The organism is Burkholderia sp. HI2500 (assembly GCF_002223055.1).
In the GTDB taxonomy this organism is placed as follows: domain Bacteria; phylum Pseudomonadota; class Gammaproteobacteria; order Burkholderiales; family Burkholderiaceae; genus Burkholderia.
Window position 1 is genome coordinate 57672 of record NZ_NKFL01000007.1, and the last position, 112095, is coordinate 169766.

At 69.0% G+C, this 112095-nt stretch carries 107 protein-coding genes and 3 pseudogenes (2 of these 110 running past the window's edge); 66 read left to right on the top strand and 44 right to left on the bottom strand.

Annotation, left to right across the window (positions count from 1 at the left end):
* Positions 1-1200, top strand: the 3' portion of a protein-coding gene (locus tag CFB45_RS32545) for a zinc-dependent alcohol dehydrogenase (RefSeq protein WP_089429268.1). The gene continues 6 nt to the left of window position 1, outside the view; 1200 of the gene's 1206 nt are visible here — the last part of the coding sequence; its start codon lies off the left edge, out of view; the stop codon is at positions 1198-1200.
* A 29-nt stretch (positions 1201-1229) separates the two neighbouring features.
* Positions 1230-1553, top strand: coding sequence for a four-helix bundle copper-binding protein (locus CFB45_RS32550; RefSeq protein ID WP_174971402.1), 324 nt, complete (start codon positions 1230-1232; stop codon positions 1551-1553).
* A gap of 17 nt (positions 1554-1570) precedes the next feature.
* On the opposite strand, the gene CFB45_RS32555 is transcribed toward CFB45_RS32550, so the two are convergent.
* Positions 1571-3163, bottom strand: coding sequence for a PAS domain-containing hybrid sensor histidine kinase/response regulator (locus CFB45_RS32555; RefSeq protein ID WP_089429269.1), 1593 nt, complete (start codon positions 3161-3163; stop codon positions 1571-1573).
* A gap of 257 nt (positions 3164-3420) precedes the next feature.
* On the opposite strand from CFB45_RS32555, the gene CFB45_RS32560 reads away from it, so the two are divergent.
* The 11 genes and pseudogenes from CFB45_RS32560 to CFB45_RS32610 all read left to right on the top strand — a co-directional run bounded on the left by CFB45_RS32560 (position 3421) and on the right by CFB45_RS32610 (position 13288).
* Positions 3421-3789 (top strand): chemotaxis protein, encoded by a 369-nt coding sequence (locus CFB45_RS32560; protein ID WP_089430077.1) that lies wholly within the window; start codon positions 3421-3423, stop codon positions 3787-3789.
* Between the two features lie 187 nt (positions 3790-3976).
* Entirely contained in the window at positions 3977-4870 is an 894-nt protein-coding gene (locus CFB45_RS32565) for a BON domain-containing protein (RefSeq protein WP_089430078.1), read from the top strand.
* 198 nt (positions 4871-5068) lie between these two features.
* Positions 5069-5311 (top strand): annotated as a pseudogene (locus CFB45_RS32570) (response regulator); the annotation flags it as partial.
* Positions 5265-5780 (top strand): hypothetical protein, encoded by a 516-nt coding sequence (locus tag CFB45_RS32575; RefSeq protein WP_089429270.1) that lies wholly within the window; start codon positions 5265-5267, stop codon positions 5778-5780. The pseudogene CFB45_RS32570 and the gene CFB45_RS32575, both read left to right, overlap by 47 nt.
* Before the next feature lie 155 nt (positions 5781-5935).
* Positions 5936-6718, top strand: coding sequence for an SDR family oxidoreductase (locus CFB45_RS32580; RefSeq protein ID WP_089429271.1), 783 nt, complete (start codon positions 5936-5938; stop codon positions 6716-6718).
* Complete coding sequence (locus tag CFB45_RS32585; protein WP_089429272.1) at positions 6709-7320, top strand: D-glycero-alpha-D-manno-heptose-1,7-bisphosphate 7-phosphatase; 612 nt, start codon at positions 6709-6711, stop codon at positions 7318-7320. Before CFB45_RS32580 ends, CFB45_RS32585 begins: the two co-directional genes overlap by 10 nt.
* Positions 7317-8519 (top strand): glycosyltransferase family 9 protein, encoded by a 1203-nt coding sequence (locus CFB45_RS32590; protein ID WP_089430079.1) that lies wholly within the window; start codon positions 7317-7319, stop codon positions 8517-8519. Before CFB45_RS32585 ends, CFB45_RS32590 begins: the two co-directional genes overlap by 4 nt.
* 3 nt (positions 8520-8522) lie before the next feature.
* Entirely contained in the window at positions 8523-10268 is a 1746-nt protein-coding gene (locus CFB45_RS32595) for a carbamoyltransferase family protein (protein WP_089429273.1), read from the top strand.
* Positions 10265-11266 (top strand): glycosyltransferase family 2 protein, encoded by a 1002-nt coding sequence (locus CFB45_RS32600; protein WP_089429274.1) that lies wholly within the window; start codon positions 10265-10267, stop codon positions 11264-11266. The genes CFB45_RS32595 and CFB45_RS32600 overlap by 4 nt, the downstream gene beginning before the upstream one ends.
* Positions 11263-12348, top strand: coding sequence for a glycosyltransferase family 9 protein (locus CFB45_RS32605; protein ID WP_089429275.1), 1086 nt, complete (start codon positions 11263-11265; stop codon positions 12346-12348). Before CFB45_RS32600 ends, CFB45_RS32605 begins: the two co-directional genes overlap by 4 nt.
* Complete coding sequence (locus CFB45_RS32610; protein ID WP_089429276.1) at positions 12338-13288, top strand: glycosyltransferase; 951 nt, start codon at positions 12338-12340, stop codon at positions 13286-13288. Before CFB45_RS32605 ends, CFB45_RS32610 begins: the two co-directional genes overlap by 11 nt.
* A 22-nt stretch (positions 13289-13310) precedes the next feature.
* Here the strand turns inward: CFB45_RS32610 and CFB45_RS32615 are convergent, their stop codons facing one another.
* Positions 13311-14333 (bottom strand): sigma-54 interaction domain-containing protein, encoded by a 1023-nt coding sequence (locus tag CFB45_RS32615; protein ID WP_256978456.1) that lies wholly within the window; start codon positions 14331-14333, stop codon positions 13311-13313.
* A 349-nt stretch (positions 14334-14682) separates the two neighbouring features.
* On the opposite strand from CFB45_RS32615, the gene CFB45_RS32620 reads away from it, so the two are divergent.
* Positions 14683-16050 carry a sigma-54-dependent transcriptional regulator gene (locus tag CFB45_RS32620; RefSeq protein ID WP_089429277.1) on the top strand — a complete coding sequence of 456 codons (1368 nt, stop codon included), beginning with the start codon at positions 14683-14685 and terminating at the stop codon, positions 16048-16050.
* Between the two features lie 14 nt (positions 16051-16064).
* On the opposite strand, the gene CFB45_RS32625 is transcribed toward CFB45_RS32620, so the two are convergent.
* Together CFB45_RS32625 and CFB45_RS32630 are read right to left on the bottom strand one after the other, a co-directional pair.
* Positions 16065-16988 carry a glycosyltransferase family 2 protein gene (locus CFB45_RS32625; RefSeq protein WP_089429278.1) on the bottom strand — a complete coding sequence of 308 codons (924 nt, stop codon included), beginning with the start codon at positions 16986-16988 and terminating at the stop codon, positions 16065-16067.
* Positions 16967-17677, bottom strand: a complete 711-nt coding sequence (locus tag CFB45_RS32630; protein ID WP_089429279.1) for a PIG-L family deacetylase — start codon at positions 17675-17677, stop codon at positions 16967-16969. Before CFB45_RS32630 ends, CFB45_RS32625 begins: the two co-directional genes overlap by 22 nt.
* A 101-nt stretch (positions 17678-17778) precedes the next feature.
* Between CFB45_RS32630 and CFB45_RS32635 the strand changes: the two genes are divergently transcribed.
* Positions 17779-20106, top strand: a complete 2328-nt coding sequence (locus CFB45_RS32635; protein ID WP_089429280.1) for a hybrid sensor histidine kinase/response regulator — start codon at positions 17779-17781, stop codon at positions 20104-20106.
* A gap of 39 nt (positions 20107-20145) precedes the next feature.
* On the opposite strand, the gene CFB45_RS32640 is transcribed toward CFB45_RS32635, so the two are convergent.
* Both CFB45_RS32640 and CFB45_RS32645 read right to left on the bottom strand, forming a co-directional pair.
* A complete protein-coding gene (locus CFB45_RS32640; protein WP_089430080.1) occupies positions 20146-21192 on the bottom strand; it encodes a UDP-glucuronic acid decarboxylase family protein in 1047 nt (348 codons plus the stop codon).
* Positions 21192-22511, bottom strand: a complete 1320-nt coding sequence (locus CFB45_RS32645; protein ID WP_089429281.1) for a glycosyltransferase family 4 protein — start codon at positions 22509-22511, stop codon at positions 21192-21194. Before CFB45_RS32645 ends, CFB45_RS32640 begins: the two co-directional genes overlap by 1 nt.
* A gap of 242 nt (positions 22512-22753) precedes the next feature.
* Between CFB45_RS32645 and CFB45_RS32650 the strand changes: the two genes are divergently transcribed.
* The 7 genes from CFB45_RS32650 to CFB45_RS32680 all read left to right on the top strand — a co-directional run bounded on the left by CFB45_RS32650 (position 22754) and on the right by CFB45_RS32680 (position 27444).
* Positions 22754-23155, top strand: coding sequence for a BON domain-containing protein (locus CFB45_RS32650; protein WP_089429282.1), 402 nt, complete (start codon positions 22754-22756; stop codon positions 23153-23155).
* Between the two features lie 30 nt (positions 23156-23185).
* Positions 23186-24214 (top strand): SDR family oxidoreductase, encoded by a 1029-nt coding sequence (locus CFB45_RS32655; RefSeq protein ID WP_089429283.1) that lies wholly within the window; start codon positions 23186-23188, stop codon positions 24212-24214.
* A gap of 26 nt (positions 24215-24240) precedes the next feature.
* On the top strand, positions 24241-24540 hold the full coding sequence (locus CFB45_RS32660; RefSeq protein WP_069250315.1) for a DUF2795 domain-containing protein: 300 nt from the start codon (positions 24241-24243) through the stop codon (positions 24538-24540).
* A 64-nt stretch (positions 24541-24604) separates the two neighbouring features.
* Positions 24605-25174, top strand: a complete 570-nt coding sequence (locus tag CFB45_RS32665; RefSeq protein WP_089429284.1) for a hypothetical protein — start codon at positions 24605-24607, stop codon at positions 25172-25174.
* Between the two features lie 106 nt (positions 25175-25280).
* Complete coding sequence (locus tag CFB45_RS32670) at positions 25281-26138, top strand: SDR family oxidoreductase (protein WP_089429285.1); 858 nt, start codon at positions 25281-25283, stop codon at positions 26136-26138.
* 34 nt (positions 26139-26172) lie between these two features.
* On the top strand, positions 26173-26778 hold the full coding sequence (locus CFB45_RS32675) for a DUF4142 domain-containing protein (RefSeq protein WP_089429286.1): 606 nt from the start codon (positions 26173-26175) through the stop codon (positions 26776-26778).
* Positions 26779-26835: 57 nt separating this feature from the next.
* Complete coding sequence (locus CFB45_RS32680) at positions 26836-27444, top strand: DUF892 family protein (RefSeq protein ID WP_089429287.1); 609 nt, start codon at positions 26836-26838, stop codon at positions 27442-27444.
* Positions 27445-27527: 83 nt separating this feature from the next.
* Here CFB45_RS32680 and CFB45_RS32685 read toward each other — a convergent pair whose 3' ends face one another.
* Positions 27528-28808 carry an NRAMP family divalent metal transporter gene (locus tag CFB45_RS32685; protein ID WP_089429288.1) on the bottom strand — a complete coding sequence of 427 codons (1281 nt, stop codon included), beginning with the start codon at positions 28806-28808 and terminating at the stop codon, positions 27528-27530.
* Entirely contained in the window at positions 28805-29464 is a 660-nt protein-coding gene (locus CFB45_RS32690) for a UdgX family uracil-DNA binding protein (RefSeq protein WP_256978457.1), read from the bottom strand. Before CFB45_RS32690 ends, CFB45_RS32685 begins: the two co-directional genes overlap by 4 nt.
* A gap of 195 nt (positions 29465-29659) precedes the next feature.
* Here CFB45_RS32690 and CFB45_RS32695 point away from each other — a divergent pair, with 195 nt between their 5' ends.
* Positions 29660-30136, top strand: coding sequence for a response regulator (locus CFB45_RS32695; protein ID WP_089429289.1), 477 nt, complete (start codon positions 29660-29662; stop codon positions 30134-30136).
* A gap of 30 nt (positions 30137-30166) precedes the next feature.
* Here CFB45_RS32695 and CFB45_RS32700 read toward each other — a convergent pair whose 3' ends face one another.
* Both CFB45_RS32700 and CFB45_RS32705 read right to left on the bottom strand, forming a co-directional pair.
* Positions 30167-31378: an MFS transporter gene (locus tag CFB45_RS32700; RefSeq protein WP_089429290.1), complete on the bottom strand. Its 1212-nt coding sequence runs from the start codon at positions 31376-31378 to the stop codon at positions 30167-30169.
* Between the two features lie 37 nt (positions 31379-31415).
* Positions 31416-31685 (bottom strand): DUF4148 domain-containing protein, encoded by a 270-nt coding sequence (locus CFB45_RS32705; RefSeq protein ID WP_089429291.1) that lies wholly within the window; start codon positions 31683-31685, stop codon positions 31416-31418.
* Between the two features lie 194 nt (positions 31686-31879).
* Here CFB45_RS32705 and CFB45_RS32710 point away from each other — a divergent pair, with 194 nt between their 5' ends.
* Positions 31880-32773: a LysR family transcriptional regulator gene (locus CFB45_RS32710; RefSeq protein WP_089429292.1), complete on the top strand. Its 894-nt coding sequence runs from the start codon at positions 31880-31882 to the stop codon at positions 32771-32773.
* Positions 32774-32890: 117 nt separating this feature from the next.
* Here CFB45_RS32710 and CFB45_RS32715 read toward each other — a convergent pair whose 3' ends face one another.
* The 3 genes from CFB45_RS32715 to CFB45_RS32725 form a co-directional block, all read right to left on the bottom strand.
* On the bottom strand, positions 32891-33373 hold the full coding sequence (locus CFB45_RS32715; protein WP_089429293.1) for a PRC-barrel domain-containing protein: 483 nt from the start codon (positions 33371-33373) through the stop codon (positions 32891-32893).
* A 91-nt stretch (positions 33374-33464) separates the two neighbouring features.
* On the bottom strand, positions 33465-33896 hold the full coding sequence (locus tag CFB45_RS32720; protein ID WP_039371315.1) for a CBS domain-containing protein: 432 nt from the start codon (positions 33894-33896) through the stop codon (positions 33465-33467).
* A 79-nt stretch (positions 33897-33975) separates the two neighbouring features.
* The gene (locus CFB45_RS32725) at positions 33976-34230 is read right to left on the bottom strand and encodes a hypothetical protein (RefSeq protein ID WP_089429294.1); all 255 of its coding nucleotides are present in this window, start codon (positions 34228-34230) and stop codon (positions 33976-33978) included.
* Between the two features lie 176 nt (positions 34231-34406).
* Between CFB45_RS32725 and CFB45_RS32730 the strand changes: the two genes are divergently transcribed.
* From CFB45_RS32730 to CFB45_RS32800, 15 genes are all read left to right on the top strand, one after another.
* Entirely contained in the window at positions 34407-34712 is a 306-nt protein-coding gene (locus CFB45_RS32730; RefSeq protein WP_089429295.1) for a hypothetical protein, read from the top strand.
* A 184-nt stretch (positions 34713-34896) separates the two neighbouring features.
* A complete protein-coding gene (locus CFB45_RS32735) occupies positions 34897-35124 on the top strand; it encodes a hypothetical protein (RefSeq protein ID WP_089429296.1) in 228 nt (75 codons plus the stop codon).
* Entirely contained in the window at positions 35121-35432 is a 312-nt protein-coding gene (locus CFB45_RS32740; RefSeq protein ID WP_089429297.1) for a hypothetical protein, read from the top strand. Before CFB45_RS32735 ends, CFB45_RS32740 begins: the two co-directional genes overlap by 4 nt.
* Positions 35433-35457: 25 nt before the next feature.
* Positions 35458-35775 carry a hypothetical protein gene (locus CFB45_RS32745; protein WP_089429298.1) on the top strand — a complete coding sequence of 106 codons (318 nt, stop codon included), beginning with the start codon at positions 35458-35460 and terminating at the stop codon, positions 35773-35775.
* Positions 35776-35887: 112 nt separating this feature from the next.
* The gene (locus CFB45_RS32750; protein WP_089429299.1) at positions 35888-36397 is read left to right on the top strand and encodes a DUF892 family protein; all 510 of its coding nucleotides are present in this window, start codon (positions 35888-35890) and stop codon (positions 36395-36397) included.
* A gap of 407 nt (positions 36398-36804) precedes the next feature.
* Complete coding sequence (locus CFB45_RS32755; protein ID WP_039371381.1) at positions 36805-36993, top strand: DUF3008 family protein; 189 nt, start codon at positions 36805-36807, stop codon at positions 36991-36993.
* Positions 36994-37039: 46 nt separating this feature from the next.
* Entirely contained in the window at positions 37040-37201 is a 162-nt protein-coding gene (locus CFB45_RS32760) for a DUF1328 family protein (protein WP_006767422.1), read from the top strand.
* Positions 37198-37584, top strand: coding sequence for a DUF3022 domain-containing protein (locus tag CFB45_RS32765; RefSeq protein ID WP_089429300.1), 387 nt, complete (start codon positions 37198-37200; stop codon positions 37582-37584). The genes CFB45_RS32760 and CFB45_RS32765 overlap by 4 nt, the downstream gene beginning before the upstream one ends.
* 128 nt (positions 37585-37712) lie before the next feature.
* Positions 37713-39818, top strand: a complete 2106-nt coding sequence (gene katE, locus CFB45_RS32770) for a catalase HPII (protein WP_089429301.1) — start codon at positions 37713-37715, stop codon at positions 39816-39818.
* A gap of 12 nt (positions 39819-39830) precedes the next feature.
* Positions 39831-40334: a DUF421 domain-containing protein gene (locus CFB45_RS32775; protein ID WP_089429302.1), complete on the top strand. Its 504-nt coding sequence runs from the start codon at positions 39831-39833 to the stop codon at positions 40332-40334.
* Positions 40335-40373: 39 nt separating this feature from the next.
* Positions 40374-41375 (top strand): non-homologous end joining protein Ku, encoded by a 1002-nt coding sequence (gene ku, locus CFB45_RS32780; protein WP_089429303.1) that lies wholly within the window; start codon positions 40374-40376, stop codon positions 41373-41375.
* A 24-nt stretch (positions 41376-41399) separates the two neighbouring features.
* Positions 41400-44141 carry a DNA ligase D gene (gene ligD, locus CFB45_RS32785; RefSeq protein WP_089429304.1) on the top strand — a complete coding sequence of 914 codons (2742 nt, stop codon included), beginning with the start codon at positions 41400-41402 and terminating at the stop codon, positions 44139-44141.
* A 153-nt stretch (positions 44142-44294) separates the two neighbouring features.
* Entirely contained in the window at positions 44295-44690 is a 396-nt protein-coding gene (locus tag CFB45_RS32790) for a hypothetical protein (protein ID WP_089429305.1), read from the top strand.
* Positions 44691-44759: 69 nt separating this feature from the next.
* Entirely contained in the window at positions 44760-45143 is a 384-nt protein-coding gene (locus tag CFB45_RS32795; RefSeq protein WP_089430082.1) for a DUF3022 domain-containing protein, read from the top strand.
* 272 nt (positions 45144-45415) lie between these two features.
* The gene (locus CFB45_RS32800; RefSeq protein WP_089430083.1) at positions 45416-45964 is read left to right on the top strand and encodes a type 1 glutamine amidotransferase domain-containing protein; all 549 of its coding nucleotides are present in this window, start codon (positions 45416-45418) and stop codon (positions 45962-45964) included.
* A gap of 135 nt (positions 45965-46099) precedes the next feature.
* Here the strand turns inward: CFB45_RS32800 and CFB45_RS32805 are convergent, their stop codons facing one another.
* The gene (locus CFB45_RS32805; protein ID WP_089430084.1) at positions 46100-47350 is read right to left on the bottom strand and encodes a phosphatidylserine decarboxylase family protein; all 1251 of its coding nucleotides are present in this window, start codon (positions 47348-47350) and stop codon (positions 46100-46102) included.
* Between the two features lie 111 nt (positions 47351-47461).
* Between CFB45_RS32805 and CFB45_RS32810 the strand changes: the two genes are divergently transcribed.
* Positions 47462-47719, top strand: coding sequence for a hypothetical protein (locus CFB45_RS32810; protein ID WP_089429306.1), 258 nt, complete (start codon positions 47462-47464; stop codon positions 47717-47719).
* A gap of 177 nt (positions 47720-47896) precedes the next feature.
* Here the strand turns inward: CFB45_RS32810 and CFB45_RS32815 are convergent, their stop codons facing one another.
* From CFB45_RS32815 to CFB45_RS32830, 4 genes and pseudogenes are all read right to left on the bottom strand, one after another.
* Complete coding sequence (locus CFB45_RS32815) at positions 47897-48706, bottom strand: endonuclease/exonuclease/phosphatase family protein (RefSeq protein ID WP_089429307.1); 810 nt, start codon at positions 48704-48706, stop codon at positions 47897-47899.
* The gene (locus CFB45_RS32820; protein ID WP_089429308.1) at positions 48697-50895 is read right to left on the bottom strand and encodes a VTT domain-containing protein; all 2199 of its coding nucleotides are present in this window, start codon (positions 50893-50895) and stop codon (positions 48697-48699) included. Before CFB45_RS32820 ends, CFB45_RS32815 begins: the two co-directional genes overlap by 10 nt.
* Positions 50892-51230 carry a hypothetical protein gene (locus CFB45_RS32825; RefSeq protein WP_089429309.1) on the bottom strand — a complete coding sequence of 113 codons (339 nt, stop codon included), beginning with the start codon at positions 51228-51230 and terminating at the stop codon, positions 50892-50894. Before CFB45_RS32825 ends, CFB45_RS32820 begins: the two co-directional genes overlap by 4 nt.
* A pseudogene (locus CFB45_RS32830) lies at positions 51227-51415 on the bottom strand (MgtC/SapB family protein); the annotation flags it as partial. The gene CFB45_RS32825 and the pseudogene CFB45_RS32830, both read right to left, overlap by 4 nt.
* Before the next feature lie 238 nt (positions 51416-51653).
* On the opposite strand from CFB45_RS32830, the gene CFB45_RS32835 reads away from it, so the two are divergent.
* The 3 genes and pseudogenes from CFB45_RS32835 to CFB45_RS32845 form a co-directional block, all read left to right on the top strand.
* Positions 51654-51896: a DUF6566 family protein gene (locus tag CFB45_RS32835; RefSeq protein ID WP_089429310.1), complete on the top strand. Its 243-nt coding sequence runs from the start codon at positions 51654-51656 to the stop codon at positions 51894-51896.
* A 5-nt stretch (positions 51897-51901) separates the two neighbouring features.
* Positions 51902-52189, top strand: coding sequence for a BON domain-containing protein (locus CFB45_RS32840; protein ID WP_089429311.1), 288 nt, complete (start codon positions 51902-51904; stop codon positions 52187-52189).
* Positions 52190-52194: 5 nt separating this feature from the next.
* Positions 52195-52410: pseudogene (locus CFB45_RS32845) on the top strand (TolC family protein); the annotation flags it as partial.
* Positions 52411-52461: 51 nt separating this feature from the next.
* Here CFB45_RS32845 and CFB45_RS32850 read toward each other — a convergent pair.
* The 3 genes from CFB45_RS32850 to CFB45_RS32860 form a co-directional block, all read right to left on the bottom strand.
* Positions 52462-53016, bottom strand: coding sequence for a phasin family protein (locus CFB45_RS32850; RefSeq protein WP_089429312.1), 555 nt, complete (start codon positions 53014-53016; stop codon positions 52462-52464).
* Between the two features lie 82 nt (positions 53017-53098).
* Complete coding sequence (locus CFB45_RS32855) at positions 53099-53296, bottom strand: hypothetical protein (RefSeq protein ID WP_089429313.1); 198 nt, start codon at positions 53294-53296, stop codon at positions 53099-53101.
* Between the two features lie 100 nt (positions 53297-53396).
* Positions 53397-53786, bottom strand: coding sequence for a hypothetical protein (locus CFB45_RS32860; protein WP_089429314.1), 390 nt, complete (start codon positions 53784-53786; stop codon positions 53397-53399).
* A gap of 142 nt (positions 53787-53928) precedes the next feature.
* Between CFB45_RS32860 and CFB45_RS39670 the strand changes: the two genes are divergently transcribed.
* The 6 genes from CFB45_RS39670 (at position 53929) to CFB45_RS32885 (ending at position 61252) form a co-directional block, all read left to right on the top strand.
* Positions 53929-54063 (top strand): hypothetical protein, encoded by a 135-nt coding sequence (locus CFB45_RS39670; protein ID WP_256978459.1) that lies wholly within the window; start codon positions 53929-53931, stop codon positions 54061-54063.
* 24 nt (positions 54064-54087) lie between these two features.
* Entirely contained in the window at positions 54088-54780 is a 693-nt protein-coding gene (locus CFB45_RS32865; protein WP_089429315.1) for a chemotaxis protein CheB, read from the top strand.
* A 223-nt stretch (positions 54781-55003) separates the two neighbouring features.
* The gene (locus CFB45_RS32870; protein ID WP_089429316.1) at positions 55004-59089 is read left to right on the top strand and encodes a CheR family methyltransferase; all 4086 of its coding nucleotides are present in this window, start codon (positions 55004-55006) and stop codon (positions 59087-59089) included.
* A 15-nt stretch (positions 59090-59104) separates the two neighbouring features.
* Positions 59105-59683: a hypothetical protein gene (locus tag CFB45_RS32875; RefSeq protein ID WP_089429317.1), complete on the top strand. Its 579-nt coding sequence runs from the start codon at positions 59105-59107 to the stop codon at positions 59681-59683.
* 50 nt (positions 59684-59733) lie between these two features.
* Positions 59734-60330 carry a helix-turn-helix domain-containing protein gene (locus CFB45_RS32880; protein ID WP_089429318.1) on the top strand — a complete coding sequence of 199 codons (597 nt, stop codon included), beginning with the start codon at positions 59734-59736 and terminating at the stop codon, positions 60328-60330.
* 346 nt (positions 60331-60676) lie between these two features.
* On the top strand, positions 60677-61252 hold the full coding sequence (locus CFB45_RS32885; RefSeq protein WP_089429319.1) for a YbhB/YbcL family Raf kinase inhibitor-like protein: 576 nt from the start codon (positions 60677-60679) through the stop codon (positions 61250-61252).
* A 117-nt stretch (positions 61253-61369) separates the two neighbouring features.
* On the opposite strand, the gene CFB45_RS32890 is transcribed toward CFB45_RS32885, so the two are convergent.
* The gene (locus CFB45_RS32890) at positions 61370-62314 is read right to left on the bottom strand and encodes a hypothetical protein (protein ID WP_144025252.1); all 945 of its coding nucleotides are present in this window, start codon (positions 62312-62314) and stop codon (positions 61370-61372) included.
* A gap of 91 nt (positions 62315-62405) precedes the next feature.
* On the opposite strand from CFB45_RS32890, the gene CFB45_RS32895 reads away from it, so the two are divergent.
* The 3 genes from CFB45_RS32895 (at position 62406) to CFB45_RS32905 (ending at position 64550) form a co-directional block, all read left to right on the top strand.
* The gene (locus CFB45_RS32895; protein WP_144025253.1) at positions 62406-62777 is read left to right on the top strand and encodes a hypothetical protein; all 372 of its coding nucleotides are present in this window, start codon (positions 62406-62408) and stop codon (positions 62775-62777) included.
* An 86-nt stretch (positions 62778-62863) separates the two neighbouring features.
* On the top strand, positions 62864-63724 hold the full coding sequence (locus CFB45_RS32900) for a hypothetical protein (RefSeq protein ID WP_089430085.1): 861 nt from the start codon (positions 62864-62866) through the stop codon (positions 63722-63724).
* Positions 63725-63947: 223 nt separating this feature from the next.
* The gene (locus tag CFB45_RS32905) at positions 63948-64550 is read left to right on the top strand and encodes a TetR/AcrR family transcriptional regulator (protein ID WP_089429322.1); all 603 of its coding nucleotides are present in this window, start codon (positions 63948-63950) and stop codon (positions 64548-64550) included.
* A 140-nt stretch (positions 64551-64690) separates the two neighbouring features.
* Here CFB45_RS32905 and CFB45_RS32910 read toward each other — a convergent pair whose 3' ends face one another.
* From CFB45_RS32910 to CFB45_RS32975, 14 genes are all read right to left on the bottom strand, one after another.
* On the bottom strand, positions 64691-66706 hold the full coding sequence (locus CFB45_RS32910; protein WP_089429323.1) for a glycoside hydrolase family 3 protein: 2016 nt from the start codon (positions 66704-66706) through the stop codon (positions 64691-64693).
* Positions 66707-66838: 132 nt separating this feature from the next.
* Positions 66839-67768, bottom strand: coding sequence for a LysR substrate-binding domain-containing protein (locus CFB45_RS32915; protein ID WP_089429324.1), 930 nt, complete (start codon positions 67766-67768; stop codon positions 66839-66841).
* 49 nt (positions 67769-67817) lie between these two features.
* Complete coding sequence (locus CFB45_RS32920) at positions 67818-68543, bottom strand: amino acid ABC transporter ATP-binding protein (protein ID WP_089429325.1); 726 nt, start codon at positions 68541-68543, stop codon at positions 67818-67820.
* A 40-nt stretch (positions 68544-68583) separates the two neighbouring features.
* Complete coding sequence (locus CFB45_RS32925) at positions 68584-69240, bottom strand: amino acid ABC transporter permease (RefSeq protein ID WP_089429326.1); 657 nt, start codon at positions 69238-69240, stop codon at positions 68584-68586.
* Positions 69237-70001 carry an amino acid ABC transporter permease gene (locus tag CFB45_RS32930; RefSeq protein WP_089429327.1) on the bottom strand — a complete coding sequence of 255 codons (765 nt, stop codon included), beginning with the start codon at positions 69999-70001 and terminating at the stop codon, positions 69237-69239. Before CFB45_RS32930 ends, CFB45_RS32925 begins: the two co-directional genes overlap by 4 nt.
* Before the next feature lie 43 nt (positions 70002-70044).
* On the bottom strand, positions 70045-70869 hold the full coding sequence (locus tag CFB45_RS32935; protein ID WP_089429328.1) for a transporter substrate-binding domain-containing protein: 825 nt from the start codon (positions 70867-70869) through the stop codon (positions 70045-70047).
* Positions 70870-70918: 49 nt separating this feature from the next.
* Positions 70919-71989: an ABC transporter ATP-binding protein gene (locus CFB45_RS32940; RefSeq protein WP_089429329.1), complete on the bottom strand. Its 1071-nt coding sequence runs from the start codon at positions 71987-71989 to the stop codon at positions 70919-70921.
* Positions 71990-72029: 40 nt separating this feature from the next.
* Positions 72030-72872 (bottom strand): ABC transporter permease, encoded by an 843-nt coding sequence (locus tag CFB45_RS32945; protein ID WP_089429330.1) that lies wholly within the window; start codon positions 72870-72872, stop codon positions 72030-72032.
* Complete coding sequence (locus CFB45_RS32950) at positions 72869-73792, bottom strand: ABC transporter permease (RefSeq protein WP_089429331.1); 924 nt, start codon at positions 73790-73792, stop codon at positions 72869-72871. Before CFB45_RS32950 ends, CFB45_RS32945 begins: the two co-directional genes overlap by 4 nt.
* Before the next feature lie 4 nt (positions 73793-73796).
* Positions 73797-74894, bottom strand: a complete 1098-nt coding sequence (locus CFB45_RS32955) for an ABC transporter substrate-binding protein (protein ID WP_089429332.1) — start codon at positions 74892-74894, stop codon at positions 73797-73799.
* A 148-nt stretch (positions 74895-75042) separates the two neighbouring features.
* Complete coding sequence (locus tag CFB45_RS32960; protein WP_089429333.1) at positions 75043-76515, bottom strand: aldehyde dehydrogenase family protein; 1473 nt, start codon at positions 76513-76515, stop codon at positions 75043-75045.
* Positions 76512-78206, bottom strand: a complete 1695-nt coding sequence (locus tag CFB45_RS32965) for a 5-guanidino-2-oxopentanoate decarboxylase (protein ID WP_218828888.1) — start codon at positions 78204-78206, stop codon at positions 76512-76514. Before CFB45_RS32965 ends, CFB45_RS32960 begins: the two co-directional genes overlap by 4 nt.
* A 614-nt stretch (positions 78207-78820) precedes the next feature.
* Positions 78821-79909 (bottom strand): aldose epimerase family protein, encoded by a 1089-nt coding sequence (locus tag CFB45_RS32970; protein ID WP_089429334.1) that lies wholly within the window; start codon positions 79907-79909, stop codon positions 78821-78823.
* A 27-nt stretch (positions 79910-79936) separates the two neighbouring features.
* Positions 79937-81136 carry a XylR family transcriptional regulator gene (locus CFB45_RS32975; RefSeq protein ID WP_089429335.1) on the bottom strand — a complete coding sequence of 400 codons (1200 nt, stop codon included), beginning with the start codon at positions 81134-81136 and terminating at the stop codon, positions 79937-79939.
* 267 nt (positions 81137-81403) lie between these two features.
* Between CFB45_RS32975 and xylA the strand changes: the two genes are divergently transcribed.
* The 12 genes from xylA (at position 81404) to CFB45_RS33040 (ending at position 96081) form a co-directional block, all read left to right on the top strand.
* A complete protein-coding gene (xylA, locus tag CFB45_RS32985; RefSeq protein WP_089429336.1) occupies positions 81404-82726 on the top strand; it encodes a xylose isomerase in 1323 nt (440 codons plus the stop codon).
* A gap of 4 nt (positions 82727-82730) precedes the next feature.
* Positions 82731-84209, top strand: a complete 1479-nt coding sequence (gene xylB / locus CFB45_RS32990) for a xylulokinase (RefSeq protein WP_089429337.1) — start codon at positions 82731-82733, stop codon at positions 84207-84209.
* A 123-nt stretch (positions 84210-84332) separates the two neighbouring features.
* Positions 84333-85361 carry a D-xylose ABC transporter substrate-binding protein gene (gene xylF, locus CFB45_RS32995; RefSeq protein ID WP_089429338.1) on the top strand — a complete coding sequence of 343 codons (1029 nt, stop codon included), beginning with the start codon at positions 84333-84335 and terminating at the stop codon, positions 85359-85361.
* A 65-nt stretch (positions 85362-85426) separates the two neighbouring features.
* Complete coding sequence (gene xylG / locus CFB45_RS33000) at positions 85427-86986, top strand: D-xylose ABC transporter ATP-binding protein (protein WP_089429339.1); 1560 nt, start codon at positions 85427-85429, stop codon at positions 86984-86986.
* Positions 86983-88194 (top strand): sugar ABC transporter permease, encoded by a 1212-nt coding sequence (locus CFB45_RS33005; RefSeq protein WP_089429340.1) that lies wholly within the window; start codon positions 86983-86985, stop codon positions 88192-88194. Before xylG ends, CFB45_RS33005 begins: the two co-directional genes overlap by 4 nt.
* A gap of 97 nt (positions 88195-88291) precedes the next feature.
* On the top strand, positions 88292-88549 hold the full coding sequence (locus CFB45_RS33010) for a hypothetical protein (RefSeq protein ID WP_306427051.1): 258 nt from the start codon (positions 88292-88294) through the stop codon (positions 88547-88549).
* Positions 88550-89039: 490 nt separating this feature from the next.
* A complete protein-coding gene (locus tag CFB45_RS33015) occupies positions 89040-90530 on the top strand; it encodes a sensor histidine kinase (protein ID WP_089429342.1) in 1491 nt (496 codons plus the stop codon).
* The gene (locus tag CFB45_RS33020; protein WP_089429343.1) at positions 90512-91888 is read left to right on the top strand and encodes a sigma-54-dependent transcriptional regulator; all 1377 of its coding nucleotides are present in this window, start codon (positions 90512-90514) and stop codon (positions 91886-91888) included. The genes CFB45_RS33015 and CFB45_RS33020 overlap by 19 nt, the downstream gene beginning before the upstream one ends.
* Positions 91889-92323: 435 nt before the next feature.
* Positions 92324-92896, top strand: coding sequence for a hypothetical protein (locus CFB45_RS33025; RefSeq protein ID WP_254600140.1), 573 nt, complete (start codon positions 92324-92326; stop codon positions 92894-92896).
* Between the two features lie 40 nt (positions 92897-92936).
* Complete coding sequence (locus CFB45_RS33030) at positions 92937-93485, top strand: hypothetical protein (protein ID WP_089429345.1); 549 nt, start codon at positions 92937-92939, stop codon at positions 93483-93485.
* Positions 93486-93506: 21 nt separating this feature from the next.
* On the top strand, positions 93507-94790 hold the full coding sequence (locus tag CFB45_RS33035) for an MFS transporter (RefSeq protein ID WP_089429346.1): 1284 nt from the start codon (positions 93507-93509) through the stop codon (positions 94788-94790).
* 37 nt (positions 94791-94827) lie between these two features.
* Entirely contained in the window at positions 94828-96081 is a 1254-nt protein-coding gene (locus CFB45_RS33040) for an arsenic transporter (RefSeq protein WP_089429347.1), read from the top strand.
* Between the two features lie 36 nt (positions 96082-96117).
* Here CFB45_RS33040 and CFB45_RS33045 read toward each other — a convergent pair whose 3' ends face one another.
* From CFB45_RS33045 to CFB45_RS33060, 4 genes are all read right to left on the bottom strand, one after another.
* Complete coding sequence (locus CFB45_RS33045) at positions 96118-98223, bottom strand: TonB-dependent siderophore receptor (protein ID WP_089429348.1); 2106 nt, start codon at positions 98221-98223, stop codon at positions 96118-96120.
* Between the two features lie 579 nt (positions 98224-98802).
* Entirely contained in the window at positions 98803-100761 is a 1959-nt protein-coding gene (locus CFB45_RS33050) for a phosphatase PAP2 family protein (protein ID WP_089429349.1), read from the bottom strand.
* Positions 100762-100944: 183 nt separating this feature from the next.
* The gene (locus tag CFB45_RS33055; RefSeq protein WP_089429350.1) at positions 100945-102531 is read right to left on the bottom strand and encodes a methyl-accepting chemotaxis protein; all 1587 of its coding nucleotides are present in this window, start codon (positions 102529-102531) and stop codon (positions 100945-100947) included.
* Positions 102532-102670: 139 nt separating this feature from the next.
* A complete protein-coding gene (locus CFB45_RS33060; protein WP_089430087.1) occupies positions 102671-104191 on the bottom strand; it encodes a sensor domain-containing diguanylate cyclase in 1521 nt (506 codons plus the stop codon).
* 359 nt (positions 104192-104550) lie between these two features.
* Here CFB45_RS33060 and CFB45_RS33065 point away from each other — a divergent pair, with 359 nt between their 5' ends.
* Entirely contained in the window at positions 104551-105846 is a 1296-nt protein-coding gene (locus CFB45_RS33065) for an MFS transporter (protein WP_089429351.1), read from the top strand.
* Between the two features lie 61 nt (positions 105847-105907).
* Positions 105908-106690 (top strand): substrate-binding domain-containing protein, encoded by a 783-nt coding sequence (locus tag CFB45_RS33070; RefSeq protein ID WP_089429352.1) that lies wholly within the window; start codon positions 105908-105910, stop codon positions 106688-106690.
* A gap of 24 nt (positions 106691-106714) precedes the next feature.
* On the opposite strand, the gene dctA is transcribed toward CFB45_RS33070, so the two are convergent.
* From dctA to CFB45_RS33090, 4 genes are all read right to left on the bottom strand, one after another.
* Positions 106715-108055: a C4-dicarboxylate transporter DctA gene (dctA, locus tag CFB45_RS33075; RefSeq protein ID WP_089429353.1), complete on the bottom strand. Its 1341-nt coding sequence runs from the start codon at positions 108053-108055 to the stop codon at positions 106715-106717.
* A gap of 34 nt (positions 108056-108089) precedes the next feature.
* A complete protein-coding gene (locus tag CFB45_RS33080) occupies positions 108090-109013 on the bottom strand; it encodes a LysR family transcriptional regulator (RefSeq protein WP_089430088.1) in 924 nt (307 codons plus the stop codon).
* A 172-nt stretch (positions 109014-109185) separates the two neighbouring features.
* Complete coding sequence (locus CFB45_RS33085; protein ID WP_089429354.1) at positions 109186-110367, bottom strand: fumarylacetoacetate hydrolase family protein; 1182 nt, start codon at positions 110365-110367, stop codon at positions 109186-109188.
* A gap of 33 nt (positions 110368-110400) precedes the next feature.
* Positions 110401-112095, bottom strand: the 3' portion of a protein-coding gene (locus CFB45_RS33090) for an IlvD/Edd family dehydratase (protein WP_089429355.1). 87 nt of this gene lie beyond the right edge of the window; only the last 1695 of its 1782 coding nucleotides appear in the window; its start codon lies off the right edge, out of view — the gene reads right to left on this strand; the stop codon is at positions 110401-110403.

Sequence of the window (112095 nt, forward strand, 5' to 3'; positions counted from 1 at the left end):
GCAGTCGTATTTCACGGTATCGGCGACATTCGCATCGACACGGTGCCCGATCCCGAAGTCACCGACGCGACCGACGCGGTCGTGCGCCTGACGGCCAGCGCGATTTGCGGCACCGACCTGCACATGGTGCGGGGCACCCTCGGCGGGATGAAGCCGGGCACGATCCTCGGCCACGAGGGCGTCGGTATCGTCGAGACGGTCGGGCGCGACGTGCGCAACCTGCGGCGCGGCGACCGTGTGCTGATTCCGTCGACGATCGCATGCGGCAGTTGCGCGTACTGCCGCGCGGGCTACACCGCGCAATGCGACGTCGCGAACCCGGGCGGCCCGCGTGCGGGTACCGCGTTCTTCGGCGGTCCGGCCGCGAGCGGCGCGTTCAACGGGCTGCAGGCCGAGTACGCGCGCACGCCGCTTGCGCATGCGAGCCTGGTTCGGCTGCCGGATGACATCGACGACGATCGCGCGATCCTGATGTCGGACATTTTTCCCACCGGCTATTTCGGCGCGCAGCTCGCGGAAGTGCGCGCGGGCGATACGGTCGCCGTGTTCGGCGCGGGGCCGGTCGGCCAGTTCGCGATCGCGAGCGCGAAGCTGATGGGCGCCGGGCGCGTGATCGCAATCGACCGCGTGGCGTCGCGCCTCGAGATGGCGTGCGCGCAAGGCGCGGAGATCGTCGATTTCGCGGAGGACGATCCGGTCGAGACGGTGCTGCGGCTGACGGGCGGAATCGGCGTCGATCGCGTGATCGACGCGGTGGGCGTCGACGCGATGCGCGCGACGCATGGGCCGGCCGCGGCCGATCGCGACGCGGCGCATGCATTCGATGCGGAAGTCGACGCGATCGCGCCGCACCGCAAGCCGGACGGCCGCAACTGGGTGCCGGGCGACGGGCCGTCGCAGGTGCTGCAATGGGCGGTGCGCGCGGTCGCGAAAGCCGGCACGGTGGCGGTGATCGGCGTGTATCCGCCGGCGTCGCGCGTGTTCCCGGTCGGCGATGCGATGAACCGCAACCTGACGATCAAGATGGGCAACTGCAATCACCGAACGGTGACGCCGCCGCTCGTCGAGCTGGTGCGCAGCGGCGCATTCGACCCGCTGTCGGTGCTCACGCGTTGCGAGCCGCTGACGAATGCGATCGATGCCTATCGCGCGTTCGACACGCGCGAGCCGGGCTGGATGAAGGTGAAGCTGACGCCATGACGATGCCAACCGAAACCGGGAGGACTGCGATGAACGATCCCTACGACAACTGCATGGCCGCTTGCGACGCGTGCGCCCACGCCTGCGATGCCTGCACGGCCGCGTGCCTCGCCGAACGCGACGCGCAGGCGCTGGCCGACTGCATCGCGCTCGACATCGAATGCGCGCAGCTGTGCCGCTTCGCGTCGGGCGCGATGGCGCGCCGCAGCGTGCTCACGCCCAGCGTCTGCGCGCTGTGCGCGCAGGCATGCGACTTGTGTGCGGCGGAATGCCAGCGGCATGCACACGATCATTGCCGCCGCTGCGCGCTCGCGTGTGAAGCATGCGCGGCGATGTGTCGCGCGGTGGCTTGAGCACGTGAGCACGGCGGTCACGGCGTGCGGCGAACCCGGCGTGCGACGCGCTGCAGCAGCGCGTCGAGCACGGCTATTTCGACGGGCTTCACGAGATGCTCGTCGAAGCCTGCGCGTGCGGTGCGCTCCAGGTCCGCCGCGCTGGCATGTCCCGACAGCGCAACGCAGGTCGTGTCGCGCAGCGCGTCGATCGTGCGCAGTTCGTGCAGGAGCGTGAAGCCGTCGACGTCGGGCATCGTGAGGTCGAGGATCATCAGCTGCGGGGCGTAGTCGCGGGCGAGCGCCACGGCGTCGTGCGCGTTGTAGGCGACGCGCGGCGCGTGCCCCTTCACCTGCAGCAGCACGGCGAGCGTGTCGGCCGAATCGCGATTGTCGTCGACGATGACGATACGGAGCGGCGTCGTGTCCGTCTGCGCGGACTTGACCGGCCCGCGCACGTCGCCGCGGGTCGCGCGCGCCATGCGGTCGATCGGCAGCCGCACCGTAAACGTCGCGCCGTGACCGGGCCCGTCGCTTTCGGCCGAGATGCGCCCGCCGTGCAGTTCGACGAACGTCCGGCAGATCGCGAGACCGAGCCCGAAGCCGTCGGTCGGCCGCCGGCCCGCCCCGCTTTCCTGCTCGAACAGGTCGAAGATGGTTTCGAGCGCGTCGTGCGCGATGCCGACGCCACGATCGGTCACGCGGATCGCGACGACCGGCCCCTCGAGTGTGGCGCCGACGTCGATGCGTCCGCCGAGCGGCGAGAACTTCGACGCATTGTCGAGCAGGTTGTGCAGCACCTGGACGAGCCGCGCGTCGTCGCCGTGCAGCGGCACGGCATCGGCCGGCAGATCGACGTGGATGTGCTGCCCGCGCGCGGCCAGCTTCGGCTGGATGCTTTCGACGCCGCGGCACACGATGTCGCGCACGGTAATCGGCCGGTCGTTCAGCTCGAGCTTGCCGGCGGTGATGCGCCCGACGTCGAGCAGGTCGTCGACGAGCCGCGTCAGTTGCGTGACCTGACGATGCACGGCGTCGCGGCACTGCGCGAGCGCGGGCGCCGGGTTGGCCAGGCTCTGGAGCACGCCGACCGAATGGCGCAACGGCGCGAGATGGTTGCGCAGCTCGTGCGCGAGCATCGCGATGAACACGCTGAGCCGGTGCGTCGACGCTTCGAGCTCCTCGAGCCGCTTGCGCTCGGTCATGTCGCGCGTGATCTTGATGAAGCCGCAGAGCTGGTTCGAGTGATCGTGCACGGGCGTGATCGTCACGTTCGCCCAGAACTGCGAGCCGTCCTTGCGCACGCGCCAGCCTTCGTCCTCGAAATGGCCGTTGGCGGCCGCTTCGGCGAGCCCGAGCGACGGCCGGCCGGCCGCGATCGCGTCGGGCGGATAGAAGCGCGAGAAGTGGTGGCCGACGATCTCCGCGGCGCGATAGCCCTTGATGCGCGCGGCCCCCGCGTTCCAGGTCGCGACGTTGCCGTACGGGTCGAGCATGAACACCGCGTAGTCGGTGATCGACTCGACGACCGTCTGGAACCGGAACTCGGCGAAGCGGTGCAGCAGGTCGCGCGCGTCGGATTGCCCGAGCGGCGGGGGAGGCGAGCGAGGATTGAGGTCGTCTTTCATCATCGGAGCGGCTTGTCGAAGACGGGCGGGCAAGCGCCGCCCGGCCGCCGTCGGGCCGGCCGGCGGCGGCGGTACGGATCGGATTGGCACCCCGAAAGCTTAGGGGATTGGCATCCCAAAAGCATAAGGGAACTCAATTCGGCTGATCAATGGGTGCGCATCGGTTGTGCCGATCGCCATTCCGGCGGCGCGCAATCGGTTCCGGTGCGCGGCACGGCACGCCGATTGCACGCGGCCACGAGCCTCGCAAGGAGAACGACATGAACAGCACGCTGAACCCCGACAACGAACCGTCCGGCCAGGACGACGACAATGCCAGCCGCGGCCGCGACGGCCGCGCACTGGGGCCGAGCGACTCGTCCGACAGCGGCAGCGACACGGCCGGCGCGCGCCGTCATCCGTTCGACGTCGATTCGCCGCTCGACGATCACGCGCTCGAACGCGGCGATGCGTCGCTCGACAGCGATACGGACCGTGCGGGCACCGGTGAGCGCGCGTCGGCGGACGGCGATTCGACGCTCGACGAAGACATGGACATCAAGCCGGACCGCACCGAGCGGCTGAGCGAGCCCGGCCGCACGACGGAGCCGGATGACCGGGACGAAACGGGCGATGACGGCACGCCGTGACGCCCGGCACGCAAAAACTGCAATCGCATTGCAGATTCTCGCGTCCGGCAGCCGATCGACGTCGCGATGCGTGTCGGTCTTCCATCGGCCACGACAGCGGCACGCGACTTGCATTCGACCTGACCGACGCGCGCCGTGACCCGGCATGGGGCCGTGCACGGCGCAGGCGCGCTCAAGGAGGGACACGATGCAACGACGATATCCCGGACGGCACGGCGAACGCGGTGGCCCGCCCGACTGGCAGGAGCGCAACGAACGCGCGACCCGAGGCGCCGGCGAGCGCGGCATCCCGGACGATCCGGCGCGATGGCCGGAAGCGGGCGACGAGTCGGCTTACCGCCGCTTCGCGAGCGAGGACGTCGGTCCGGAAGACTGGGGCAGCGAATGGAGTGAACGCGCGGCGCGGCCGGTCGGCCAGCGGCGCGGCGGGGCCGATGCGGGCTGGCAGCGCGATTTCCCGCGCCAGCCGGCGCGCGAACCCGATCCCGGCTACGGCGAGCGCGACTATCGCGCGCAGGGTCGTGACTGGGGGGAAAGCCAGTACAGGGAAGGCCCGTACCGCGGCGTTCCCCCGGCGTTTCGCGGGCATCACCGGATGGGCGAATACGACCGCGACCGCGCCTATGGCGATCCGCGCGACGATCCGCGCTACCGCGGCGACGCCCCCGACTTGTCGCGGTTCGGCAGCGACGCCGAACGCGACGCGCTGCGCAATCGTCGCGGGCCGAAAGGCTATACGCGATCGGACGAGCGGATCCGCGAAGATGTGTGCGAGCGGCTCGCGCATGCGCTCGACATCGACGTGAGCGACGTCACGGTGCAGGTGCAGGACGGCCGCGTCGAACTGGACGGCACGGTGCCGGCGCGATGGATGAAGCATGGCATCGAGGACCTGGCCGACGGCTGCATGGGCGTGCGCGACGTCGAGAATCGCGTGCGGGTTCGCCGTGATGAGGGCGAGCACGATTCGGGGATGGTGCTGCATCCCGACCAGCGGACCGTGACGCCGACGCAGCCTGCCGTGCTCGATCCCGAGCCGGGCACCGTCGGTCGCGACCGCGAGCGCAAACCGCACCACTGAGCGCTCGTGCATGAACCGGCGCGCCCCGAACCGCCCCCCGCACGCATGACGACGGGAACCGACGATACGCCGCCCGGGCGATGTTCGTGATCGTCATCGTCATCGGCAAGTACGGCGGCGGCTTCGTCACGTTCGCGATCGATGCGGTCTGCACGGCGCATGTTTACGCGCCGGCGGATGCGTGACCAGCGGCGCGTCATTCGCCAGATCGACGCCGCGCGCGATCGGGAAGGCTGCGCGCCGCTCGAGGGCGTGGCGCTGTCCGGCCACGCGCGCGAGCGCGACCGCACGCGCGCGGTCGAGGCCGGTTTCCACGCTTACCTGACCCAGCCCGCGGCAACGGACGACCTGATCGCGACGTTGCGCGCACGCGCCTTTTCCTCTGGAGAAACCCATGTCGAATCCGCCACCCGAAGCGCTGACCGGCCGCCGCGCCGGTAGCGCGTTTGTCGACCGCCCGACCGCGGTCGCCGCGGTCGAACTGCTGCTGCCGAGCCTGTCGGCCGCGCTGCAGAGCGACTTCGTCGGCGACAGCGGCTGCCTGCACATCGTGATCATGGATCCCGCGCTCGGGCCTCACGACGCGGCGTTCGAGGACGCGATCCTGTACGAGTTCTCGTTGCCCGACCCGAAGGACTGGGACGCCGACTACCGTGCGTATGCGCGCGCGAAGGCGCGGCTGTCGTGGGAAACGGGCCGCGACGGCCACGTCGTGCAGGCGCTGGAGCCGTACCGGCTGCGCGCGGGCGATACGAACCTGTGGGGCGGGGTCGCGCTCGGCGGGATCGTGGTCGGCGTGTCGGGCGCGCAACCGTGGTTCGACGAGGCATTCGCGGGCTGCATCGCGCACTGCCTGCTTGCGCTCGCGAAGCGCCGCGCGCAGGCGACGCCGGACGCGCTGGCGATCTGAGCGCGGCCGGCCGGGGCGGTTTTTACAGCAACTTATAAAAAAGCCAGCGATGGCGTGCCGGCGCGCGAGGCGGCACGGATGCAGGCAAGCCGGCACGGTTCTCGCTGTACCTCCTGCACCGACGTTTGTCGCGACAAGCGTCACAGCCAGTCCGGATGCGTCCGGACGTTCGCAAGGAGGTGCAGGTGAACGACGTCAAACACGATTCGCCCCAAGCGCCGCTCGCCGGCCGCGTCGTGCTGGTGACCGGCGGCGGCCGCGGCCTCGGCGAAGCCATTTGCGAAGACCTGGCGCGGCACGGTGCGCACGTGGTGGTCGCCGATCTCGACGGCGACCGCGCGGCCGCCGTCGCGCAGCGGCTCGAACGGCACGGCGGGCAGGCGGTCGGCCGGCCGCTCGACGTGCGCGACGAGGCGTCCGTGCTGCAGGTCGTGCACGACGCGCGGGAAGCGCTCGGCGATCTCGACGTGGTCGTCAACAACGCGGCGATCGACGTGACCGCGCCGATCGACGACGTGAGCGTGGACGCATGGCGGCAGGTGCTGATGACGAACCTGCTCGGCCCTTACCTGATGTGCCACGCCGCGGTGCCGATGATGAAGGCGCGCGGCACCGGGCATATCGTCAACATCGCGTCGACCGCGTCGAAGCGCGCATGGCCGAATGCGTCCGCCTATCACGCGACGAAGTGGGGGCTGCTCGGCCTGTCGCATGCGCTGCATGCCGAACTGCGGCCGGCCGGCGTGAGCGTGTCGGCGATCGTCGCGGGCGGGATGCGCACGCCGTTCCTGCTCGACCGCTTCCCGGACATCGACGCGGACACGCTGCAGCCGGCCGAGAACGTCGCGGCCGCCGTGCGCTTCGTGCTGATGCAGCCGCCCGGCACGGTGGTGCCGGAAGTGATGGTGCTGCCGATGAAGGAGACGTCATGGCCTTGACGCGCGAAAGGGGGCTGCCCGGGGCCGTGCTGATCGACAAGGACGGCACGTTGCTCGACGACGTGCCCTACAACGTCGATCCGGCGCGCATGCGCCTCGCACCGGGCGCGGCACGTGCGCTGCGCACGCTCGGCGCGACCGGCATGCCGATCGTGGTCGTCTCGAACCAGCCGGGCGTCGCGCTCGGCCGCTTTACCGAAAACGAGCTTGGCGTGGTCCGTCGGCGTCTCGCCGAACTGTTCGAAGCAAACGGCGCGACGCTGACGGATTTTTTTTACTGCCCGCATCACCCGCGCGGCAGCGTGCCGGCCTATACGGTTGACTGCGTGTGCCGCAAGCCGCGCCCCGGCATGTTGCGTCGCGCGCTGGCCATGCTGGGCGTCGTTCCCGAATGGAGCTGGATGATCGGCGACATCCTCGACGACGTCGCGGCCGGGCGCGCCGCGCGTTGCCGCACGATCCTCGTCGACTGCGGGCACGAGACCGAATGGCGCACCGACGCCTCGCGATCGCCGCACCACGTCGTCGATCGCGTCGACCTCGCGGCCGACATCGTCGCGCGCGAAGCCGTGCGGCGGCACGGCACGTGGGGGCGGCGATGAACGCCGCGTGGCGTCGCGCGCGACGCATCCTGTGCGTGCGGCTCGACAGCGTCGGCGACGTGCTGATGACGACGCCCGCGTTGCGCGCGCTGAAGGAAAGCGGCGAGGGTCGCCGGCTCACGCTGCTGACGTCACGCACGGGCGCCGCGCTGGCGGCGCACCTGCCGATGGTCGACGACGTGTGGACCTACGATGCGCCGTGGGTCAAGCACCCCGACGTGCGCGGCGATCCGGTTGCCGATCTCGACATGATCGACCGGCTGCTGGCCGGCCGTTTCGATGCGGCCGCGGTCTTTACCGTCTACAGTCAGAACCCGCTGCCCGCCGCGATGATGTGCTGGCTGGCGGGCATTCCGCTGCGGCTCGCGCATTGCCGCGAGAACCCGTATGAACTGCTGACCGACCGCGTGCCGGAAAGCGAACCGGAGTCGCACGTGCGGCACGAGGTGGCGCGGCAGCTGGCGCTCGTGCGCGCGATCGGCGCCACGACGTCGAACTGGCGGATGGCGTTCGAGCCGGGCGACGCGGCGCGGCGTGCGGTGAGCGCGCGGTTGCAGGCCACGTTGCAGTGCATCGGCGGCCCGCGCCGGCCGGGCGCGCCATCGGGGCGCTGGCTCGTCGTGCATCCGGGCGCGAGCGCGGCGTCGCGTCGCTGGCCGGCCGAGCGCTTCGGCGAGGTGGCCGCGAGCGTCGCGCCGCTGTTCGATGGCATCGCGGTGACGGGTAGCGAGAGCGAGCGCTCGCTGGTCGACACGGTGTGCGCCCGCGCGGGCCCGCGCGCGGTGCCGTTGGCGGGCGCGCTGTCGCTCGGTGAACTCGGCGCGCTGATCGAGACGGCCGACCTGCTGCTGTCGAACAATTCCGGCCCGGTGCATCTCGCGGCCGCGCTCGGCACGCCGGTGGTCGATCTCTATGCGCTGACCAATCCGCAGCACACGCCCTGGCGGGTGCCGCACCGGGTGCTGAACGTCGACGTGCCATGCCGCAACTGCTACCGCAGCGTGTGCGACCAACCCGGCCATCCGTGCCTGCGCGCGGTGAGCGTCGACGATGCCGTCGCCGCCGTGCACGCGCTGCTGCGCGGTCGCATGCGCCATGCGCGGCGGGCGGCCGTGCGGGCCGCCCTGCACGGTGACGGACCGGTCGACGCGAGCCCGTCGAACGTGATTCCGTTCTCGCCCGCCATCACGAGGAGCTGACGCATGCCCGAACCGATCCATACGCTCGGCATCAACGCCGCCTTTCACGACAGTGCCGCGTGCCTCGTGCGCGACGGCATCGTGATCGCGGCCGCCGAGGACGAACGCTTCACGCACGTGAAGCATGCGAAGCGCCCGGTACCGTTCTCGACCTGGGAGCTGCCCTACCATGCGATCGACTACTGTCTCGCGGAGGCCGGCATCGTGCTCGCGAACGTCGACCACGTCGCGTATTCGTACGACCCGTGGTTCGAGCTCGATCGCGACACGGCCGAGCCGTCGCTGACCTTGCCGCTTTCGCCGTCGGCCCACGCGCCGCGCAACGGCGGCGCGTCGCCATGGCATCCGCTGTTCCTGTCGTCGATCGTGAACGCGCCGCGCCAGCTCGCGGGCGGTGCGCCGCACCACCTGCAGCGGCGTTTTCGCGGTGTCACGCACGACGGGCCGTTCCGCTGGCATTTCGTCGAGCACCATCTCGCGCACGAGGCAAGCGCGTTTCTCGCGGCGCCTTTCGCGCGCTGCGCGGTGATGACGATGGACGGGCGCGGCGAGCGTGCGACGACGAGCTACGGCGCGTTCGACGGCCGGTCGTACCGGCGGCTCGGCCAGGTCAACCTGCCGCATTCGCTCGGGTTGCTGTACGAACGCGTGACGCGCTACCTCGGCTTCCTGCACTCGTCCGACGAGTACAAGGTGATGGCGCTCGCGTCGTACGGCAAGCCGGTGTTCGCCGACGCGATGCGCAAGCTGGTGCGCTACGACGGCGACGGACGCTACGCGATCCTCGACGGCGATCTCGTCGCGCTGTTCGGCCCGCCGCGCGAACGCGGCGGCCCGATCGAGCCGCATCACTGCGACATCGCGCATGCGTTGCAGCGCGTGCTGGAAGAAACGGCGTTGCAGGCGGTCGACTGGCTGGCCGCCGGCACCGGCGAGCGGCAGCTCGCGATGGCGGGCGGCGTCGCGCTGAACTGCGTGATGAACGCGAAGATCCGCGATCGCGGCCCGTTCGACGACGTGTGGGTGCAGCCCGCCGCCGGTGACGCCGGCACCGCGCTCGGCGCGGCGCTGTGGACCGACTTCCGGATGCGCGGCGAGCGCGGCGCATGGCGGATGGATCATGCGTATCTCGGGCCGTCATACGGTGACGACGCGATCGAGGCGTTCCTGAAGGACGCCCAGCTGCCGTACCGGCGGCTGGCCGACGTCGCCGCGCAAACGGCCGCGCTGCTCGCGGCGAACCGCGTGATCGGCTGGTTCCAGGGGCGCATGGAGTTCGGCCCGCGCGCGCTCGGCGCACGCTCGATCCTCGCGTCGCCGACCGACCCGGACATGCAGCGCAAGCTCAACAAGATCAAGGATCGCGAGGACTTTCGGCCGGTCGCGCCGGTCGTGCTCGAAAGCAAGGCGCATCACTGGTTCCGCGGCGGACGGCGCACGCCGCTGCGCGCGCCGTTCATGCTGTTCGTGTACGACGTCGCGCCCGGCGCGGAGGCGACGATTCCGGCCGTGCGCCATATCGACGGCACCGCGCGCGTGCAGACCGTCGACGAAGCGCAGCATCCGCTGCTGCACGCGTTGCTGACCGAGTTCGACGCGCTCACCGGCGTGCCGGTGCTCGTCAACACGTCGTTCAATACCCGCGGCGAGCCGATCGTCTGCACGCCGCGCGACGCGCTCGAATGCTTCTGGACGTCGCCGCTCGACGCACTCGTGATCGGTTCGTTCCTGCTGGAGAAACCGAGATGAACGCGCGCGACACGCAACGGCCGCCGATCGTGTCGGTCGTCGTGCCGACCTACCGGCGGCCCGACCTGCTCGAACGCTGCCTCGACGCGCTGTGCGTGCAGGTGTTCGACCCGACGGCCTACGAGATCATCGTGGTCGACGACGACGCCGCCGGCAGCGCGCGGCCGGTCGTCGAGCGGTGCCGTGCGCGCGTGACCGACGTGCCGGTGATCCGCTACATGACCGCGCCAGCCACGCAGGGGCCGGCCGGTGCGCGCAACGTCGGCTGGCGCAGCGCGTGCGGCGCGTTGATCGCGTTCACCGACGACGACACGATTCCCGATCCGGCGTGGCTGCGCCACGGCACGGCCGCGTTGCTGGCCGAGCCGACCGCGTCCGCCGCCGCGGGCCGCATCGACGTGCCGTTGCGGCCGCACCCGACCGACTACGAGCGCGACGCGGCCGGCCTCGCGCATGCGGAATTCGCGACCGCGAACTGTTTCGTGCGGCGCGTGGCGCTCGAACGGGTCGGCGGCTTCGACGAACGCTTCACCCGCGCCTGGCGCGAGGACGCGGACCTGATGTTCGCGTTGCGCGAACACGCGGGGCCGATCGTCGACGCCGATGCGGCGTGCATCGTGCATCCGGTCCGCCCCGCGCGCTGGGGCGCGAGCATTGGCCAGCAGTCGAAGGTCTATTTCGACGCGCTGCTGTACAAGAAGCACCGTGCGACCTACCGCCGCCATATCCGGCCGGTGCCGCCGTGGCATTACTACGCGGCGGTGCTCGCCGCGCTCGGCGCGCTCGTGTGCTTCGCGGCCGGGTGGCCGGCGCCGGGCGTGGCATGCGCGGCGGCCTGGGCCGTGTTGACGGCGGCGTTCTGCGTGAAGCGCTTGCGCGGCACGCGGCTCACGCCGTCGCACGTGGCCGAGATGATCGTCACGTCCATCGCGATTCCGCCCGTGTCGCTGTACTGGCGCATGCGCGGCGCGCTTCATTTCCGGGTCTTGTTCCTATGACGACCGAACCTGCCGATTTCGAGCGTGTGCGGCGCCCGGCGCGCATCGCGGTGTTCCGTGCGCTGCAGCTCGGCGACATGCTGTGCGCGGTGCCCGCGTTGCGCGCGCTGCGGCGCGGCGAACCCGACGCGCGGATCACGCTGATCGGGCTGCCGTGGGCGCGCGAGTTTGCGTCGCGCTTCTCGGACTACCTCGACGGTTTCATCGCGTTTCCCGGTGCGCCGGGGCTCGGCGAACAACCGGTGCCCGACGCAGCCGCCCGTGAAGCGTTCATCGCCGAGTGCCGCGCGCGGGATTTCGACCTCGCGATCCAGCTGCACGGCAGCGGCACGACCACCAACGCGATCGTCGCGTCGCTCGGGGCCACGCGCACGGCCGGCTTCGTGCCGGCCGACGGTGGCGCGACCCGGCTCGACCACGCGCTCGCGTGGCGGGACGACGAGCCTGAAGTCACGCGTTACCTGGCGCTGATGCGCGTGCTCGGCTATGCGGAATGGGGCGACTACCTCGAATTCCCGCTCGGCGGCCTCGATTACGCGTTGTGGCACGTGCTGTGCGACGAGCATGCGCTCGATCCGGGGCGCTACGTGATCGTGCATCCCGGTGCGCGGATGGCGTCGCGGCGCTGGCCGGTCGACCGCTTCGCGCTTGCCGCACGGCAGCTCGCCGACGACGGCTGGCAGATCGTGTTGACCGGCACGCGCGCGGAACTGGCGCTGGCCGGTGCGTTCGCCGAGCATCTCGCGCGGCCCTGCGTGAACCTGTGCGGCCGCACGCCGCTCGGCGCGCTTGCCGCGCTGATCGGACGCGCACGGCTGGTGCTGTGCAACGACACGGGCGTGTCGCACGTCGCGGCGGCGCTCGGCACGCCGAGCGTGGTCGTCGCGTGCGGCAGCGACACGGGCCGCTGGGCGCCGCTCGACAGCGCGCGTCACCGCGTCCTCGCGAACTATCCGGCGTGCCGGCCGTGCATGTTCGACACCTGCCCGTATGGGCACGAATGCGCGATGGCGATCGGCGTCGGCGACGTGATCGAGCAGGCGGGCGAACTGCTGGCGGAGGAGAGGCGTCATGTCACGTAAGCGGCTGCGCGTGCTGACCTGGCACGTGCATGGCAATTACCTGTATTACCTGTCGCAGGCGCCGCACGAGTTCTTCATCGTGACGAAGCCGCACGATCCGCCTGGCTATGCGGGCCGCGTCGGGCACCTGCCATGGGGTGACAACGTGCACGAGGTGCCGGCGGAGTGCGTGCGCGACACCGCATTCGACTGCGTGCTGTACCAGCATCAGAAGCATTACGAGCACGACCGCCTGCGGCTGCTGAGCGACGACCAGCGTGCGTTGCCGACCCTGTTCGTCGAGCACGATCCGCCGCGCGGGCATCCGACCGATACGCTGCATCCGGTGCAGGATCCGAACGTGCTGCTAGTGCACGTGACGCCGTTCAACGCGCTGATGTGGGACAACGGCGTGACGCCGACGCGGGTGATCGAGCATGGCGTGCTGATGCCCGACCACGTCGCGTATCACGGGACGTTGCCGAAAGGCGTGACGGTCGTGAACAACCTGGCGCGCCGGGGGCGTCGCCTGGGCGCCGACCTGTTCGAGGCCGCGCGTCACAGCGTGCCGCTCGAACTGGTCGGGATGGGCTCGGCCGAGCTGGGCGGGATCGGCGAGGTGCCGAACCCGGCGCTGCCGCACTTCCTGTCGCACTACCGGTTCTTCTTCAATCCGATCCGCTATACGAGCCTCGGGCTCGCGGTGATCGAGGCGATGATGATCGGGATGCCGATCGTCGCGCTCGCGACGACCGAGATGGCGCTGCTCATCCGGAGCGGCCGCAACGGCATGGCCGATACGCGGCCGGCCGTGCTGATCGATGCGATGCGCATGCTGATCCGCGATCCCGATCTCGCACGCGAGTGGGGCGCCGCCGCGCGACGCGACGCGTGCGAGCGCTTCGGCATCGAGCGGTTCGTGCGCGACTGGGACGCGGCGTTGCACGACGTCGCGACGTGAGTCGCACGCGTGCCGCGCGGGCTCAGGGCGTCGGTGCGTCGGGTGGGTTCGGCACGTTCGGCACGTTCGACGTGCCGGTTCCGCGAAACGCCTCCCGTTCATGTTCGGGCAGGAGCGCGAGCCGGTTGTACAGCGTCTTCAGGCTGATGCCGAGCGCTTTTGCGGTGCGCGGCTTGTCGCCGTTGAAATGCCGCAGCGACGCGACGATGAAGCGCTGCTGCGTGTGCGCGAGCGTCGTGCCGATATGCAGCGTGATCGCATTGTGACGACATTCGTCGCGCGGCGGCGCACGGCGCGGCAACTGCAGCTCGATCTGCTCGTCGGCGAGGATGAACGCGCGCTCGAGCGTGTTGCGCAGCTCGCGCACGTTACCGGGCCACGTGTAGGCGCGCAACGCCTTCATCGCCTGGAGGGACAGCCGCTTTCTCGTGCGGTGCCGCGCATTCAGCCGCTCGACGATCTGCAGCGCGATATCGTCGACGTCGTCCTCGCGCTGCCTGAGCGCGGGCACGTGCAGCGCGACCGTCGCGATCCGGTAGAACAGGTCCTCGCGCAGCCGCCCGCTGCGCACGGCCTCGACCGGGTCGTGATGGGTGGCGGCGACGATCCGCACGTCGAGCGGGATCGATTCTTGGCCGCCGACCCGCACGATCGTGTTCGACTCGAGCGTGCGCAGCAGCTTGACCTGCAGCTCGGCCGGCATTTCGGCGATCTCGTCGAGAAACAGCGTGCCGCCGCGCGCGGCCTCGAACATGCCGACGTGCTGGGCCACGGCGCCGGTGAAACTGCCTTTCTCGTGACCGAACAGGTGCGATTCCGCAATGTCGTGAGGAATCGCGCCGCAATTGACGGGAACGAACGGCCCGCGGCGGCGTGGGCTCAGGTCGTGCAGGAGCCGCGCGACGATGTCCTTGCCCGCGCCGCTTTCGCCGACGATCAGCACGCCGACGCGTGTCGCGGCCACGCGTGACACCTTCAGCAACAGGGTCTGGATCGTACGCGAGCGGCCGAAGAGCCGCGTGCCGTCATCGACGGATTTCGACATGGTGTGATATCGAATGGGAAGATTTGACCGAATGCGTCGAGACCAGGTGAAAAAATGACGTGGCATGCGTCACCGTTTTCCTATACCGAGAATACCTTTTATACCGACGGTGAGACATTGAATCTGCAATGCGGGCCGCGCGGCCGGATAGATTTATTCGATAGGCGGGGAATGCACGACACCATTCTTCTATACTGCTAAGCGTCGTATCCCGCGCAGGAACGCTTGTCCTTCCGATCATGCACAGCAGCGCGGCGCATACCGCCACGAAACGAGGTGGAGACAGTGCGCTGCGCGTCCGTCGCGGTTCCGGCCATGCACGGGTCGGGCCGCTTCAAGAGGAGCCTCGATGCCCTACGTCCTGATCGTCGAAGACGATGCCGATACACGCACCATGCTCGCGACGCTCGCCCGCACCCAGCAGCTGTCGTGCGATACGGCCGCGACGCTCGAGGAAGCGCGCACGCTCGTGTCGACGCATCCCCCCGATCTCGTGCTGTGCGATCTCGTGCTGCCGGACGGCAACGGGATGGATCTGTTCGATGCGTTGCCGAAGCGTGCGCACTGTGAAATGGTGCTGACCACTGGCCACGCGAGCCTCGAAACCGCGATCGATGCACTGCGGCGCGGCGCGACCGACTACCTGGTGAAGCCGCTCAACATGCAGCGGCTGAACAGCATCTTCGCGCGCGTGCCGCGCACCACCGCGCTGCATGAAGAGATTGCCGAACTGCGTTCGGAACTGCAGCGCCTCGGCCGTTTCGGCCGCATGCTCGGCAGCTCGCCCGCGATGCAGGCCGTCTACGACGCGATCGGCCGGGTCGCGCGCACCGAGGCATCGGTCCTGCTGACGGGCGAATCGGGCACCGGCAAGGAGCTGGCCGCGCAGACGGTGCACGACCTGAGCCTGCGCCGCCGCGGCCCGTTCCTCGCGGTGAACTGCGGCGCGATTGCCGCGAACCTCGTCGAGAGCGAGATGTTCGGTCACGACCGCGGCAGCTTCACCGGCGCGGAGCGCCAGCACAAGGGCTTCTTCGAACGCGCGGACGGCGGCACGCTGTTTCTCGACGAGATCACCGAGATGCCGCTCGAGTCGCAGGTCAAGCTGCTGCGCGTGCTCGAGACCGGGCGCCTCACGCGGCTCGGCTCGACGCGCGAGATCGATGTCGACGTGCGCATCGTCGCGGCGACCAACCGCGACCCGGAAGCCGCGATGGCCGACGGCAAGCTGCGGCCCGACCTGTTCCACCGGATCAACGTGTTCCCGATTCCGCTGCCGTCGCTGCGCGAGCGCGGCGACGACATCCCGATGCTCGCCGATGCGTTCCTGCAGCGCTACAACGAGGAAAACGGCCGTTCATTGCGTTTCTCGCCCGCCGCGCGCGACGCGCTGAAGACCTATGCGTGGCCCGGCAACGTGCGCGAGCTGCGCAACTTCGTGCAGCGCGCGAGCATCTTCAGCGATACGGACCTGATCGATACGCTGCCGCCGCCGATCATGGACGAGTTGTCGAGCATGGTCGATTCGCATGACGATCGCGTCACCGTGCCGTTCGGCACGCCGCTCGAGGAAGTCGACCGCAAGCTGATCCTCGGCACGATCGCGCAATGCGGGGGCGTGAAGGCGCAGGCGGCCGAGGTGCTCGACGTCAGCCTGAAAACGATCTACAACCGGCTCGCGCAACTGGACGACGATGCGGGAAAACCGGATTCCTGATGGTGCCGCCGCGCTCATGCTCCGTGGCACGCATCCCGACGCGCATCGCGTTCAAGCTGGCGGCGCATGCGTTCCACGTGCGGCGGGATCGTACGGCGCTCACGCAGGATCCACGCCAGGCCCGCGAACGTGCGCGCGAGCATGCGGTCGCGCCACAGGCGCGGCAGCAGCCGCACGGTCTGCCGCAGCGCGGCCGGGGCCGGCCACCTGAGCCAGGCAGTCCATACCGCGTTGCGGGCGGTGACGCGGGCGCGCGTGCGCGCGTCGCGCTGCGGCGACGGGTCATGGTGGACCGTGAGGCGCGGCGCATAGACGAGCCATCCGCCGGCGCGATACAGGTCGAGCGCGAGCAGCGCTTCCTCGCCACCGAGAAAGTAGCGCGGATGGTAGCCGCCTGCCTGCATGAACGTGTCGCGCCGGAACGCCGTCGCGCCGGCCAGCAACCCGAGGATCGGGCGGCCGGGCAGCGTGACGGGCGCATCGAGCGGGCTTTCGGCCATCCGGCGGCAGGTCGGGTCTTCGCGCTGGTCAGGGCCGACGAGCACGCGCGCGGTGACGGACGCGACGTGCGGATACGCGTCGAGCAGGTCCGCGGCTTGCTCGATCGAACCGGGCGCCCACCATGTGTCGTCGTCGCAGAACGCGACGTGGCGCGTGCGGGCGACGGCCACGCCGAGATTGCGGCCGGCCGCGCCGAGATTGGCGGGCGCCTGCACGAGTACGACGTGCGGATAGCGGTGGCGGATCAGCGCGGCGGTGTCGGCTTGCGCCGCGTTGTCGACGACGACGATGGCGGGCCGGTCGGGCAGCGACGAGAGCCGGGCCAGCGTGTGCGCGAGCCCGGCCGGTCGTCTGAACGTCAGCACGATGGCGGTCACGCGCGGTTCGGGCGGCGGCGCAACGTGGCGCGCGGGGGTTACGCGAACGTGACGTCGCATTCGAGCCGCCAGTACGTTTCGGGTTCCTTGAGATCGGCGCGCATATGAGGATCGAACAACCCAACCTGGCTCGCATACGCGGCGACTGCGGCGGCTTTCGCGGCGATGGCTTCCGCGCGGTCGCAGGCCGGGGCGCCGGCCGGATGGGCGATCCAGCCGCGCTCGCGCCAGTCGCTCACGCGCCGGGCCATCAGCCCCGCGATCCGGCGGTACGGGACGTCCTCGTAGAAGCGCCACGCGCGCGCCGCGTCGTGCGACGCGCGTGCGCGCTCCAGCAGCGACAGCGCGGCCTGCTGCACTTGCAGATGATCGCGGTGGAACAGGCCTGCCGGCGCGAGGACGCCGAACCCGGCGTGTGCGTCGATTTCCCGCGCCACGCGCGCGGCAATCGCGGCCGATGCGGCGGGCGTGCCGTATTGATCGTCGAGAAAGTCGAGCCAGACCGGCCGCGCGTCGAGCCGTGCGAGCGCGCGTCGGTCTTCGTCGCGGCGCGCGCGCACGGCTTCGTCGGCGCGCTGGAAGCCTGCGCGGCGATCCCATGGCGGCGCAGGCGCATCGCGCGGCGGAATGCCGGCGAACACGGTGACGACGATCGAGCCGGGCGCTGCCGCAAGCAGGCGTCCGCAACTGAAGACGGCGTCGTCCAGATGGGGCGAGACGACGAGCCAGCGTGTCGGGTCATGCGTCACGAGATGATCTCCCGGGTGGTTGGCCAGCCGGGCGAGCAGGCATCGTGCCCGGCCGTCGTTTCCGGGAGAGCGCCCGGCCACTCGAGGCAGGAACGTGTCCGATGATTGAAATGACCCGACCGCGCGCCGGCAATTACGTGATGGCAGCGATGCTGGTCGCGATCGCGACCGTGTTGCAGTCGCTCGCGATCCGTTTCGGCGGCGTGAACCTGCCGTTCGTGCTGTACTACCCGTTGCTTGCGGGCGCCGCATGGGCGACGTCGTTCCTGTTCGGCGTCGTGTCGACCGTGGCCAGCGGCATACTGGTGTGGACGTTGTTCCTCTCGGATCCCGCGGCCTATACGCAGCCGCTGCCCGATCGGCTCGTGCAGCTCGGCACGTTCATGCTGGTCGGCGTGCTGGTGTGCGCGCTCGCGGCGATGCTGCGCCATACGCGGCTCACGAACGATCGTGCGCGCCGGCGCGAGGTGGCCGCGCGGCAGCGGCTCGAAGCCGTGTTGCAGGCACTGCCGCACGGCGTGATCGCGGCCGATGCGAACGGGCGGGTCACCTACCTCAACGCGGCCGCGGCCGCGCTCGTCGGCTGCAGGCCGGAAGACGCGACGGGGCGGCCCGCGCGCGACGTGCTGCGGATCGTCGACCACGCGGGCCGCCGCGTGCCGACGACCCCGCTCGAACGCGCGCTCGGCGGCGCCCATGCGACGTCCGACCGGCACTGGCTGCAGGCGGCGGAGGGCGGCGATCCGGTGCCGGTCGTCGAGGTGGCGTCGCCGCTCGGTGACGTGGACGGCCACATCGACGGCGCGGTGATGATCGTGCGTGACGCCAGCGCGGACCGCGCGCGGGTCGATGCGTCGCGTCTTCAGCAAGCGGTCGTCGACGCGTCGCCCGACGCGATCGTCGGCGTCGACGGCGATGGCCGCATCGTCAGCTGGAACCCGGCCGCGCAGCGGATTTTCGGCTATGACGAAGACGACGCACGCGGCCGTTCGCTCGAGTCCCTGGTCGCGATGCGCTGGCTGCGGCGCGGCCCGCTCGCCGAATCGTTCGACAACCTGAGCGACGCGGTCGGGCCCGTCGAGTTGCTGTGCGTCCGGCGCGACGGCCGGCGGTTTCGGGCGACCGTGTCGGCGCGCCGGTTGCGCGGCGACGCGGTCGCGACAATTGCGTTGTCGCTGACGCTGCACGAGACCGGTGCGCGGCGCCGCCATGATCTGCGCGCGAAGCGGTCGCTGCAGGGGGCGCGCGATGCGCGCGACCAGGCCGATACGTCGAACCGGTTGAAGGACGAGTTGCTGGCCACGGTGTCGCACGAACTGCGCACGCCGCTGAACGTAATCTACGGTTGGGTCGAGGTATTGCGCCATTCGGTCGACCAGGCGCTGCAGCGTCAGGCGATCGATGCGATCGACCGCAGCGCGCGCTCGCTCACGCGGATGGTCGGCGACATTCTCGACGCGTCGTCGCTCGCGACCGGCAAGCTGCGGCTCGACGCGGCGCCGGTCGACCTCGCGCGGCTGTTCTCCGACTCGGTCGGCACGTTCCAGACGGCCGCGTCGTCGGCCGGCGTCATGCTCGAATTCGCTTGCGGGTCCAGCACGTTCATCGTGTCCGGCGACGCCGAACGGTTGCGGCAGATGCTGTCGAACCTCGTGTCGAACGCGCTGAAGTTCACGCCGGGCGGCGGCAGCGTGCATGTCGGGCTGGCGCGCAACGGCACGCACGCGGTATTGACCGTGGCCGATACGGGGCAGGGGGTCGCGCCCGAGTTCGTGCCGTACGTCTTCGACATGTTCCGTCGCGCGGACGATTCGCCGGCGTCGTCGCGGCGCGGGCTCGGTCTCGGGCTGTCGATCGTGCGGCATATCGCGGAGCTGCACGGCGGCACCGTGACGGCCGAAAGCGCGGGCCGCGATCTCGGTTCGACGTTCACGGTGAGGCTGCCGGCCGGCTGGCAGCCGGCCGGCGCGATGGCGTGGGGGCTCGCGCAGGCGGGCGACCGTCACGCGCCGCTCGGGCTCGCCGCGCAGCGGATCCTGATCGTCGACGACGATGCGACGACGCGCGCGAGCCTGACCGCCGCGCTGACGACGTTCGGCGCGGCCGTCACGGTCGCGTCGTCGGGCCGCGAAGCGCTGGCGATGGCCGCCGGCCTGCAGCCCACCGTCGTGCTGTCCGATCTCGCGATGCCGGACGGCGACGGCTTCTGGCTGCTCGACGCGCTTCGGCGCGGTGCGGGCAACGGCGACGGCGACGGCAACGGCAACGGCGACACGCGGAACCTGCGCGTGCTTGCCGTCACCGCGCACGCGGGCCCGGCGGATGAGCGCCGCGCCCTCGAGGCCGGCTTCGACGGCTATCTGTGCAAGCCGGTCGACGTGCGCGAACTGGCGCACAAGATCATGCTCGTGACGAAGCGCGACGACTGACTGACTGACGGACGGCGCGCGCCGGACGCGCCGGCATCGTCACTGCGCCGGTGCCGGGCGGCGCGGCATATCGGCCTGCGCGAGCAGGTGCGACGCGATCTGCGTGCTGCGCACGAGATCGCCCGGTTGGTGAAGCGCGGCCTGCCGATGAATGAAGTACCGCACGGTACGCGCGAGCCCGGTGGCGAGCGGCGTGGTCGCGCGCCAGTCGAGGCGCCGCTGCGCGGCATCGAGGTTCGGCCGCCGCTGGCGCGGATCGTCGGACGGCAGCGGCCGGAACTCGATCGCGACCGTCGCGCCGACGATCCGCACGACTTCGCGCGCGATGTCGAGCATCGCGATCTCGGCGTCGCTGCCGAGATTGACCGGCTCGCTCGCGTCGCCCGGCTCATTCATCAGCCGGATCAGCGCATCGACCATGTCGTCCACGTAACAGAACGAGCGCGTCTGCCTGCCGTCGCCGTAGACGGTCAGCGGCGCGTCGGCGAGCGCCTGCGTGATGAAGTTCGACACGACGCGGCCGTCGGCCGGATGCATGCGCGGGCCGTACGTGTTGAAGATGCGCGCGATCCGCACGTCGACGCCGTACTGGCGGTGATAGTCCATGAACAGCGTTTCCGCGCAGCGCTTGCCTTCGTCGTAGCAGGCGCGCAGGCCGACCGGATTCACGCGGCCGCAGTATTGCTCGTGCTGCGGGTGGACGTCGGGGTCGCCGTACACCTCGCTCGTGGACGCCTGCAGGATGCGCGCCTTCACGCGCTTCGCGAGGCCGAGCAGATTGATCGCGCCGTGCACGCTCGTCTTGGTCGTCTGGACGGGGTCGCGCTGGTAGTGGACGGGCGACGCGGGGCACGCGAGATTGTAGATCTCGTCGACCTCGACATAGAGCGGAAACGTCACGTCGTGCCGCATCAGTTCGAAGGTCGGCGCGTCGAGCAGATGCGCGATGTTGTCCTTCGCGCCCGTGTAGAAATTGTCGACGCACAGCACGTCGTGGCCGTCCGTCACGAGGCGTTCGCACAGGTGCGAGCCGAGGAAGCCGGCGCCGCCGGCGACGAGCACGCGTTTGCGATCATGGCCCTTCATCATGCGTTCTCCTTGCGATGGGCGAGCGCGCCCGATGTGATCGACACGGGCGTGCGGCGACCGGTGCCGGCTGACGCGCCGGCGCTGCGCGGCCGCGCGACGTCGCGATAGATGTCGACCAGCCGGTCGGCCACGCCTTTCCATGTATAGAAGCGATGCGCGCGCAGGTAGCCGGCGCGTCCCAGCGCCGCGCACAGCTCGGGCTGCGCGCGCAGCTCGACGAGCCGCGCGGCCAGCGCGGCGGGATCGCGCGGCGGCACGAGATAGCCGGTCTTGCCGTCTTCCACCGTCGTGCGGATGCCGCCGACGTGGCTGCCGATCACCGGCGTCGCGCAGGCCATGGCCTCGACCGGCGTGATGCCGAACGGCTCGTACCACGGGGTCGTGACGAACACGTCGGCCGCGCTGTAGTACAGATGCAGCGTGTCGCGGTCGCGCCGGCCGACGAAGGTCACGCGATTGGCGATCCCGAGGTCGTGCGCGAGCCCGGCGAGGCGGGCGAGTTCCGGGTCGCGGGCCGGGTCGGGCGTGGCCTGGCTGCCGCCGACGATATAAAGGTGGGTCGGCCGGCACGGGTCGCGCGGCATGCGGGCCAGCGCGTCGATCACCGTGTCGATGCCTTTGCGCGGCACGAGGCGGCCGAGCTGCAGCACGACGAAGGCATCCTGCGGCCAGCCGAGCTGCGCGCGCGCGTCGATGCGCGGCGTCGGCCTGAGTTCCCGCACGTCGAAGCCGCACGGCACGATCTCGATGCGCGCGGCGTCGGCGCGATAGTGCGTCGTCAGGTCGAGCGCGTCCTGCGGGCATTCGGCGATCACGCGGTCCGAACGGCGCGCGAGCGTGTCCTCGATCGCGAAGCGCGCATCGGGGAAGCCGTCGGCGTCGCCCTGGTGCAGCCGGCGCACGCGGCCGAGTGCATGGAAGGTCGTGACGAGCGGGATGCCGAGCTGCCGCTTCACGCGCAATGCCGCGTCGCCCGACATGAAGAAGTTCGCGTGCATCACGTCGACCGGGTCGGGCTCGCGCCGCATGCGCGCGACCATGCCGTCCGCGAACGCGACCATGTACGGCAGCAGCCGCTCCTTGGGCACGTCGGTCGGCGGCCCGGCCGGTACGTGGATCACGCGCATGTGCGTGCCGATCGGCACGACTTCCGGCAGGTGCGGGTTGTCGCAGCGCGTATAGACGTCGACGTCGAGGCCGCGCTCGGCCAGTTGCTTCGCGACGTTCGCGACGTAGATGTTCTGCCCGCCGGCATCGACGCCGCCGATCACCCCCAGCGGCGATGCGTGCTCACTGATCAACGCGATTCTTTGCATGGTATTGCTCCCGGTATCGGGGCCGCGTGGATGGGCCACCGTTGCCGGTGGTTCGGCAAGCGGCATACCCGGGGCATTGCCCGCGGAGCCCCCCGTCGGGATACCGAAAAAATTACAACGGGTTGGATGAAAGGGCGTCTGATCGGGCGAACCCGCGGCGGCGCCGCACCGGCACCGAGGCACGCGACTTGCGCTGTCCCGCTCACCCGCCGGCGATCCCGGCTCGACGAAAGGAGGTCACGATGAAGGCATTTCCGCTGCAAGCCCGTTCCCCGAGGGTCCGTCGTCGCAACGCGATGCGCGCCGGCATGGCGATCGCGATCGCCGCCACCACGGCGTGCGCGGTGATCGCGCCGAACGCGCTCGCCGCCGGCGACGACAGTGCCGCGTCGACGTCAGCGTCGTCGCATACGACGACCGGCACGAAAATCCGCGACGCCACGATCACGACCAAGGCGAAGGCGGAGCTGGTCGGGACGAACGGGCTGTCGTCCGGCGACATCCACGTGAAGACGCGGCGCGGCATCGTGACGCTCACCGGCAGCGTGCCCGAGGAGGCGCAGCGCGCGCAGGCCGTCAGCGTCGTGAAGCAGGTCGAAGGCGTACAGGACGTGCGCGATCAGTTGACGATCCGGGCCAAGTGACCGCGGCCGCGCCGCACAAGGAGTCCAGCCATGAACTGCATGCTCAAACCGGTCGGCGAGCAGACGATCGTGATCACCGGCGCGACGAGCGGCATCGGTCTCGTCACCGCGCGCAAGGCCGCGCGCCGCGGCGCGAAGCTGGTGCTGTTCGCGCGGAACGAAGCCGCGCTCAATACGTTGTGCGAGGAGCTGCGCCAGCATGGCGATCTCGCGGTGGCGGTCGCGGGCGACGTCGGCAATCTCGAGGATCTGCAGCGCGCGGCCGCCAAGGCCGTCGAGACCTACGGCGGCTTCGACACGTGGATCAACAACGCCGGCGTATCGATCTTCGGCCCGGCTTCCGCGGTGCCGCTCGACGACCAGCGCAAGCTGTTCGACACCAACTACTGGGGCGTCGTGCACGGCTCGCTCGTGGCGGCCGATCACTTCCGGCGCAAGGGCGATTTTCACGGCGGCGCGATCATCAACATGGGCAGCGAGGCGTCCGACGCGCCGGTGCCGTTGCAGAGCGCGTATGCGGCGTCCAAGCATGCGGTGAAGGGCTTTACCGATTCACTGCGGCTCGAGATGGAGGGCGACCACCTGCCGGTGTCCGTGACGTTGATCAAGCCGGCCGCGATCGACACGATGTTCGTGATGCACGCGAAAAACTACATGAACGTCGAGGCGAAGCTGCCGCCGCCGATCTACGACCCGGAACTGGTGGCCGACGCGATCCTGTTCGCGGCCGCGCATCCGCGCCGCACGCTGTTCGTGGGCGGCGCGGCGAAGTTCACGTCGGCGAGCGCGTATCACGCGCCGCACCTGTTCGATCGCATCGCGGCCCGGCTGTTCTGGCGCAGCCAGCGCACGGATCGACCCGCCCGCCCGCGCGACGACAACGCGCTGTACGAGCCGCGCCATGCGCTGCACGAGCGCGAAGGCATGGACGGGCCCGTGCTGCGCGGGTGCGCCTACAACACGGTGGTTCAGCGGCCGAAGGTGGCCGGGGCGGTCGCCCTTGGTGCGGCGGCGCTGGTGGTCGCCGCGCTGGCGCGGGCGCGCCGTGCGTCGACGTGATTTCGTTCATCCCCAAGGAGATTTTCATGACATCCCGACAACATACGGGCCACGAATACAGCCACTCGCGCGCGCACGAAGGCGAGCGCGTGCAGCAGGACCATGACAAGGGCGGCCATCAAGGCGGCCACGGCAAGGCGCCGAGCCCGATCGACGTGCAGAAGGCGTTGAAGGGCATGGACTATCCGGCCAGCAAGGCGGCGGTCGTCGAGTGCGCGGAACGCTCGCATGCGGACCCCGGCGTGATCGACATGCTCCGCCGCATTCCCGATCGCGAATACGGCACGCCGGCGTCGGTGTCGAAGGAACTCGGGCGGCTGATGTGAGGGCCGCCCCGTCGCGCCGCGTGCGGTGGCACGCGGCGCCACCCCCGTCACGAGGAGCACGACCATGGCGATGATCGTCGCAGGCCGCTTCACGACGTTCGACGAAGCGGAAGGTGGGGCGCGTCACCTTTACGAGCGCGCGTTCGGTTCGGACGACGTATCGATCTTCTTCCTGAATCCGGCCGGACAGCATGCGCGCTTTCCGATCGGCGGCGACGTCTATGCCGATACGGCGGCGAAGCCGGGCGGGCGCGGCGCGATGATCGGCGCGATCCGCGGGGTGGTGATCGGCATCGTCGTGGGGCTCCTCGTCTATGCGATCGGCGTGCGCTACTGGTTCGTTCCGGCCGCCGCCGCGCTGGCCGGCGCGTATCTCGGCGCCTTCGGCGGCGCGCTGGGCCGGATGCGCGGCGAGCAGGCCGAGGGTAAGGGCACGCTCGCGCAGAGCGAATCCGGCGTGATCCTCGCGGTGCGCGTGGCGCCCGACACCGTGAATACCGCGGAGGACGTGCTGCGCGCGACCGGGGCGTCGTCGATCGAGCGTGTCGAGGGCGACTGGCAGGACGGCGAGTGGCGCGACTTCGATCCGGTACGTCGCCCCGGCGAGCCCGCGTCGGACGGCCAGCCACGCTGAATTTTTTACGCCCGTTTGCAGCGTGGCACGCGCAACGACGGCGTTGCCCGGTGCGGCACGCCGCTTGCGAGCGATATGACGACACCGTTCAGGGAGGAACGCCCCCATGACTACCGCACAGACTCCGCCGCCCCAGCACCAGGATCGCCAGCCGGGCACCGAGCGCGACATGCATCCGCAGCCGCGCGACGATGCGGCCGACTACGTCGGCAGCGGCAAGCTCGCCGGCAAGGTCGCGCTCGTGACGGGCGGCGACAGCGGGATCGGCCGCGCGGTCGCGATCGGCTTCGCGAAGGAAGGGGCCGACGTCGCGATCGTCTACCTGAAGGAGTCGGCCGACGCCGCGCATACGAAGCAGCTGATCGAGCAGGCCGGCCGGCGTTGCGAGGCGATCATGTGCGACGTCGGCGACCGACGGCAGGCGTACGACGCGGTGGCGCGCACGGTCGAGCGGCTCGGGCGGCTCGACGTGCTCGTGAACAACGCGGGCGAACAGCATCCGCGCCCGGGCATCGAGGACGTGACCGAGGAACAGCTCGAACGCACGTTCCGCACGAACGTGTACGGCATGTTCTTCTGCACGCAGGCCGCGCTGCCGCACATGAAGCACGGCGGACGCATCGTCAACACCGCATCGGTGACCGCGTATCACGGCAATCCGACACTCCCCGACTACTCGGCGACCAAGGGCGCGATCGTCGCGTTCACGCGGTCGCTGTCGGCGGAGCTGGCCGAACGCGACATCCGCGTCAACGCGGTCGCGCCCGGGCCGATCTGGACGCCGCTGATTCCGTCGACGTTCACGGCCGAGCAGGTCGCGAAGTTCGGCGCGAACGTGCCGCTCAAGCGGCCGGGGCAGCCGGACGAACTGATCGGCTGCTACGTGCTGCTCGCGTCGGAAGGCGCGAGCTACATGACCGGGCAGACGCTGCACCCGAACGGCGGCTCGATCGTCGGCGGCTGACGGCCGTCTCTCGCCCCATGCAAGGAGGAAACCCATGAAACGACCCAACTGGACGATCGCGGCGTGCGCCGCGGCCGTGCTCGCCGCCGGCGGGCTCGCCCGCGCGCAGATGCCGAGCGAGCCGCCCGCATCGAATTCACATGTGCCGGGCGGCGTGATCAACCCGTCGTCGGGCGCGGGCGACGCGATGATCGCGAAAGCGCCGCAAGGCGGCGACGCGGAATTCGTCGACAAGGCCGCGATCGCCGGCAAGGCCGAGGTGCAGGCGAGCCAGCTCGCGCTGCGGCAGGCGCAGTCGCCGGACGTGCGCGCCTTCGCGCAGCGCATGGTGGCCGATCACGGCAAGGCGAATGCGCGCTTGAACGAGATCGCCGCGCGCCAGGGCATGAAGCCGCAGGTCGAGCAGATCCAGGATCCCGACGTCGAGGCGCTGCGCGGCAAGCACGGTCGCGACTTCGACGTCGCGTACGTCGCGGCGGTCGGCCCGGCTGCACACAGCAAGGCCGTCGCGCTGTTCGAAGGCGAGGCGCGCGAAGGCAAGGATCCGCAGTTGCGAGAGTTCGCGAGCACCACGCTGCCGACGCTGCGGCATCACCTGAGCATGGCGCAGGCGCTCGAACGCAAGGTGGGCGCGCAGTAACGCGCGCCCGTTCAACCCCGGGCCGCGGGTGCGGCCCGTCTTTTTGGAGAGGCAGTCATGGCCCATCGGCAACCGAAACACGAAGGCATCCGCGAATTGCTCTGCCAGGCATACGAAACCGAGCTTGGCGGCGCGAAGATCTACGAAGCCGCGCTGCAATGCGCGACCGACGAGGATCTACACAAGGAATGGGAGAAGTACCATCGCGAGACGCTGCATCACCAGGAGGTGCTGCGCAAGGTGTTCGAGACGCTCGGCATGGATCCCGACGCGCAGACGCCCGGCCGCAGCGCGGTGGCGGCCATCGGCAAGGCGCTCGTGCATACGATCGAGCAGGCGCAGAAGCAGGCCGACCCGGGGGTCGCGCAGGTCGTCGCGGCCGAGTGCGTGGTGCTCGCCGAGACCAAGGATCACCTGAACTGGGAACTGATCGGCTATGCGGCCGACCAGCTGTCGGGCGATGCCGCGAAGACGCTGAAGGACGCGCACGACGAGGTCGAGGCCGACGAGGATCATCACCTGTATCACACGCGGGGCTGGGCGCGCGAGATGTGGATCCAGTCGATGGGCTTCAAGGCGGTGCTGCCGCCGCCGGAAGAAGTGAAGAAGGTCGAATCGGCGGCGGATGCAGCGCGCGCCGAAAAGTCGCGCGGCAAGATGATGTAAGTGCGGCGGGCCGGGCTTGGCCGCGACGCGGCCGGCCCGGCCGCCGCGAAAGTGGCGCGCGCAATGAATGGACGATGCGCGGTTCAGGTCAGCAGGTCGACGACCATCGTCACGACCGACGCCGCCATCAGCGCGACCGCCAGCCAGCCGAACGTTTTCGACACGATGCCGCTGCCGGGTTGTCCGGCCGCCTCGCGCCGGTGCGTCAGCAGCATCACGAGCACGAGCATCGGTACCGCCGCGATCCCGTTGAGCACCGCGCTCCAGTACAGCGCCTTGATCGGATCGATGGGGCTCACGCAGATCACGATGCCGATGATCACGCACAGCGCCAGCACCGTATAGAACGCGGGCGCACGCCGCACCGGCTCGTTCAGCCCTTCGCGGAACCGCCACGCTTCCGCGCAGCCGTACGCGGCGCTACCCGCAAACGCGGGAATCGCGAGCAGCCCGCAGCCGACGATGCCGAACGCGAACACGAGAAACGCGGCTTCGCCGGCGATCGGCCGCAGCGCCTCGGCGGCTTGCGCGGTGGTGCCGATGTCGTGCCGGCCGCGCGCGAAGAACACCGCGGCGCCGATCACCATGATGCAGAACGACACCGCGTTCGTGACGATCATGCCCACCCACGTGTCGAACGTGACGCGCCGCTCGGTCTCGCGGCGCGTGTCGGGTGGCCCGGATGCGGTTTCCTCCACTTCGAGCGCGGCCTGCCACACGAACAGGTACGGGCTCAGCGTCGTGCCGAGCACGGCCACCGTGGTCGTCGCATACGCGTGCGTGAATTCGATCCTCGGCAGCACGATCGCATGCATCACGCCGCGCCAGTCGATCGGCACGAAGCCGAGTTCGAGGACGTAGGCGATCAGCCCGAGCGTCATCCATTTGAGCCAGCGCGCATAGCGCTCGTACGACAGCGTCACCTGCAGCGCGAGCGAGGCGATTCCGTAGACCGGGGCGTACCAGTAGCTGTGGCCGCCCGCGACGAGCGCGGTCGCGTCGCCCATCGCCGCGAGATCGGCGCCGACGTTGACGACGTTGACGATCGCGACCATCACGATCAGCGTCTTGGCGAGCCGGTCGGAGAAGTGCTCGCGGATGGCGGCGACGAGGCCCGCGCGGTTGCGGCGTCCGATGAACGCCGACGCGAGCTGCACGGCGACCATCATCGGCAGCGTGACGACGATCATCCACAGCATGTTGAAGCCGAACTGGCTGCCGGCCTGCGCGTAGACCGCGATGTTGCTCGGATCGGCATCGGACGCCCCCGCGAGCAGGCCGGGGCCGAGCCGCCGGTACCACGGTGTCGCGGTGCGCGGCGCGGCGCCCGCGGCCGGCCGCGCGTCGTCGCCCGGTGCGCTCATCGAGTGCCTCCGCGTGCGCCGGGCCGGTTGTCGCGATCGAGGTCGCGGTCGGGTTCGCCGGCCAGGCGCGATGCGGTGCGCAACGCGTCGACGAGCCTCCGGTACGCATGCTCGCGCGAATCGGCGCCGCGCGTGCGCAGCACGTACGACGGGTGATAGGTCGCGACGACGAGCAGGCCTTGCGCCGTGCGAATCGGCGCGCGCGCGGCCTCGAGCGTCGCATCGTTGTCTTGCAGCAGCGCGCGCAACGCGGTGCCGCCGAGCGCGACGACGACGCGCGGCCGTACCGCATCGAGTTCGCGTTCGAGCCAGTAGCGGCACGCGGCCACCTCGCGTTGCGCGGGCGTCTTGTGCAGCCGGCGCTTGCCGCGCGGCTCCCATTTGAAGTGCTTGACCGCGTTCGTCAGATAGCAGTGCGCGCGCTCGATCCCGGCTTCATCGAGTGCGCGGTCCAGCATGCGCCCGGCCGCGCCGACGAACGGCAATCCCTGGCGGTCTTCCTGGTCGCCCGGCTGCTCGCCGACCAGCATGATCGTCGCGTCGACGGGGCCGGCGCCGGGCACCGGCTGGGTCGCATGCTCCCACAACGCACAGCGGCGGCATGCGCCGAGTGTCGCCGGTGCGTCGTCGGCGGCGGGCGGCGGATGGCGCGTCATGTGACGACGCCCGTGCGGCCCGGGGCGCGGCAGGTCGCCCACGTCAGCGGGGCGGGACAGAAACGAAAGCGCAGCGTGACGCGCATGAAGGGCTCCGGTACGACGATTCGTCCCTGTGCAGCAACCGCCGTTCCGCATCGGCCGAGACGGGCGCGGGGTTTGCGTGGAGGCGGTGTCAACGACAGGAGAAACGCGATGCTTCCCGATCCCGGCGACGATCCGGCCGCGGACGACGTGCTGCTGTGGCGCGCCCCCGACAGCGTGCCGAGGCGCCCGCGTCGCGTGCTGATCGTCGACGACTATCGCGACGCCGCCGATGCGCTGCGCCTGCTGCTCGAGGCGCGCGGCTTCGAATGCCGTATTGCCGTCGATCCGTTCGCCGTCTGCGCGATCGCACGCGACTGGCAGCCGTTCGCGGTCGTGCTCGATATCGCGATGCCCGGCCTCGACGGGCTGCAGCTGGCGGCGCGGCTGCGCGGTGATCCGCACACCGGCGACATGTTGCTCGTCGCGTGCAGCGGGCTCGCGTCGCGACGCGACTGCGAGGCGGCGAAGCAAGCCGGGTTCGACGCGCACTGCGCGAAGCCGCTGACGCCGCACCGGCTGCTGGGCTATCTGGACGCGGCGAGCGGCCGCGCGACGCCGGACGGGGCGGTTACATGGCGCTTGTAAAAAAGCCGCCGGGGCGCCGTGGCGCAGGCATCAACCGCCGGTGCGCGTGGCGGCATGTCGGGCGGACCGGCCCGCGACGACGGCCAGCCCGCCGGCGAACGCGAGCAGCGCCGCGCTCATCGCGAAGGTCGCACGGTAGCCGTGCAGGTCGAACAGCATGCCGCCGATCGTCGCGCCGAGCCCGATCGCGAGTTGCACGACCGCCACCATCAGCCCGCCGCCGGCTTCCGCATCGTGCGGCAGCGTCCGGGCGAGCCACGTCCACCAGCCGACCGGCGCCGCGGTGCCGAGCAGCCCCCAGGCGCCGAGCAGGCAGGCGGTGGCCGCCGTGGAGCCGCCGAACACCATCAGCGCCGCCGCAATCGCGGCCATCAGTGCGGGCGTGGCCACGAGTGTCCGGTAGAGCCCGCGTTCGAGGACGCCGCCGATCAGGAACGTGCCCGCGAAACCCGCGACGCCGATCACGAGCAGGAGCAGCGACAGCGTGACGGTGCCCGCGTGCGTGACGGTTTCGAGGAACGGACGCAGGTAGGTGAACAGCGTGAACTGGCCCATGAAGAACACGCTGACCGCGGCCATGCCGAGCGCGACCGGCGGCCGGGCCAGCAGCCTGAGCGCGTTGGCCGACGCGCGGCGCGGCGCGGACTGCATCGACGGCAGGCTGACGAGCTTCCAGCCGAATGCGATCGCGGCGACCGGCACGACGCAGAAGAACGCCCAGCGCCACCCGACGATGCCGCCCAGAAAGCTGCCGAGCGGGGCCGCGACGACGGTCGCCAGCGCGTTGCCGCCATTCACGATCGCCAGCGCGCGCGGCACGTGCGGTGCCGGCACGAGGCGCATCGCGGTGGCGGCCGACATCGACCAGAAGCCGCCGATCGCCACGCCGATCAGGGCGCGGCCGGCGATGAACGCCGCGTAGTTCGGCGCGAACGCGACGAGCGTGCCGGACACGATCGTCAGCAGGGTCAGCACCAGCAGCAACGGCTTGCGATCGCGCCGGCCGGCGAGCGAGGCGATGAACAGGCTCGTGACCAGCGCGAACGCGCCCGATACGGAGATGGCCTGGCCGGCCTGGCCTTCGCTGACGTGCAGGTCGCCTGCAATCGGCGTGAGCAGGCTGACCGGCATGAACTCGGAGGCGACCAGCGCGAACGCGCCGAGCGACATCGCGAGGACGGCGCCCCATGCGGCCGCACCGTCAGGCGCCGTGCCGCGATCGGGGGTGGAGACGGATGGCATGTCGGGAACCAGATCGGAGAAGGAGTGGGTCGCGCGCTCAGTCGCAACGCGTCGTTGCGTCGTGCACGGCGAGCTGCGTGTGCGCGTCGTCGACGCGTCCGGCCTGCACCCGGGCCGCGGCGGCCTGGGCGTCGTCGACCCAGCTGCGCGGGTTCAGGCGCGCCGGATTGAAGCCGGCGGCCTCGTAGCGCAGCATGTCCTGGCGGACCTGCTCGCGCGTCAGGCCCGGTGCGGATTGCGCGAACAGCGAGCCGGACGCGACCAGCGCGGCAGTGGCGGCGACGGCAGTGAGAAAGCGGGTAGTCATGAGGTTGGGCTCCGGAATGCGGGTAGTCCGAGCGTCCGGGCGCTGCCGCGACGCATCGGGTCGATGGCTTCGCAGTCTAGTGATTCGTCGCGGATCGATTAAGTAGCGCGGCGCGCTTGGACTCATGAGCCAAACTGATGAATCGCCGCCGGCGGTGCTACGATTGGCGTCCGTCCCGACCGGAGCGTTTCGACATGGCGCGCGAAAATCTGAACGACCTGCTCGTGTTTCTCGCGGTGGCCCGCGAGCGCAGCTTCACTCGCGCGGCCACGCGGCTCGGCGTGTCGCAGTCGGCGCTGAGCCATACCATTCGCGATCTCGAGGCGCGGGTCGGCGTGCGGCTGCTCACGCGCACGACGCGCAGCGTGTCGACGACCGACGCGGGCGAAGCGCTGTTCCAGGCGGTGGCCCCGCGTATCGACGAGATCACCGCGCAACTGGCCGCGCTGTCGGATTTCCGGGACAAGCCGGCCGGCGTGGTGCGCATTACCGCCACCGAGCATCCGATCGATACGATCATCTGGCCGAAGCTCAGGCAGGTCCTGCCCGACTACCCGGATATCCGCATCGAGCTGTCGGTCGATTACGGGCTGTCGAACATCGTCGAGGAGCGCTACGACATCGGCGTGCGCTACGGCGACCAGGTGGCGAAGGACATGATCGCCGTGCGGATCAGCCCGGATGTCCGGATGGCGATGGTCGCGGCGCCTTCGTATCTCGATGGCCGCAAGCCGCCGAAAAAGCCGCAGGACCTGCTCGATCACGATTGCGTCACGTTGCGGCTCGCCACCGCGAAGGGCCTCTATGCGTGGGAGCTGAAGAAGGGCAGGAACGACGTGCTGGCGCGCGTGAACGGCCGGATCACCTGCAACACGCAGCCGCACATGGTGCAGGCGGCGCTCGACGGCTTCGGCATCGCGTTCGTCACCGAGGACATCGTGCTGGAGCATGTCCGCGACGGCCGCCTGCGGATCGTGATGCCGGACTGGTGCCCGGTCTTTCCCGGCTACCACGCGTACTATCCGAGCCGCCGCCCGGCGTCGCGAGCGTTTACCGTCGTGATCGACGCGCTGCGGCATCGCGCGTAGCGCGTGTCGCCTGTCGCGTCCGGGCCGCCCCCGCGACGGCCGGCAAGAAAAACGCCCCGCGCGGGCGGGGCGTTCGACGCGGCTGCGCCGGTCAACCGGCGCAGCGCGATGGCGCGATCAGAGACGGTCGCGTGAGCGCGGATCGTTCAGTTCCTCGGTCGGGTCGGTCAGCCCGAGTTCGTCGCCGGCGCTCCAGTACGGCGTGCTGCCATAGAACTCGTGCAGCGGTGTCGCCCATTGCGGATCGGCCATCGCCGGCCAGTGGTCCTTGTCGAACCCCGGTGCGTTGCGGATCCGCTCGGACGACACCGACAGCAGGAAGCATTTGCGCTCGGTGTCGAGCGTGAGCGCGCTCCACGGGATCGCGTGCAGCTTGTCGCCGATGCCGAGGATGCCGCCGCTCGACAGTACCGCGTAGGCGACGCGGCCGGAGCGCACGTCGAGCATGATGTCCTTGATCTTGCCGACATCGTCGCCGTCGGTCGTATAGACCTTGTCGCCTTCCAGCGTATCGGCCGCCATTACGTCGGGGCCAGGGCCGGCCGCCGTCGCGGCACCCTTGCCGATGATGCGGGTTTGACCTTGATCGGAAGTCTGCATGGTTTCCTCCAGGCTGCATGGGGCGCGACGGTGCCCGGGGCGGGCCCTGCGGGTCGCGCGGGGTGGTCGGGACGGGGCGGGAATCGCTCCGTCACGTCTGCTTCGGTTGCGACACGCCTTCGAGCGTGTTCGCGAGATCGTCCCGCTCGGGGCCGGCCATGCGGGTCGCGATGTCCGCGAGCGACAGCATGCCGACCAGCCGCTTGTCGTGATCGACGACCGGCAGGCGGCGCAGTTGTGCGTCCGCCATGTAGTGCTGGATCTCGTCCAGCGAATCGTCGTCGAAACACCATTCGATCGGGCCTGATGCGACTTCGTGAATGCGCGTCTCCGGCGGCTTGCCGGCCGAAATCGCGCGCACCGCGAGATCCCGGTCCGTCACCATCCCGATCAGCCGGTTGTTGTCGCACACGGGCAGCGCGCCGACGTCGTAGCGCTCCATCAGTTGCGCGGCATGACGGATCGAGTCGGTCGGTGCGATGTGCACGACGTCCTGCGACATGATTTCGTTGACGCGATGCATGAAATTCTCCTCACGGGTTCGGTAGTGCAATGGGTCGAAATGGGCGCGACAGAATCAGCAACCCACGTGCCGTGCGCGCTCATGCGTCGCCGCGTTCGCGCTTGTCCTGGCACGGCCCCTCGTCGTGCGTGCCGGGCGGCGTATCCGGCTCGATGCGCGTGACGCCGCCGGTCGCGGGCGGGTCGCTCGCGGGAAACGTGTCCTCGAGCTGCTTGTCGATATGGCGTTCCGAATGGCGCGTGCGCGCGCGGTCGCGGTGCTTGAGCGGCGGCGACGGATCGGGTTGCCGTTCGTGTGCCGGCGCGTCGTGGCCGGTCCGGGTCGAATCCTTCATCGCAAGCCTCCATGTCGATGCCGATGGCATGTCCCATCCGCAACGGCCATGCCCGGTAGGCGCCGAGATGCGCCGGACGCACGCGGCACGCGACTTGCCGCGATGGCGATGACGATGATGACGCAGGCGCGTGGCGCAACCGGTGCCGGCCGCGCGCATATCGAGCGGGAGGCGCGATGACGATTCCGAAGCGACGACCGGGCGTGCGCTACGAGGTCAACGTATGCGGCGGCGGATTCGATGCGTTGAAGAGCCATTTCAACGAATGGAAGCATGAACCGCTGATCTACCGGCCCGAGCGCCGGATGTTCGAAGGCAAGGCCGACGTGAGGCCGCTCGGCGGCGAGACGTTCGGCTCGACCGAGCCCGCGCGGTTCGCGCTGCAGCGCGCGTGCGAGCCGTCCGATGCGTATGCGCTCGCCGCGCAGGTGCGCGATGAAGGCCGCGAGCTGTGGCTCGTGATGGCTGCTTTCGACGCGTAGCCGCGCCGTTGCAAGATTTGCAGCGGACGGTGTAGCGAAGGCACGGCAGGCCGTTCGCGGCACCTGCGTGCGCGTCGCGGCGGACACGCGGGTGACGGGAACGACGGCATGGGGCTTGCGCACCCTGGGCAGGCGAAGGTCGCGCCCGCTGTCGACCCGCCGACCCCGCAATGAAGGAGTGCCGATGACACCTGACCCAGCGCAGTGGTTGCAGCGGCCCGAACCGCCGCTATCCGACATCGGGCCGGATCCGGAACCGCCCGATCCCGACGACGTGCCCCCTGACATGCCGGAGCCGTACCGGCAACCCGAGGGCGACCCACCGGGGTATGCCCCGCCCGAGCGCGAGCCGCCCGTGCATACGCCGCCGATGGGCGCGGTATCGCGAACGCGCCACGAGGCATCGCCATGAGCATCCGCGTGAAACCCGGCGTGTTGCGCGACATCGCCGAAACGCTCGGCCGCCATTTCGAGGCGCGCGCGATGCCGTTCCATATCGAGGAAAAGCCGCTCGGCGCGCTGCATATCGGCTTTCGCGTCGACGGTCATCCGGCGTCGCTGACCGTGGCGTTCGACGCCGACGCGTTCGCCGCGCTCGAGCAGGCCGGCATCGACTCGCAGCGCCGCGCGCTCACGCGCGTGGCGGTGGAATTCGACGCGATGATGGCGCGTCGCGCCCCGACCGCGTACGCCGGCGATTTCCATTTCAACCGGCTATGAGATGCCGGTCACAGGGAGGATTTCGATGAACCCGATCCAGAAGACGATGCGCATGGGCATCCTTGCGTGCGCCGCCGCGTGCGCGCTGGGCGCATGCATGCAATCGGCGAACGGCCCCTACGGCGCCCGCGGGGCGCCACCCGACAGCCGTGGCGCACAGTCGACCACGACGATGCCCGACGCGAATACACGTGGCGATGCGCGCCCGGCGCCGGGCACCCTGATGCCGCAGGGCGCGGCCGGCGGCGAGGCGGCCGACGGGCCGTCGACCGGCGCGAACGGTGCGAACGGTGCGCAGGGCGACCGGCCGCTGCCGGGCACGCCGCCGCTGATGCAGTACTGACCCGGCGCCCGTACCTCGCCCACGGCATGCGCGCGGGATCGCGTGCGCCGTGCAGCGCGCCGTCCGATGCGGCGCACGGCATGCCGCCCCGCGATGCGGCCGGAGGAAACCGATGGCGAATCCGCGCGAACACCTGGAAGACTGGCTGCGCGATGCGTATGCGATGGAGCGGCAGGCGGAGATGCTGCTCGCCGCGCAACTGAAACGGCTCGATCACTATCCGCAACTGCAGGATCGCTTGCGCCGGCATCTCGACGACACGATCGGCCAGCAGGCGCTCGTCGAGGCGTGCCTGATGCGGCTCGGCACGACGCCGTCCGCGATCAAGGACCTGGCCGCGCGCATTGCCGCGTATGGCCGGATCGCGACCGGCATGCTGGCCGTCGACGAAGTGGTGAAGGGAGCGCTGGCCGGTTATGCGTTCGCGCACGTCGAGATCGCCGCGTATACGGCGCTCGCCGCGGCCGCGCAGGCAGCCGGCGAAGCGGAGATCCACGCATGTTGCGAACGGATCCTGCAACAGGAGCGCAGCCTGGCCGCGTGGCTGCTGCGCCACCTGCCGGCACTGACGACTGCCTTTCTCGATCGTTCGGCCGTCGATCGCATCGATGCGAAGCGATGACGGCCGACGATCCGGCAGGCTTCCCGGCTTACGGAATGCGTGTCCAAAACTTGCCGTCGGCTTGTAAATAATCCGCTCCCGCTCGCGGCGACATGCAGGGCGAACCCGCCACGGACGCGCTTCGACGAGCTGGCACGCTCAATGCATGAGGCATGCAGACGGTCAACCGTGAATCGACCCGCCGGGCCGCTTTCGAGGCGGGCTTCGCCGGGGCCACGCGGCCGAGGCATCGTTCTTGCGCGTGGCACCGTGGCGAAGGATCGCCAGGCGATGACGCTCTTCGCGAGCCGGCCCGCGGTGCGGCGACGCGGCGTGACGGCCGGGCGATTCGACCGCACTCGACCACGTTCAACCGCGTGCGTGCCACCGCCTGCCGCGATGCGCGCACCCACGAGAGGAGCACGACCATGCCAGCCAAATCGCAGGCCCAGCAACGCGCCGCCGGGGCCGCCCTGTCGGCCAAGCGCGGCGAGACGAAAATGAAGGACCTCAAACCGCCTTCGAAGTCGATGGCCAAGTCGATGAGCGAAAAAGAGCTCGAGAAAATGGCTTCCACGCCGGCCCACGGCAAACCGAAACACAAGCACGACGCCTGATCGACGCCGATACGTACCGGTGACCGCTGTCATCCAGGAGGGTTCCATGCTTCGATACGCCATCATCTTCTTCATCATCGCGATCATCGCGGCCGTGTTCGGTTTCGGCGGCATCGCAGCCGGCGCGGCGGAGATCGCGAAGATCCTGTTCTACATCTTCGTGGTGATCTTCCTGGTCACGCTGCTGCTGGGCGTCGTCCGACGATGAGCGTCACGCCCGACCGGTCGCAGCGCATCGCGGAACTCGAGCATGCGCTCGCGAACGGTTTCCCGTCGGAATCGACCGTCGTCGTGCATGCGGACGACGCGTCCGGGCGGCTGACCATCCAGGTGTCGTGGGTGCGCGTGCCGGCCGACGCAAGCGCGCGCGACTGGCGTTGCGCGGTCGACCTGCGGTTCGACCCGGACGTGATCACCCGCTATGCGTCGCTCGACGCGGCCGAACGGCTGCGCGTGCGCACCCGTCTGTGCGACCACGCGCGGCGCGCGGTGGACGCACGCAAGCCGCGCGTCGACGATGCGGCGATCGAGTGCAACGTCGCGCTCGACGTGACGCGTGCCGAACTCGACGCAGCATTGCGCGCACCCTGAAACCCCCGCCGGCCGGCGGGGCGGTCGCGCCCGGCCGTGCCGGTTTTCCTGCCGTCCGCCCGTGCGCGCCGCAGCCAAGCGGCGCGCGCGCGGCGGATACCCTTCCGAACGCCACGAGGACCCGATCGATGACCCATTCCCCCTCATCCGGCAAGACGCCGCCCGCCCAGCCGCAGGACAGCGCGAAATCGCGCCAGCTCGACGAGCACCGCTCGCGGCCCGACCACGAGGCGCTGCGCACCAACCAGGGCGTGCGGATCGCCGACAACCAGAACACGTTGCGCGGCGGCCCGCGCGGCCCGTCGCTGCTCGAAGACTTCATCATGCGCGAGAAGATCACGCATTTCGATCACGAGCGCATTCCGGAGCGCGTGGTGCATGCGCGCGGCTCGGCCGCGCACGGCGTGTTCCGCGTGTACGAGCCGATGGCCGACTACACGAAGGCCGCGTTCCTGCAGGACCCGGCCGCCGAAACGCCGGTGTACGTGCGTTTCTCGACGGTGCAGGGGCCGCGCGGCTCGGCGGACACCGTGCGCGACGTGCGGGGCTTCGCGGTGAAGTTTTATACCGAAGAGGGCAACTACGACCTCGTCGGCAACAACATGCCGGTGTTCTTCATCCAGGATGCGATCAAGTTTCCCGACTTCGTGCATGCGGTGAAGCCCGAGGCGCCGAACGAGATGCCGACCGGCGCGTCCGCGCACGACACGTTCTGGGATTTCGTGTCGCTGGTGCCGGAAACCACCCACATGGTGCTGTGGCTGATGTCCGACCGCGCGCTGCCCGCGAGCTTTCGCGCGATGGACGGTTTCGGCGTGCACACGTTCCGCTTCGTGAACGCGGCCGGCGCAGAGCGTTTCGTGAAGTTCCACTGGCGGCCCGTGAGCGGCGCGTATTCGCTGCTGTGGGACGAGGCGCAGCGGATCGCCGGCCATGACCCGGACTTCAACCGGCGCGACTTGTGGATGGCGATCGAGCGCGGCGACTATCCGGAATTCGAACTCTGCGTGCAGATGATCGATCCGGCCGATGCCGGCAAGTTCGACTTCGACCTGCTCGACCCGACCAAGCTGGTGCCGGAAGAGTTGGTGCCGGTGCGGCCCATCGGCCGGATGACGTTGAACCGCAATCCCGACAACTTCTTCGCGGAGACCGAGCAGGTCGCGTTTCATCCGGGGCACGTGGTGCCCGGCATCGACTTCACGAACGATCCGCTGCTACAGGGGCGCCTGTTCTCGTACACCGATACGCAATTGAGCCGGCTCGGCGGCCCGAACTTCCACGAGATCCCGATCAACCGGCCGGTGTGCCCGTTCGCGAACAACCAGCGCGATGCGATGCACCGGCAGACGATCAACGTCGGGCAGGCGTCGTACGAACCGAATTCGACGAGCGGCGGCTGGCCGCGCGAGACGCCGCCCGCGCCGGCCGGCGGCGGCTTCGAGACCGTGCACGAGCCGCTCGACGGCGACAAGGTGCGCGTGCGCAGCGAGACGTTCGCCGATCATTTCTCGCAGGCCGCGCTGTTCTACCAGAGCATGACCGAGATCGAGCAGCGGCATATCCGCGACGCCTACTGCTTCGAGCTCGGCAAGGTGACGCAGCCGCATATTCGCGAGCGGGTGGTCAACGACATCATCGCCCGCTTCGACGCGGGGCTGGCCGCGCAGGTGGCCGAACGGCTCGGGCTGCCCGCGCCGCACGGCGGCGCGACGCCGGCAGTCGCGCAGCGTTCGCCGGCGCTGAGCCTGATCGGCCGCGCGAAGCCCGGCATCCGGTCGCGCAAGATCGCGCTGATCGCGACCGCCGGCACGAGCCAGGCGCTCGTCCAGCAGGTGCGCGATGCGCTGCTGGCCGCGCATGCGGTGCCGACGATCGTCGCGCCGACGCTGGCGCCGATCGGCAGCATCGTGCCGCAGGCGACGCTGGCCGGCATGCCGTCGGTGATGTTCGACGCGGTGTTCGTGTGCGGCGGCGACGGCGACGGCCGCGACCTCGCGCACAGCGCCGACGCGCGGCATTTCGTGCGCGAAGCGTTCAAGCACCTGAAGCCGATCGCGGCCGTCGGGTCGGGGCGGCAATTGCTGAGCGCCGCGCACCTGCCGGACCCGGCCGAAGGCGTGTGCGTCGGGCAGGCCGTCGATCTCGACGCAGTCCTGAACGACCTGTCCGACCACCTCGGCCGCCATCGCGTCTGGGCACGCGAGCAGCAGGCCGCCGAGTTGCCGGCCTAGCGCCACGCGATCATGGACGTCGTCGTCGGGCTGTTCGGACAGGGCCGGATGCTCGACCCCGGGCAGATGGTGCTGCGGGCGATCGTCGTGTTCGCGATCGCGCTGGTGCTGATCCGCATCGCCGGGCGGCGCGCGTTCGGCCAGCGTTCGCCGTTCGACTACGTGGTCGGCATCCTGCTCGGCGCGATCCTGAGCCGCGCGGTGGTCGGTGCGTCGCCGTTCGTCGCGACGGTGGCCGCGTCGCTCGCGATCGCGCTGCTGCATCGCGTGATCGGCTGGGCCTGCGTACGCTCGCGCCGGCTCGAGCGGCTGTTGGTCGGCGCAGAGCGCGAGGTGTATCGCAACGGCCGCTTCGACGACGCGCAGATGCGCGCGGCGCTGATCACGCCGACGGACGTCCATGAGAGCGTGCGTCAGGCGCTCGGCGCGGACGACCTGTCGGACGTCGACGCGGCGATCCTGGAGCGCAACGGCCACGTCAGCATCGTGCGGCGCAGCCGTTGCCGAAGGCCCTGACGGCTGCGCGCGGCGACGGACGCCGCAAGGAGGACATCGATGACACGCATGATCTGGAAAGGCGCGATCAGCTTCGGGCTCGTTCACGTGCCCGTGCAGCTGTTCCCGGCCACGCGCACCGTGAAGCCGTCGTTCCGGCTGCTCGACAAGCGCTCGATGGACCCGGTCGGCTATCGGCAGGTCAACAAGCGCACCGGCAAGGAAGTCACGCGCGAGGACATCGTGCGCGGCTACGAGTACGAGAAGGAGCGCTATGTCGTGCTGACCGACGACGAGATCCGCGCGGCGAACCCCGAGTCGACGCAGACCGTCGACATCGTCACGTTCGTCGACGAGGATGCCGTGTCGTTCCTGTATCTCGACACACCGTACTACCTCGTGCCCGACCGCAAGGGCGAGAAGGTCTATGCGCTGCTGCGCGACGCGCTGAAGGACAGCGGCAAGATCGGCATCGCGCACGTCGTGATGCGCGACCGCCAGCATCTCGGCGCGCTGATTCCGGTCGGGCCGCTGCTCGCGCTCGATACGCTGCGCTGGCAGGAGGAACTGCGGCCGCTGGACGAACTGTCGGTGCCGGCCGACGACGCGAAGCGCGCGGGCGTCAGTGCGCGCGAACTCGCGATGGCGAAGAAGCTGATCGACGACATGTCGGGCTCCTGGACGCCCGACGAGTATCACGACACGTTCCGCGACGACATCCTCGAGCTGGTCGAGCGCAAGGTGCGCGCGGGCCGCATCGAGGAAATCGAGGACCGGCCCGCGCAGACGGCGCGCACGGCGACCAACGTGGTCGATCTCACCGAGCTGCTCAAGCGCAGCCTGAAGGGCGGCGGTGGTGCGCGTGCCGCGCGCGCGGACGACGACGAGGAGGCCCGTGCGCCTTCGCCTTCGCCATCGACGGGCGCGCGGCGCAAGCCGGCGGCGAAAACGTCCGCGAAAGGCACGGCGAAGGCACCGGCGAAGCGCGCGGCCGCGAAGCACGGCGCGACCGGCACGCACGCGGCGAAGAAGGCCGCCGTGCGCCGCAAGCACGCCGCGTGACGGCGCGGGAAGGAGGGTGACGCGATGGCCGGCAAGCTCGAACCCTATCGCAGCAAGCGCCGCTTCGATGCGACGCCGGAACCCGAGGGAGCGCACGGGCGGCGGCGAGCGCACGCGGATGCTGACGCTCAGAAGGCGCAAAAGGCGCATCATGCGCGACCCGCCGCGCGCAGCGCCCGGCCGCTGCGCTTCGTGATCCAGGAACATCACGCACGGCGGCTGCACTACGATTTCCGTCTCGAACTCGACGGCACGCTCAAGTCATGGGCGGTGCCGAAAGGGCCGAGCATCGACCCGTCGGTGAAGCGGCTGGCCGTGCACGTCGAGGATCATCCGCTCGAATATGCGTCGTTCGAAGGCGAGATCCCGGCCGGCCACTACGGCGCGGGCTCGGTCACCGTGTGGGACGAGGGCACCTGGACGCCCGACGGCGGCATTGCCCGGGCGCGCGACGGCTACCGCGCGGGCAAGCTGACGTTCCGGCTCGACGGCACGAAGCTGCACGGCGGCTGGGCGCTGGTGCGCAGCGGGCGGCAGCAGGGGCGCCAGGAGCAATGGCTGCTGATCAAGGAACGCGACGACGACGCGCGCGATGCGGCCAGCTTCGATGTCGTCGCGCAGCAGCCGGGCAGCGTGCATGTCGGCCGGACAAAGGCGGCGCGCAAGGCGCCTGCCCGCCCGCCGCATGACGGCGGGGCGCGCACGACGGCGATCGATCCGTCGCAGGTGGAAGGCGCGGTGCGCGCGGCATTGCCCGAGCGCGTGACGCCGCAACTCGCGACGCTTGTCGATGCCCCACCTGCTCACCATGATTGGCGCTACGAAGTGAAATTCGACGGATACCGGATCCTGGCCCGGATCGCGGGCGGCGGTGCGCGCCGGCACGTCACGCTGATGACGCGCGAAGGTCGCGACTGGACCGCGAAGCTGCGCATGCAGCGCGACGCGCTCGCGGCGCTCGAGGTCGGCAACGCGTGGCTCGACGGCGAGGCCGTCGTCCTGGGCGAGCACGGGCTGCCCGATTTCCAGGCGCTGCAGAACGCGCTCGGCGCGGGCCGTTCGGACGCGGTGACGCTGTTCGTGTTCGACCTGCCCTTCGTCGACGGATACGACCTGCGCGATGCGCCGCTCGCCGCGCGGCGCGCGCTGCTCGAACCGTTGCTCGCCGGCAGCGATCCCGCGCGGCTGCGCTACTCGCCCGATCTCGGCGACGACGTCGCGTCGCTGATCGCGAGCGCGTGCGACACGGGGCTCGAAGGATTGATCGGCAAGCGCGCGGATTCACGCTATCGCGGTGGCCGCTCGTCCGCGTGGATCAAGCTGAAATGCCGGCGGCGGCAGGAGTTCGTGATCGGCGGCTATACCGAGCCGTCGGGCAGCCGGCACGGCTTCGGCGCGTTGCTGCTCGGCGTGTACGAACCGGCCGCGGGCGGCAAGCGGCCACGCGGCAAACCGCCGTTGCGCTATGTCGGCCGGGTCGGCACCGGGTTCGATACGCGTCTGCTCGACCGGCTCGCGGCGACGCTGCGCCAGCACGAACGCGGCACGACGCCGTTCGACCCGCCGCCGCGCGAACGGTCCCGCACGCGCGTCCACTGGGTCGAGCCGACGCTCGTCGCCGAATGCGAATTCGCGGAATGGACGAGCGACGGCATCGTGCGGCAGGCGGCGTTCATCGCGCTGCGCGAAGACAAGCCGGCGCGGCAGATCGTCCGCGAAGTGCCGCGGCCAACCGAAACGGAGGCGACGATGAACGAAACCCGCGCGGCGCATGGCGCATCCTCGCATGCCCCGCCTACCGATACGGCGCACGGCCGCAAGCATGGCGCGCGCGCGTCCGCGTCTGCCGGCGACACGCAGCGCGCGGCCGCCGCCGATCGCGTCGGCCGCGTGCGCATCACGCATCCCGAGCGGGTGCTCGATCCGCAAAGCGGCACGCGCAAGATCGACCTCGCGCACTACTGGCAATGGGTCGCGCCGTGGCTGCTGCCGGACCTGAAGGGCCGGCCCGTGTCGCTCGTGCGCGCACCGGGCGACATCGCCGGCGAACTGTTCTTCCAGAAGCATGCCGAGCGCCGCGAGATCCCGTTCGTCACGCAGCACGAAGGGCTCGATCCCGGCCACGGGCCGCTGCTGTCGATCGACAGCGTCGACGCGCTGCTCGGCGCCGCGCAGATGGGCACGGTCGAGCTGCACACGTGGAATGCGCACGCGTCGAACATCGAGCGGCCGGACCGCATCGTGTTCGACCTCGATCCCGATCCGGCGCTGCCGTGGCGCGCGATGATCGACGCCGCGCAGCTCGTGCGCGGGCTGCTCGATGAGCTGGGCCTCGCGTCGTTCTGCAAGACGAGCGGCGGCAAGGGGCTGCACGTCGTCGTGCCGCTCACGCGGCATGCGGGCTGGGACGACGTGAAGGATTTCTCGCGCGCGGTGGCGCAGCACGTCGCGGGCGCGCTGCCCGACCGTTTCACGGCGACGATGGGGCCGCGCCACCGGCGCGGCAAGATCTTCGTCGACTACCTGCGCAACGGCCGCGGCGCGAGCACGATCGCCGCGTATTCGGTGCGCGCGCGGCCCGGCATGGGCGTATCGGTGCCGCTCGACTGGGACGAGGTGCCCGACACGACGGGCGGTGCGCAATGGACGATCGACACGCTGCGTGAACGCCTCGATGCGTTGAAACGCGATCCGTGGGAAGGCTATGCGCACGCGCGGCAGCGCATCACCGCGTCGATGCGTGCGCGGCTGGGCGCTGAAACGTGAATGCGTCAACGCCGACGCTGCGGATGGGGGTGCCCGTTTTTCGGCGGCGATGTCGACATGAAAGCCAGCACGCGTGCTGACCGCGGCATGGGCCTTGCTGAAAGGAAGGGGCAGGAATTTCCATCACGTGGTCTCTATCAGGGAGAAAACTTCATGAAATCGGTATCCGAATCGAAGTGTGTCGCGCCGCGCGTGCTGGCGTGCGCGGCTGTCGCGATCATCGCGGCCGCGCCGGCCGCATGGGCGCAGAACTCGCAGCGCCCGGACGAGGGCACCGGCGCGCCGAATCCGTCGATGGACATGTCGACGCCGGGCACCAACGGCAATACGGCCGCGCCGCCTCCGCCTGCACCCGTGCAGCGGCAGGGTGCGACACAAGGCTCGCGTTCGCACAGCGGATCGGCCGGCCATGTGAAGCCGGGCGGCCCCAATGGCGCGGGGGCGGGCGGCAGCGGCACCGGCAACGGCAACGGCAGCTCGCCCGGGTCGACGGGCACGGGCGGCGGCGGTGCCGGCGGGGCGGGCAGCGCGGGTTCCAGCGGCTATTGACGGCGCCGTGCCGACGAAGGCGGCGAGGTTTCCCGCGACGGGCACGCCGCCATGACACAGGAGGGCATCATGCAATCCAATTCCCGGAACCGGCGGGAGAACGACGAGATCGATGACTTCGACGAGATCGACGGCGACGCGACCGAAGCGGACGATCTCGATACGACGGTCCATGTCGACGTGGCCACAGGCAGGATCAAGTTCCACTCGACCTGGGCGCTGACGGCCGATGCGCCGCCCGAATACGCGCGGCATGCGGTCGAACTGGCGCTCGACAGCGACACGATGGAGCGGTATGCGGCGCTCGACGACGGCACGCGGATGCGCGTGCATGCGATTTTGCATGACACGGTGCAGGCGATGCTCGACCGTGTGCCCGATACCGATGAGAGCCTGACGCTCACGATCGAAGTGACCGACGCGATGCTGGACGCGGCGAGTCACCTGCAGTAGCGGGGTGCGCGACGGCGTCTCACGGTTCGCAGGCGGCGGTCGCGCCCGGACGGCATCGGCCCTTGCAAGCGGGAAATCCGCGTGCCGGGCGCGCATCCTCGATGCCCTGCGCCGTCTCGATCGCCCTCGGATCCTTGTCGAACGCGATCAGCCGCCCGCGCGGCGCGAAACCGTTCCCTGACGGTGGGCGCGTCCCGTGGGCGGAAACGGCACGCCGCTTGCTGCGAAACCGGCGCGGCACGACGTGTGCCGCGTCACTGACGGAGGGCTTCATGAGCGGAAGGCTGGTTCATTGCAAGGTGGCGATCCTCGCGGTCGACGGCTTCGAGGAAGCCGAACTCGTCGAACCGCAGCGCGCGCTCGCGGCGGAAGGCGCGCAGGTCGACGTGATTTCGGAGAAGGGTGGCGAGATCCAGGGCTTCAGGCACGTCGACAAAGGCGCGCGCGTGAAGGTCGACCGCACGTTCGACGAGGCGCGCGAGGGCGATTACGACGCGGTCGTGCTGCCCGGCGGCGTCGTGAACGGCGACGCGATCCGGATGGTGCCGGCCGCGCGCGAGTTCGTGACGGCGGCCGTCGGCGCCGGCAAGCCGGTCGCGGCGATCTGCCATGGGGGCTGGCTGCTCGTGTCTTCCGGCCTCGTGGAAGGCCGCACGATGACGAGCTGGCCGAGCCTTCAGGACGATATCCGTCATGCGGGCGGCAAGTGGGTCGACCAGGAGGTCGTCCGTGACGGCCCGTTCATCACGAGCCGCAAGCCGGACGACCTGCCGGCCTTCAACGGCGCGCTGATCGATTCCCTGGCGCCACGGGCGGCGTGAACCCGTGGCGGGCGCGCCATGCGTCGTGTCACGCTGATCGACGATCCACCGACGTTCCGCGGCATTACAAACCGTTGAAAACATTGCACCGCTAGCCGGCGTGCGTCGAGCCTGCAAGCCCGACGCACGTGCGACTCACCGTGCGATCGCGACCGGTGAATTGACGTTCACGACGGCAGCGTCGTGGTCGAACGGCGGCGCGTACACGAACCGGTCGATCACACCGGCTTCGAACAGCAGGCAGCAGGTCGAGCCGCCGAACTGGAAATAACCGATCTCGTCGCCCTTGTCGACGCGCTGGCCCGGCACGACGTCGATCACGCAGGACGACACGTCGCCCATGCCGACGAACACCGCAGCAACGGTGCCGATGCCGGGATCGTCGCAGGCGATCGCGACCACGGCGCGCGTCGCGACCGCCGTCGTGTACCCCTGGGAGTCGTTCAGCCCGGCCGGGTCGGGGCCTTCCGCCTCGACGATCGAGTAGTAGGTGCCGTGAACCCGGTACGCATGCGTGACGACCCCGCGCACCGGCGCGTGCCAGCGGTGGTAGTTGTACGCGCTGAGATAGGCCTGGTACAGGTCGCCGCCGACGAAGCGCTCGGCGAGCGACAGCCGGGCCGGCGTGAAGATGTCGCGCAGCGAATACGGTTGCGCCTTGATCCAGAACCGGTCGCGCAGCTTCACGTTCGATTCGACGTGGTACGGCGCGGCCTCGCACGCGCTGACGATCACGTGCGGATCGTCGGGCGCCGCGATCGGGCGCGCGCCGTCACGAAAGCGCCGCGTGAAGAAGTCGTTCCACGACGTGAAGCCGCCGTGCGGCTGGTCGTCGCGATACTGGAACTGCGATAGCCCGATGCGCTCGCGCGCCGCGTCGCAGAACCAGCCGTCGGGCGCCGACGTGTCGAGATGCGCGCGCGAATGCGGGCCGCCAAGGAAGCCGCACCATACGTTCAGCACGTTCTGCAGATGCGCGTTGACGGCGGCGTCGCGAAACAGCGCATGGCCCGACGGCATGCACATCGGCCAGTCGAGAAAGGCATTGATCGGGCACACGATCAGGCTCGCGTCGCTGAACGGCGGCGTGTAGGTCATCAGGTGATCCAGGACGGTCATCAACTCGTCGATCGACGTATAGCCGAGCCGGCGGCCCGATTCGACCGCTTCATCGATCGCGCGGACCAGCGTCATGCGCAGCACTGCATGATCGTCGAACAGCCGCGCGAGTTCCTGCACGGCCGGCGTACGCAGCCGGTCGCCGGCATGCGCGCGGGCTGCGGCCGCGATTTTTTCGCGGAACGCGGCCATGTGCGCTTCTTCGCGGGCCATCCATTCGCCGAGCCGATGGCGCTCGGGTGGCGGCGGGTTGAGGTCGGTCGGCATCGTTGTCTCCGGGGCGATGATCAGGAACCGATGCAAGGAGCAATCCGCCTGCCTGGAAGGGGCACCGATCTTGCGGATCGGCTTGCTGGTTCATTCGTATCGGAGAAGATCATGAGCGTGGCTTCAACTGGACGGCCGAAGACGAAAACGAAGACGAAGACCGAATCGACGGGCGACGGGCGCGGTGGCGCGCAGCACACCGTGGCGCCCACGCGCACGCGCCACGCAAGCGCGACGTCGCGTGGCACGCGGGCGGCCCGGAAGCAGCAAACGACGCGCGGGACGGTGATCGCGGGCAGCGGCGGCGAGACGGGCCAGCCGTTGTGGGAGGACGACGGCGGGGCGTTGCCGCCGGAAGAGTGGTCGTGAAGTTCAAGTGCGGCCCGTCCGCGCGATGTGACGGCACGGACGTGCGCAACGGCACATGAGGTGCAAACGGGTTCGTCATCGGCACACGGCACACGGCACACGTGCGCGTCATGACGCGTCCTCCGTTCCGGCGAGTTTGCCGGTTCACATGCGCGCGCCCTGCGTTGTCGAAACCGTTCACCGTGAATCGAACGTGCGCAGCGTGGCGACCCCTTTCGTGTCACCCGGCAGCCGCATCCGCGCGACGAGCGGGTAGTGATCCGACGCATGCCGCGCGCGGGCGCTGCGGTGCACGACCACGTCGACCAGCCATTCGCCCGGATGAATCCAGATCCGGTCCAGCGAGAACACCGGGTAGACGGTCGGGAACGTGCGCGGCGCCGGCGCGCGCCGGAACCGCGTGACGAGCGCCTGCAGCGCCCGGCCGCGCACGAACCATTCGTTGATGTCGCCGAGCAGGATCACCGGCATCGCCCCCGTGTCGAAGGCTGCGAGCAGCCGCTGCACCTGCGCGCTGCGCTCGCTCGCCGACAGCCCGAGGTGGGTCGCGACCACGCGCAGCGTGAGCGCGCCGCAATCGATGTCGGCGTCGAGCGCGCCGCGCGGTTCGTGCGAGTGAAACGACAGGTCGAGCGTGCGTGCCGCGCGGATCGGGCAGCGCGACAGCACCGCGTTGCCGTAGCGGCGCTCCGGCGTGTCGATCGTCGGGCCGGCCACCGCATGCATGCCGGTCGCGTCGCGCAGGTGCGCAAGCACGTCGGGCGCGCGCGTGCCGCCGAGCGGGACTTCCTGCAGCGCGATCACGTCCGCGTCGAGTTCGTCGATCACGGCCGCGATCCGGTCGGCCGCGCGCGCCGGCCACGCGCCGTAGCCGCCGCGGATGTTGTACGTCGCGATCCGCCAGTCGCGTCCGCCCGGCGCGGCGGCCGGTGCGTCGTCGGCGGCGATGACTTGCGGCGGCGGCGCCGCATGCGTGCTCAGCGCCATCGTCGCAACACCCTGACGAGCAGCACCGAGATGCCGACCAGTGCGAGGCCGATCGCCGCGAGCCACGCGAACGCGCCGGGCCGTGGATGGCTCAGCGCGGCTGTGAGCTGGTGCGCGAACGTGACGGTCAGCACGAGGCCGGGCAGCATGCCGATCGCGGTGCCGACCAGGTAGTCGCGCAGGCCGATATGCGACGCGCCGGCGACGAGGTTCACGACGGTAAACGGCGCGATCGGCAACAGCCGCAGCACGGCCATCGCGAGCACACCGCGCCGGCCGATGTGCTCGCTGAGCCGGTTCGCGCGTGCGCCGGCGAGCCGGCGCACGGCATCCCGCCCGAGCCAGCGGCCGATCCCGTAATTCGCGGCCGCGGCCGCCATCGTGCCGACGGCCGCGTAGGCCACGCCCGGCCACGCGCCGAACACGAGCCCCGTCGCGGTGATCAGCAGCGTGATCGGCACCGCGAAGGTGGCCGCGACCACGTAGCCGGCCAGCAGCAGCGCAGGCGCGGCGGGCCGTTGCGCGAGCGTGGCCAGCGCATGCGCGAGCGACGCGACGTTCACCCGTTCGCCGAGCGGCGTGAAGCGCCAGGCGAGCGCGAGCGCGGCGACCAGCAGCACGGCCATGCCGAGCGCGAGAAACCGCGCGGTCAGCGGGCGATGGCGGTCGTGCGGCACGAACTCGCGTACGAACCGGTCGGGTTCGATCGGCTGCTCGGGGTCGAGCCGCGCGCTGACCGGCACGAGCGCATCGAGTTGCGGCGCGACGGCCGGGTCGAGCGTGCGCAGCGTGCGGCCCGGCTTCGCGCGCAACCGGTCGAGCGCGGTGTTCGGTCGCTCGGTGCGCGCGAATGCATCGGCCACGGCCGCGGGCGCCGTGCCGAGATGTTCGGCCAGCAGCCGCTCGCGCAGCGCGGCGATCGCGGCGCGGATGCGCGCATCGCCGGCCGCGACGAGCGCGACGCAGCATTCGGTGTCGAGCAGCATCGAACGGTTGTTGAGGTTCGCGCTGCCGATCACGAGGCATTCGTCATCGGCGATCGCGAGCTTGCTGTGGACGTTCACGCACGCGTCGCCGAGCCCGTCGACGTGCGGATACAGCAGGCGGTAGCGGCCGAAGTGGTCCGCCGACACGAGCGCCGCGTGCAGCCGCGCACGCAGCACGCCCATCGTCGCTTCCTGCAGCCAGCCGCTCTGCACGCGCGGCGCGACGACGGTCACGTCGGGCCCGTGCGCGTCGGCGAGGCGCGCGGACAACGTTTCGCGCACGACCGCCGCGGTGAAATACTGGTTTTCGACATACAGGTGCCGGCGCGCCGCACGGATCGTGTCCTCGACGAGCGCGCGCACCTGCCGCACCGGCTCGCGGCCGTCGTGGCGCGGCGCCGTGCAGGCGATGCCGAGCCGCACGTCGCGCACGTCGACGCGGGTGCCGGGCGGCCACGGATCGTCGTCGTCCGGCCGCTCGAGGTGGCGTTGCGCGCGGATCGCGATCGGGCGGCCGCACGCCTGCCGCCAGCGCGCCCGCGCCTGCTCGCCGATCGCGGCCGCCGCGTCGCCGTCGAACATCGCCTGCACGTCGTGAAACGGCGCGTACGGCGTGCCGTCTTCGTCGTGGCGGCGCGGGTCGCCGGCCGCGTGCGCCGGTGTGTCCCAGCGCGCGCGTGTCAGGTCGAGCCCGCCGACGAACGCGAGCCGGTCGTCGATCACGACCAGCTTCTGGTGATGGGACGCGCCGCGCGGATGCGCGCCGTCGAGCCGGAACACGATGCCGCGATGGGCCCGCCAGCCGGCGCGATACACGGGCGGCCAGTCGCGCTCCAGCGCGTAGATCATCGCGAAATCCCACGCGAGCACATAGATGCGCAGGTTGTGCCGCCGGGCGGCCAGCGCGTGCAGGAATGCCGCGAGCGTGTCGGGGAGCGTGTCGTCGGGGCCGCCCGGCGCGAGCCGCATCCGGCTGTCGACGTCCCAGCCGACGATGAACACCGTATGGCGTGCGCGCAGCAGCGCGGCGCGCAGCGTCGAGAAGTACGCATCGCCGTCGACGAGCATCGTGAAGCGGTCCGCGGCGCGGATCGTGTCGCAGTTGCGGCCGCGTTCGAGCAGGCCGTGCCGCGGGATGTCGCTCGCCTGCGGGGCGTCGACGGCCGTCTCGTCGGCGCGTGTCGTGCGATCCGCCACGGTCATCGGGTATCGGCCTCCCGGTCGCCGTCGAGGTGCGTCAGCCGCGCATCGCGGCGCGCACGCGGTGCCCGCCGCCCGGGCGAATGCGCATCGAGCCGTACGCGTTTGCCGGGGGCGCCACTGCCGCGCATGACGGCGACGTCGTCGATGCCTTGCGCGAGCGTCGTCGTTGCGTGTGCGATGCGGATTTGCCCGAGGCACCCGCATTCGGCGTGATGACGCGCGAGCCCCGCACGCAGCGTGTCGATCGGTCGGCCGGTGGTGAACCCCGCGCCCGACCGCATGCGGGGGGCAAGCCGGCGCGTCACGAGATAAGCGGGCAATTGGGTCTGGGTCACGCGAAACTCCTTGACGAGGACTCGGGTCGACAGGCGCGGACGCAGGCGAGGTTTTTCAGCGTCTCGCAGATGGCGTCGAACTCCGGGCCGCTCGTGCGCGAGAAGGACACCGAAATGTCGTCGGTGTCGGGATCGTCGTCCGATTGCTGGACGATGAACCGCTTCACGCGCACGCGCTCGCGCCCGATCACGCTGCCGAGCAACGCCGCCAGCAGCAGGCGTCCGAGCAGTTCGAGAGGGCCGATCATGACGTGTCCTCCTTCCGATGGGTACGAGCCGTGGCCGGCGGCGCTTCGACGCGCATCAGGCACGCAAGCCGCGTGCCGGCCGGGAACGGCGCATGCGCAGAGGGCGGGGGCGCAACCCGCGACAGGCGGCGTGCATTTTTTGCATCGACATCGCAGATATGGACAGGAGACCACCATGGGGCACCAACAGGACGCGCAGGTTCGCAACCCGTATCGTGGTCACGAGATTCTCGTCTGGGCGCGGCGCGACGAACGCGGCGCATGGCGTGACGAGGTGCAGGTGTATGTCGACGGCGCTCGCATCGAGTTGACCGTGCCGGCGCCGGCCGGCCGCGCGTGGTTGACCGAGCTCGAGGCGCTGCGCGAGGGCATCGAGCGTGGCCGCGACCTGATCGACCGGCGCCTGGACGGCCCGTGACCGGCATGGCGCCAGCCCACCGTCAACGCAAGCCGTCTCGCGCCAGGGCGGAATCCGATGAGCGATCCGCGTACCCTTCATATCGACCGCTACGACCCCGGCTCGTCGCTCGCCCGCGCGACGTCGAGGTGCGGGTCGAGCGCGGGCGCGTGTGCCTCACCGGCCAGATCGAGGAATCCGAACGGCAGGCGGTCGTCGACGGCGTGGCCGCGCTGCATGGCGTGCACGGCGTGGAGGACGCGCTGGGCACGCGCAGCGAGTACAAGGCGCCGACCGACGGCCATTCGAGCTGACGCACGCCGCCGCGGCCGCGCTCGACGACGCGGTGAAGGCCGAACAGCGCGCGCTCGACCTGGCGCGCGACCGCTATCGCAACGGGTTGTCGCCGTTTCTCGACGTGCTCGACGCCGAGCGGCGATGGTCACAGGGCCGGCAACAAGCCGAGCCGGGCGCGCTGCGGACGACGACCGATTTCGTCGCGTTGTACAAGGCGCTGGGCGGCGGATGGCGATCGCCGTCGATTCGATCCGCCTGCGGCAACCGGTTCCGCCGCCCGCATCGGCCGCTATCGTTTGGCGGCCTGCTGTTCCTGGTCGACCGCCCGTTTGGCCTGCTTCGACGCGGCGAGCGCGGCGACGTCGAAGTTGCTGCGCGCGACTTCGACGGCTTGCTGCCCGGTGCTGCCGAGGGTCTGGTACAGCGTGTTCGCGGCGACGACCGCGGAGTTCCAGGCCGCGACGGTGGCCTCGGAGCCGGACGGCGCGAACTTCGCCGCATCATCGACGAACGCCTGGATCCGGTGCACGTATTGGTCGCTGCCGGCCTGGGCGACCTTGATCACGTCGGCGTGGCCGGTCGACACGATATCGAGCCACTCGCGATGGTAGGACTGGAGCTTCTCGGCCAGCGGCTCGGTGAACGCGCGCGGGACGGCTGTCCAGTCCTGCGGCTTGTCGATCGCGCTTTCCGCGGCCACCCACGCGTCCTTCAGGGCCGACCGTGTAAATCGTGCATTGAGTTCGGCCAGTTTCCCGACTTCATCGAGTAACGCACCGGCCAGACCGAATGCGAAGTCGAAATGGGCGCGCTGCGCGCTCGAAACCAGCTCCCGGGTATTCATGATCTACGCTCTCCTGAATGGAAATGGCCGCCGCGGTTCGATCGCCTCGTCGGCATGTGTCGCTGCACCGTCAGGGTGCCTTTCAATACGTTTGCGTAACGATGCGAAGCAGCGTTTCGCCGTTGTGCGTCATGCGCAGGCGATGCGCGCCGGAAGCCAGGGTCTCGAATTCCACGAGCTGCTGCGTACGCAGCGTATCGAATTCCTCGCTGCTCATGTCGATCTGGTCGGGCGATGCCTTGACCAGCATGAGCGCCGCAATTTCGTGAGGGCTCAGCATGTTTGTCTCCTGGATTGCCTGTCAGGCAATCTTTACCGTTTCGTTCTGAATGGGGTGAGACGGTATTGCTTGGCGGACGCGGCTTGCGCGTCGAAAGCAATCAGTCTCGTTCGGTGCGTGCGACGTGGCGGGTGATATCCCTGACCAGCGTCAGCTTCGGATGCGGGCGAACGGTGGCGACCGAATTCGCTGCCTCGCGCAACCGTTCCTTGCTGCGTCCCTGCACGACTGCCGAATTCGGCACCACGTCCATATGAAACAGCGTGACAGTCAATTGCAAGGATGAGTCACCGAGCATCACCATGACGTCGTCGGCCAGCAGCGAATCCGGTCCGACGATATCGACCGTCATCGATTCGACGCCCGAGCGCTGGTCGACATGCATGCTCCAGCGGCATACACGTACGCCGCTTCGCCACAGGCATCGCCATACCGTGATGACTTGCAGCTTGCCCGCGACGGCGCGAAATGAAAGTCTCTGGACGACCATTCCTTCACCTGTGAAGTAATGAACCTGGGTGGGAAACGACGGTAACCAAGCTTAAGTCAGGGACGAGCGGAAAGTACATCGGGGAAAGATGTCCGTATATCGATCATTACGGACAGACCGATGAACCGTGGAGATGAGCGGAATGTGGTCTGACACCACCGGCGCGGGCAGTGCGGTACGAGAATTGCGCGCCCGATTCCTCCGGGCCGACCGGGCGCTCGGTGAATACGTTTTCAAAGAAGTGAAGAATGTGCGTGCGATGCGGGTCTACACTTGAAGCAGCGGGAATATCGGAGGCACATTGACTCATCGGGACTTCATCGCAATCGGTACGTCGTCGGGCGGCGTCGATACGCTTCGCACCCTCGTTTCGCGCCTTCCGCGCGACTTGCAGGCGACGATCGCGATCGTCCTGCACGTCGGCGCGCATGACAGTTTCCTGCCGTCGCTGCTGAGTTCGGCGGGCCCGCTTCATGCAGTGCACGCCAAGGACGGTGAGACCTACCTGCCAGGCAGGATCTACGTGGCGCCGCCGGATCGCCATCTGATCGTCGAAGGCGCGGTGCTGCGCCTCATGCGCGGCGCCAAGCAGAACTTCGCGAGGCCCGCAATCGATCCGCTGTTTCGCAGCGTCGCGATCGAAATGGGGCCGCGCGCCATCGGCGTGATCCTGACCGGCCTGCTGGACGACGGCGCGGCCGGCCTCGATGCGATCCAGTCGTGCGGGGGCACCACGATCGTCCAGGATCCCGACGAAGCGTTTGCGTCCGACATGCCGCTGCACGCCGTGCCTTATGCGGATTTCGTGGTGTCGCTCCCCGGGCTGGCACGCCGGCTGATCGAACTGACGACGAGCCCGCTGGGCGACTCGACGAACAACGAGATCGCCAGCAGGCAACGTGCCGTCGAGCAGGTCGCCGGCGAGCAGCGCACGTGGATTGCCGAGTGCGCGGCGTTCGGCCCGCTGAGCCGCATGACGGGCCCGCCACGCTGATCCGGACGGAATGCGGCGATACCCCTCCGCGTCTGACGAATCCAGGCCGGCGGCGCGGTCGATGCCGGGCCCGGCACCGCAGGTTCGCCGACGCGGCAAAGTTCTTGCAGTCAATGCTGGTGGAGGGATAATAGCGATCCACGCGTATCTTGGCGCAAGCGGGTCATGCGCCTGCCCGCCGTTGGTCGCGCACATCATTATTCTTTCAACTGGACACGCAGCGATGTCGAAAAGACGTGGGCAGGCTCTCCCGAGCCAGGCCAATCATCCTGTAGTCGGAATCGGCGCGTCGGCAGGCGGGTTGAGCGCCCTCCTGGAGTTCTTCGAAGCCCTGCCGGCACGCACGTCGATGGCGTTCGTCGTGGTCATGCACCTGGCGCCGGATCATGAAAGCAATCTGGCCAGCTTGCTGCAGAAGGCCACCGGCATGCACGTCATGGAAGTCACGAGCCCCACGCCGATCGAGCCCGACCACGTCTACCTGATCGCGCCCTCCCTCGAACTGACGATGGTCGACGACTATCTGCGCGTCGCCCCCCATCGGCCGGAAGAGAGTGGCCGCCGGGCGGCCATCGATCTCTTTTTCCGGACCCTCGCCGAAGCCCACCGCGAACGCGCGATCGGCATCGTGCTGTCCGGCGCAGGCTCGGACGGCTCCGTCGGGCTGTCGAGGGTCAAGGAGATGGGCGGTATCACGTTCGCCCAGGAGCCGGCGGAAGCGGAATACGACAGCATGCCGCGCAGCGCCATCGCGACCGGCATGGTCGACTTCGTGACCACCGCCGCGGAGATGCCGCAACGGCTGATGGACCTGTGGGTGACCGCGAAGGAAATCCACCTGCCCGTCACCGAGAACGAGGAGCGCCAGGAAGAGCTGGTCAACGAGGCCGCCGAGCGCGCGTTGCGCGAGATCATGATCATCCTGCGCACGCGCACCGCGCACGATTTCCGGCATTACAAGCGGGCGACCGTGCTGCGGCGGATCGAGCGCCGCCTGCAGGTCAACGGCATCACCGATCTCCAGGCCTACCGCGACTTTCTCCATCTGCATCCGGAGGAAACCCAGGCGCTCCTGCAGGACATGCTGATCAGCGTCACGAATTTCTTCCGCGACAAGGAGGCGTTCGACGTACTCGATCGCGACGTCCTGCCCCGTTTCTTCGAAGGGCGCGGCGAGCAGGATCGCATTCGCGTGTGGTCGGTCGGCTGCGCCACCGGCGAAGAGGCTTATTCGCTCGCCATGCTGCTGCAGGAGCGGTCGCTGAAATCGGCCGAAGGCGTGTCGTTCCAGGTCTTCGCGACCGACATCGACGAACGGGCCATCTCCTTTGCGCGCACCGGCTTGTACCCCGATTCGATTCTCGCCGACGTGACGCCGAGCCGCGTGCGCCAGTTCTTCGCGAAGGACGCCGCGCACTACCGCGTCAAGAAGGAACTGCGCGAGCACATGCTGTTCGCGCATCACAACGTGCTGAGCGACCCGCCGTTCTCGCGGCTCGACCTGATCTGTTGCCGCAATCTGCTGATCTATCTGGATCGGGAAGCGCAGATCGAAATACTGAAGATGTTCCATTTCGCGCTGCGACCGGGCGGCGTGCTGTTTCTCGGCAGCTCCGAGTCGGCCGACAGCGTGAGTTCCATGTTCTCGGTCGTCGACAAGCGCAACCGCATCTACCGCGCGAACATGGCGGTGCGCGGCGACACCCCGGTGCCGGTCGCCATTTCCGGCATGATGAGCACCCGGCCCGTCGTGACGACCATCCAGCCGCCGGGCCGCCGCCGCTTCTCGTTCGGCGACCTGCACCAGCGCCTGGTCGAGCAGCATGCGCCGCCGAGCGTGCTCGTCAGCCGCGATTCCGAAATCGTGCACCTGTCCGACCGGGCCGGGCGCTTCCGGCGCTATTCGGGCGGCGAACCGTCGCACAACATCATTGCCGTGGTGCGGCCCGAACTGCGTCTCGAGCTGCGCACGGCGATCTATCAGGCGCTGCACACGAATCGCAGCGTCGAGGCACGGCGGGTGAGGGTCGAGCGCGACGCGCGTTCGTATTTCGTCAACATGACCGCGCGGCCCGTGCACGACCCGGAGGCCAACGCGGATTTCGTGCTGGTGCTGTTCGATGAAGTCGAAGACAGCATGAGCAGTGCCGAAACCGCGACGGCCGACGTGCAGAAGGATCCGATCATCAGCCAGCTCGAGCGCGAGCTGCAGCGCACGAAGGAGCAGCTTCAGTCGACCATCGAGCAATCGGAAACGTCGACGGAAGAGTTGAAGGCGTCCAACGAGGAGTTGCAGGCCATCAACGAGGAACTGCGTTCGGCGACGGAAGAGCTCGAGACCAGCAAGGAAGAACTGCAGTCGATCAACGAGGAGCTGACCACCGTCAACGCGGAGCTCAAGTCGAAGGTCGAGGAAACCGGCAAGATCAACGACGACCTGCAGAACCTGATCGCGGCGAACGACATCGGCACGATCTTCGTCGACCGCAATATCTGCATCAAGCGCTACACCCCGCGGGCGACGGACGTCTTCAGCATCATTCCGTCGGATATCGGCCGGTCGTTGCTGGACATCACGCACCGGCTCGAATACGACAAGCTCTCCGACGACGCGGCCGAGGCGTTCGATTCGCTGCGCCTGATCGAGCGCGAACTGCGGAGCAACGACGGACGCTGGTATCTCGCGCGCTTCGTGCCTTACCGCACGACCGAAGACCGCATCGACGGCGCGGTGCTGTCCTTCATCGACGTCACCGACCGCCGGCGGGCGGAAGACCGGCTGCGCGAAGGCGAGCGACTGATGCGCATCGTGGCGGAAGGCACCAAGGACTACGCGATCATCACGTTCGACGACGACGGCATCGTGACCAGCTGGAATGCCGGCGCGGAGCGGATCTTCGGGTATACCGAGGCTGAAATGATCGGGCAGTCCGCCGACCTCCTGTCGACCGACGAGGATCGCGCCAGTCAGGTGGCCCAGCGCGAATTCGGCGAGGCCCGGCTGAACGGGCGGACCGAAGAGGAGCGCTGGCATCTGCGCAAGGACGGCACCCGTTTCTTCGCGAGCGGCGTGCTGTCGCGCCTGGACGAGCCCGGCATCAGCGGGTATGCGAAGATCGCGCGCGATCTCGGGGAATTCGCGCCGCCGGTCAAGGCCGGCCACCCCGCGCAGGTCGGGCCGCTGCGCGAAGCCGGCGAACAGGATGCGGTGCGGCGCCGCGACGAGTTCCTGGCCGTGGTGTCGCACGAACTCAAGAATCCGCTCAACCTCATTTCGGCGAGCGCGGAACTGATCGCGCGCGCGCCGGAATCGCGGCAGAACCTGAACATCTCGCGTGCCGCCGATACGATCCGGCGCACCGTCATCGGCCAGGCGCAGATCATCGACGATCTGCTCGACATTTCGCGCGTGCGAACCGGCAAGCTGTCGGTCGTGCGCACGCCCGTCGACATGCGCGAGATCGTGAAGCGCGTCACGCATGCCGTTCAGGACGAAGCGAGCCAGCGCGGCCTCACCCTCAACGTCGCGATTCCCGCCGCGCCCGTGATCATTCATGCCGACCTCACGCGCATCGAGCAGATCGTCTGGAACCTGATCAGCAACGCGCTGAAGTTCACCAGCCGCGGGTCGGTGGACGTGTCGCTGCAGGTCGACGAACATGCCGAGGCCGTGCTGCGCGTGGCCGATACCGGGAACGGCATCGAGGCCGCGCTGCTGCCTCACATCTTCGACATGTTCCGGCAAAGCCGGGAATCGTCGGTGCGCCGCCCCGGTCTCGGCATCGGCCTTGCGCTGGTCAAGGAACTGGTGAACCTGCACGGCGGCATCGTGCAGGCGGAATCGAAGGGCGCCGGCCTCGGTGCGGCGTTCACGGTGACGCTGCCGACCCACCGCGTGCTCGCCGATGCGCGTTCGGCCAGCAGAAGCCCGGTCGAGTCGTTGCAGGGCCTGCAGGTGCTGATGGTCGACGACGATGCGGATACGGTCGAGACGTTCAAGCTCCTGCTGGAAGGCGAGGGCGCCGTCGTGCGGACGGCAACGAGCGGCGAGGCGGCGTTGTCGACGCTCGACGGTCATGTGCCGGACGTCGTGCTGTCCGACATCGGCATGCCGGGCATGGGCGGGCTGGCCTTCGTCGAAAAGCTGCGTGAAGTGCCGGCGCTGAAATCGGTGCTCTGTATCGCGCTCAGCGGCTACGCACAGGACGCCGACGTGAAGCAGGCGGAGCAGGCCGGCTTCGATGCCCACCTGAAAAAGCCCGTGTCGCTTGACGACCTGATGTCGATCTTCACGCGGCTGCGCAGTTGACACGCGAAACGAGACATGGAGGACGGGATCGATAACCGCAACGGAAATGCAAAGGCGCAGTTCGACGAAGCGGACCGGCGGCTCGGGGTGGCCGAGGCGCGCATCCGGTCGCTGTTCGCCAACCCGCTCGCGAACGAGGCCGTCAGGCAATCCGCGCTGGAAGACTATCGCGAGGCGCGTCTGCTCTGGCTGAGCGCCGATGCCGTCCTGCGCAGTACATCGGTCATCGACAAACCGCCGCGGCAGGTGGGCCGGCGCATCGTGATTCTTCGCGGCAACGCGCATGTCGGGGAATCGGTTGCGCTGTTGTTGCGGCTGCGCGGATTCAGCACCACCGTGGTGCCGGCGCACCGTGCCGAAGAAGCGATTGCGCACGGCCCGGCCTCGGCGGTCGTCGTCGACGTCGAGCGTGACCCCGACGACGCTTGCATGTTGGCCGTCAACACCGTCAATTCGCATCCGCGCACGCGGATCGTCGCCATGGTTCCGCCGACGCTGGAGCGTTACGCGTGGCGCGGGTTCGATGCCGTTCTCGTGAAACCGGTGTCGATCGACGTGATCGCGCACGCCATCATGGGCGATAGCGGGGCCTAGTAACGGAGGCGGTGCGTCCGCCGGCAACCTGGCATGCATCGGGGGGACGCTTGAGCCGTACCTTTCTTTACATCAACAGCTCGACCGAGAGCCCGTTCCCCGAGCAGGAACTGATTGCGTTCGACAAGGCCGGCCACACGGTCGTGCTCAACCGCGTCGCCATCGACCGTGTCCCGCCGTATGTCGCCGCCGCCGAGCGGCCGGAGCTGGCGGGCATCCTGAGGCGCGCCGTCCCTGGCGATTCGCTGGTGGTACTGGAGATTGCCGCGCTTGGCTGCAGCGCGCGCGATGCGCTGTCGACCCTGATGCAATGCCGCAGCAAAAAGATCGTCGTCCAATGCGTCGAAGTCGGCAACGTCGATCTCGCGGGCCGCCCCGAACCGCAGGCGATCAAGATGCTCCGGGCGGTGATCCGGCTGGAGACCGCGGCCCGGAGCCAGCGCGGCAAAGCGGGCGTGCAATTCGCACAAGACCGCGGGCGGCACGTCGGCCGGCCCACCTCGCTTGCGCGGCACGATCGAGAACGCGTGATGCGCGCACTCGACAAGGGGCTGTCGGTCAGTGAAGTCGCGCGCAGGTTCGGGACGTCCCGTCAGACCATCATGCGGATCCGGGCATCGTTTGCGCTCGCCGCCGAAGAGGGTTGATCGATTTCGCGTAGTGTCGCGTGAAGCGAGCATTCAGAAATCCTGAATGGCCGTGTGCTCGACATCATCCGGGAGCGCGATGAGAGAAGGTCCGGCATACGGTCGCGGATTGTTCTGTTTCACGCAACATGCTTATGTTGTCTGCCGACCTACTGCCGAATTCACGATGAACCTAGGATGTGTCGCGCAGGCTGTCGCACAGGCAATCGGGTGAGCACGTCCTTGGTGCGACTCGTGTTTGAAGCGCGAGCCTGGAATCCGCGTCGACGATCGTTGCATGCACGGCATATCGCGTGTCAATCCGGTCGTGCGAAACATCACATCGAACTTCTCTCAGGATCCCGCCATGAGACTGGGTATTTTTCTGCGATCGAGTATCTGCTCCACGGTACTTTTCGCAGCCGTGCCCGCAGTTGCGTTTGCTGATCCGCTGACTGTCACGGTTGACGATCTCGATCATGACGGTCAGTTCACGAATGCTCAGGTGTACAACGGATTTGGATGCCGTGGCGACAATGTCTCGCCTCGCATCGCGTGGGCACACGTTCCGCCTGGCACCAGAAGCATCGTCGTCACGCTGTACGATCCGGATGCCCCGACCGGGGGGCTCGGCTGGACGCATTGGGTAGTCGTCAACATCCCGCCTTCGGAAACGTCGATTCGGAAAGGGGCATCGGGCGATGTGCGGCTCATGCCGGTGGGCGCGCTCGAGACACTGACGGATTTTGGCGAATCCAGGTACGGTGGGCCATGCCCGCCGCAAGGCGAGTCTCATCGATATGTCGTGACGGTATCCGCGTTGTCCATTCCGCGTGTCGACGTGAAACCGACGTCGAGTCCGGCGGTCGTTGCCTATCAGATGCATGGAAACATCCTTGGACAGGCGCGATATATCGCGACTTACCACCGAGCATCGAATTGACCGTGAGCGGCGGTTCGCACGCGGCCCGAAACTCGCTGCTTCAGCCGCCTTTGCGGCGCCAGGCAGGCGCCGGCATGCACGGCTCGTGCGAATGCCCTGACGCCCGCGCACGCCTGCTCACGCGTCGGCGCCCTTGCACTTCATGCTCGCGATACGTTGGTCCGGCCGGGTGCGGTAGAACACGAAGTTCGTCGCCCCCGGGCCCTGATTGCCGCCCTCTTCATCGACGTAGGTTTCCGCAAACACCGGCACGGCGGCGTTGGCGATGGTGACCCGGAAGAACACGTTGCTTTGTGTGTTGGGCGCGGTGGTGCCGTAGTCGAGCGCGCATCGGCCGGCGATGCGCTTGACCGTGGCGCGGCGGCCGAGCTGGCGCAGCAGGATGTCCTGCGTGTCGTCGCTCGGGTAGAACTTGCGCAGCGCGATCGACAGGACGGTGGTCGCGTTGCCGTTGAGGACGACGCCGACGTGGCCTTCGTTGTCCGTTTTGACGCCGGCGTCCTCGCCGACCTTGCCGTCCGGCACATCCACGTCGCCGAAGCCGGTGAGCAGCGTGCTGCCGCTACGGGTATGCGTGGCCTCGGGGGAATGGCCGTCCGGATTGCCGAGCGGCTTCGCGTCGCTCCAGTGCACGCCGGGCAGGTTGTCGAACGCCGGCCAGGTTGCCGGCTTCGCCGCGCCGAATACGCCCAGCAGCGTTTGCAGCGGCGATGCAGGGGTCGTTTCCGGCACATGGACGGCCGGCAACGACACCGCGGATGCGGGGTCCGCCGTCGGGTTGGCGGGCGGCATGGCGCGCTTGCACGCGCTTAGGCCGATCAGCAGGACGCCGGCGGATAGCGCACACCACTTCAAGGTACGGCGCACACGTGTTTGCCTGTCGCCGGCATTACGGTCGTGTATTAACCGCCGAATAGCCCTTTTATGAAACGTGTTCATTTCCCAAATATTAGGATCGGAAAATATATCGAGAAGTAGAAACACGGCGATCGTTGTGCGTGCGCCGATTGCCTCGGCTTTACTGATCGCAATTCTAGTCAAAGTAGATCGACTAGTATACATTCATCATATCGTTCTTCTCGCGTCGTCAGGCTGTGGGCCGGATGCGAAGCGATGCAGGGGCGCCGAGTGTGGCTTGGGCAGGAATTTCACGATGACACGGACAGCCAGTATCGATGAGATCGCCCGTAGCCTGAACGGGTTGGAGCCACCCTGGCTGCCCGCCTGTGACATGCGGGCCTATGCAGCAAAGGTGGATTCGGAATGCGGATATAGCTCGGAAATGATGGTCGCCCTCGAGATCAATACGCGAATGTTCGAGGAAGTCGTTGCGTACGTGCATTTGTGCGGCGCGTTCGCATCGCTGCATCCATCGACTGCGCGGCAGTACGAATGCGTGCGCAACGACTCGGCCGAAATCGACGATGTGCTCGCACACCATGCGACCGGCGCATGTCCTACGTACACGGGGTTGCTGGCGTCGTTCGTCGATCGGGGCATCGTCGTGCGACGTGCGCCAGGTTGAGATTCCGCCCCAGTAACGGCTTCATGCCGCTTTCCTTTCGACTGCGACGCATCGCATTCGCAGTCGCGATCAGGACCCAGCTCAAGATGACCACGCCTTCCGGACGCCCTGCCGTGCAGACAAGAACCATCAAGAAGGCCACTGTTTTGTTCGCCTGGGTCAACCGGGCGACCGCCGACCGGTCGCGTCGATGCGCGTCGGCTGTTGGCGCGACGGCCGGGCTATGGCTCGTCGCCAGCGTGTTGTCGGGGTGTGCGCCGCTATCGGCGTCCGCGCCGTCCGATCCTCAACAACAGGCTGTCGCAGAGCAGCGGAATGCGAATGCGTTGTATAGCCAGAAGGTATTGGCATACAAGCCGATGTTCGAGAATCCTGGCGGCTACGGTCGAGCGCAGATACTGGATGCGTACGAGGCAGTCCTCCAGCAGTACTCCGCCGCTGCGATCGTGTATGCCCGCATCATCTATCCCGACGCTCGACAGACGCTTCCACCTTCGCTGCAGCCATTGCCGGCCCCGTCGGGGCCGGTCACGCTGGCGGTCGTCAATCGCGACTACGAACATGTGCTCGGCATGAGCGCTACGTTGTGGGAGATGGATATGGCGGCGAACTTTGGCCGGCCGTCGAAATTGCCGATACCGAAATACAACGGTCCGGTGCTGATCATGCCGCCTTTGCCGCCGTTTCCACCGCTGCAGGATGTTCGCGATCCGAAGTTCGCGCGGCTCGTGACGATGACGAAGAAAGTGGACGACGCGCAGAAGGCGGATCTGGCACGAGAGCACGCCGCGATCGAGCAACAGTATGCGGAGCAGGCTGCGTGGCGGGCTCGACACCCCATGGGGCAGTATGACCACATCGATCCGAGGACCGGACTGCCGTATGCGCCCCCGCCACAGGAGACGCAGCGCTGGTGCATGATGGGCGGCGGCCGGGTGCCTTGCTGAAACCGCTGCGCGCAACGGTCATTGCGGCATCCGTTTTCGACGGGGGCCGTCTGCTTCAAAACCCGTACTTGTGTCGGCCTGCGTGACGCTGTTCGCTGGCGGCGTATCGGTTGCGCGTCCTGGTCAACCGGTATCCGGCAGCGGGCACACATGCCCGACAGGCTGAAAGGAGCGGTGCGGGCGGCGGTGCTAAGATGCCGCCCTGTAGTCAGGAGATGCATGAATGCGCGCGAGCAAACGCCAGCAGGTGGTCGACAAGGCAGGTGAGCTGTTTTCCCTGCATGGCTTTCATCCGGTCGGCATCGACCGGATCATCGCCGAAGCGGACGTTGCCCGCATGACGCTCTACCATCACTTCGCCGGCAAGGACGATCTGATCAAGGCCGTGCTGGAACAGCGCTACACCTTCATCATGGAGAGCATCGCCGCGAAGCTCGACCCCATGCCGCACGCCTCTGCGCGCCTGAAGGGGATTTTCGACTGGTACGGCACCTGGTTCAGCAGCCCGGCGTTCGCGGGCTGCCTGTTCGAGCGTGCGCTGGCCGAGTTCGGCGCGACCTGCCCCAAGGTGACCGACGTGGCGGTGCGCTATCGGGACGACTTGCTGGCCCTCATGGAGCAACTGCTCGCCGAGATCGTTCCGCGTCGCCGGGCACGTCAGCTGGCAGGCGTGTACGTGATGTTACTGAGCGGGGCGACCGCGGATGCGCGTGCGATCGGGGATTCGCAGGCTGCCGCAAGGGCCTGGCAGGCGGCGGAGATGTTGCTGAACGAGTCCAGGGTCGCAGCGGAAAGCACGCGTAAAGCCCGTAGCCGTCGTGCTTGATCGTTGCTGAACCCGGTCTTTCGCCTCGGTGCAACGTCGGCCGTCGCGCACGCTCGCGTCGCCGCCAGCGAGCGGCAACGCGAGAATCGGCGGCCCTGGCCGACGCCGGCCCTGATCACCAAGCCGGCGTCGACAACGCATCAATACGAGAGGCCGTATCCGAACGGATACAACGGATGCGCGGTATCGTGCGGCACGTCTTCCCGCTGCGCCTCGACCTCCGCCATCGACGACGGCAGCTCGAACGGCAGCTTCCCTTGCGGTTGACCTTTGCCGGTCAGCACGTCGAACAGCGCGGCATCGGTCACGCCGAAATTGGCGAGGATCGCGGTGGCCTTGTCCTGCACGTTGGTCAGGATCGCCGGGCGATCCATGTACACCGAGACGATCGACTTCGGTGCGAGCGCGGCCTGCTTGATGGCTTCGTAGTCCGCACTGCCGTCGACGAACGCGAGGCTGCCTTCATGCTGCATCGAGCCGAACATGTAGTTCGGGTGCAGCGTCTGGTACGGCGTGCTCACGCGGAGAATCGCAACGTCCGCCGCTTGCGGCGTAGCGACGACCTGATAGCCATATTGCCGTGCGACGGCGGGATCGATGCCGTACAGCCAGACTTTCTTGCCGGACGCCGCCATCGGCAGCAGCTTGCCGTTGTTCTGCAGCAGCACCATCGAGCGGCGCTGCGCATCGAGTGCCTGGGCCTGGAAGTCGGCATTTCCGACGATCTTGCCGGCCGCGTCCGCATCGACATACGGATGGTCGAACAGGCCCTGCTGGAATTTCTGCAGCAGGACGCGATAGGCCGACTCCGACAAGCGGTCTTCCGACAACTGCCCGCGGTTGACGGCGTCGATGAGGTCGCTCGGATCGTCGTCGCCGCCGAACTGGTCGATGCCGGCGTTGACCGCACGCGTGAAACGCTGCACGCGGGTCGCGCCCTCCATCCCCCAGGGCATGCCCAGCCCGACGAACGACGGGGACCCTGACGACACGCCGTTGATGCAGTTCGCGTCGCAGTCGTCGGCGATCAGCCAGTCGGACAGGATCACGCCCTTGAAGCCGTATTTCCCGCGCAGCAGGTCGGTCAGCAACGCCTTGTCGTAAGCGCCGCCGACGGGCTCCAGCGTGATGCCGTCGACCGTCACCGTCATGTCCGGTTCGGAATAGGTCGGCATGACCGAGCCGACGTTGGCGGCGAACGCGCCTTCGAACGGCTTCAGGTGATAGGCGAAATTGTTGCCCGGATAGGTCGCATAGCGGCCGTAGTAGTTGTGGCTGTCGAAGCCGAGTTTCTGCGCGCCGTATCCGGCCCAGTGCTTGACGACGGCGATGACGCTCTTGGCCTGGATGCCGTCGCTGCCGCCCTGGAAGCCTTCGATATAGGCCTGGACCTGCGCGCGGGCGAGATCGGCGTCTTCGCCGAAGGTGCCGTTGATGCGGGCCCAGCGCGGCTCGGTCGCGAGATCGGCCTGTGGCGAAAGCGCTTCGGTGATGCCGACGGCGCGATACTCCTGGCGCGCGATATCACCGAAGTTTCGCGTGAGTGCCGCGTCGCCGATCGCGGCGAAGCCGAGCGTTTCCGGCCACTGCGAGAAACCGCTGCTGCCTGCGCTTGCGCCGAGCGTGTACTGGAAATGATTGCGCGGGTCGGAGCTGATCGTCACCGGGATGCCGAGCCGGGACTGCTCGGCCAGCGTCTGGATCTGGTTGGCCTGGACGGCCATGGTGTGCGCATCGGCACTCATGCGCGTGATGTAGGTGTTGACGCCCCGCTGATTGATGAGCGTCTTGAGCGCGGCCAGGTCGTAAGCGGAGCCGGTGCCCGCACCGGTCGTGTCGTTCAGCACCGGCGCGGTGCCGTGCATCATCAGGCCGGCTTTCTCGGCCAGCGTGAGGCGGCCGACCAGATCGCGTGCCCGCACTTCTGCGCTCAGCCGCCAGTCTTCGTAGGGTTCGAGCTGGCCGCTCTTGTCCATGTCCTTGAACTTGAGGCCGTCCTTGGTGATCAGGTTCAGCGTCGTGTAGCCGAAGTCCTGCTGCGTGACCGGCGGGGAAGAGGAGTCGACGCCGCCGCAGGCAAACAGCCCCAGGGTGAGCGCGGTGCCCGACGCGGCCCATGCCGATCGGTGAATGGCTGATCTCGTGATGCGTTGCATGCTTGTCTCCTGAATCGGATTTTTTTGGCGCGGCCGTGATGCATGACGCATGGCCGCCGGCCACTTTACCGAGCTGTTTCAGGGGACGTTTTGCCGCCGGGTGCAGTTTTTGCCCCGCTGGGGCGCGATGTGTCAGGCGATGTGGGGCGTCGAGGTTTCAGGGCCGGCAGGCGCGCCACCCGACGACGCGCCCTTGCGCTCGTCCGCGATCCAGCCGCCGAACAGCTGGATCTTCTGCTGCTGTTCGGCACCGTCCGGATACACGAAGTAGTAGCCCATCCCCGTCGGCAACGAGATGTCGAACGGCATCACCAGCCGGTGCGCCGCCACGCTTTCGTCCGCGAGCGTCCGGTCGCCGATCGCGACGCCGTAGCCGTCGATCGCCGCGTGCGTCGCGAGATCCAGCGTTTCGAAGCTCAAGCCGCGCGTCGAGTCGACGTGCGGCGCGCCCGCATGGTCGAGCCACCGCTTCCAGTCCCGATGATCGCGGGTCGGATGCAGCAACGTGTGACCGGCCAGGTCGTCGAGACTCGCGAGCGGCTGCCGTGCCGGCAGGCTCGGGGCGCAGACCGGCGTGAGCCGTTCGTCGAACAACGGGATCGCATGCATGTCCGGGCCGGCGCCGGCCGCGTAGATCACCGCCGCGTCGAACGGCTCCATGCGGAAGTCGACCTGATGATCCCAGGTGGTCGTGATCTGCACCTGCAGTTCGGGATGCTCGGCCTGGAACCGCATGATGCGCGGCAGCATCCACTGCATCATGCAGGTCGGCACCTTCAGTGCAAGTTCGGTTCGCCTGCGCGACAGGCGCATCGACACCTCCTCGATGCGCGCGAAGCTTTCGCGCACGGTCGGCAACAGGAGTTCGCCTTCGGCCGTCAGCGTCAGCCCCTTGGGCGTGCGCTTGAACAGCGCGAACTGATAGAAGCTCTCGAGCGCGAGGATTTGCCGGCTCACGGCCCCCTGGGTCAGGCACAGGTGCTCGGCGGCGCGCGTGAAGCTGCCGTGACGGGCAACGATGTCGAAGACCTGCAGCGCGTTGAGGGAGGGGAGTCGTTTCATCGGGAGAGTCGGGGTGGAACGGGCGCGCGACGGCGCGCCACGGTATCGCTCAGTGCAGGATCTTCGCGAGGAAGTCCTTCGCGCGCTCCGATTTCGGATTCGAGAAGAAATCGTCCTTGCGGTCATCCTCGACGATCGCGCCCTGGTCCATGAAAATCACGCGATGGGCGACCTTCTTCGCGAAGCCCATCTCGTGCGTGACGACCATCATCGTCATCCCTTCCTGCGCGAGCTCGACCATCACGTCGAGTACTTCGTTGATCATCTCGGGGTCGAGCGCGGACGTCGGCTCGTCGAACAGCATCGCGACCGGGTCCATCGACAGCGCGCGCGCGATCGCGACACGCTGCTGCTGGCCGCCCGACAGCTGGCCCGGGAACTTGTGCGCATGCGCCTTCAGGCCGACGCGCTCGAGCAGCTTCAGGCCCTTCTCGTTCGCCTCGTCCTTGCCGCGGCCGAGCACCTTGATCTGCGCGAGCGTCAGGTTCTCGGTGATCGACAGGTGCGGGAACAGCTCGAAATGCTGGAACACCATCCCGACCTTCGAGCGCAGCTTCGACAGGTTCGTCTTCCTGTCGCCGACCGACTGGCCGTTCACGAGGATCCCGCCCTGCTGGAACGGCTCGAGGCCGTTCACGGTCTTGATCAGCGTGGATTTGCCCGAGCCCGACGGGCCGCACACGACGACCACTTCGCCTTTCCTGACCTCGGTCGTGCAGTCGGTGAGAACCTGAAACGGGCCGTACCACTTCGAAACGTTGCTGATGGAAATCATGGAAGTTCCTGGATCGTAATGAAGCGCGCGCGGCGCCGGTTCAGCGTGCCTTCGCGACGCGATAGCGACCTTCGAGCACGCGGGCGTACCACGTCAGCGGGAAGCACATCGCGAAGTAGAGCAGCGCGACCATCGCGTAGATCGGAAACGGCTTGAATACCGCGTTGGTGATGATGTTGCCCGTCTTGGTCAGTTCGGTCAGCCCGATGATCGACGTCAGCGCGGTGCTCTTGACGGCCTGCACGAGGAAGCCGACGGTCGGCGGCAGCGCGATCTTCCACGCCTGCGGCCACACCACGTAGCGCAGTTGCTGGGTCCACGTCATGCCGAGGCTGGCCGCCGCGTGCCACTGGCCGCGCGGTACCGCGTCGACGCAGCCGCGCCAGATGTCGGTCAGATACGCGCTGGCGTTCAGCGTCAGCACGACCGACGCGGCCACCCACGGCGTCACGTCGATGCCGACGAGCGGCAGCCCGAAGAAGCCGAGGAACAGCTGCATCAGCAACGGCGTGCCCTGGAAAACCTCGACGTACAGGACCACGAAACGACGCAGCGCGGCCGACGCCGAGACGCGCATCGCCAGCAGCGCGAACCCGGCGACGCTGCCGCCGACGAACGTGATCAGCGACAGCAGCAGGGTCCAGCGCGCGGCGAGCAGCAGGTTCCACGCGATGTCCTGGAAGGTGAATTCGATCATCGTGCACGCTCCGTCGACAGGCGGGTTTCAGGGGAACGGGCCCGCCATGCGAGGCGGGCAAAGCAGCCGCGTCGCGACGCGGCCGTCGCGCCGCGCTGCATGCGGCCCGAAAACAGGCGCCGGCCGATACGATTGAGCAGCATGCGCAGCGCGATCGACAGCAACAGGTAGATCGCGGTCACGACGATGTAGATCTCGAACGCACGGAAATTGCGCGACTGGATGAAGTTCGCCGCATAGGTCAGGTCGGGCACCGAGATCTGCGAGACGACCGCGGAGCCGAGCATCACGATCAGCACCTGCCCGAGCAGCGCGGGGTACACGTTCGCGAGCGCCTGCGGCAGCACGACGTGACCGAACACTTGCCGGCCGTGCAGCCCGAGCGCGCGCGCCGCCTGCACCTGCCCGTGCGGCACCGATTCGATGCCGGCGCGCAGGATCTCGACCGCGTACGCGCCCAGGTTGACCGTCATCGCCAGCACGGCCGCCTGCGCTTCGTCGATGTGCACGCCGATCCCGGGCAGCCCGAAGAAGATGAAGAACAGCTGGACCAGGAACGGCGTATTGCGGATCAGCTCGACGTAGGCCGCGACGAGCGTGCGTGCCCAGCGCGGGCCGGCGAGCGCGACCCACGCGCCGGTGGTGCCGATCAGGCCGCCCAGCACGGTGGCAGCCGCGGTGAGGCCGAGCGTCACGCCGATCCCGCGCGCGAGCATGCCGGCGTAGAGGCCGAAGTCGCTGAAGTCGAACACGTAGGTCATCGCGATGCCTTTCGTCGTGAATGCGTGGCGGGGGCGGCGCGCATCACAGGTCGGCCGGCAGTGCCGCGTGCAGCCACTTCTGCGACAACGCATTCAACGTGCCGCTCTTGCGGGCGCCGGCGATCGCGTCGTTGACCTTCTGCATCAGGCGCGGCTCGTTCTTGTTCAGGCCGACGTGGTCGGGCGAGCTGAACAGCGAGAACTTCTGCTCCGGATCGATCGACGGATGGCGCGCGATGATCGTCGCGCCGACGTCGTTGCCGACCACGAGCAGTTGCGCCTGCCCCGACAGGAACGCCGCGATCGCGCCGTTCGGGTCGTCGAAGCGCTTGATCGTCGCGCTCGGCGGCGCGACCTTGCTCACGCTGAGATCCTCGAGCGTGCCGCGCGCGACCGCGACCGATTTGCCGGCGAGATCGGCGTTGCCCTTCACGGCCAGCGATTTCGGGCCGAACACCGCGAGGTAGTACGGGGCATACGCGTTCGAGAAGTCGATCACTTTCGCGCGTTCCGGCGTCTGCCCGACCGACAGCAGCATGTCGGTCTTGCGGTCGGCGAGATAGGCCATCCGGTTGTCGCCGGTGACCTGCACGAGTTCGACTTTCGCATTGAGTGCGCGGCCGATCAGGTTCGCCATGTCGATGTCGTAGCCTTGCGGCTTCATGTCCGGGCCGATCGAGCCGAACGGCGGGTAGTCCTCGAACACGCCGATACGCACGACGCCCGATTTCGCGATCGTGTCGAGCGCGTCGGCATGCGCGAGCGGCGCGAACGCGGCAAGGGCCGCGGTGCCGGCGCAGGCGCAGAGGAGGACGGTACGGGCGAGCAGGCGCTGCACGTGACGGGTGGCTTGGGACGTTGCGTTCATGGTGAGATCCTCGTGGCTGGGCTGGAGTGCGCGGGAGAAAGACAGGAAATCAGGCGCCGCGGGCGGCGATGAGCTTGCAGGCATGGGCGGGCAGTTCCGCGAGCACCGGCATGCCGACGTGGAGGTCGGGCGTCTCGCGCGGCGTCGTCGCGGCCGTCAGCGTGAAGCCGCGGCAGTCGATCGTCGCTTCGATCGACGCGCCGACGTCGCGCACGAACGTGATCGTGCCCGCCAGCGTATTCGGTGCCGCAGCCGGCTGGCCGGGGCGCACGCAGACGTCCTCGGGACGAATCAGCAGGCGCACGCCATCGGTCGCGCGCGGCGTGTCCGGTGCGCGCCGGATCGCGAGACGCTGCCCGCCGGGCAGCACGATGGCGTCGTCGCCGTCGCACGCGACCGGCAGGATGTTGCCGAGGCCGATGAAGTCCGCGACGAATTCGTTGACCGGATCGCGATAGATGTCGAGCGGCCGGCCGACCTGCTGGATCCGGCCTTTTTCCATCACGACGATCTCGTCGGCCATCGTCATTGCTTCGCGCTGGTCGTGCGTGACCATGATCGTCGTGATGCCGAGCCGTTGCTGGAGCAGCCGGATCTCGACCTGCATCGCTTCGCGCAGCTTCGCGTCGAGTGCCGACAACGGTTCGTCGAGCAGCAGCAGGCGCGGCGACGATGCGATCGCGCGTGCAATCGCGACGCGCTGGCGCTGCCCGCCCGACAGCTGCGTGACGAGCCGGTCGGCCATGTGCGGCAGCTGGATCAGCTCGAGCAGCTCGGCCACGCGCCGCGCCTGCGCGGCCTTGTCCGTCTTGCGCAGCCGCAGCGGATACGCGATGTTCTGCGCGACCGTCATGTGCGGAAACAGCGCGAGCGACTGGAACACCATGCCGAAGTCGCGCCGGTTGGCGGGTACGTGCGTGAGGTCGCGGCCGGCGAACGTCAGCGTGCCGGCGGTCGGCGTCTCGAGGCCGGCGATGATCCGCATCAGCGTGGTCTTGCCGCAGCCGGACGGGCCGAGAAAGCAGACGAGCTTGCCGTCCGGCACCGACAGGTCGACGTGATCGACCGCATACGCGTGATGGAAGCGCTTCGTCACGTTCTGGAGGGTGAGCTGGGTCATGAGGGTTCCTTGCACGGGCGAGGGCGGGGCGGCGTGCGCGTCAGAGCGCGACACCCTTGTCGCCGACGAGTTTTTCGAGCATCCAGATCAGCGCGAAGTCGATCGCGACGGTGAACACGGCGAAGCAGAACACGGTCGGGTCGAGCGACGAGACGGTGCGGCTGTAGAGCCAGACCGGCAGCGTCATCGTGTCGATGCTGTACAGGAAGAACGTCACCGTGAATTCGTTGAACGACACGATGAACGCGAACAGCATGCCGGCGAGGATGCCGGGCCGCATCAGCGGCAGCACGACGTCGACGAGCGCGCGGCGCGGGCTCGCGCCCATCAGGCACGCGGCTTCCTCGAAATCGGGGCCGATCGACGCGACCGACGCCGCGCAGTTCTTCACCGTGAACGGCAGCGTCAGGATCACGTGCGCGACGACGAGCCGCACGATGCCGAGTTCGACCGGCAGCGCGTTGAACACGATCAGCAGCGCGAGGCCGAGCATCACCAGCGGATAGACGATCGGCAATGCGACGAGCTGCTCGACGAGCGCCCGGCCGCGAAAGCGGTAGCGGGACAGCGCGTAAGCCGCGGGCACCGACACGGCGGTCGCGATCAGCATCGTCGCGACCGCGACGACGAGGCTCGTCGTCAGCGCGGCGCCCATCGATTGCGCGCTGCCCGCATCGGACGACACGAACGTCTGCCACGCGGCGCGATACCAGTGCAGGCTGAATTCGCGCGGCGGGAATTCGAGCGTGCCCGATGCGCCGAACGACATCGTGATCATCGTCAGGATCGGCAGCGCCGCGAGCAGCAGCACGAGCGTCGCGAGCGCGCCGGTCACGCGTCCGAGGCGGCCGGGCATGGGCGCGCGCAGGAGCAGGGCATTCATCGGTTCACCTCGTCGGCGCGTTGCAGGGTGCGCACGAGGCGCTGCGAAACCGCCATCACGACGAGCGTCGCACCCATCAGCACGACACCGGATGCCGACGCGGCGGGCCAGTTGAGCAGCGGTGCGACCTGGTCGTGCACGAGCACGGCGAGCATCGGCACGCGCCGGCCGCCGAGCAGCAGCGGCACCGCGAACGCGCTGGCGTTGTACGCGAACACGAGCAGCGCGCCGGAGACGAGGCCGGGCATCGCGAGCGGCAAGGTCACATGCCGCAGCGTCTGCCAGCGGCTCGCGCCGAGCGTCGCGGCGGCTTCGTCGTAGGCGCGGGACACCGCGCGCAGCGCGCTCGACAGCGGCAGCACGGCGAGCGGGAACGCGGTCTGGATCAGGCCGAGCAGCACGCCGTGCTCGCGGTACAGCAGCTGCAGCGGCCGCCCGATCACGCCGCCGGCCAGCAGCGCGCGGTTGAGCAACCCGGCCGGGCCGAGCATCACGAGCCAACCATAGCCTTGCAGCAGCAGGTTCACGAGCAGCGGCAACAGCACGCCCGCGAGCAGCAACCGGCGCGCGAGCCGCGATTCGGTCCGCGCCATCGCGAGCGCCACCGGGATCGCCAGCAGCACCGCGCACACCATGCTCTGGAACGCGAGGCGCAGCGTGAGCCACAACGACGTCGTGAAGTACGGGTCGGCGAGGTCGAGATAGTTCTGCAGCGTGAAGGTCCGCCATTCGTCACCGGACACGCCGACGCTCATGCGCAATACCGTGACCGTCGCGGCGGCGAGCACCGCGAGGAACGCGAGGATCGGCGCGAGCAGCAGCCAGGGCGGCACGCCGGGCAGCGCGGGCGCATCGGCGCCCGCGCCGGCCGTGCCGGCGGCGGCCGGCGCGGCGTCTCGGGGAGAGGACAGGGAGGCCATGTCGTTACGCCGAGAAGAGGCCTGTGTAGCGCTTGATCCACGCCGGCTGCACGGCCGCGAGCGCCTTGTCGTCATGAAGCACGGCTTTCTCCGCGATCTGCTGCGGCGACGGCACGAACGCGCGGCTTTCCGCGGGAATCACGGCCTTGCCGTTCACGGGGCCGTTCAGCACGTCGGCCGCCATCCGGCCCTGCACGCCGGCGTCGAGCGAATGATTGATGAACGCGTGGATCAGGTCGAGGTCGCCCGGGTGCGCCTTCGGGATCACGGTGAACATCAGCTGCGTCGCGAAGCCTTCCTTCATCCCGTACGTCACGCCCATCTTGTAGTCGGGCTTGCGGATCTGGTCCGGGAAGAACGCGGGCGAATAGATGCCGCCGAGGTCGAGCGAGCCCGTGCGGAACAGGTCGGCGACCTGGTTCGGGTTTTCGCCGAGGGTCATCACGCGGTCCTTCAGTTGCGCGAGCTTCCGGAATCCCGGATCGATGTTCTGCTGCGAACCGCCGGCCAGCTTCGCCGCGATGATCGCGAGGTCGACCGCTTCCGCCCACTCGGGCGGCGGCAGGAACAGGCGGCCCGCATATTTCGGATCCCACAGCGCCTCGTAGCTCGACGGTGCGCTCTTCACGGTCGCCGTGTTGTAGATCAGCCCGTCCGACCACAGCAGGTAGCCGATGCCGAAGCCGTTCGCGCCGGTGCGGTACTGCGGTGCGACGTCCTTCAGGTTCGGCAGCCGGTTCAGGTCGGGCTTCGCGAGCAGGCCCGCTTCCGCGAGGCCGGCCGCGCCGACGCCGGCCAGCGTGATGACGTCGTAGGTCGGCCGCTCGCCCGCGGCCTTGACCTTCGCGACCATCCCCGACGTGCCGTCCGCGCGATCGGCGATCACGCGTGCGCCGGTCTGCTTGCTGAAGCTCTCCGCGATGTTGCGCAGCGCGGCCGCGCCGGTATCGTCGGACCACGTGAGCAGGCGCAGCGTCTTGCCTGAGAAACTGCTCGTCTGTGCCTTCGCAGTACTGATGAATGGCATCGGAAGGGCGGATGCAGCGAGCGCCGTGCCGAGGGTTTTGATCACCTGCCTTCTGCCCGCCTTGAAGTGTTGCATGGCCGTCTCCTGATGAACGATGCCGGGTGGTTCGATGCCGGGCGCCGACTGCGGCGCGGGGTGTGGAGGAACTGTAGGGAGGTCAAATTTCCGCAACAAACGAAATATCCGCATGCGCGGCATGACATAAACGCATGGCCCGGCGACCTCAGCCGGCCGGCATCATGACCTGCTTGATCTCCTGGAATGCGGCGAGACCGAACGGGCCGAGTTCGCGTCCGATGCTGCTGCGCTTGTAGCCGCCCCATGAGGTTTGCGGATAGATCAGCTGGGGCGTGTTGATCCACACGACGCCCGCCTCGAGCGCGTCGGCCACCCGCCTGGCGCGTGCCGTGTCACGGGTGACGACGGTGGCGACGAGCCCGTATTCGGTGTCGTTGGCGGCCGCGACCGCATCGTCCTCGGTGTCGAATGGGCGGACACACAGCACCGGCCCGAAGATTTCTTCACACCATAGCGGGCTGTCGGCCGGCACGTCGGCGAACAGTGCCGGTCGGATGAAATAGCCGGGGCCGTCGGGCGCGTGGCCGCCCGTCACGAGCCGCGCGCCGTCGGCCAGGCCCTGCGCGATGTGGCGTTTCACGCGCTCGTATTGCGCGCGATTCGTCAGCGGGCCCATCTGCACGCCGGGGGCGAACGGCGGCCCGACGACGGTCGCGTCGATGCGCCGTGCGAGGCGGGCGATCAGTTCATCGGCGAGCGGCGCGGCGACGAGCACGCGCGAGGTTGCCGAACACATCTGCCCGGCGTTGAACAGGCCGCCGCCCGTGACGAGCTCGACCGCGTGATCGAGATCGGCGTCGTCGAACACGACGATCGACGACTTGCCGCCGAGTTCGAGGCCGACGCCCTTGATCGTGTCGGCGGCCGTTTTCATGACCTGCGCACCGACGGCGGTGCTGCCGGTGAACGACACCTTCGCGACGCGCGGATGCGCGCACAGTCGGGCGCCGACGTCGTGGCCCGTGCCCGTCACGACGTTCAGTACGCCGGGCGGCAGCCCCGCGTCGGCGGCGATCGCGGCGAGCTCGAGCTCGGGCAGCGGCGTGATCTCGGACGGCTTCAGCACGACGGTGCAGCCGGCCGCGAGCGCGGGCGCGAGCTTCCACGCGGTCGTCACCATCGGGAAATTCCACGGCACGATCAGCGCGGCGACGCCGGCCGGCTCGCGCCGGATCCACGCGCGATGGTCGGCATCGGGCAGCGCGATCTCGGTTTCGCCGTCGGTGTCGAGGCGCTCCGCGAGGCTCGCGTAGTAGTCGAAGGTGGCGATCACGTCCGCGACGTCGATTTCGGCTTCGGCGAACGGCTTGCCATTGTTGAGCGACTGCAGGGTGGCGAGCCGCGTGCGGCGTGCGTCGACGCCGCGCGCGATCGCGCGCAGCAACGCCGCACGCGTGGCGCCCGTCGTGCGTTTCCAGCCGGCAAACGCGCGTGACGCGACCTGCACGGCGTGCTCGACGTCCGCCTCGCCGCCTGCGCTGACGTCGGCGAGCACGGCTTCCGTCGACGGATCGACGACGGGCAACGTCGCGCCGTCGACGCTCGCCCGCCAGGACCCGTCGATGAAGTGGCGCGTGTGCAGCGGCGGATCGAACGCGAGAGCGGGTGTCGTGCTCATCGTTGCACCTGCGCGAACCAGGTTGCCTCGTCGATTTCGATCACGGTCGGGATCGCGCGCGCCGTGGCGTCGCGCAGCGCGGCGGCCAGTGCGCCGGGTGTCGCGGCCGTGTGCGCCGCGCAGCCGAAGCCGCGTGCGAGCGTCTGGAAATCGGGCGTATACGGATCGACGCCGACCGGCGTGATGTCGCGCGCCACCATGTATTTGCGGATCTCGCCGTAGCCGCGGTTGTTCCAGACGATCACGATCACCGGCAGCCGCGCCTCGACCGCGCTCGCGAGTTCCGGCAGCGTGAACTGCAGGCCGCCGTCGCCGATCAGGCACACGACCGGGCGCGCGGGCGCGGCGAGCTTGGCGCCGATCGCGGCGGGCAGCCCGTAGCCGAGCGTGCCGTAGCCGGTCGACGAATTGAACCAGCTGCGCGGCGCCGGTGCATCGTGGGTGAAGTTGCCGACGTAGACGGGGCTCGTCGAATCGCCGGCGATGATCGCGCCGGGCAGCGTGGCGACGATCGTGTCGATCAGCCGCGCCTGCGACCGCGCGGCGCCGTCGTGCATCGACGCGATCACGGCGCGCACGGCGGCCACGCGCGGCGCGCCCCAGTCGGCGTCGGGGGTGGGGGCCGGCGTTTCGTGCAGGCGGGTCGACAGCGCGCCGAGCGCCAGCTGTGCATCGCCGGCGATGGCGATCTCGGCGCGGGCGTTGCGCATCAGCTGTTGCGCGTCGATGTCGATGCGGATCAGCCGGCCGTCGATCGCGAAGCCGCCGTCGAACGTGACGTCGTAATCGGTTTCGCCCAGCTCGGTGCCGACGGCGAGCACCACGTCGGCATCGCGGATCGCCGCACGGGTGGCCGGCAGCGACTGGGTCGAGCCGATCAGCAGCGGGTGGCCGGCCGGCAGCAGCCCCTTCGCGTTGATCGTCAGCGCGACCGGTGCGTGCAGGCGTTCGGCGAGTTCGCGCAATTCCGCCGCCGCGTGGATCGCGCCGCCGCCGGCGAGGATCAGCGGCCGGCGCGCGTGCGCGAGCAGGCCGGCGGCCGCCGCGAGCGCGTTCGCATCCGGCGCGGGCCGCGCCGGCAGCGCGGGCGGGGCGTCGGACAGCGCGGGCGCCGGCATCACGATCACGTCGAGCGGAATCTCGATATGCACGGGCCGCGGCCGCGCGCTGGCGAAGACCGCGAAGGCGCGCGCGAGGACCTGCGGCAGGTCGGCCGCGTCGAGCAGCGTGTGCGAGAACGCGGTAAGTCCCGCGAACACGTCACGCTGGGACGGCAGCTCGTGCAGGCGGCCGTCGCCGCGGCCGAGTTCGCGTCGCGCGTTGACGCTCGAGATCACCAGCATCGGGATCGAATCCGCATAGGCCTGTGCCATCGCGGTCGCGATATTGGTCATCCCCGGCCCGGTGATGATGAAGCAGACGCCCGGCCGGCCCGTGACGCGCGCATAGCCGTCGGCCATGAAGCCGGCCCCCTGTTCGTGGCGCGGCGTCACGTGGCGGATCGACGACGCGGCGAGGCCGCGATAGAGCTCGACGGTATGCACGCCGGGAATGCCGAACACGCATTCGACGCCGTGGCGTTCGATGAGGTCGACGAGCGCTTCGCCGCAGGTGCGGGGGCGGGCATGGCAGGGCGCCGCCGTGGCCTTGCGGGCCCCGGCGATCGAGGAAACGGTGGCGGGATGGTTCATGGATCGTGGTGTGCCGATTGGGAGGGTGAGTGGCCCGTACCGCAAACGAAGGGGGCATGGTGCGGATTGTCGGCGTCGATCCGGGGTGCCAACAATCGATTAGTTTTCATGCGCGGCATGAGGGCCGTGCATGGCGGCGTCGAATCGCGGGGCGGGCAGTGGAGTGCGAGTTTTCCCGGCAGCGCGGGTTGCAACGCGCGTCATACGGACATCCCGGCGCTGCATGTCGGCGTCGGCTAGTCTTGCGCGAAAGGGGCGCGAAGCGAAGCGGTGCCCGCCGCCCGGCGCGGGGTGTCGCCCGCCCGATGCGTCACAAGCGGCGGGGGCACGGATTGCATGCAGGCGGACGAGCGGGCATACGGCGCAACCGGCGCAACCGGCGTCTTGCGCAGCGATTCTTCCGACGAGGGCAGCCCCGGGCGCGCCGCACACGCGACGCCAGTCGGCACGCGAATCGTGTAGTCAACCTGAATATCCACGGGGCGTGGCGCGTAATATTTTGATGTCGCCCCTTGGCTGGAAGCGGGTTTTATGCGCTGCGCCCTATGCGGTTCCGAGGATTCTCCCGGTGCGAGGTTCTGCCGCGAATGCCGGGCCGTGCTGTCCCACGCACGCTATGCATGAACGCCCACCCGATACCGCGTGGTCTGTCGATAGACGGCGTCCGGATAGAGAATCACGGCGCCGCTGAGGCCGGCCATGTTGACCTGATCCGGAAAGCCGCCCGCCTCCAGGCACAGCGCCCCGTGTGGCGTGCAACGTGTGCAGCCGCTCACGCGCAGGCCATCGAGATAGTTGCCTGTATAGAGTTGCAGGCCCCGCTGATCGGTCGACACGATCAGCTCACGCCCGCTTTCCGGATCGTAGACGCGTGCGACGGGCCGGGCCTCGCGCGCGCCGTCGCCCAGGACGAAGCAATGATCGAAGCCGCGCGCGCGGGCCAGTTGCGCGTTCGGCCAGTCGAGGCGCGCGCCGATCGGCGCGCTGTGCCGGAAATCAAACGCGGTGCCCGTCACGTCGGCCGTGCCGGTCGGGATCAGCGCCTCGTCCACTTCGAGGAACGCGTCGGCATCGATCTGCAGCAGATGGCCGCGCACGTCGCTGCCCGGGCGCCCGTTCAGGTTGAAGTAGCTGTGATTCGTCAGGTTCAACGGCGTCGGCGCATCGGTCCGCCCCGTATAGTCGATCGTCAGCGTGCCGTCGTCGTCGAGCGTGTAGCGAACCTGCACGGTCACGTTGCCCGGAAAACCCGCGTCGCCTTCCGGCGAATCGAGCCGAAGCGTCAGCCCGCCGCAGTCGTCGATCACGTCCCAGCGCGCGCGATGAAAGCCGTTCGCGCCGCCGTGCAGCAGGTTGCCGTTCTCGTTGCGGTCGAGCGGGTAGCCGATGCCGTCGAGTTCGAAGCGCGCACCGGCGATCCGGTTCGCCCAGCGGCCGATCGTCGCGCCGAGGTAGGCACCGGATTCGAGGTACTCGGCCGGCGTGTCGTGCGCGAGCACGATATCGGCGAAGCGCCCCGTGCGGTCGGGGGCGAGCCACGACACGACGGTCGCGCCGAGGTCGCTGACGACGACGCGCATCCCGTGCGCGTTGCGCAGCGTGTAGCGCCGAACGGGCTCGCCGTCGGGCAGCGTGCCCCACGGCTCGGAAGGCACGCGCGCCGCGCCGTGCGTCAGGGAGGAGGAATCGGTATCGATGTGCATGGGAAGAGGTCAGATGGTCGGCGGCCGTCAGCAGGAGGCTGAGGCGGCCGCGCGTTCCTGGTATTCGCGCGGCGTGCAGCCCAGCTCGCGCCTGAACACTGCGTACATGTACTGGAGCGACGTGAACCCGCAGCGGATCGCGACCTCGGCGCTCGACGCCTGCCGGCCGGCGAGCAGCGCCTGCGCGGCTTCGAGCTTGTGGCGCAGGATTTCCTGGTGCACGGTGCGCTGCAGTTCGCGCCGGAAGTGCTCCTCGAGCAGCGAACGCGATACGCCGACGTAGTCGGCGACCTGTTCGGTCTTGATCCCCTGGCACGCGTACTGGCGAATGAAATGCCGCGCGCGCATCACGTGCGGGCTCGCGAGCGGCTGGTGGCGCGTCGATTCGAGCACGTTGATGCCGACCGGCGGCACGAGAATGCGCTGCCCGGGAAAGCGCGCGCCGCGCAGCATCCGGTGCAGCAGGTGCGCGGCGGTACGGCCCATTTCCTCGGTGCCCTGGATCACCGACGACAGCGGAATGCGCGTCAGCGTGCGCGTGAGTGGATCGTTGTCGATGCCGATGATCGCCACCTGTTCCGGCACCGCGATGCCGGCGATCAGGCAGGCCTGCAGCAGGTGCCGCGCACGCGCATCGGTCACGGCGATCACGCCGACGGGCTTCGGCAGCGCATGCAGCCAGCCGATCAGCTGCTCGATCGCGTGGTTCCACCCCGACGCGCTCGTCGACAGCCCGCGGTAGATCGGCGCATCGAGCCCGTCCGCGCGTGCGAGCCGGTCGAATGCGAGTTCGCGCTGCTGCGCCCAGCGGTTTTCCTGCGCGATCGGCAGGCTGTACATCGCGAAATGCGCGAGTCCCGCACCGATCAGGTGCGTGTACGCGAGCGACACGAGCTTCGGGTTGTCCGTCGCGATATAGGGGACATCGTCCGGATACTGGGCCGGATCCTCGTACGACGAGCCGACCGCGACGACCGGCAGCGGCGAGCCGGCGAGCGCGCTGGCGACCGCGGGATCGTCGAAGTCCGCGATGATGCCGTCGCCGTCGAAGCGCTCGATGCCGGTGAGCCGGCAGCGGAAGTCGTCTTCGAGGAACAGGTCCCACACGACGCGCGTCGTGTGCAGGTACTGGCCGATGCCGCTGATGATTTCGCGGTCGTAGACCTTGTTCGCGTTGAACAGCAGCGCGATGCGATGCGGTGTCTGGGCGGAAGGGACGCGTGTCATCTCGCTCTCGGGGCACGTGCGTCGAGGGGCGCGGTGCCGTTGTCTCCGGGGCGCGCCCGGGTCGGCGGCGCGCGGTGGTCTGGTGTTTGGCGATTGTAGGGCGGAACGTGTGCCGCGCGCAGCGGCTGGCAAGAAACATTAAGCGTGCTGCGCAATTTCGCAATTGCCGCCCGGCAGGGGCGCGGGCACGATCCAGCCTACCGAATTCGGCCGCGTGCGCCACCCCGACGCACGTTGCGCTGCAACAAGACCCAGCACGGAGACGCCATGTCGTATTTCGAACACATTCCCGCGATTCGCTACGAAGGCCCGCAGTCGGACAATCCGCTCGCGTACCACCATTACGACCCCGAGCGGCGCGTGCTGGGCAAGACGCTCGCCGAGCATCTGCGGATCGCGGTGTGCTACTGGCACACTTTCGTGTGGCCGGGGCACGACATCTTCGGGCAGGCCGCATTCCAGCGGCCGTGGCAGCAGCCGGGCGACGCGCTCGAACGGGCGCGGATGAAGGCCGATGCCGCATTCGAATTCTTCACCAAGCTCGGCACGCCTTTCTATACGTTCCATGACACCGACGTCGCCCCGGAAGGCGACAGCCTGCGGGAATATGCGGCGAATTTCGCGCGGATGGTCGACTATCTCGGCGAGCGTCAGCAGGCGAGCGGCGTGCGGCTCCTGTGGGGCACCGCGAACCTGTTCTCGCACCCGCGCTTCGCGGCCGGCGCCGCGACGAACCCGAACCCCGACGTATTCGCGTGGGCCGCGACCCAGGTGTGCCATGCACTCGATGCGACGCACCGGCTCGGCGGCGAGAACTATGTGCTGTGGGGCGGGCGGGAAGGGTACGAGACGCTGCTCAATACGGACCTGAAGCGTGAACGCGACCAGTTTGCCCGCTTCCTGTCGATGGTCGTCGAGCACAAGCACCGGATCGGCTTCAAGGGCGCGCTGCTGATCGAGCCGAAACCGCAGGAGCCGACCAAGCACCAGTACGACTACGACGTCGCGACGGTGCACGGCTTTCTCGTGCAGTACGGATTGCAGAACGAGATTCGCGTGAACATCGAGGCGAACCACGCGACGCTCGCCGGCCACTCGTTCCATCACGAGATCGCGAATGCGTTCGCGCTCGGCGTGTTCGGCAGCGTCGACGCGAACCGCGGCGATCCGCAGAACGGCTGGGACACCGACCAGTTCCCGAACAGCGTCGAAGAGCTGACGCTCGCGTTCTACGAAATCCTGCGTCACGGCGGCTTCACGACCGGCGGGATGAACTTCGACGCGAAGGTGCGCCGCCAGAGCATCGATCCGGAAGATCTGTTCTACGGCCACGTCGGCGCGATCGACGTGCTCGCGCTCGCGCTCGAACGCGCGGCGGTGCTGGTCGAGAACGACCGGCTCGACGCGCTGCGCCGGCAACGCTATGCGCAGTGGGACGACGCATTCGGCCGCAAGATCCTGTCGGGCGACTATACGCTGGCGTCGCTCGCGGCCGAGGCGCTCGCGCGCGGGGTGAACCCGCAGCACGCGAGTGGCGCGCAGGAGCGGTGCGAGAACATCGTGAACCAGGCGATCTACGGGCTGCGCTGACGCCATGTACATCGGACTCGATCTCGGCACGTCGGGCTTAAAGGCGGTGCTGCTCGACCGCGACGGTGCGGTGCGCGCGAGCGCGAGCCGCCCGCTCACGGTGAGCCGGCCGCAGCCGCGCTGGTCCGAGCAGGCCCCGCGCGACTGGTGGGATGCCGCCTGTGGCGTGCTGGCCGCACTCGTCTCGGATGCGCGCACGGCGGGTATCGATCCGCGCGACATCGACGCACTCGGACTGACCGGCCAGATGCATGGCGCGACGCTGCTCGATGCGCACGGTGACGTGTTGCGCCCCGCGATCCTGTGGAACGACGGTCGGGCGGATGCGGAGTGCGCGGAACTGGAACGACTCGCGCCCACGCTGCGCGCCGTGGCCGGCAACATCGCGATGCCGGGTTTCACCGCGCCGAAGCTGCTGTGGGTACGTCGTCACGAACCCGACGTATTCGCGCGCATCGCCCACGTGCTGCTGCCGAAGGACTACCTGCGCTACCGGCTGACCGGCGCATTCGCGACCGATCCGTCGGATGCCGCCGGCACGCTGTGGCTCGACGTCGCGAAGCGCGACTACGACGACACGCTGCTGGCCGCCTGCGGGCTGTCGCGCGCGCAGATGCCGGCCGTGTTAGAAGGCAACCGCATCACCGGCACCCTGTTGCCGGCCGTCGCGCGCGCGCTCGGGCTGCGCGAGATCCCGGTGGTGGCGGGCGGCGGCGACAACGCGGCCGGCGCGGTGGGCGTCGGCATCGTGCGGCCCGGCGATGCGCTGCTGTCGCTCGGCACGTCGGGCGTCTATTTCGCGGTGTCGGACGGGTTCCGCGCGAATCCCGAATCGGCCGTGCACAGCTTCTGTCACGCGCTGCCGGACACGTGGCACCTGATGTCCGTGATGCTGAACGCGGCCGGCTGTCTCGACTTCACCGCGCAACTGGCCGGTTACGACGGCGTCGCGGCGCTGCTCGACGACGCCGAGACGCATGCGCGCGCGAGCCGCCCGTGGTTTTTGCCTTACCTGAGCGGCGAGCGTACGCCGCACAACGACGTGAATGCGAAGGGCGTCTTCTACGGGCTCACGCCCGACACGCAGCGTGCGGATCTCGCGAACGCGACGCTCGAAGGCGTCGGCTTCGCGCTGCTCGACGGCATCGACGCGCTGCATGCCGCCAGGCTCGCGCCCGACAGCATCACGGTGATCGGCGGCGGCTCGCGCAGCGCGTACTGGACGCAGATGCTCGCCGATTTGAGCGGCCGTGCGCTGACCTTGCGCGCGGGCGGCGAGGTGGGGCCGGCATTGGGCGCCGCGCGCCTCGCGCATCTCGCGCTCGAACCGGATGCGCCGCTCGACGACGTGTGCCCGCAGCCGCCGATCATCGCGGTACGCGAGCCGGACATGGCGCGCCACGCGTGGTATCGCGACGCGCGGCGGCCGACGTTTCGCGCGCTTTACCGTGCGCTCGCACCGGTGTTTGCCACGGGCGTTTGACGTGCGGATCGCTGACGCGTTGCGCGTCGCACGATGCCGTGCTTTGCAGTGACTCGATGCGGGCGGCGCATTTCGGCGTTCGCCCGGCGTTCGTGAAGTTGTCCAAAAACAAGGAGTGGAGACATGCAATCCGTGACGCGTCGTACCGTATTGAGTTCGCTTGCCGGCGCCGCTGCGCTGGCGATCCTCGCGCTGGGCGCACCGCTCGCGCATGCGAGCAAGGACAAACCTGAAATCGGCTTCTGCATCGACGACCTGCGCGTCGAGCGCTGGTCGCGCGATCGCGACTATTTCGTCGCGGCCGCGACGAAGCTCGGCGCGAAGGTGTCGGTGCAGTCGGCCGACGCGAGCGAGGCGCGGCAGATTTCTCAGATCGAGAACCTGATCTCGCGCGGCGTCGACGTGATCGTGATCGTGCCGTTCAACTCGAAGACGCTCGGCAACGTCGTCGCCGAAGCGAGGAAGGCCGGCATCAAGGTCGTGTCGTACGACCGGCTGATCCTCGACGCCGATGTCGACGCGTATATCTCGTTCGACAACGAGAAGGTCGGCGAGCTGCAGGCGCAGGGCGTCTACGATGCGAAGCCGAAGGGCAACTACTTCCTGCTCGGCGGCGCACCGACGGACAACAACGCGAAGATGCTGCGCGAAGGACAACTGAAGGTGCTGAAGCCGGCGATCGATCGCGGCGACATCAAGGTCGTCGGCCAGCAGTGGGTGCCCGAATGGAGCGCGTCGACCGCGCTGCGGATCACCGAGGATGCGCTGACCGCGAACAACAACCGGATCGATGCGATCGTCGCGTCGAACGACGGCACGGCCGGCGGCGCGATCCAGGCGCTCGCCGCGCAGCATCTGGCCGGCAAGGTGCCGGTGTCCGGGCAGGACGCGGACCTCGCGGCGGTCAAGCGCGTGATCGCCGGCACGCAGACGATGACCGTCTACAAGCCGCTCAAGCTGATCGCGAGCGAAGCCGCCAAGCTTGCCGTGGATCTCGCGAAGGGCGCGAAGCCCGCGTTCAACGCGCAATACGACAACGGCAGGAAGAAGGTCGACACGGTGCTGCTGCAGCCGACGCTGCTGACCAAGCGCAACGTCGACGTCGTCGTGAAGGACGGCTTCTATACCCAGGCGCAGCTGGCGAGCCAGTAAGCGTACGACGGACGCGATGCGCGGCCGCCGCGACGGCGGCCGCGTTGACTGCGAGGCAAGAACGAATGACGGAACCCTTGCTGACGATGCGCGGCATCGTCAAGACATTCGACGGCGTGAAAGCGCTCGACGGCATCGACCTCACCGTGCGGCCCGGCGAATGCGTCGGGCTGTGCGGCGAGAACGGCGCGGGCAAGTCGACGCTGATGAAAGTGCTGTCGGGTGTCTATCCGCACGGCACGTGGGACGGTGACATCCGCTGGGAAGGCGCGCCGCTCGCGGCATCCGGCGTGCGCGACACGGAGCGGGCGGGCATCGTGATCATCCACCAGGAGCTGATGCTCGTGCCCGAGCTGTCGGTGGCCGAGAACATCTTCCTCGGCAACGAGATCACGCTGCCGGGCGGGCGCATGCACTTCGCCGCGATGGTCCGGCGCGCCGAGGAACTGCTGCGCGAATTGCGGATCGACTCGATCAACGTCGCGCAGCCGGTCATGAACTACGGCGGCGGCCACCAGCAGTTGATCGAGATCGCGAAGGCGTTGAACAAGGACGCGAAGCTGCTGATCCTCGACGAACCGTCGTCGTCGCTGAGCGCCGCCGAAACGCGCATCCTGCTCGACATCGTGCGCGACCTGAAGCGGCGCGGCGTCGCGTGCGTGTACATCTCGCACAAGCTCGACGAAGTCGCGGCCGTCTGCGATACGGTCACCGTGATCCGCGACGGCCGTCATGTCGCGACCGAGCCGATGCGCGCGCTGACCACCGACCGGATCATCGCGATGATGGTCGGCCGCGAGATTCGCGACCTGTATCCGCGCGAGCCGCACGAGATCGGCGAGGTCGTGCTGGAAGCGCGCAACGTGACCTGTCGCGACGTGACGAACGCGCGCCGCAAGCGGGTCGACGACGTGTCGTTCAGCGTGCGGCGCGGCGAGATCCTCGGCGTGGCCGGGCTCGTGGGCGCGGGCCGCACCGAGCTGATGCAGGCGATCTTCGGCGCGTATCCGGGCGCGTGCACGGCGACCGTGCTGATGAACGGCCGGGTGCTGTCGATCCGCTCGCCGGCCGACGCGATCCGCGCCGGGATCGCGATGGTGCCCGAGGACCGCAAGCGCCACGGCATCGTGCCGCAGCTCGGCGTGGGCCACAACATCACGCTGGCGGTGCTGCGGCGTTTCGCGGCGCGCGGGCGGATCGACGCGGCCGCGGAACTCGATGCGATCCGCACCGAGATGCAGCGGCTGTCGGTGCGCGCCGCGCATCCGTTCCTGCCGATCGCGAGCCTGTCCGGCGGCAACCAGCAGAAGGCGGTGCTCGCCAAGATGCTGCTGGCCGAGCCGCAGGTGCTGATCCTCGACGAGCCGACGCGCGGCGTCGACGTGGGCGCGAAGGTGGAGATCTACCGGCTGATCTTCGCGCTGGCGCAGCGCGGCGTCGCGCTGGTCGTCGTGTCGTCGGAGCTGCCCGAGGTGCTCGGGCTGGCCGATCGCGTGCTGGTGATCGGCGAAGGCGAGCTGCGCGGCGATTTCGTCAACGACGGCCTCACGCAGGAACAGATACTCGGCGCCGCGCTGAAGCCCGCGCGGCTGTCCACCGAACCCACCGCAATGAGCGCGACATGAATTCCGAACTTTCTTCCTCGACCCCGGCGACGCCGGATGCCGACGCGCAGCGTTCCGCCGGCCGCACGGCGCGGCTGCCGCTTCGCCAGATCTTCGCGCGCTACAAGCTGCTCGCGCTGCTGCTGGCGGTCGTCGTGATCTGGACGTTCTTCTCGGTGCTGACGGACGGCGCGTTCGTCACACCGCGCAACGTATCGAACCTGCTGCGGCAGATGTCGATCACCGGCATGCTCGCGTGCGGGATGGTGTTCGTCATCATCGCGGGCGAGATCGACCTGTCGGTCGGCTCGCTGCTCGGGCTGCTCGGCGGTGTTGCCGCGATCCTCGACGTCAACCGCCACTGGCCGGTCGCGGCGACGATCCCGGCCGTGCTCGCGCTCGGTGTGGTGATCGGGCTCTTCAACGGCTGGTGGTCGACCTATCGGCGCGTGCCGTCGTTCATCGTCGGGCTGGGCGGGATGCTCGCGTTTCGCGGGATCCTGCTCGGCGTGACGGGCGGCTCGACGATCGCGCCGGTGTCGGACGGCTTCGTGTTCATCGGGCAGGGCTATCTGCCGCGCCTGGTGGGGGACGGCCTCGCGATCCTGCTGTTCGGGCTCGTGTTGCTGCTGGTGGTGCGGCAGCGCGCGACGCGGCGGCGCTACCGGCTCGCGGTCGCACCGCGCTGGCAGGACGTCGCGAAGATCGTCGGCGCCGGCGCCGTGCTGTTCGCGTTCGTCGCGACGCTCGACCGCTACGGCGGTATTCCGGTGCCGGTGCTGCTGCTGCTCGTGCTGCTTGGCGTGTTCTCGTGGATCGCGACGCAGACCGTGTTCGGCCGGCGCATCTACGCCGTCGGCTCGAACCTGGAGGCGACGCGGCTGTCGGGCGTCGATACCGACCGCGTGAAGCTCGCGATCTTCGCGCTGATGGGGCTGATGTGTGCGTTTGCCGGCCTGGTGAACACGGCGCGGCTGGCGGCGGGGTCGCCGTCCGCCGGCACGATGGGCGAACTCGATGCGATCGCCGCGTGCTTCATCGGCGGCACGTCGATGCGCGGCGGGTCGGGCACCGTCTACGGCGCGCTGATCGGCGCGCTCGTGATGGCGAGCCTCGACAACGGCATGTCGATGCTGGACGTCGACGCGTACTGGCAGATGATCGTCAAGGGCGCCGTGCTGGTGCTGGCGGTGTGGATCGACGTGGTGTCGCGGTCGAACCGGCGGTGAGACGCCGGTCGGTCGCGAGTCGACAAAGAGGAAGATCATGGAACGAAACACGATGCGCGTGCCGGATGTTGCCGTGCTGGCGGCTGGGCCGTTCGTGATGCCGGATGACGGTTCCGTGCTGGGCCTGGATGATCCGCGCGACCGGCAGGTGATCGCGGATGCATTGCGCGCGCTGCTGCGCGAGCGTGCCGAAGCGCTCGCGTTCGCGATGCGCATGGCCGACCAGTGCGGCAGGCCGCGGCCCGATGCGGCCGATTTCGCGCTGACCGACATCATTCGGCTCGCTCGTATCGTCGAGCGGATCGAGCGGGACGGTGTGGCGAAGCGCGCTGCCGTGCCCATGGACGCGCGCTGACGGGAGAGGAGGCCGACGCGGCCAACGCGCCAGCCGAAAACCGATTGCGCCGCGCACGCCGCGCGGTCGACGTTCAACGCGGCGAATCGAATCGCACGCCGATTGGGGGCGAGGATTCCCCGCGTCGCGGGCTGACGCGGCCGTTGCCTGATAACGCGTCATTGACCCGCCCGCTCCCGACGCGCACCCTGCGCGGTCGCCGCCGCTTCCCGCCGCTGTCATCGTCTGCGTTCGGGATGGCATGACTTGCGGCGGCCGGAGCGGGTGCAGCAAGGTGCTAACGGAAACGATGCGCATGGGGGTTCGACGGGAAGCGTCGGGCTGGACGCTAGACCAAAGGCCGTCCAGCGCCCGAGGCTTTCGCCCGGCTTTCCGGGGCGAGCCGGTGCCGCCGGCCCGGCAGGACGCCCGTGCGCTGCATGGCGAGCGTGGCGGCTTCGCATGACAGGCGATACGCTATGCTGTCGTCCTCACCCGCCAGCCCGATCCGATGAAGCGTCCGTCGTTTTCCACCCAACTCGTCATGCTCTGGGCACTCGTCGCGGCGCTGTGCGCGACGCTGGTCGCGGTCGTCTGGATCACGGCGAGTTCCGCCGAGAGTCAGCAGGTCGCGAGCGCAAAGGCCGCCGGCGCGTCGGCCTGCGAAGCGGTCGCGTCGCGTTACAGCGCGTCTTCCGCGTCGCCGGGCGCCGGGCCCGCCCCGGAGCTGATGCATGCGATCCTCGACATCGTGCTCTCCCGTGCCCCCGACATGGAAGGCGGGTTCTGGATGCCCGGCGCCGCCCCCGCGGCAAGCGGCTTTCTCGCGTATTCCTTTCCCACCTACCAGGGCAGCGGCGTCAAACACGACGTACCGGAAGCGGAAACGCCGCTGATCCTTCGCACGCTGCGCGCCGCGGCCGCGACGCGTGCCGCGACCGCGAACGTCGTCGAAGGCGCGCAGGATGCCGTGGTCGCGGCGGCCTGCCCGGTACGCGGCGGATCGGGGCTGTACGTGTGGATGCTGACGCGTGCGCGCCCGCCGCTGGGCCGGCACGGCGAGTTGCTGGCCACGGGCCTCGCGGCCGTCCTCGCCGTGATCCTGGCGATCGCGGCGGCGCTGGCCGTGGCGCTGCGCCGATGGAAGCGCAACCTCGCGCGGATCGAGAGCGGGCTGGGGCCCGACGGTCGCGAGCATCATCTGCCGTACGTCGGCGAGCCCGATCTCGACCGCGTCATCGATGCGTTCAACGAGCGGGCGCGGCGCGCGGATCGGCTGCAGCAGCAGGCCGACGAACTGCGCACGCGCCTCGCGCAGGCCGAACGCTTCGGCATGCTGGGCAAGCTGGCCGCGCAGGTCGCGCACGAGATTCGCAATCCGATGGGCGCGATGCGGCTGAAGGCGGAAAACGCGCTGGCCGGCGATGGCCGGCGGCAGCAGGACGCGCTGCGCGTGATCCTCGCGCAGATCGAGCGCATCGATGCGCAATTGTCGAGCCTGCTCGCGCTGACGCAGCCGGTGCGCCCCCAAGCGACCCGGGTCGACGTCGACGCGTGGCTCGCGCAGGTCGTCGACGCGCACCGCGAGCTGGCGCAGCGGCAAGCGATCGACCTGACGCTGTCGCCCGCGGGGCAGGGCGAACGGCTGGCATGGCCGTCGGATCGTCCTGCTTTCGATCCCGACCAGATGCGGCGGGCGCTCGACAACCTGCTGCTCAACGCGCTGCACCACGCGGGCGACGGCGGTGCGGTCACGCTCGCCGCCGAGCGGCGCACCTTCGCCGGGCGCGACTGGCTGTGCCTCACCGTGTCGGACAGCGGCCCCGGCGTGCCGGCCGCGCAGCGCGAGCGGATTTTCGAGCCGTTCGTGACGGGCCGCGCGGAGGGCACGGGCCTTGGTCTGGCCGTCGTCCGCGAAGTGGCGGCGGCGCACGGCGGGCACGCGCGCCTCGACGGGGGCGCCGCATTCGTGATTGAAATTCCATGGCAAACATCCTCATAGTCGACGACGACGCGGCCTTTCGCGACAGCCTCGCGGAAACGCTCGCCGATCTCGGTCATCGGGCCGTCGAGGCGGCCTCCGGCCGCGCCGCGCTCAGCGCGCTGCGCGATGGCGATGGCGTCGAATGCATCTTTCTGGATTTCCGCCTGCCGGATCTGGACGGGCTGGCCGTGCTCGCGCAACTGCGCGACGCTCCCGCGCTGGCCGCGATTCCGGTCGTCATGCTGACGGCCCATGCGACCAGCGACAACACGATCGAAGCGATGCGGCTCGGCGCGTTCGATCACCTGACGAAGCCGATCGGGCGTCGCGACATCGCGCAACTGCTCGAACGCATCGTGTCGGCGAATCAGCCGCCCGTGCGCGCGCCGGGCGACAGCGATTTCGCGGGCGAGCCGTCGGCGGACCGACCGCGGCTGCTGGGCGTGAGCGCCGCGATGCGCGACGTGCAGAAGCAGGTCGGCCGCGCCGCGATGAGCGACGCGACCGTGCTCCTGACCGGCGAGACGGGCACGGGCAAGGAGGTGGCCGCCCGCGTGCTGCATGCGGCATCGGCCCGGCATGCGGGGCCGTTCGTCGCCGTCAACTGCGCGGCTATCCCGGCCGACCTGCTCGAAAGCGAGTTGTTCGGGCATCGTCGCGGTGCGTTCACGGGCGCGCATGCCGATCGCGCGGGGCGGCTCGTCGAGGCCGACGGCGGCACGCTCTTTCTCGACGAGATCGGCGACATGCCCGCCGCGATGCAGGCGAAGCTGCTGCGCGCGCTGCAGGAGCGCCAGGTGATGCCGCTCGGCGCGGATCGCGCCACGGCGATCGACATTCGCGTCGTGGCCGCGACGCACCGCGACCTCGTCGCGGCCGTCGCGGACGGCACGTTCCGCGAAGACCTCTTCTATCGGCTGAACGTCATTCCGCTGCACCTGCCGCCGCTCGCGGAGCGTGTGGCCGACATCCTTCCGCTCGCCGCGCATTTCCTGTGCAACGCGGCAGGCATGCGCGCGCTGCATCTGACGAACGACGCCCAGCGCGCGCTGCTCGATCACCGCTGGCCGGGCAACGTGCGCGAACTGCGTAACGTGATGGAGCGGGCGGCCGCGCTCGCCCCCGGGCCGGCCATTGGCGCGGCCGATCTCGGCCTGGCCGCCGTGCCGGCGCGCGAGCCGCACGCCGATGCGGTGCCGGCGCACCTGCTCGACATGCCGCTGCCCGATGCACTGGCGACGGTCGAGCGCGCGGCGATTCTGCGCGCGCTCGAACGCGCGAACGGCAACCGCGCGGAAGCCGCGAGGCTGCTCGGGATCGGCCGCCAGTCGCTCTATGCGCGCATGGCGAATCTCGGGATCGAGCGCGACGACTAGGGCCTGTTCACGCTAATAACGGGCTTGCGAACGCGCGTTGCCGGTCGTAGTGCAAGGAGTGAGGCGCGCCGTTTCGACTGTCGGGAATGCCGACATCCGGCGACGCGACGTGTCGGGAAATCCGACAGTTTTCGCGCGCGTCGTCGTTCGGCGCACGGCCACGCGGGGCGTCGCGGGTTGGCACGGGTATTGCGGATATCGATGCATCGCAACCCGTCGCCGGAGCCCGTCATGAAGTCGTACCTGCCTGTCGTTCGATCGCGGCCGCGGCGCCGTGCCGCCGTGCGCCGCTCGTCTCGCATGCTCTGCGCGGCCGCGCTCGTTGCCGTCGCAACGGTCAGCGTGGCGCAGGTGCCGCCCGCACCGCGCGCGGAAGATCCGGCCGGCGCCATGCCGCCGCCTGCTCCTCCTCGGCCTCGCGCACTGGTGCCTGCCGTGCCCGGAAACGACACCGCACGGCATGCGCTGGTGTCCGGCACGCTGTCGCGCCTGACGATCAACCCGGAAGGCGCCGTCGACGGCTTCGTGCTCTCCGACGGCACGCTCGTCCGCCTGCCGCCGCATCTCGGTTCGCAACTGACTGCGCTCGTGAAGACGGGCGACCGTGTGACGGTCGCCGGCGATCGACGCGTCGACGATGAGATCCGTGCCCGTGTCGTCCGCAACGACGGCACCGGCGCGTCGCTGTCCGATCAGCCGCCCGCGCCCGTCGCACCCGTGCCGCCCATGCTGCGCGGCGTCAACCTCGCCCGCCTGAGCGTGTCCGGCGTCGTGCGCCGCGTGACGCGCGCGCCGCGCGGCGAGCCGGACGGTGTGATGCTCGACAGCGGCGCGATCGTCAAGCTGACCGTTCCGGCCGCCCAGCAATTCGGCGCGCTGCTCGTCCCCGGCGAGCGCGTGGCCGCGGTCGGCTACGGCACGCGCAACGCCTACGGCGAAGCGCTGCAGGCGACGGCGTTCGGCGCGCCGGGCCATGTCGTCAATCTCTATGACGATGTCGCGCGCTGAGCGCGACGCCATTCCGAAACCCATCGAAAGGAGTCCTGCCATGCATTGGATCGATCCCGCCTGCCTGCCCGAAACGCGCGGCCTCGTCACGCAGTTCCTGCTCAATCCGCACGGAGACATCGACGGCCTGATCCTGAACGGCGACCTGCAGGTGCACGTGCCGCCGCATCTGGGCCGCGAACTGGTGCGGCGTGTCGCGGTCGGCGACCGCATCCGCGTGCGGGGCGTCAAGCCACGTCGCGCGGCGATGATCGCGGCCGTGCAACTGACCGGCCGCGACGGCGTCGACATCGTCGACGACGGGCCCGCGCACGCTGCGCCGGCGAAGCCGACGCACCCCACTCGCACCCCGCTGGAATCGAGCGGCGAAGTCGCGTTTGCGCTGCACGGCCCGAAAGGCGAGTTGAACGGCGCGTTGCTGACGAGCGGCGTCGCGTTGCGGGTGCCGCCGCATGCGGCTGAAGCGCTGCACGAGTATCTGCGTCCCGGTGTCCATGTGCAGGCGTGGGGGCACGGCGTCGTCACGCCGCACGGCACGACGCTCGACGTGAGCGAGATCGCCGAGCTCGTCGATGCGGATGCCGAATGATCGTGCGACGCTGAGACGGCCATGAGAGCGGCGCGCGCGCTCGAAGCGCTCAACTTCTTCCTCGCCGACGTGCAGGCCGGCATCGGCCCGTTCATCGGCGTCATCCTGCTGTCGCGCGGCTGGGGCGCCGATGCGATCGGCTCGGTCATGACGCTGGCCGGACTCGCCGCGATGGCCGCAACGCCGTTGGCCGGCGCGCTCGTCGATACGGTGCGCGCGAAGCGGGCGCTGATCGTCGTGGCGACCGCGGTGACGGCGCTGGCGTCGCTGGCGATGAGGTTCGTCCACGGCTATCCGGCGGTGGCGGCGTCGCAGGTCGTGGCGGCGGTCAGCGGCGCGGTGCTGGCGCCGGCCGCCGCGGGCGTGACGCTCGGCATCGTGCGCCGGCAAGGTTTCGACCGGCAGTTCGGGCGCAACCAGATGGCGAACCACGCCGGCAACGTCGCCGGTGCGGCGCTCGCCGGGTGGCTCGGCTGGCATGTCGGATTCGACGCGGTGTTCGCGCTGGTCGGCGTGTTCACGGTCCTCGCCATTGTGAGCGCGCTGGCGATTCCCGGGCACTCGATTGATCACGCGTCCGCACGCGGTCTCGATCCCGCCGGTGCCGCACCGGGAATGGATGCTGCGCATCCGCATGCGTCGGATGCGGCGTCGGCATCGGCATCGACATCGCCATCGCGCGTCGGCGGCCTGCGCACGCTCGCCGACAACCGGCCGCTGGTGCTGCTCGGCGCGTCGCTCGCGCTGTTTCATCTCGGCAACGCGGCGATGCTGCCGCTCTACGGGATGGGCGTCGTCGTCACGCATCGCAGCAACGCGAGCGCGTTCACCGCCCAGACGATCGTCATCGCGCAGTGCGTGATGATCGCGGCGGCGTGGCTCGCGCCCCGGCTGATTCGCGCGCACGGTTACTGGCGGGTGCTGCTGTTCTCGTACCTCGTGCTGCCGGTGCGCGGGCTGGTCGCCGCGGCGTGGCTGAGCGAAGCGGGCGTGTGGCCGGTGCAGGTGCTCGACGGCATCGGCGCCGGCCTGCAAAGCGTGGTCGTGCCCGCGCTCGTCGTTCACCTGCTGCATGGCTCCGGCCGCGTGAATGCCGGGCAGGGCGCCGTCGCGACCGCGCAGGGCATCGGCGCGGCGCTCAGTCCCGTGCTGGGCGGCGTGCTCGCGCAGCACTTCGGCTATCCGGCCGCGTTCGTCGTACTGGGCGCCGTGTCGACGGGCTCGCTCGCGCTGTGGCTCGGTCATGCGCGCTCGCTGGGCCGCGTGTGCGGCAAGCCCGCCGATCTATCGGCGACATCGTCGTGAAGGCGATGTCGATTTCCATGCCTCGATCCACTTGCCTATGAATCCTGTTTCGCTTGCCTGGCTGATTTCCGCGCTCGCCACCGCGGGCGTCATCACGCGTCCGTTCGGCTGGCCCGAGGCCATCTGGGCCGTGAGCGGCGCGCTGCTGCTGGTCGTGTTGAACCTGTTGCCCGCGGCGCAGGCACTGGACGCCGTCGCGAAAGGCGGCGACGTGTACCTCTTCCTGACGGGCATGATGCTGCTGTCCGAGGCGGCTCGTCGCGAGGGGCTGTTCGACTGGGTCGCGACGCACGTCGTCAATCTCGCGCAGGGCTCGCCGCGGCGGTTGTTCGCGTTGATCTACGGGGTCGGCGTCGTCACCACGGTGTTCCTGTCGAACGATGCGACCGCCGTCGTGCTGACGCCCGCGGTGCTTGCCGCCGCGCGCCGCGCGAAGGCCGACCCGATGCCGCAGCTGTACAGCTGCGCGCTCGTCGCCAATGCCGCGAGTTTCGTGCTGCCGATTTCGAATCCGGCGAACCTGGTGCTGTACGGTGCACACATGCCGGCGCTCGGCGTCTGGCTCGCGCACTTCGCGGCGCCGTCCGTCGCGTCGATCGTCTGCACGTTCGTGATGCTGCGGATCGTGCAGCGGCGTGCGCTGTCCGGCCGTTGCGAGTCCGGGCTGCCGGTGCAGCCGCTGACCAGCGGCGGCCGCATCGCGCTGGCGGGCATCGCCGCAACGGCCGTCGCGCTGATGGCGGTGTCGGTCGCCGATCGCCCGCTCGGGTTGCCCACCGCGCTGGCGGCCGTCGTCACGGTCGCGTGCGTGGCGATGCGGGATCGCGCGGCGTGCGTGCCGATCGTGCGCGCGATTTCATGGAGCGTGTTGCCGCTCGTCGCGGGGCTGTTCGTCGTCGTCGAGACGCTCGACCGGACCGGCGCGGTGCGCGCGCTGGCGGGCCTGCTGCACCTGCTGATGCAAAGCGGCGAGCACGTCGCGGCGGCCGTGGCCGGCGTCGCGGTCGCGCTGGTGTCGAACGCGGTCAACAACCTGCCCGCCGGGCTGATCGCGAGTTCGACGATCCACGCCGCGCACAGCCCGCAGACGGTGGTCGACGCGATTCTGATCGGCGTGGATCTTGGCCCGAACCTGTCGATCACCGGTTCGCTCGCGACGATTCTGTGGCTGGCGGCGATCCGGCGCGAAGGGCTGCAGGTCGGTTTCCGCGCATTCCTCGCGGTCGGCGCGTGCGTGATGCCGCCTGCGTTGCTGCTCGCGCTGGGCGCGCGGTTCGTGGTCGGCGGCTGACGCGCGATGCGCGTCGCGTCAGCCGTCCCGGCCGCGCTAGAACGAGTACGCGAGCGACGCGAACAGGCTGCGCGGCGCGCCCGGCGTGACCCACAGGCTGTTGTACGAGCTGACGTAGGTGGTGCGATTGAACAGGTTGTTCAGGACGACCGACGCACGCAGGTGCTTGTTGACCTGCACGTAGCCGTTGAGCTGGACGGTCGCGTAGGCCGGCAGCTCGAAGCCGTCCTGCGTGTTGGCCGTGTTGCCGGCGCGGCGCCCGACATAGATCACGCCGGCGCCGGCGCCGGCCTTGTCCGCGAACGGCAGGGTCGTCTCGTACATCAGCAGCGCGCTGCCGCTCAGGCGCGGTATGTCGACGAGCCGCGCGCCGGGCGTCAGCACCGTATCGCGCGTGATTTCGGCATCGACGTACGCGAGGTTGACGAGGCCGCGCAGGCCGTGCCCGAGGTCGCCGCTCCATTCGAATTCGACACCGCGGCTGCGTACTTCGCCGGCCGCGCGCGAGAAGCCGGCATTCGCCGGATCGGCGGTCAGCACGTTGCGCTTGGTGACGTAGAACGCCGAAACGGTCGTGAGCGAGCGCGTGCTCGCCCATTTCGCGCCGGCTTCGTAGCCGTGGCCTTTCTCGGGATCGAACGCGTTGCCGCCGACGTCCGCGCCGTTGTTCGGCCGGAACGAATACGCGGTGTTCGCATAGAACGACCACGCCGGGCTCATTTCATACACGACGCCGAGACGCGGGCTCACCGCGGTCTGCAGCTGGCTCGTCGTCACGCCCTTCAGGCGGTTGTCGATCGACTGGTGGAAGCGATCCCAGCGCAGCCCGGCCAGGATCTTCCAGTGCGGCCCGAACGCGAGCGTGTCCTGCGCGTAGACGCCTTGTCCGTTATCGCGTTCGAGCAGGTTGGTCGCGGTGCGCGGCGCGGGCGCGGGCTGGCCGTAGACCGGATCGAAGATGTCGATCGCATACGGCGCCGCGGCGCTCGGCGTGGAGCGCGTGACGAACTGGTCGTAGTTGAAGCGATACGCGTCGACGCCCATCACGAGCGTATGGCCGATGCCGCCCGTGCGGAACGTGCCGGTGGTTTCGACGCGGCCTTGGAGGTCGTTCGAGTGAAACGCGACTTGCCGGTAGCGGCGCCACAGCGTGCGGCCGTCCGGCTGCAATGCGAATGCCTCGGACGAGCGCCCCGACAGGTCGGTGTTGCGTTGCGCGACGCCGGCATTGATCGACCAGCTGGAATCGATGCGGTGCTCGAGGGTGAACTGATGGCCCGTGTTGCGCACGTCGTAGTCGCCGTCGCGCGGCTCGCCGAGAAAGCGCGACGCGGGGATCACGCCTAGCTGGCCGTTGACCGCCAGCACGCCGCGATCGAGCGGCGCACGCTGCCGCGCGCTCTCGAATTCGTAGTGGAGCGTCGTGTCCGCGCCGATGTCCCACGTGAACGACGGCGAGAACAGGTAGCGCTTGCTCGACACCGTGTCGCGAAAGCTGCCGTTGTTCTCGTTCATCGCGACGAAGCGGTACGCGAGCGTTTTCGTGACGGGGCCGGTCGAATCGAGCGTCTGACGCAACGCGCCGTAGCTGCCGGCCGACACGCCGACGGTGTTCGCGCGGGCGAACTGCGGCTGCTTCGTCGTATAGCTGATGATCCCGCCCGGATCGCCGCGGCCATACAGCGCGGACGCCGGCCCCTTGAGCACTTCCATGCGCTCCAGGTTGACGGTGTCGCGCGGCACGCTCATCCCGCGATTCCACGAAAAGCCGTTGACCAGGTAGTCGGTGCCGGACGTGTTGCCGTCGCCGGCGAAGCCGCGCACCGCGTAGTTGTCCCACAGGCCGCCGAAGTTGTTCTGGCGCGAGACGCCCGCGACCCAGTCGTAGAGATCGTCGCCGCGCGTGGCGGCCACCGTCTGGATCAGCTTCGTATCGACGCTGCTGACCGCGAACGGAATCTCCATCACGTCCGCCTCGCTGCGCGTCGCGCTCGTCGATTCGCGCGTGCGGAACGGCGCCGTCGCGCGTTGCGCGGACACCTCGATGGCGGGCAGCGCCGTTTCCTGCGCGTCGGCGGCGCCCATGCCGGCCGTGCCGACGACGATGGCCATCGGTGCGGCCGCCCAGTTCCTCCTGCTCATACCCGTCCTTTTCCTTTTTTGTGTCGTTCGCGTTCGGGCACGGCGGGCGGCCTGGCGCCGGCATCTGTGTTCCAAACAGTACATTTGCGCGGCAATTTAATGCAAATGAGAGGCATTTGCAATCGTAATTTTGAGATGGGCCCGACGGCACGGCGGTCGTCCGGTTCGGCGCGGTCGCCATTTGAGATGGCGAGTCGTACGGGCAGACGATCTGAGGCTTCGAATGGCGCTCGATGGACGAGCCGCGGCGATCAACTGCCGGAACGGGAGAAGGGCTTGCTCGGCGAGGCGCTGCGGTTGCTCGCCGAGACGCGGGCGCGTGCGCTGGAACTCCGTGCTGAGGTGAACCGGCGGCAGGGCGGCGCCACGCCGGATGTCCGCGACTTCAACCTGCCGACGATCATCGAGCTGCAGCGACGCCCGCCCGCTTCGCGTGAGCCCAGGCCCAAGCTCAGGCCCAAGCTCAGGCCCAGGCCCCGGCACAGGCACAGGCACAGGCCCAATCCCAAGCCCACGCCCACGCCCAAGCCGAAGCCGCCCTCGTGCGGCCTCGCTACCAGGATCGATGCCCGCTGCGTGCTACGCCGCCGACAGCGTGACCGACACGCCCGTCGCGGTATAAACCGGCGTGGCCTTGAACCCGTCGACCGTCACCGTCGAGAACTTCGCGGCCGCCGCCGCGCCGTCGATCAGCGCGATGGTGTCGCCGGCCTTCGGCGCGTAGCCGTTCACGAATTTCACGCGCAGCGTGCCGCCCGTGACGGTGAGCGGGCCGCCCACGCGCAGGCGGCCGCCGCCGTTGCCGTCGATGTCGAGTTCGAGCGTCGTGTTGTCGAGCTGCGTATAGCGGGTCGCGATCGTCACCGGTGCATTGGCTGCGATCTTCACGCCGCCGCCCGAGCCGACGTACACGTCGCCGTTGCCGAACGCCGTCGTCGACGCGGCCGCGAGCGTGCCGCCGCTCACCTGCGTGCCGCCCGTGTAGCGGTTGTTGCCCGCCAGCGTCAGCGTGCCGCTGCCTTGCAGCGTCAGCTTGCCGGCGCCCGCGACGTCGTTGCGCCACAGGTCGGCTGCATTGAGCCCGCCCTGCGACGCATCCATCGACACGATCACGTTGCCGTTGAACGCGCCGTAGCCGTCGGCGGCCGCGAACAGGTTCAGGCGGCCCCAGCCTTCCGCATCGTCCATGACCGGATAACCGGACGGCAGTTCGGTGGTCTTCAGCACGACGCGCCGCTGGTCGGCGCTCAGGTACGGGAAGCGCGTCTGCAGCAGGATCTCCGCGCCCTTGGGCACGACCGGCGGCGCGTCCGTCGATTCGATCGCGGCGAAGCCGAACGTCATGCGGCGCAGGAACGCGGCCTTGTTCGTCGCGTAGTCGGCGAACCGGTCGGTGGCCGTCGTACTGGAGTGGGCGAAGGCGGAGAACGTCGTCGCGCTCGTCCCCGTCAGTTGCTGCAGCGCCTGGTGGGCTTGCGTATAGGCGGTCTGTGCGTCATCGGCATACGCGGTCAGGTTCGCCGCGCTGACGGCCAGCGCGAGCATGCGTCCGCCGATCACGTCGAGCGGCGAGTGCATGCCGGCGAGAATCCGGTTCTCGCCCAGTTCGAGGCCGCGGCTGACCATTTCCTGGAAGCGTTCCGGCACGAGCCACGCCATCGTCGTCGCATCGCGCACCGCCTCGGCCGTGTGGCCGCTGATGAAGCCGCCGTCGGTCGCGGGCGTCGTGCTTTCCGCCGGCACGAGCGTCGGCGCGACCACCACGCTGGTGCTCCAGCGGTACGGGCGCGCATATTTGAAGAAGCGCTTCGACGGTTCGGTCGATGCGTTGTTGCCCATTTCGTTGAGCAGGTCGACCACTTTCCCGAAGCTGGCGTTGCCGCTGCTGCCGACGCCGACGTTGTTGCCCGAGTCGTTGTACAGCACCGTCGTCGCATCGGCGGGCACGCTGGTGATGCTGGTCGTCTGCTGGGCCGCGGTGCGCCACGCGGCGGTGAGCGGGCCCATGCCGTCGGTCACGCTGTATCCCTTGCCGCGCCGGTCGTCGTAGTACGCGGCATCGGCCTGCTGCGGCGTGCGAGCGGTCGTCGCGTTGATCACGTACTGCACGTTGGCCGACAGCACCGCATCGTTCAGGATCGTGCCGCACGACACGCCGCTGTTCGGCAGCCCGGAGCAGGTCGACGGCGAGATGGCCGGGAATGTGCCGAACGCCGGCGCGCTCACGCCCGCGTCGACCAGCATCGTCGCCGGCTGCCAGAGATCGAGGAAGCGGCTCACCACGCGCACCGCGGCGTTGGTCGACAGCGTCGCATAGCGCGCATCGCCGCGCTGGTTGGTCGCGACGTTGTCGACGAACGCGGGCACGCTCGGAAGTGGTGCGCTGTCGACGAAGCCGGGGTCGGCGGGCGGCGCGGGAACGGCCGCCGCCAGGGTGCTGGTCGACGCGACATCATCGCCGCCGCCGCACGCAGCCAGCACGATCGCACTCGACAAGGCTGCGACGTGCAGCGGGAAACGGCTTCGTGACGCAAACATGCAAGACTCCATCCTGATGGTCGAAGATGGCGAATTGTGGTGATGGATCGTTACGCGGCCGTTACGGATTTGTTTCGCGTCGAATGCAAGGCGCGCGAATTCCCACTATCTGGTTAATTTCGGGTGCTGAGCATGTCGGGCGACGGATTCGACGCGTCGATCGAGGGCGCGCGCGGCGGGAGGCTAGGCGCCGGCCGCCCGCGTGTCGAGCCGGAACAGCGATACCGCCTCGGCAAGCCGGCCTCCCTGTTCCTCGAGCGACTTCGAGGCGGCGGCGGCCTGTTCGACGAGCGCCGCGTTCTGCTGCGTGACTTCATCCATTTGCGTAATGGCCAGATTGACCTGCTCGATGCCGCGGCTCTGCTCGTTCGACGCGGCCGCGATCTCGCCCATGATGTCGGTCACGCGCGCGATCGCATGCGTGACCTGGGTCATCGTCTCGCCGGCGTTGTTCGCGATCTGCGAGCCGTCCTGGATTTTCCGGACCGATTCCGAGATCAGCTCGCGAATTTCCTTCGCGGCGCCCGACGAACGCTGCGCGAGACTTCGGACTTCGCTGGCCACCACGGCAAAGCCGCGGCCCTGTTCGCCCGCGCGGGCGGCCTCCACGGCCGCGTTGAGCGCGAGGATGTTGGTCTGGAAGGCGATCCCTTCGATGATCGCGGTGATCTCGGCGATTTTGGTGGAGCTGGCGCGGATGTCCGTCATTGTGTCGACCATCAGGCCGACTGCCGTGCTGCCGCGCTGGGCGACTTCCGACGCGTTGTTGGCCAGCCCGCTCGCCTGCTGCGCATTGTCGGCGTTCAGGCGCACGGTGGAGGTCAGCTGCTCCATGCTCGAGGCGGTCTCCTGCAGCGAGGCGGCTTGCTGTTCCGTGCGGGAGGAGAGGTCCTGGTTGCCGGACGCGATTTCGCCGGCGCCTGTCGCGACATTGCCGGATGCAGTGCGGACTTCCGCGATCAGGCGGGTCAGGTTCGCCTGCATGTCGCGCATCGAAGCCAGGACGCTGCCGGCCGGCGCGGCACCGGTCGACGATCCGGTACCGAGATCGCCGGCCGCGATACGGCGCGCGATGTCGCTGAGCGCGGCAGGCTCCGTGCCGAGCGCGCGCAGCAGGCCGCGGGTGATGAAGACGCCCAGGATCGCGGCGGCGGCTGCCGCCGCGATACACATGACGATCAGCATCAGCCGCTGTGATGCATAGCGGTCGGCCGATTCCGTTACCAGTTGCGCGCCTTGCGTGCGGGCGAACGTCGCATAGGCGTCGGTGGCGGTGACAAGCCTGGCCAGCAGCGGCCGACACTGTTCGTTGATCATCGTGATGGCCTGGTCGCGCCGGTTGTTTGCCGCCGCGTCGACGATGGCGCGCGCCACGGGGCCGTACTGCGCTTCGACCGCGCCGATCTGCCGGACCAGTTCGCGGGCCTTGTCGGTCGCGCCGCTCCCCTCGCGGACCGCATTCGTCAGTTCGCCGAGCAGCGCGCCGACCTCGCGGTCGGCTTGCAGCGCCGCGTCCTTCTCGATGTCCGCGTCGCGCGGTGCGGTCGCGAGCACCTGGTTGCGGGCGGCGATCGCACGCCGGTCGACCGCGACGCGAACCTTGTCCGCCAGGATTGCACGGGCGTTGGTGCCGTTGACGTAATTTTCGAATGCCGCGTTCGCATTGCCGAGCGATACGATGCCGAGAATGGAGACGAGCAGAACCATGCACGTCAGGAGGCTGAAAGCCAGGGTCAGCTTCGTGCGAACCGTTAATCGTTGATCATTCATGTGAGAGTTCCAGTTTCGTTGACATCGAGTAGTTTTCCTTATTATCTGATTGGTGCATGAACAATTCGGGACCGTTTTCCGAGGCAATCGTTTGCGTGTGCTCCGCTGCCGAAAAAATGCAGACCCGATCCGTGGCCGGTCAGGCCACGCGAGCGTGTTGCTCGGTTTCTGCGCAACACACGCGGTTCCGGCCTTCGCGCTTCGCACGATAAAGCGCCATGTCCGCCTGATGCGACAGCGCATGCACGGACGGGGGACGCGCGCGATGACCGGTCGCGCAGCCGATGCTGACGGTGAAGGCCGGCACGGTTTCCGCGAACCCGTCGAGCCGGTTGCGTTCGACTTCGCGGCGAATCGCCTCCGCGACCTGCGCGGCCCCGCTTTCGTCGGTGTCCGGCAGCACCGCGACGAACTCCTCGCCGCCGTAGCGCGCGGCGAGATCGCCGCGCCGCCGCGTGTGGGTGCGGATGCATTCGGCGAGAAAGCGCAGTGCCGTGTCGCCTTCCGCATGCCCGTGCCGGTCGTTGTACTGCTTGAAGTGGTCGGCATCGATGAACAGGATCGACAGGCTGCCGTTGCTGCCGCGCTGTAGCCGTTCCCATTCGTCGGCGAGCGCGATATCGAGCGCGCGGCGGTTGCATAAGCCCGTCAGCGGATCGGTCCGCGTGAGATCCGTGAGCAGCGTCTGCTTGCGCAGGTTGTCCCGCAGCGCAAACGCCAGCAGCCAGACCACCGCGCAGAAGAATGCGCTGATCACGGTGGCGGACACGCCTACCGTCCACGACAGGCGCGTGATGCTCGCCAGCACGTCGCGCTCGGCCGGCGCGACGACGGCGATCAGTGGCGTGCCCGGCACCCGCTGGTACGTATACAGCCGCATGGTGCCGTCGATGACCGAACGCGCGGGGTAGAAGCCCGATTCGCTGTGCACCATCCGGTCGAAGGCTTTCGAGCGACGCAGGTGGTTCATCTGGTTGTCGTTCAACGACGGATTTCTCGCGAGGATCGCACCGTCCGCGCGCAGGATCGCGCTGACCCCGTTCGGCCCGACATCGAGGCCGGACAGGAGCTGCTCGAAATAGGCGATGTCGATGGCGACCACCGCGATGCCGTTGAACGTATGGTCCGGCCGTTCGATGCGCCGCGACAGCGCGATCGATTCCTTGTCGCCGCGCGAGCGTGCGCGATAGGCCTCGGACACGTAGAGGCCGACGTTGTCGGCATCGCGATGGACCTTGAAGTAGTCCCGATCGCTGAAATCCCAACGATGGGTCGTGCCGCAGCAGCCGTCGATCAACTGGCCGTGGCGGTCGGTCACGCCCATGCCGGTCACGTATTGCGCGGCGGTGCGCTCGAACAGCAGGTCATGCCGCAGCCCGGCATCCATGCGCCGCACCGCGGGCTTGCCGAGATCGGACGCGAGCGCGACCAGTGCGTTGTTCGACGTTTCGACGGTGCGCGCGATCTGGCTCACCAGCACGGCGGCGACGTTGCGCGACGTCTCGTGAGCATGCTCGATCACTTCGCTGCGCCCGATCCACAGTGTCGCCGCGCTGATTCCGAGCGCCGCCAGCGACATCAACGTGCCCAATGCTCCGACGACAAGATGGTTGCGTCCGGCCCAGTCGGCGATTTTCTCGATCGAGGTGGTTGCGGGCATGCTCGTGCTCGTATGGGCAGCCGGTTGCAACGGCTCCGGCGCGGGTCAAATCCGGGTTAACGGCACGGTTAACAGAAAATCGAGGCCGGCGGGGCCGCCAGTGGGCGCGGGCAATCGCGCTCGGGAGCGCAAACGTGTGCGAGCCCGCGTGGCCCATCCGGCAAAGCGTTGCATCGGGCGTTCACCGCGCCCGGAACGATGCGCGGCGACACGCGCCGCCGGCACGTCGATTGATAACCCATCGACATCAATCCTTCCAAAAATTGCACTTATCGTTTGCGCGGCGACGAGCGAACATGCCGGAAAACGACAATCGATCCACCCCTCCCGCGTATTTCCGGATTTTCAGGAGACACCCGATGCACCCCTCGTCCAGCCTTCCGAACGCACGTTCGAAGGCCGCTGCGGTTTTCCGCGTCACCGCCGGGAATTTTCTCGAGCAGTTCGACTTCTTCCTGTTCGGCTTCTACGCCACGCAGATCGCCAACGTTTTCTTTCCCGCACAAAGCGAGTTCGCGTCGCTGATGATGACCTTCGCCGTGTTCGGCGCCGGCTTCCTGATGCGGCCGCTGGGCGCCATCGTGCTGGGCGCGTACATCGACGACGTCGGCCGCCGCAAGGGCCTGATCGTCACGCTGTCCATCATGGCGAGCGGCACCGTCCTGATCGCGTTCGTGCCGGGCTACGCGACGATCGGCCTGCTGGCGCCCGCGCTCGTGCTGCTCGGGCGGCTGCTGCAGGGCTTCTCCGCCGGCGCGGAACTGGGCGGCGTCTCGGTCTATCTCGCCGAACTGGCGACGCCCGGCCGCAAGGGCTTCTTCACGAGCTGGCAATCCGCCAGCCAGCAGGTCGCGATCGTCGTCGCGGCGGGCCTCGGCTTTGCGCTCAATCAATGGCTGAGCGCGTCGGCCATCGCCGCATGGGGATGGCGCGCGCCGTTCTTCGTCGGCTGCATGATCGTGCCGTTCATCTTCATGCTGCGCCGTAACCTGGAGGAAACCCAGGAGTTCAAGGCGCGCAAGCATCGCCCGGGCATGAAGGAAGTGTTCGGTACGCTGGTGCAGAACTGGGGCGTCGTGGTGGCCGGCATGATGCTGGTCGCGATGACCACCACGAGCTTCTATCTGATCACGGTCTACGCGCCGACCTTCGGCAAGACGGTGCTGCACCTGAGCACCGCCGACAGCCTGCTCGTGACGCTCTGCGTCGGCGTGTCGAACTTCGTGTGGCTGCCGATCGGCGGGGCGCTGTCCGACCGGATCGGCCGCCGGCCGCTGCTGGTCGGCATGACGGTGCTCACCGTCGTGACCGCCTACCCGGCGCTGTCGTTGCTCGCGCACGCGCCGTCGTTCGTCAACATGCTGCTCGTCCTCCTGTGGCTCTCGTTCATGTACGGGATCTATAACGGGGCGATGGTCGTCGCGCTCACGGAGGTGATGCCGGTGCAGGTGCGCGTCGCAGGCTTCTCGCTCGCGTACAGCCTCGCGACGGCCGTGTTCGGCGGCTTCACGCCGGCCATTTCGACCGCGCTCATTCACGCGACGGGCGACAAGGCCGCACCGGGCTACTGGATGAGCTTCGCCGCGGTGTGCGCGCTGCTTGCGACGTTCGCGCTCTATCGTCGCCACACGGCGACGCTGACGCCGGCGCATTGATGCCCGATCCATCCGGAATGCTTGCCAACACCTACGAATCCGCACGACCACGACCACGATCATGAGAAACCTGCTCCCGAAATTTTGCACGGCCGCGCTCGTCCTGGCCACGGCAGTGGCTGCCAACGTGCAGGCCGCCGAACTGCACGTGATGAGCTCGGGCGGCTTCACCGCCGCCTACAAGCTGCTCGGCCCCCGGTTCGCTGCCACCACGGGCAACACGCTCGATACCGCGCTCGGCCCGTCGATGGGCAAGTCGCCCGAGGCGATTCCGAACCGGCTCGCGCGCGGCGAGCCCGCCGACGCCGTCATCATGGTCGGCTATGCGCTGGACGACCTGATCAAGCAGGGCAAGGTCATCCCCGGATCGCGCGTCGAGCTGGCCGACTCGCGTATCGGCGTGGTCGTGCGCGACGGCTCGGCAAAACCCGACGTCGGTTCCCCCGAAGGCCTCAAGCAGGCGCTGCTGCACGCGAAGTCGATCGCCTACTCGGACAGCGCGAGCGGCGTGTATATCGAACGCGAGCTGTTCAGGAAGCTCGGCATCGAGGACCAGGTGAAGTCGAAGGCGAAGATGATTCCGCGGATTCCGGTGGCATCGGTCGTCGCGAACGGCGACTACGAGATCGGCTTCCAGCAGGTGAGCGAGCTGCTGCCGGTCAAGGGGGCGACCTTCGTCGGCAAGATCCCCGAATCGCTGCAGTCGGTCACGCGCTTCGCGGCCGGCATCCCCGTCGGCGCGCAGCATCCGGCGGAAGCGAAGGCGCTGCTCGACTATCTCGCGTCGCCCGACGTGCAGGCCGACGTGAAATCGACCGGGCTGGATTCCGTCCCCGCTCATTGAGCCTGATCGACGGGAAGGTTGGCGTCAGACCGCCTTCCCGTCACCGTCACCGTTGCCGCCGGCATCCGCGGCGGCACGGTCCGCATCGACCCCGTTCGGGGCGACCGGCCCGCCGGCAGCGAGCCGCTGCACAAGACGCGCACGATCGCACGCACCTTCCCACATCGACACGAAGATCACCGCGCACGCGTTGCTGATCACGCTCGTCAGCGCACGCGCCTCGGACATGAAGCGATCGATGCCGACCAGCAGTGCCACGCCGGCGACGGGCAGGTCGGGCATGACGGCGAGCGTGGCGACCAGCGCGACCAGCCCGCTACCGGAAACACCGGCCGCGCCCTTGGACGTGACCAGCATCACGGCGAGCATCAAGGCGATCTGCGACGCGGAAAGGGGCACGTCGCATGCCTGCGCGATGAACAAGGCCGCGAGCGTCAGATAGATCGCGGTGCCGTCCAGGTTGAACGAATAACCCGCCGGCAGCACGAGCCCCACGACGCCCTTGTCGCACCCGAGCGATTCCAGCTTGACGATCAGGCGCGGCAGCACGGGCTCCGACGACGACGTCGCGAGGACGATGAGCAACTCTTCGCGCAGGTAGCGCAACAGCCGCCACAGCGCGAAGCCGTGCAGCCGCGCGAGCGGCGCGAGCACCAGCGCGACGAACAGCGCGCAGGCCGCATAGAAGGACACCACCAGCTTCGCGAGCGAGCCGACCGAACCGATCCCGAAGCGGCCCACCGTGAAGGCCATCGCGCCGAATGCGCCGAGCGGGGCGAGCCGCATGATCATCGCGAGCACGCGAAAGATCACCTGGGCGACCCCGTCGATCAGCGCGAGAACGGGCTGGCCGGCCCGCCGGTGCGCATTCAGCGAGAAGCCGAACAGCAGCGACAGCAGCAGCACCGGCAACACCTCGCCTTGCTCGAACGCGCCGAGCATCGTATCGGGGATCACGCTCAGCCCGAATGCCACGAGCCCGCGCGGCTGCGCCTCCTTCGCGTACTGTGCGAGGATGCTCGCATCGAGATGATGCACGTCGATGTGCAGGCCGGCGCCGGGGCGCAGCACGAACGCGATGACGAGCCCGATCGCGAGCGCGACGGCGGTCAGCAGATAGAAGAGCGCCAGCGCCCGGACGATCGTGCGGCCGATGGCCTTCCCGTTCGCCAGTGACGTGATGCCCGAGACGATCGTGCAAAAGACGATCGGCGCGATGGTCATCCGCACGAGGCCGACGAACGCGTCGCTGAGGGGTTTGAGCATCGCGCCTGCGGCCGGCCATGCGTGACCGACGGTCACGCCGAGCAGCATCGCGAGCAGGACCTGCACGTAGAGCGATTTGAGCAGCCTGGCCAACCTCACGGAACGGTCTTCCTTCGTGTCTCTTGTGTCGTTGTCACACCGATGCATCGCTGCTTGCGATGCCGTCACGCTTCGCGTCGACGATCATCCGGTGAAATGCTTCGGCGGCCGGCGTGAGCGGCCGTCCGCGCCGCTTGACGATGCCTACGCGCCGTTTGACGACCGGCTCGACGAGCGGCACGCTCGTGAGAATGGGGTGGTCGTGCCCGGGCATCGCCATCGAGGGCACCGCGGCGACGCCGAGCCCCGCCTCGATCAAGCCGAGCAGGGTCGTCACGTGGCGCGCTTCGCACACGCTCGGCCCACGCGGCGCCACGGCGGCGAGCGCCTGGTCGAGCAACAGGCGGTTCCCGGAAGTCTTGTCCACCGACACGTAATCGTGCTCGTACAGTTCGTTCCAGGTCACGCGCTTCTTGCGCGCGAGCGGATGGTCGCGGCGGCAGGCGGCGACGAACCGCTCCTGGAGCAGCATCTTGAACTCGATCTCGGCTTCCTGGCTGCCCATGAAGCTCACGCCGAAATCGGCTTCGCCGCTGATGACGGCACCCAGCACCTCGTTCGCGCTCGCGTCCAGCAGCTTGACCCGGATGCGCGGAAAGCGCTGATGATAGCGCGCGATGATGGCCGGCAGAAAGTAGTAGGCCACCGACGGCACGCACGCAATGGTCACGTGGCCCAGGCGGCTTGACGACACGTCGCGAATGCCGAGCAGGGCCGCGTCGAGATCGTCGAGCAGCTGTTCGGCGCTCTGCGCGAACACGCGGCCGACCGTGGTGAGCGCGACGCGACGCGTGGTGCGCTCGAAGAGGCGCACGCCGAGCGCTTCCTCGAGCTTGTCGATCCGGCGACTCAACGCGGGCTGGGAAATGCTGACCGATTCCGCGGCCTTTCGGAAGCTGCCCGTTTCCACGACCGCGCGAAACGCCTGCAAGTCGTTCAAGTCGAAGTTGATCCCCACGGGCGCGTCTCCGCATCTCAGATGGGGCGTATTTTGCATGATTTCGCCGGGCGGCCGCATCGGCGCGGCACGCATCCGCGCAACGCGTGACCGCAACCGCGTGCGTGAGGGGGTGGTCTTGCCGTCGATCCGCTGCTCGTCGATGTCGATGGGGGCATCGAGGCCCCGGGCCTTACGGCGCAAGCAGGCCGCGGGCGGCCAGATTGGCATACAGCGCGCGCACGCCGAAGGTCCACGGCGCGATCTCGGTGCACAGCCGCACGGTGTTGACGAGCGCGCCGAGTGCGGGCGTGGAGATCGTGACGCGGTCGCCCAGGTGATGCGTGAATCCGCCGCCGGGCGCGTCGCGGTCCTGGATCGGCGAGAACATCGTGCCGAGGAACAGCATGAAGCCGTCCGGATACTGGTGATGCGCGCCGCAGGTCTGCGCGACGAGGTCGGCCGGGTCGCGGCTGATCTCGCGCATGTGGCTGATGCCGTCGAGGACGAAGCCGTCGTCCGCGCCTTCGACGCGCAGCGACACGCTGGCCTCGCGCACGCTGTCCAGCGTGAAGCCGTCATCGAACAGCCGCACGAACGGGCCGATCGCGCACGAGCCGTTGTTATCCTTGCATTTGCCGAGCAGCAGCGCCGAGCGGCCTTCGATGTCGCGCAGGTTCACGTCGTTGCCGAGCGTCGCGCCCACCGGCCTGCCGTCGCTGGAAACCGCGAGCACGATCTCCGGCTCGGGGTTGTTCCATACCGATACCGGCAGCAGCCCCACGTCCGCGCCGAAGCCCACCGCCGACATCGGCTGCGCCTTCGAGAACACCTCGGCATCAGGGCCGATGCCGACTTCCATGTATTGCGACCACGCGCCGCGGCGCTCGAGTTCCGCCTTCAGCCGCATCGCGGCGTCCGAGCCCGGCACGATTTTCGACAGATCGGTGCCGATGGTGGCCGCGATGGTCGCGCGCACGTCCGCTGCTTTCACGGGGTCGCCGCCGGCCTGTTCCTCGATCACGCGCTCGATCAGGCTGACGGCGAAGGTCACGCCGCAGGCCTTGATGGCCTGCACGTCGCACGGCGCGAGCAGGTGGGTCGCGCCGCGCGTGCCGTCGAGCGCCGCCTGCAGCAGCGGCTCGACGCGGCCGAGCGATTCGCCGGGCGCCGTGCGGGCGAGGGCGGCGGCGTCGGGGCGGTCGAACAGGTCCGCGGTGGTCGGTACGGTGCGCGTGATGTCGATCACTTCGCCGTCGCGCACGGCAACGACGCTCGGGCCCGCATGGGCGCCGTCGTGCCGCCACACACGGCCGATCAGCAGCGCTTGCGCCAGGTCGTGCGGCAGGCAGTCGGAAACGGAAAGAGTACGCATGGTCGGCTCGGCAAGGGTCGTGGGCAGGGAGGGTCAGTGCGAATGGCGCGGGTTGCCGCGCTGCTCGATCACCTTCAGGTACAGCGTGGCCGGTTCGAGGCAGCCGCCGGTGGACAACTGGCCGACGAACTGGCGATAGAGTGCCTGCCACGGCGTTTGCGCCTGCGGCACCGTAAAGCTCGCCGTCTCGCGACGGCGCGCGAGTTCATCCTCGTCCACGAGCACGTCGACGCTGCGGTGATTCAGGTCCACGCGAATGCGGTCGTTCGTGCGCAGCAGCGCGAGGCCGCCGCCGACCGCCGCCTCGGGCGACACGTTCAGGATCGACGGGCTGGCCGACGTACCGCTCTGGCGCCCGTCGCCCAGGCACGGCAGCGAGCTCACGCCGCGCTTCACGAGTTCGGCCGGCGGCGCCATGTTGACGACTTCCGCGCTGCCCGGGTAGCCGACCGTGCCGCAGCCGCGAATCACGAGGATGCAGCGCTCGTCGATGTTCAGCGCGGGATCGTTGATGCGCGCGTGGTAGTCCTCGGGGCCTTCGAACACGATCGCGCGGGCCTCGAACGTGTTCTCCGCGCCCGGCTCGGCCAGATAGGTCCGGCGGAACGCTTCACCGACCACCGACATCTTCATGATCGCGCTGTCGAAGAAGTTGCCCGACAGCACCATGAAGCCGGCGCCATGCTTGAGTGGCGCGTCGGGCGTGCGGATCACATCGTGGTCGGCGTCCTGCGCCGTGTCGGCGATCTCGCCGATCGCGCGGCCGGACACGGTCACGCAGTCGCGCCGCAGCAGGCCGGCCGCATCGAGCTGGCGCAGCACCGCGGGCACACCGCCGGCGCGGTGGAAGCTCTCCCCGAGGTATTCGCCGGCCGGCATGCAGTTGACCAGCAGCGGCACGGACTCGCCGAGGCGCTGCCAGTCGTCCAGGCTCAGTTCGACGCCCATGTGGCGCGCGATCGCGATCAGGTGCGGCGGGCAGTTGGTCGAGGCGCCGAGCGCGGACGCGACGACGATCGCATTCTCGAACGCCGCGCGCGTCATGATCGCCGACGGGCGCACGTCTTCGCGCACGAGCTCGACCGCGCGCTTGCCGGTGGCGTACGCCATCTGGCCGCGCTCGCGGTACGCGGCGGGGATGCTTGCGCAGCCCGGCAACGACATGCCGAGCGCCTCGGCCAGGCTGTTCATCGACAGCGCGGTGCCCATGGTGTTGCAATGGCCGATCGACGGCGACGAAGCCGTGGTCAGCCGCATGAAGCCTTCGTAGTCGATCTCGCCGGCGGCGAGCAGGTTGCGCGCGTGCCAGATCACCGTGCCCGAGCCGACGCGCTTGCCGTCGTGCCAGCCGTCGAGCATCGGCCCGCCCGACAGCACGATCGCCGGCAGGTCGACGGTCGCGGCCGCCATCAGGCAGGCGGGGGTGGTCTTGTCGCAACCGGTCGTCAGCACCGCGCCGTCCAGCGGAAAGCCGTGCAGCACTTCCACCAGCCCGAGGTAGGCCAGGTTGCGGTCGAGCGCGGCGGTCGGGCGGCGGCTTTGCTCGGCCAGCGGATGCAGGGGGAATTCCATCGGAATGCCGCCCGCGTCGCGGATGCCCGCCTTCGTGCGCTCGGCCAGTTCGATGTGGTGGCGGTTGCACGGCGCGAGGTCGCTGCCGGTCTGCGCGATGCCGATCACGGGGCGGCCCGACTGCAACTCCTCGCGCGTCAACCCGTAGTTCATGAA

Coding starts and splice junctions, on each gene's coding strand:
- CFB45_RS32705 (WP_089429291.1), bottom strand. CDS start 31,685: ATGACTACCCGCTTTCTCACTGCCGTCGCCGCCACTGCCGCGCTGGTC.
- CFB45_RS32605 (WP_089429275.1), top strand. CDS start 11,263: ATGACGACCGAACCTGCCGATTTCGAGCGTGTGCGGCGCCCGGCGCGC.
- CFB45_RS33015 (WP_089429342.1), top strand. CDS start 89,040: ATGAAGCGTCCGTCGTTTTCCACCCAACTCGTCATGCTCTGGGCACTC.
- CFB45_RS32645 (WP_089429281.1), bottom strand. CDS start 22,511: ATGCAAAGAATCGCGTTGATCAGTGAGCACGCATCGCCGCTGGGGGTG.
- ligD (WP_089429304.1), top strand. CDS start 41,400: ATGGCCGGCAAGCTCGAACCCTATCGCAGCAAGCGCCGCTTCGATGCG.
- CFB45_RS32690 (WP_256978457.1), bottom strand. CDS start 29,464: ATGACGCGCCATCCGCCGCCCGCCGCCGACGACGCACCGGCGACACTC.
- CFB45_RS32940 (WP_089429329.1), bottom strand. CDS start 71,989: ATGACCCAGCTCACCCTCCAGAACGTGACGAAGCGCTTCCATCACGCG.
- CFB45_RS32920 (WP_089429325.1), bottom strand. CDS start 68,543: ATGATTTCCATCAGCAACGTTTCGAAGTGGTACGGCCCGTTTCAGGTT.
- CFB45_RS32870 (WP_089429316.1), top strand. CDS start 55,004: ATGTCGAAAAGACGTGGGCAGGCTCTCCCGAGCCAGGCCAATCATCCT.
- katE (WP_089429301.1), top strand. CDS start 37,713: ATGACCCATTCCCCCTCATCCGGCAAGACGCCGCCCGCCCAGCCGCAG.
- CFB45_RS32565 (WP_089430078.1), top strand. CDS start 3,977: ATGCAACGACGATATCCCGGACGGCACGGCGAACGCGGTGGCCCGCCC.
- CFB45_RS32860 (WP_089429314.1), bottom strand. CDS start 53,786: ATGGTCGTCCAGAGACTTTCATTTCGCGCCGTCGCGGGCAAGCTGCAA.
- CFB45_RS33005 (WP_089429340.1), top strand. CDS start 86,983: ATGAATTCCGAACTTTCTTCCTCGACCCCGGCGACGCCGGATGCCGAC.
- CFB45_RS32670 (WP_089429285.1), top strand. CDS start 25,281: ATGACTACCGCACAGACTCCGCCGCCCCAGCACCAGGATCGCCAGCCG.
- CFB45_RS32675 (WP_089429286.1), top strand. CDS start 26,173: ATGAAACGACCCAACTGGACGATCGCGGCGTGCGCCGCGGCCGTGCTC.
- CFB45_RS32610 (WP_089429276.1), top strand. CDS start 12,338: ATGTCACGTAAGCGGCTGCGCGTGCTGACCTGGCACGTGCATGGCAAT.
- CFB45_RS32585 (WP_089429272.1), top strand. CDS start 6,709: ATGGCCTTGACGCGCGAAAGGGGGCTGCCCGGGGCCGTGCTGATCGAC.
- CFB45_RS32550 (WP_174971402.1), top strand. CDS start 1,230: ATGAACGATCCCTACGACAACTGCATGGCCGCTTGCGACGCGTGCGCC.
- CFB45_RS33060 (WP_089430087.1), bottom strand. CDS start 104,191: ATGCCCGCAACCACCTCGATCGAGAAAATCGCCGACTGGGCCGGACGC.
- CFB45_RS32740 (WP_089429297.1), top strand. CDS start 35,121: ATGAGCATCCGCGTGAAACCCGGCGTGTTGCGCGACATCGCCGAAACG.
- CFB45_RS32650 (WP_089429282.1), top strand. CDS start 22,754: ATGAAGGCATTTCCGCTGCAAGCCCGTTCCCCGAGGGTCCGTCGTCGC.
- CFB45_RS33070 (WP_089429352.1), top strand. CDS start 105,908: ATGAGAAACCTGCTCCCGAAATTTTGCACGGCCGCGCTCGTCCTGGCC.
- CFB45_RS32935 (WP_089429328.1), bottom strand. CDS start 70,869: ATGAACGCAACGTCCCAAGCCACCCGTCACGTGCAGCGCCTGCTCGCC.
- CFB45_RS32975 (WP_089429335.1), bottom strand. CDS start 81,136: ATGACACGCGTCCCTTCCGCCCAGACACCGCATCGCATCGCGCTGCTG.
- CFB45_RS32915 (WP_089429324.1), bottom strand. CDS start 67,768: ATGAAACGACTCCCCTCCCTCAACGCGCTGCAGGTCTTCGACATCGTT.
- CFB45_RS32640 (WP_089430080.1), bottom strand. CDS start 21,192: ATGAAGGGCCATGATCGCAAACGCGTGCTCGTCGCCGGCGGCGCCGGC.
- CFB45_RS32775 (WP_089429302.1), top strand. CDS start 39,831: ATGGACGTCGTCGTCGGGCTGTTCGGACAGGGCCGGATGCTCGACCCC.
- CFB45_RS32895 (WP_144025253.1), top strand. CDS start 62,406: ATGACACGGACAGCCAGTATCGATGAGATCGCCCGTAGCCTGAACGGG.
- CFB45_RS32555 (WP_089429269.1), bottom strand. CDS start 3,163: ATGATGAAAGACGACCTCAATCCTCGCTCGCCTCCCCCGCCGCTCGGG.
- CFB45_RS39670 (WP_256978459.1), top strand. CDS start 53,929: ATGTGGTCTGACACCACCGGCGCGGGCAGTGCGGTACGAGAATTGCGC.
- CFB45_RS32840 (WP_089429311.1), top strand. CDS start 51,902: ATGGCGCCAGCCCACCGTCAACGCAAGCCGTCTCGCGCCAGGGCGGAA.
- CFB45_RS33020 (WP_089429343.1), top strand. CDS start 90,512: ATGGCAAACATCCTCATAGTCGACGACGACGCGGCCTTTCGCGACAGC.
- ku (WP_089429303.1), top strand. CDS start 40,374: ATGACACGCATGATCTGGAAAGGCGCGATCAGCTTCGGGCTCGTTCAC.
- CFB45_RS32820 (WP_089429308.1), bottom strand. CDS start 50,895: ATGACCGTGGCGGATCGCACGACACGCGCCGACGAGACGGCCGTCGAC.
- CFB45_RS32855 (WP_089429313.1), bottom strand. CDS start 53,296: ATGCTGAGCCCTCACGAAATTGCGGCGCTCATGCTGGTCAAGGCATCG.
- CFB45_RS32560 (WP_089430077.1), top strand. CDS start 3,421: ATGAACAGCACGCTGAACCCCGACAACGAACCGTCCGGCCAGGACGAC.
- CFB45_RS32710 (WP_089429292.1), top strand. CDS start 31,880: ATGGCGCGCGAAAATCTGAACGACCTGCTCGTGTTTCTCGCGGTGGCC.
- CFB45_RS32725 (WP_089429294.1), bottom strand. CDS start 34,230: ATGAAGGATTCGACCCGGACCGGCCACGACGCGCCGGCACACGAACGG.
- CFB45_RS32575 (WP_089429270.1), top strand. CDS start 5,265: ATGTCGAATCCGCCACCCGAAGCGCTGACCGGCCGCCGCGCCGGTAGC.
- CFB45_RS33040 (WP_089429347.1), top strand. CDS start 94,828: ATGAATCCTGTTTCGCTTGCCTGGCTGATTTCCGCGCTCGCCACCGCG.
- CFB45_RS32660 (WP_069250315.1), top strand. CDS start 24,241: ATGACATCCCGACAACATACGGGCCACGAATACAGCCACTCGCGCGCG.
- CFB45_RS32655 (WP_089429283.1), top strand. CDS start 23,186: ATGAACTGCATGCTCAAACCGGTCGGCGAGCAGACGATCGTGATCACC.
- xylF (WP_089429338.1), top strand. CDS start 84,333: ATGCAATCCGTGACGCGTCGTACCGTATTGAGTTCGCTTGCCGGCGCC.
- CFB45_RS32730 (WP_089429295.1), top strand. CDS start 34,407: ATGACGATTCCGAAGCGACGACCGGGCGTGCGCTACGAGGTCAACGTA.
- CFB45_RS33065 (WP_089429351.1), top strand. CDS start 104,551: ATGCACCCCTCGTCCAGCCTTCCGAACGCACGTTCGAAGGCCGCTGCG.
- CFB45_RS32815 (WP_089429307.1), bottom strand. CDS start 48,706: ATGGCGCTGAGCACGCATGCGGCGCCGCCGCCGCAAGTCATCGCCGCC.
- CFB45_RS32615 (WP_256978456.1), bottom strand. CDS start 14,333: ATGTCGAAATCCGTCGATGACGGCACGCGGCTCTTCGGCCGCTCGCGT.
- CFB45_RS32890 (WP_144025252.1), bottom strand. CDS start 62,314: ATGTATACTAGTCGATCTACTTTGACTAGAATTGCGATCAGTAAAGCC.
- CFB45_RS32750 (WP_089429299.1), top strand. CDS start 35,888: ATGGCGAATCCGCGCGAACACCTGGAAGACTGGCTGCGCGATGCGTAT.
- CFB45_RS33045 (WP_089429348.1), bottom strand. CDS start 98,223: ATGAGCAGGAGGAACTGGGCGGCCGCACCGATGGCCATCGTCGTCGGC.
- CFB45_RS32885 (WP_089429319.1), top strand. CDS start 60,677: ATGAGACTGGGTATTTTTCTGCGATCGAGTATCTGCTCCACGGTACTT.
- CFB45_RS32910 (WP_089429323.1), bottom strand. CDS start 66,706: ATGCAACGCATCACGAGATCAGCCATTCACCGATCGGCATGGGCCGCG.
- CFB45_RS32755 (WP_039371381.1), top strand. CDS start 36,805: ATGCCAGCCAAATCGCAGGCCCAGCAACGCGCCGCCGGGGCCGCCCTG.
- CFB45_RS32735 (WP_089429296.1), top strand. CDS start 34,897: ATGACACCTGACCCAGCGCAGTGGTTGCAGCGGCCCGAACCGCCGCTA.
- CFB45_RS33055 (WP_089429350.1), bottom strand. CDS start 102,531: ATGAATGATCAACGATTAACGGTTCGCACGAAGCTGACCCTGGCTTTC.
- CFB45_RS32950 (WP_089429331.1), bottom strand. CDS start 73,792: ATGGCCTCCCTGTCCTCTCCCCGAGACGCCGCGCCGGCCGCCGCCGGC.
- CFB45_RS32600 (WP_089429274.1), top strand. CDS start 10,265: ATGAACGCGCGCGACACGCAACGGCCGCCGATCGTGTCGGTCGTCGTG.
- CFB45_RS33085 (WP_089429354.1), bottom strand. CDS start 110,367: ATGCGTACTCTTTCCGTTTCCGACTGCCTGCCGCACGACCTGGCGCAA.
- xylG (WP_089429339.1), top strand. CDS start 85,427: ATGACGGAACCCTTGCTGACGATGCGCGGCATCGTCAAGACATTCGAC.
- CFB45_RS32625 (WP_089429278.1), bottom strand. CDS start 16,988: ATGCGACGTCACGTTCGCGTAACCCCCGCGCGCCACGTTGCGCCGCCG.
- CFB45_RS32925 (WP_089429326.1), bottom strand. CDS start 69,240: ATGATCGAATTCACCTTCCAGGACATCGCGTGGAACCTGCTGCTCGCC.
- CFB45_RS32695 (WP_089429289.1), top strand. CDS start 29,660: ATGCTTCCCGATCCCGGCGACGATCCGGCCGCGGACGACGTGCTGCTG.
- CFB45_RS32715 (WP_089429293.1), bottom strand. CDS start 33,373: ATGCAGACTTCCGATCAAGGTCAAACCCGCATCATCGGCAAGGGTGCC.
- CFB45_RS32965 (WP_218828888.1), bottom strand. CDS start 78,206: ATGAACCATCCCGCCACCGTTTCCTCGATCGCCGGGGCCCGCAAGGCC.
- CFB45_RS32905 (WP_089429322.1), top strand. CDS start 63,948: ATGCGCGCGAGCAAACGCCAGCAGGTGGTCGACAAGGCAGGTGAGCTG.
- CFB45_RS32580 (WP_089429271.1), top strand. CDS start 5,936: ATGCGTCCGGACGTTCGCAAGGAGGTGCAGGTGAACGACGTCAAACAC.
- CFB45_RS32960 (WP_089429333.1), bottom strand. CDS start 76,515: ATGAGCACGACACCCGCTCTCGCGTTCGATCCGCCGCTGCACACGCGC.
- CFB45_RS32970 (WP_089429334.1), bottom strand. CDS start 79,909: ATGCACATCGATACCGATTCCTCCTCCCTGACGCACGGCGCGGCGCGC.
- CFB45_RS32760 (WP_006767422.1), top strand. CDS start 37,040: ATGCTTCGATACGCCATCATCTTCTTCATCATCGCGATCATCGCGGCC.
- CFB45_RS32685 (WP_089429288.1), bottom strand. CDS start 28,808: ATGAGCGCACCGGGCGACGACGCGCGGCCGGCCGCGGGCGCCGCGCCG.
- xylA (WP_089429336.1), top strand. CDS start 81,404: ATGTCGTATTTCGAACACATTCCCGCGATTCGCTACGAAGGCCCGCAG.
- CFB45_RS32665 (WP_089429284.1), top strand. CDS start 24,605: ATGGCGATGATCGTCGCAGGCCGCTTCACGACGTTCGACGAAGCGGAA.
- CFB45_RS32800 (WP_089430083.1), top strand. CDS start 45,416: ATGAGCGGAAGGCTGGTTCATTGCAAGGTGGCGATCCTCGCGGTCGAC.
- CFB45_RS32900 (WP_089430085.1), top strand. CDS start 62,864: ATGACCACGCCTTCCGGACGCCCTGCCGTGCAGACAAGAACCATCAAG.
- CFB45_RS32945 (WP_089429330.1), bottom strand. CDS start 72,872: ATGAATGCCCTGCTCCTGCGCGCGCCCATGCCCGGCCGCCTCGGACGC.
- CFB45_RS33010 (WP_306427051.1), top strand. CDS start 88,292: ATGCCGGATGACGGTTCCGTGCTGGGCCTGGATGATCCGCGCGACCGG.
- CFB45_RS33030 (WP_089429345.1), top strand. CDS start 92,937: ATGCATTGGATCGATCCCGCCTGCCTGCCCGAAACGCGCGGCCTCGTC.
- CFB45_RS32635 (WP_089429280.1), top strand. CDS start 17,779: ATGATTGAAATGACCCGACCGCGCGCCGGCAATTACGTGATGGCAGCG.
- CFB45_RS32835 (WP_089429310.1), top strand. CDS start 51,654: ATGGGGCACCAACAGGACGCGCAGGTTCGCAACCCGTATCGTGGTCAC.
- CFB45_RS32805 (WP_089430084.1), bottom strand. CDS start 47,350: ATGCCGACCGACCTCAACCCGCCGCCACCCGAGCGCCATCGGCTCGGC.
- CFB45_RS33035 (WP_089429346.1), top strand. CDS start 93,507: ATGAGAGCGGCGCGCGCGCTCGAAGCGCTCAACTTCTTCCTCGCCGAC.
- CFB45_RS32700 (WP_089429290.1), bottom strand. CDS start 31,378: ATGCCATCCGTCTCCACCCCCGATCGCGGCACGGCGCCTGACGGTGCG.
- CFB45_RS32765 (WP_089429300.1), top strand. CDS start 37,198: ATGAGCGTCACGCCCGACCGGTCGCAGCGCATCGCGGAACTCGAGCAT.
- CFB45_RS32850 (WP_089429312.1), bottom strand. CDS start 53,016: ATGAATACCCGGGAGCTGGTTTCGAGCGCGCAGCGCGCCCATTTCGAC.
- CFB45_RS32875 (WP_089429317.1), top strand. CDS start 59,105: ATGGAGGACGGGATCGATAACCGCAACGGAAATGCAAAGGCGCAGTTC.
- xylB (WP_089429337.1), top strand. CDS start 82,731: ATGTACATCGGACTCGATCTCGGCACGTCGGGCTTAAAGGCGGTGCTG.
- CFB45_RS32810 (WP_089429306.1), top strand. CDS start 47,462: ATGAGCGTGGCTTCAACTGGACGGCCGAAGACGAAAACGAAGACGAAG.
- CFB45_RS32955 (WP_089429332.1), bottom strand. CDS start 74,894: ATGCAACACTTCAAGGCGGGCAGAAGGCAGGTGATCAAAACCCTCGGC.
- CFB45_RS32595 (WP_089429273.1), top strand. CDS start 8,523: ATGCCCGAACCGATCCATACGCTCGGCATCAACGCCGCCTTTCACGAC.
- CFB45_RS32795 (WP_089430082.1), top strand. CDS start 44,760: ATGCAATCCAATTCCCGGAACCGGCGGGAGAACGACGAGATCGATGAC.
- CFB45_RS32620 (WP_089429277.1), top strand. CDS start 14,683: ATGCCCTACGTCCTGATCGTCGAAGACGATGCCGATACACGCACCATG.
- CFB45_RS32790 (WP_089429305.1), top strand. CDS start 44,295: ATGAAATCGGTATCCGAATCGAAGTGTGTCGCGCCGCGCGTGCTGGCG.
- CFB45_RS32745 (WP_089429298.1), top strand. CDS start 35,458: ATGAACCCGATCCAGAAGACGATGCGCATGGGCATCCTTGCGTGCGCC.
- CFB45_RS32720 (WP_039371315.1), bottom strand. CDS start 33,896: ATGCATCGCGTCAACGAAATCATGTCGCAGGACGTCGTGCACATCGCA.
- CFB45_RS33050 (WP_089429349.1), bottom strand. CDS start 100,761: ATGTTTGCGTCACGAAGCCGTTTCCCGCTGCACGTCGCAGCCTTGTCG.
- CFB45_RS32590 (WP_089430079.1), top strand. CDS start 7,317: ATGAACGCCGCGTGGCGTCGCGCGCGACGCATCCTGTGCGTGCGGCTC.
- CFB45_RS32680 (WP_089429287.1), top strand. CDS start 26,836: ATGGCCCATCGGCAACCGAAACACGAAGGCATCCGCGAATTGCTCTGC.
- CFB45_RS32930 (WP_089429327.1), bottom strand. CDS start 70,001: ATGACCTACGTGTTCGACTTCAGCGACTTCGGCCTCTACGCCGGCATG.